Origin of the sequence: Nocardioides pocheonensis (assembly GCF_003725535.1) — a bacterium.
GTDB classification, from domain to species: domain Bacteria; phylum Actinomycetota; class Actinomycetes; order Propionibacteriales; family Nocardioidaceae; genus Marmoricola; species Marmoricola pocheonensis.
Genome location: NZ_RJSF01000044.1, coordinates 383,361 through 493,823, shown reverse-complemented (window position 1 = coordinate 493,823; position 110,463 = coordinate 383,361). Strand labels below are relative to the sequence as shown.

Genomic DNA, 110,463 nt, shown 5'->3' with positions numbered 1-110,463 from the left:
GGTCCGGCATCGAGGTCCGCGCCGACGACGTGGTCGTGACGACCGGCTCGTCCGGCGGCTTCCTGCTCGCGTTCCTGGCGGCCTTCGAGCCGGGCGACCGCGTCGTGATGGCCCGACCGGGATACCCCTGCTACCGCAACGTGCTCACCGCGCTCGGCTGCGAGGTCGTCGAGGTCGACTGCGGCCCGGAGACGCGGTTCCAACCGACCGTCGCGCTGCTCGAGTCGGTGCCCGGGCCGATCGCCGGCGTCGTGATCGCCTCGCCGGCCAACCCCACCGGCACGATGATCCCGGCCGACGAGCTGGCCGCGATCGCGCGCTGGTGCGAGGAGAACGGCGTCCGGCTGATCTCCGACGAGATCTACCACGGGATCGTCTACGGGGCCGGCGGCACGTCCTCGGCGTGGCAGACCTCGCGCACCGGCGTCACCTTCGGATCGTTCTCGAAGTACTTCTCGATGACAGGCTGGCGCGTCGGCTGGATGCTCGTGCCCGAGGACCTGCGCCGGCCGGTCGACGTGCTCACCGGCAACTTCACGATCTGCCCGCCCGTTCTCAGCCAGTACGCCGCGATCGCCGCCTTCACGCCGGAGTCGTACGCCGAGCTCGACGGCCACGTCGACCGGTACGCCGCGAACCGCCGCCTTCTCCTCGACGGCCTGCCTCGCCTGGGGATCGACAAGCTCGCGCCCGCGGACGGTGCGTTCTACGTCTACGCCGACGTCGGGCACCTGACCGACGACTCGTACGCGTGGTGCCTGCGCGCTCTCGACGAGACGGGCGTGGCGATGGCGCCCGGCATCGACTTCGACACCAGGCGAGGACGGGAGTTCGTGCGACTGTCCTTCGCAGGCTCGGCCGAGGACATCGAGCAGGGCCTCGACCGGCTCGACGGGTGGCTGCCCCGATGAGCATCGAGGTGAGCGCCCTGGCGATCCACCCGGTCAAGAGCACGGCGATCCGTCACCTCGAGCGTGCCGAGGTGCGACCGTGGGGCCTGGCAGGCGACCGGCGCTGGATGGTGGTCGACGACGGCGGCACCCTGGTCACCGCCCGCGAGGTGCACGAGCTGTTCTCGATCACCGCAGACACACCCGAGACCGAGCCCGAGGCCGGCACCGCGCTCCGGCTCTCGGCCGACGGCCACGAGCCGATCGACGTCGTCGAGCCCGACACCGCGCCGATCCCGGTGCGCCTGCACCGGCACGACCTCGTCGCCCGGCCCGCGGAGGAGACGGCCAGCGCCTGGGTGCGGAAGGTCCTCGGGCGCGACGACCTCACCCTCGTCTGGTGCGACGACCCGGAGCGCCGATCGCTCAACCCGGCGTACGGCCGCCCGGGTGACCACACCGCCTTCGCCGACGGCTACCCGGTCACCCTGACCTCGCTCGACTCGCTCGCCCGGCTCAACGAGTGGATGGTCGAGGACGCCCTCCAGCGAGGCGAGGAGCCCGAGCCACCGCTGCCGATCGAGCGGTTCCGCGCCAACGTCGTGGTCCGGGGCGCCGAGCCCTTCGCGGAGGACGACTGGCACCGGCTGCGGATCGGCGCGGTCGCCTTCCGCAAGGCGAAGCTGATCGACCGGTGCGTGATGACCACGATCTCGCTCGTCGACCTGACCACGGCGAAGGAGCCGATCCGCACGCTGGCGCGACACCGGCAGTGGGACCACAACACGTGGTTCGGGATCCAGCTGATCCCGGAGACCACCGGGCCGATCGAGGTCGGCGACCCGGTGGTGCTCGAGTAGGCAGCCGGCTCTCCCGGTCCTCGTCGTGCTCAGGCCGCGAGCGCAGCGGTCAGCAGGTCGACGAGGTGGTCGGTGAACTTCTCGTGGCCGAGGCGCTGGCGGGCACCGTTCGCGCGTGAGCGAGCGCGCTCGGCCAGGGAAGCCGTCAGGAAGGTGACGAGGAGCGCGGCCCGTTCCCGCGCCAGGACGCGGCCGACCCGTGCGACCAGGAGGGAGTCGAGGGCCTCCAGCTGTGCGGCCAGCACGGTGCCCTCGAGGACCGGGTTGGGCCGCCCGGCGCCGAGACCCGACCAGTCCGACACCTGCTCCATGATCCGCAGGAAGTCCCGCCCCTCCTCGGTGACGAGCAGCGCCGCGGTCGGCAACACGATCGCCTCCACCAGGGGGCGGAGGCCGCTGCCCGGCGGCGGGAGCACCCGACTCCGGTCCATCTGGGCGACGTGACGCTCGACGATCGCGTGGAGCAGGCCCTGGCGCGAGCCGAAGTGGTAGCCCACGGCCGAGTCGTTGCCCTGGCCGGCGTCCCGCACGATGTCGGCGACACGGGCACCGCGCACCCCGTCGCGCGCGAAACGCCGCTCGCCCGCGCGGATGAGCCGGGCACGGGTGAGGGTTGCATCGCGGGCCACGATTACAGATACTAACAAGATCTGTTACTAACAAGTCTTGTTAGATCCTCTCAGGGAGTTGCGCATGACGCCCGTGACCTACGACCCCCTCGACCCGGCGTTCCTCGCAGACCCCTACCCGGCGTTCGCCTGGCTTCGCGAGCACGACCCGGTGCACCACCACCCGGCCGACCACCGGGCGCCCGCGTTCTGGGCCCTCTCACGGTTCGAGCACGTGTGGGACGCGGTCCGCCGGCCGGAGGTCTTCTCCTCGGCCGGCGGGCTCACCTTCTTCCCCGACGAGATCGGCCAGCTCGGCATCCCCCCGACGATCGTGATGCTCGACCCTCCCCGACAGACCCAGCTGCGTGCGTTGATCGGCCGCGGCTTCACGCCGAAGCGGGTCGCGGTGCTCGAGGCGCGGATCCGGTCGTTCGTGCGCTCGCGGCTGGAGGAGCTGGCGGCCCGGTACGCCGACGGAGCCACGGTCGACTTCCACGCGGAGTTCTCGAGCACCGTCCCGACGTACGTGCTTGCCGAGCTGCTCGGCGTGCCCGAGGCCGACCGGGAGCGGTTCGCGCCCTGGGTGCTGGCGCTGACCGAGCTGCAGAACGACGGCTTCGACAGTGCAGCCCTCACCGGCAGCCACGCGTCCACGGACGCGCTCACCGCGATGGCCGAGATGATGGAGTACTTCACCGCCGCGATCGCCGCGCGCCGGGCCGAGCCGGCCGACGACCTGCTCGGCGCGCTCGTCGAGGCGGAGGTGGCGGACGACGACGGGTCGGTGCAGCGGCTGAGCGACTGGGACGTCCTGGGTTTCTGCTTCGTCGTCGTGGCCGGGGGCAGCGACACCACCGCGAGCCTGATCACGCACGCGCTGGCCCTGCTCGAGGAGGCGCCCGACCAGCGCCGGCTCCTCCTCGACGACCCTTCGCTGCTGCCCGGTGCGCTGGTGGAGTTCCTGCGGCTCGAGTCGTCCGTGCAAGGGCTGGCCCGCACGACCCTGCGCGACGTGGACGTCGACGGCACCACGATCCCTGCCGGCGAGAAGGTGATGATGCTGTACGCCGCCGCGAACCGCGACCCGCGCGAGTTCGGCCCGACCGCCGACCGGGTCGACGTACGCCGGGAGATCCCGCGGCACCTGTCCTTCAGCAGCGGGCCGCACTTCTGCATCGGCAGCCACCTCGCCCGGCTGCAGGCGCGGGTCGCCCTCGAGGAGCTGCTCGAGGCTCATCCGTGGATCTCGCTGGACGCCGCGGCCGGACGCCGGCACGAGTCGCCGTTCGTCCGTGGCTGGGTCTCCGTGCCGGTCGCGCGGCTCTGACCAACTTCTGGTCGCGCGTCCCTCGTCGTCGCCCCCGGCTCCACTACTGTGCGTGCGGCGGCGAGGGACCGCCCCGGGAGGTTGCATGAGGCTGGACCGCTCCGTCGCGCTCGGGCTGCTCGCCCCTGGGGTCCTCGGCCTCGCGCTGCTCGGCCCGGCCGGCTCGGCGAGCGCTGGAATACTCGTGCACCGCGACCCGGCCGGAGACGTCGCCAGGAGCCCGGTCGGCTCGAACGTCTACGCCCCCGACCCCGCGCAGGTCGCCGGCGACATCGTCGCGACGCGGGTCGTCCACGCCCGGCTGGCGATCTGGATCCAGATCAGGTTCCGCGAGCTGGTCGACCGCGGCAACGGCAACTTCCACCTGATCGGGATCAAGACCCCGTGGCGGGCGCGGACGATCGAGCTCGACGCGCTGCCCGGGCACTGGGAGGGCACCACGACGATGACCGACGCGCACGGTCGAGTGGTCGACTGCGCCGTCACCCACCGGATCAGCTACGAACGCAACCGGGTCATGCTCCGCGTGCCGCGGATGTGTCTCGGCACCCCGCGCTGGGTCCGGGTCGGGATCCGGTCGACGGTCGCCGGCGCGACCTTCGCGTACGCCGACGACGCCCGGGCCGCCGGTATCGCGAGCGGCCTGCAGAGCGCCCTCGTCTACGGCCGGAGGATCCCGCTCTGAGCGGAGTCCGGAAAACGGCCGCGCGGTCCTGCGGCACGACGTAGCCTGCCCCGGTGCGGTCGCCCCGGACCGCCCTCGATCTCGGGAGGTCCCGTGAAGCTCATCCGTTCCAGCGCCCTGGCCCTGGCGACCGTCGTCGCCGTGCTGGTGCCCACCGCGGCGGAGGCGAACTCCTGGAGCCACGCCGACGGCACCGGCGACGTGTACACGGCGCCCGCCACGTCCACGGCTCCCACGCCGGCGCCCACCCGCACGGTCGGCGACGTCGTGGGCAGCACGATCCGGCACAAGCGTCGCGCCGTGGTGCTGCAGCTGCGCTACCTGGACCTCCAGGCCAACAGCGAGTTCAACACGCACGTCTTCGTGATCCGCACGCCGTCGATGCGGCGCGTGGTGACCCTCGTCGGCAACGCGACCTTCCCGGGCGGCCGGGTCCGGATGACCAAGCCGACCCGACCCAAGAAGGCGATCGCCTGCCGCATCGCGCACCGGATCGACTACACCGCGAAGACCGCCACGGTCGTCGTACCGCGCTCCTGCCTGGGCAAGCCCCGCTGGGTCCAGGTCGCCATGGCCGGGATGTCGTTCACGGGCTTCACGAGCAGCGACACGATGTGGATCGACGACGCCCTGAGCAACGGCACGTCCGGCATCTACAGCCCGCGCATCTTCCGCTGACGCAGGCGCCGGTCAGGTCTTCCGGCTGAGGAAAGCGAGCATCGCCTCTCGCGCCTCGTCGGAGCCGAAGAGGCGGGCGCTGAGGGCGATCATGTCCTCGGCGCCCGCCTCGACGTTTGCCAGGATCGGGCGCGCCAGCAGCGCCTTGGTCTCCCGGAGCCCTTGCGGGTGCGCCTTGCCGAGCTCGGCGCAGACGGCCGACACCGTCTCGTCGAGGTGGGCGTCCGGCACCGACCGCGTGACCAGGCCCATCGCCGCGGCCTCGGCGGCCGCGAACGTCCGCCCGGTCAGGAACGTGTCGTACGCCGCCCGGCTGGTCAGCCGCGGAAGCACCGTCAGCGAGATGACCGCAGGCGCCAGCGCCAGCCGCGACTCGGTGAACGCGAAGGTCACCTCCTCGCTGCAGATCACCACGTCGCTGGCCGCGACGATCCCCAGCCCGCCGGCCCGCACCGGTCCGGCCAGCCGGGTGACCACCGGCAGCGGGTGGGCGAGGATGCGCCGCTGCAGGTCGACGATCGCGCGGGCGCCCTCCTCCATCGACCCGGTCGCGGCCTCGCTCAGGTCGGCGCCGGAGCAGAAGACCCGGTCGGCCGACCGGAGCACCACGACCCGCGCCGCGTCGTCCGCGGCCGCCCGGTCGAGCCGGTCGAACAGCTCTCCGACCAGCTGCCGCGACAGTGCGTTGCGGTTGTGCGGCGAGTCCAGCGTGATCGTCGCGACCCCGTCGTCGCCCGTTTCGTAGTGCACCAGCTCCGTCATGCCGCTCCTCGTCGAGTTGGGTGAAATCGCCCCTTGAGTTGGGCCAAACCGCCCGGCGAGTAGCGAGTCCCCGCCCTCGAAGGGGAGGGTGATCCGGCGTTCCGGACGGTTTCTCGCTACTCGAAGGGCGGTTGCACCCAACTCAACGAGTGTGTCAGTAGGACTTGGGCAGGCCGAGGGAGTGCATGCCGACGAAGTTGAGGATCATCTCGCGGCTGACCGGGGCGATCCGGCCGACGCGGGCGGCGAGGATGAGGCCGCCGACGCCGTACTCCTGGGTGATGCCGTTACCGCCGTGGGCCTGGACGGCACGGTCGGCGGCGTCGCAGGCGGCCTCGGCGGCGGCGTACTTGGCCATGTTGGCGGCCTCGCCTGCACCCATGTCGTCGCCGGCGTCGTAGAGCGCCGCGGCCTTCTGGGTCATCAGCCGGGCCAGCTCGATCTCGATCTTGGACTGCGCCAAGGGGTGCGCGATGCCCTGGTGGGCGCCGATCGGCTCGCCCCAGACCTGCCGGTCCTTGACGTACGCCGTGGCGCGCTCGAGCGCGTGCCGGGCGATGCCCGTGGAGAACGACGCGGCCATGATCCGCTCCGGGTTGAGGCCGGCGAACAGCTGGATCAGGCCGGCGTCCTCGTCACCGACCAGCGAGTCCGCCGGCAGCCGGACGTCGTCGATGAAGACCTGGAACTGCCACTCCGGGCTGGTGAACTCCATCGGGATGTGCTGGTAGGTCAGGCCCTTCGCGTCGGTGGGGACGACGAAGAGGCAGGGCTTGAGCTTGCCGGTCTTCGCGTCCTCGGTGCGCGCCACGACCAGCACGTTCTCGGCCTCGTCCATGCCGGAGATGAAGACCTTCTGGCCCTTGAGCAGCCACTCGTCGCCGTCGCGCCGGGCGGTCGTGGTGATCCGATGGGAGTTCGAGCCGGCGTCGGGCTCAGTGATCGCGAAGGCCATCGTGCCGGTGCCGTCGCAGATGCCGGGCAGCCACTTCTGCTTCTGCTCCTCGGTGCCGAACCGGGAGATCACGGTGCCGCAGATCGCCGGCGAGACCACCATCATCAGCAGCGGGCAGCCCTGCGCGGCGAGCTCCTCGCAGACCGCGGCGACATCCCCGATGCCGCCGCCACCGCCGCCGAACTCCTCGGGCAGGTTGACGCCGAGGTAGCCGGCCTTGCCGACCGCCTCCATCAGCTCGGTCGTCTTCTCGCCCTTGCGCGCCTTCTCGGTGAAGTAGTCGCGACCGAACGTGGCGGCGAGCCTGGCCACCTGGCGACGCAGCTCCTGGCGCTCCTCGGACTCGCTGAACGCGATGGTCATCCCTGGTCTCCTTCGTCTTCCTCGGAGGTCGAGCCTGCCGAAACCACCGCGAGCACGTCGCCCGCGGAAACCTGCTGACCCACCTGCACCGCGACCTCGAGGAGGCCGGCGGTCGGTGCGTTGATGGTGTGCTGCATCTTCATCGCCTCGAGCACGAGCAGCGGCTGCCCGGGCTCGACGGCGGCGCCGGACTCCGCCTGCACCGCGATCACGGTGCCGGGCATCGGGGCGAGCAGCGACCCGGCGTGCACCTGCTCGGCCGGGTCGACGAACCGCGGCACCCGGGTCAGCGCGAGGTGGCCGGCGGCCGACTCGACGTCGACGCGGTGGCCGGTGACGAACACGTCGTACGGCGCGCGGAGGTCGTCGTGGTCGACCACGACCCGGTAGCCGCCCTCGATCGGCGTCACCCCGTCGAGCCGGACGCCCTCCAGGTCACCGTGCAGGTCGACCAGCTCGAGCCCTTCGTGCGTACGCCGCCACCCGACCCGCAGCTCCTCGCCGGCGAGCTCGAAGGTCTCCACCTGCGGCCCGGAGTGCACGTTGCGCCAGCCGGCGGGGATGCCCGCCTGCACCGTGCGGGCCAGCCGCGCCTCCTCGACGACGGCCATCGCCGCCGCGAAGCACGCGCGGGACCGGTCCTCCGGATCGCCCGGGACCAGCCCGGTGGAGGTCGAGACCAGGTCCTCCTCGGTGAGGAACGCGGTCGACATGCGCTCGTCGACGTACACCGGGTGCTCGAGCAGCTCGACCAGCTGGTCGCAGTTCGTGCGCAGGCCGTGGACCCGCGAGCGCCGCAGCAGGCCGGCGAGCTGCCTGAGCGCCAGCGCCCGGGTCGGCGCCCACGCGATCACCTTCGCGAGCATCGCGTCGTAGTGGGTGCCGACGTCGTTGCCGGAGACGAAGCCGCTGTCCAGGCGGGTGCCCCAGGTCGCGAACTGCTCGAACTCCAGGTCCGCCGGCACCTCGAGCCGGTCGAGCCGGCCGCTCTGCGGCTGGTAGTCGGCTGCCGGGTCCTCGGCGTAGAGCCGCACCTCGACGGCGTGGCCGCGCGGATCGGTGGGCGCCTGCGGCACGGGGTTGCCCTCGGCGACGCGGATCTGCTGCTCGACCAGGTCGATCCCGAAGACCGCCTCGGTGACCGGGTGCTCGACCTGGAGGCGGGTGTTCATCTCGAGGAAGGAGACCTTGTCGCCCGACACCATGAACTCGACGGTGCCCGCGCCGACGTACGAGATCGCCTCGGCGGCGAGCCGCGCGCCCTCGTGCAGCGTCTCGCGGACGTGGTGCGGCAGCCCGGGCGCCGGCGCCTCCTCGATCACCTTCTGGTGGCGGCGCTGGATCGAGCAGTCGCGGTCGCCGAGCACCAGGACCTGCCCGTGCTGGTCGCCGATCACCTGAACCTCGACGTGGCGACCGTGCTCGAGGTACGGCTCGCAGAACACGGTCGGGTCGCCGAACGCCGACTCGGCCTCGGCCGACGCCAGCGCCACCTGCTCGGCGAGCTGGTCGAGCGACCGGACGATCCGCATGCCGCGCCCGCCGCCGCCTGCCGATGCCTTGACCAGCAGGGGCAGGTCGTCCTCCGTGGCGGCCGCCGGATCGACCTCGCCGAACACCGGTACGCCGGCCTCGGCCATCAGCTTCTTCGCGGCGACCTTGGAGCCCATCGTCTCGATCGACTCCCAGGTCGGGCCGATCCAGGTGAGCCCGGCCTCGGTCACGGCGCGCGCGAACCCGGCGTTCTCCGACAGGAAGCCGTAGCCGGGGTGCACCGCGTCGGCGCCCGCGCGTCGCGCCGCCTCGACGACGAGGTCGCCGCGCAGGTAGGTCTCGGCCGGCGTGACGCCCGGCAGCCGCACGGCCAGGTCGGCCTCACGCACGAACGGCAGATCGGCGTCGGCGTCGGAGAACACCGCCACCGTGCCGATCCCGAGCCGACGGCAGGTCGTGAACACGCGGCGCGCGATCTCGCCCCGGTTCGCGACCAGGATGCGCTGGATCACAGGACTCTCCTTGGTTTCGAGGCTCGCTGCGCTCGCACCTCAACCAGCGGAGAGGCGGTCACATCGGGGGTGGTTGAGGTGCGACGAGCGCCAGCGAGGAGCCTCGAAACCACCTGACGGATCGACATCGACATCTCCCTCACATCCTGAAGACGCCGAAGCGGTCCGTGCCCTCGATGGGGGCGTTGGCGATCACGGACAGGCAGATGCCGAGCACGGTGCGGGTGTCGCGCGGGTCGATCACGCCGTCGTCGTAGAGCATCCCGGACAGGAAGTACGGCAGGCTCTGCTCCTCGACCGAGGCCTCGATGAAGGCGCGCATGCCGGCGTCGGCCTCCTCGTCGTACTCCTTGCCCTTCGCCCCGGCGGCGGCCCGCGCGACGATGCTGAGCACGCCCGCGAGCTGCTGCGGCCCCATCACCGCCGACTTCGCGCTCGGCCAGGTGAAGAGGAAGCGCGGGTCGTAGGCGCGGCCGTTCATGCCGTAGTTGCCGGCGCCGTACGACGCGCCCATGATCACCGACAGGTGCGGCACCCTCGAGTTGCTGACCGCGTTGATCATCTGGGCGCCGTGCTTGATGATCCCGCCCTGCTCGTACTCGGCGCCGACCATGTAGCCGGTGGTGTTGTGCAGGAACAGCAGCGGCACGTCGACCTGGTTGGCCAGCTGGATGAACTGCGTGGCCTTCTGCGCCTCCTCGGAGAACAGCACCCCCTGCGCGTTGGCCAGGATGCCGACCTGGTGGCCATGGATCCGCGCCCAGCCGGTGACCAGGGAGCCGCCGTAGAGCGGCTTGAACTCGTCGAAGACCACCTCGTTGCCGGCACTGCGGCCGTCGGCGATGCGCGCGATCACCTCGCGCGGGTCGAACGGCTCCTTGAGGTCCTGCGGGATCAGGTCGAGGAGCTCGTCGGGGTCGGCCTCGGGCTCGGCGTACGCGAGCTGGATGCGCGTGCCGTGGTCGGGCTTGCGCCAGTTCAGCCGGGCGACGATGCGCCGGCCGATCCGCAGCGCGTCGTGCTCGTCGACGGCGAGGTAGTCGGCCAGCCCGGAGACGCGCGCGTGCATCTCGGCGCCACCGAGGGACTCGTCGTCGGACTCCTCGCCGGTCGCCATCTTCACCAGCGGCGGGCCACCGAGGAAGACCTTGGCCTGCTCCTTGACCATGACGGTGTAGTCGCTCATGCCCGGCACGTAGGCGCCGCCGGCGGTGGAGTTGCCGAAGACCAGTGCGATCGTGGGCAGCTTGGCCGCCGACGAGCGGGTGATGTCGCGGAACAGCTTCCCGCCCGGGATGAAGATCTCCTTCTGCGTGGGCAGGTCAGCGCCGCCCGACTCGACGAGCGCGACCGTGGGGAGCCGGTTCTCCTCGGCGATCTGCGAGGCCCGGAAGATCTTCTTGACGGTCCACGGGTTGGAGGCGCCGCCCTTCACCGTCGGGTCGTTCGCGGTGATCATGCACTCGACGCCCTCGATCACGCCGATGCCGGTGACCACGCTGGCGCCGACGGTGAAGTCGGATCCCCAGCCGGCCAGCGGGGACAGCTCGAGGAACGCCGTACCGGGGTCGATCAGCAGCTCGATCCGCTCGCGGGGCAGCAGCTTGCCCCGCTTGCGGTGCCGCTCGACGCTGCGCTCGCCGCCGCCGGCAACGGCGACCGCGTGCTGCTCGTCGAGGTCGGCGAGCTTGGCGAGCATGGCCTCGCGGTTGGTGGTCTCGGTGGTTGAGCCTGCCGAAACCGCGGCGGGGGTTTCGGCAGGCTCAACCACCTGTGGCGACGGCTCGACCTCCGGAGTCCCAGTGGTCATGACGCGTAGCCCATCAGTCGGGCGGCAAGGTCGGTGAGCACTTCGGTCGCTCCTCCTCCGATCGGCAGGATCCGGGAGTCGCGGTAGTGCCGCTCCACCTCGGTCCCGTGCATGTAGCCGGTGCCGCCGTGGATCTGGACGGCCCGGTCGACGACGGTCTCGCAGGCCTCCACGGCGGTCTGCTTCGCCAGGCACGCCTCGGCAATGACGTTCTCGCCCGCGACATGGCGGGCCGCCACCTCGCGGGTGTAGGTGCGCGCGACCTCGACCAGCCGGTGCATCTCCACCAGCGTGTGCCGCACCACCTGGTTCGCGATCAGCGGCTTGCCGAACGTCTCCCGCTCGCGGGCGTACGCCGCGGTCAGCGCCAGGCTGCGCGAGGCGATGCCGTAGGCGTGCACGGCGAGCCCGATCCGCTCGACGACGAACTGCTCGGCGATCTGGTAGAAGCCGGAGTTCTCCTCGCCGACGAGGTTCGACGCGGGCACGCGGACGTCGACGTACGACAGCTCGGCGGTGTCGGAGCAGTGCCAGCCCATCTTGCGCAGGCTGCGGTCGACGGTGAAGCCGGGCGTGCCCTTGTCCACGACGATCAGCGAGATGCCGGCATGGCCCGGGCCGCCGGTGCGCACGGCGGTGGTCACGAAGTCGGCGCGCACGCCGCTGGTGATGAAGGTCTTCGCGCCGTTGATCACGTAGTGGTCGCCGTCGCGCACGGCGGTCGTGCGGATGCCGGCGACGTCGGACCCGCCGCCCGGCTCGGTGACCGCGAGCGAGCCGATCAGCTCGCCTGCCAGCGTCGGGCGGGCGTAGCGCTCGACGAGGTCGGCGCTGCCGTTGGCGACCAGGTGGGGCAGGGCGATGCCGTGGGTGAAGAGGCCCGCCGCCAGGCCGGACGAGCCGCCCGCCTCGAAGAACGCCTCCTGCATCGCCGTGGAGTCGAGCAGGTCACCGCCCTCGCCGCCGGCCTCCTCCGGGAAGCCGAGGCCGAGCAGGCCCGCCTTCGCCGCGGACTGGTGCAGCGAGCGCGGGATCTCGCCGGCGTCCTCCCACTCCTGCAGGTGGGGCGTCACCTCGCGCTCGACGAAGGTCCGCGCGGCGGCCTGGAGCGCCCGGCGCTCGTCGGTCAGGAAGGTCACAGCAAGTCCTCCGGAACGTGCACGCTGCGCGACCGCAGCCACTCACCGAGCGCCTTCGCCTGCGGGTCGAAGCGCGTGCTGGCGGCCACGCCCTCGCCGAGGAGGCCCCGGATCAGGACGTTCACCCCACCGAGGTTGGGCAGGCCGAACACCTCGACGTCGAGGTCCTTGGCCTCCGGCACGAGCCGGCGGACGTGGTCGGCGGTGATCACGTGCAGCAGCCAGGCGACGCGGCGGTCGCGCAGCTCGCCGCGCTCGCCGCCGACCCACAGGCCCACGTTGGCGTCGCCGCCCTTGTCACCGCTGCGGGCGTGCACGAACGTGCCGAGCGGCACGCACCGGGTCGGGGTGTCCTCGGCGTACGCCGCCGCGGCGGGCGGCTCGACGGTCGGGACGACGACGCCGGTGGTTTCGGCAGGCTCAACCACCCGTGGTGGGGCCTCATCCATCGGTGGTTGAGCCTCATCCATCGGTGGTTGAGCCTGCCGAAACTCCGGGATCACGACCGTGCGGCCGTCCCAGAGGTGCACGGTCTCCTCGACCTCGCCGCGGTCGACGTACGCCGGCCGGTAGACGCCGTACGGCGACGGCTTGCCCGGCGGGGCGGTCAACGTGAAGCCGGGGTAGGACGCCAGCGCCAGCTCGACGGCGGCGGCGCTGAACGGCTTGCCGACGACGTCGCCCGACGGGTCCTTGACCACCACGCGGAGCAGGCAGGACGCCGCCTCCTCGGAGTCCGCGTCCGGGGCGGGCCGCGAGCCGAGCGACCACGACACCGAGGCAGGCGGCTGCTCGGCGAGCCGGCTCTCCAGCTGGGTGCGCACCCAGTCGGCCTTCGCGTCGATGTCCAGGCCGGTGAGCACGAACTCCATCTGGTTGCGGAATCCGCCGAGCTCGTTGACGCAGACCTTGAGCTGCTCCGGAGGCTGCGACCCACGGACATCGCTGACGCGCACCCGGTCGGGGCCGTCGTCGGAGAGCCGGACGGACGCGAGGTCCGCGGTCACGTCGGGGCCGAGGTACTGGGTCGACTGCACCTCGTACATCAGTTGCGCGGTGACGGTGTCGAGCGACACCAGGCCGCCCGAGCCGGGGTGCTTGGTGACCACGAACGAGCCGTCGGCGTCGATCTCGGCGATCGGGAACCCGAGCGGGGTGGCGTCGCGCGGGAGCTCGAGGAAGCCCGAGAAGTTGCCGCCGGTGGCCTGGGTGCCGCACTCGACGATGTGCCCGGCGACCACGGCGCCGGCCAGGGCGTCGTACGCCGTGCGCGACCAGCCGTGGTGGGCGATCGCCGGTCCGACGACGACCGAGGCGTCCGTGACCCGGCCGGTCACCACGATGTCGGCGCCCTCCTCGAGGGCGCGGGCGATCCCGAACGCGCCGAGGTAGGCGTTCGCGGTCAGCGCCCCGCCGAGCCCGAGCTCTGCCGCGCGGGGCGCGAGGTCGTCGCCGTCGACCCACGCGATCTTCGCGGCCAGCCCCTGCGACGCGGCGACCTCCTCGAGCTTCGCGGCGAGGCCGGCCGGGTTCAGCCCGCCCGCGTTGGCGACGATCCGCACGCCGCGGTCCAGCGCGAGCGCCAGGCAGTCGGTCACCTGGGTCAGGAACGTGCGCGCGTAGCCGAGCGACGGGTCGCGCAGCCGGTCCTTGCCGAGGATCAGCATGGTGAGCTCGGCCAGGTAGTCACCGGTCAGGTAGTCCAGGCTCTGCTCACCGCCCTCGAGCATCTCGCGCATCGCCGAGAGCCGGTCGCCGTAGAACCCGCTGCAGTTGCCGATCCGCACGGTCCCGGTGGTTGAGCCTGCCGAAACCGTCGAGCCTGCGGAGACCTCAGCCACCGTGCACCGTGGCCTTCCGGCCCGCACCGGCCGGACCGGCGAAGGCCTGGGCGATGTCCAGCCAGCGGTCGGCGTCGGCGCCGACGGCGACGAGGTCGGTGTCCTCGCGGTGCGCGCGCTGGGTCACCCGCAGGCAGAAGTCGTACGCCGACCCGCTGACCCGCTGCGCCGCGTCCTCCGGGCCCCAGGTCCAGGTCTCGCCGGAGGGGGAGACCAGCTCGACCCGGAACTCGTCGGTCGGAGGCTCCAGCCCGTGCACCCCGAAGGCGAAGTCGCGGGTGCGCACACCGAGGTGCGCGATGTGCCGGACCCGGTCGGTCGGCTCCGGCCGCGCGGTCATCGCACCGGCGGAGATCAGCGCGTCGTACACGTCGAGGGCGTGCGCCCAGGTCTCCATGAACCGCGCGGTGGCCATCGACGTCGGGCTCATCGGCGGCCCGTACCAGGGGAGCTTCTGACCCTCGGGGTAGGCGCGCAGCATCGCGACGACGGCGGGCCGCAAGCGCTGCCAGCGCGCGAGGATCTCGGGAGCGGGTGCCCGGGCACCCTCGAAGGCCTGCACGTCGACGAAGTTCTGCGGGTCCTCCAGCGCCGCGAGCACGAGCGCGTCCCACGCCGCCTTGTCGGTGCCCGCGGCCAGCGCACTCTCGTCGGTCCACGCCAGGTGGACGATCGTCGTCGCGATGTCCCAGCCCTCCGCGGGCACCGGCGTGCGCCAGGCCGCCTCGTCGAGCCCGACCACCGCGGCCTCCAGCTGGTCGCCCTCGGCGGTCAGGTCGGCGAGCACCTGCTCCAGCACGGCACGCTTGTCGGTCATCGGGTCCCTCTCTCCTGGCGGTGGTGCTCCCGGCGGGGCAGCTCGTGGTCGAGCACCTCGGCCCAGCGGTCGAGCACGCGTGCGCGGCGGGCCTGGTCGTCGCTGATCGTGCTGGCCAGGCCGAGGCCGCGGATCAGGTCGAGCGTCGCCTGCACCAGCTCGCGGGCCCCGGGGCGGCTCTCGTCGACGTCGAGCATCTCGACGGTCAGCCGGTGGGTCTCGCGACCGGTCACCCGCTCCAGTGGCTCGACGGCGGCCAGCAGCTGCGGGTCGGTGCGGGCGGCCACCCAGAGCTCGAGCGCCGCGGCGAAGACGTCGGCCGTGAAGTGCTCGCCGAGCAGCTCGAGGACCTCGCGGGTGCGGCGCTGGTCCCGCGGGAGCGCGGCGGCGGCCTGGGCGAGCTCCTCGCGGCGCACGGTCGCGATGTGCTCGACCGCGGCGACCACGAGATCGGCCTTGGTCGGGAAGTGGTGCAGCTGTGCGCCTCGGCTGACCCCGGCCCGCTGGGAGACCAGCGTGGTGGAGGTGCCGCTCCAGCCGTGCTCGACCAGGCACTGCAGCGTGGCCTCGAGGAGCCGCTGCCGCATCGCGCGGGTGCGCTCCTCCTGGGGCACGCGCGTCGTCGCCACCCCTCCGCTGGTCACGCGGTCATCCTGACTCCTGCAACAACAAACAGTCAAGCCTGACTTTTAGTTTCGACGCGTTCCCGGGCGGACGCGCAGCGGGACCTCTAGGCTCGGGCCGATCTCGAGGAGGACGCGCATGAGCGATCCGGACCAGCCGACCGACCAGCCGGGCCAGACGCCCTGGGGCGCGGGCCCCGCCGGCTCGACACCGCCGCCGCCGCCTCCCCCGCCGCCTCCGCCGCCGCCGTCGTCCTACCCGTCCTACCCGTCGGGCCAGCCGGCCTCGCCGTACGCCGCACAGCCCGGCTACCCCGCGGCGCCGGGCCACCCGCCGTACGGCTACGGCGGACCGGCGATCCCCTACGCGCACTGGGGACTCCGCGTGGGCGCCTACATCCTGGACGCGCTGCTGCTGGTCCCCGGCTACGTCGTCGCCGGCTTCGGGGCCGGGATGAGCGGCTCGATCGACAACGCCACCCAGACCGTCGGCATCCTGCTCATGGTCGTCGGGTACGCCGGCGCCATCGGGTTCGGGATCTGGAACCAGATCCTCCGCCAGGGCCGCACCGGCGCGAGCCTCGGCAAGCACTGGATCGGCATCCGGGTCGTCAAGGAGACCACCGGCCAGCCCCTCGGCGGCTGGCTCACGTTCGGCCGCTCGCTCCTGCACATCCTGGACGGCCTCCCGTGCTACCTCGGCTACCTGTGGCCGCTGTGGGACGCCAAGCGCCAGACCTTCGCCGACAAGCTGGTCGGCTCGGTCGTGCTCCGCCAGCAGGACCAGGCCCCGCCGTTCCAGACGCAGCAGGTCCAGACCCAGCAGCCCTGGCCGCCACAGCCGTACTGAGTCACGGTGAAACCGCCGTGTAGGCGGCGTGAAACCGGCAGGTCGCAGAGTTCCTCGTGACCGGCCGCTGCAGGGAGCAGCGGCGGTCGCGAAGGAGCAACCATGACCACACACGCAGTCCAGGCGACCGGCCTGGTGAAGGCGTTCGACGACTTCCGCGCCGTCGACGGCGTCGACCTGGAGGTACGCCGCGGCGAGATCTTCGGCGTCCTCGGGCCCAACGGCGCCGGCAAGACCACCATGCTCAGCATGCTCGCCACCCTCCTCTCCATCGACGAGGGCCACGCCGAGATCTTCGGCGTCGACGTACGCCGGGAGCCACACCGGATCCGCCAGCTGCTCGGCGTCACCGGGCAGTACGCCTCGGTCGACGAGAACCTCACCGCCTCGGAGAACCTCTGGCTGTTCGGCCGGCTCCAGGGCCTGCCGCGCGCCGAGGCGCGGGCGACCGCCGAGCGCCTGCTGGCCCAGTTCTCGCTCGAGGAGGCGGCCGACAAGCCGATCAGCCAGTTCTCCGGAGGCATGCGCCGCCGGCTCGACCTCGCCGCCAGCCTGATCAGCCGACCGCCGCTGATCTTCCTCGACGAGCCGACCACCGGGCTCGACCCCCGCACCCGCGGGCAGATGTGGGACACGATCCGCGGCCTGGTGGCCGACGGATCCACGATCCTGCTGACCACGCAGTACCTCGACGAGGCCGACCAGCTGGCTGACCGGATCGCGGTGATCGACCGCGGTCGCAAGGTGGCCGAGGGGACGCCCGACGAGCTGAAGTCGTCGGTCGGCGCCGCCTCGCTGCAGCTGCAGCTCGCGCACGACGCCGACCAGGCGCTCGCGATCGAGGTCGTCCGACGGCTTCTCCACGAGGAGCCCGTGCTGACGCCGCAGGCGTCCGACGGGAGGGGCGGCCGGATGAACGTCGCCCTCGACGAGGCCGACCGGGCTGCCGACGTCCTGATCGCGCTGCGCCAGTCCGGCATCTCGATCACCTCGGTGAGCGTCGACAAGCCCACCCTCGACGAGGTCTTCCTCGCCCTCACCGGTCACGACACCGGCCAGTCCGACCAGTCCGACTCCCGCACCGACGAGCCCGCCCTGGAGGTGGCCCGATGAGCACCACGATCACCACGCCGCGTACGCCGGTCCAGGACCCGCTGGACCTGGTCGCCCGGACCCGCTCGCACACCAGCTTCCAGGAGACGGTGAGCCAGACCCTGACGATGGCGTGGCGGGCCACGAAGAAGATGCGGCGCAACCCGGAGCAGTTCTTCGACGTGATCATCCAGCCGCTGCTGTTCACCGCGATGTTCACCTACATCTTCGGTGGGGCGATCTCCGGCAGCGTGGCCAACTACATGCCGCTGATCATCCCCGGCATCCTCGCCCAGACCGCGCTCACCGCGTGCATGGCGATGGGCACCCAGCTGCGGGAGGACATGGACAAGGGCGTCTTCGACCGGTTCAAGTCCCTGCCGATCGCGCGAATCGCCCCGCTCGCCGGGCCCGCCCTGGCCGACGTGATCCGCTACGTCATCGCCGCGACGCTCACGATCCTGGTCGGCCTGGCGATGGGCTACCGCCCCGGCGGCGGCTTCCTCGGCACGCTCGGCGGATGGGCGCTGACCATCGTCGCGGCGTGGTCGCTGGCCTGGATCTTCACGTGGCTCGGCACCATCGCGCGCTCCGCCCAGGCGGTGCAGGGCATCTCGATGATGATCATGTTCCCGCTGTCCTTCATGTCGAACGCCTTCGTGAAGGAGGACACGATGCCCGGCTGGCTGCAGGCGTTCGTCAAGGTCAACCCGGTCTCGCACGTGGTCTCCGCGGTGCGCGACCTGATGAACGACGGACAGGTGACCGGCGACGTCGGCTGGGCCCTCCTCGGCTGCGTCCTGGTCGTCGCGATCTTCGCGCCGCTCTCGGTGCGCAGCTACAAGCGGCATCTCTGAGCCGCGAGCCTGCGAGGCACGAGCAGGCTCGCGACGCGAAGAGGTTGAGGAAGCCTCGCTCGGGCGAGCTCGCGAGCCCGGGCGAACGGCGGCTCGAAACCTGAGCCACCGGGTGGTTGAGCCTGCCGAAACCACGGCGAGCCCGCCGACCCCGATCAGACGATCGACGCCACCACGGCCCTGGCCTCCTCGAGGAGGTCAGGGCCTCGGCGTCCGGCGTACTCGGCCTCGATCGTCGCCAGCACGCCCGGCGCCCGCTCGTCGGCGGCGGCCGCCGCCCGCTCCCACGAGAGCGTCGGCAGGCTGCGGTTGTAGGCGAACCCGTCGGCGAGCACGAGGAGCCGGATCGCCTCGTCCTCGGGGAGCGCGCCGGTGCGCAGGCCCCACAGGCCCAGGGCGATGAAGACCACGCCGCAGACGGGGTAGTCGCGGTAGGGGTACGCCGGGTCGAGGACGCCCCCGACCCGGCTGCGCACGGACTCGAACAGCGCGAGACCGAACTCGTCGTCGCGCGACGCGTGATGCGCGTGCGCCGCGAGCGCGGCCGCCTCGCCGAACAGCACCCAGGGCTCCAGGCCGGTGAGCTCCAGCCCGGGGAACTGGAAGTCCCGGACCCTCGCCACCGCCGACCGGTAGAACGCCAGACCCGCCTCGGCCTGGTCGCGCGCGAGGGCCAGCTCGGCCGCGCCGAGGTAGCCGATCAGCTGGCCGCCGAAGACGGAGTCGATGTCGCGCACCTCGTTGAGCAGACCGATCTCGCGCTCGGCCTCGTCCAGCTCGCCCGCCCAGATCGCGGCGAGCACCATCAGCGACCGCAGCTGGAGCGCGTCGTCGACCGCACCCAGGCGCTCGAGCACGGGCAGTGCCTCACGGGCGTGCACGAGCGCCTCGTCCACCCGGCCGAGCTGCATCGCGAGCTGACCGGCCTGGGTGTGCAGGATCGCCCGGGTCCAGGGACCGTCACGCGGGTCGACGCGGAGCAGCGCGTCCTCGACGGCCCGCATCGCGCCGGACGGATCGCCCATGTTCTCCAGGGCGAAGCCGAGCCAGAGCAGGGCGGCCATGGCGAGGTGGCGGTCGCCGCCGGCGGCGTACCCGTGGAGCCGCTCGATGAAGGCCTCGCTCTGGGTCGGCTCGAAGTCCTGCATGATCGTGACCTGGGCGGCGATCCGCGGGTCGCTGTCGCCCGGCCCGAGCTCCCGCAGCACCGCGCGCAGCTTCTCGGCCTGCGCCCCCTCGCCGATCACCGCGTTGTTCACCGTCACCGAGAGCGCGACCCGGGCGGCGTCGGCCACGTCTGCGGGCGGCGACCAGCCGCCGAGGACCTCGCACACCGCCTCGGCGAGCACGTAGATGCGGGGGTGGTCGCCCAGGATCATCCAGTAGGTGCCGAGCGTCGCCAGCACCTGGACGACGGTCGCCGCGTCACCGGTCGCGAGCGCCTCGCGCAGGACGTCGGCGAGGTTGTTCTCCTCGGCGCGGACGGCGTCGACCGCGGCGAACTGGTCCTCGCTCACCAGCGTGCGGGCGTACCGGTCGGCGTACGCCACCGCCCAGGCCCGGTGGGCGTCCCGCGCCTCGCGCTCCTCACCGGCGTCGAGCAGCCGCATCCGGCCGAACTCGCGAACGGTCTCGAGCATCCGGTAGCGGACGCCGGCGTCGCTCTCGAGAAGAGCCAGCAGGGACTGGTTGGTCAGGGTGTGCACGGAGTCCAGCGCGGCCGGTCCGAGCAGGCTCTCGGCCGCCTCGAGGGTGAACCCGTCGTGGAACGTGGAGAGCCAGCGCAGCGCGCGCCGCTCGGCGTCGTCGAGGAGGTTCCACGACCAGTCGATGACCGCCAGCAGGGTCTGGTGGCGGTCGGGTGCGCTGCGGTCGCCGCCGCGCAGGAGCGTGAACCGGTCCTCCAGCCGGCGCGCGATGTCGGCCACGGACATCGCGCGCACCTTGGCCGCCGCCAGCTCGATTGCGAGTGGGAGGCCGTCCAGCCGCTGCACGATGTCGGCGACCACGGTCTCGTCGAGCACCACGTCGGGTCGTGCGGCGACGGCGCGCTGGACGAACAGCTCCGAGGCGTCGGCGGTGCCGAGCTCACCGAGGGGGTAGACGCGCTCCGCCGCGATCGCCAGCGGCGCCCGCGTGGTGGTGAGCACCCGGAGCTCGCGCGTGGTCGCGACCAGGTAGGCGACGAGGTCGGCCACTGCCTCCACGACGTGCTCGCAGTTGTCGAGGATCAACAGGCTGGGTGCCTGGTCGAGGTGCTGGGCGATCCGCCCGCGCACGTCGGCGCGCTGCTCCGGGGTGAGCGTGCGTCGCCCGCTCACCGAGTCGCGTACGCCGAGCGCGGATCCGATCTCACCGACCACGTCGTCCGGAGCCGTGACCCCGACCAGCTCGACGAAGTGCACGACCGGCTGCACCGCGTCGCGGCCGACCACGTGCGCCAGCCGGGTCTTCCCCAGGCCACCCGCGCCCACGATCGAGACCACGCGCGACGCGACCATCGCCGCCCGCAGCCGGCGGATGTCCTCGCCGCGGCCGAGCAGCGAGGTGGCCTCGAAGTGCACGCCGTCGCGGACCGGGTTGTCGAGGCTGAGCAGCTCGTGGTGCAGCCGCTGGAGCGCCGGGCCCGGGTCGGCGCCGAGCCGGTCACGCAGGTCGGCCCGGTAGGTCTCGAAGCGCTCGAGCGCGGCGGCTGCCCCGCGCACCGCGGCCAGGCTCCGCAACAGGTCGGCCAGCACGGACTCGTCGTCGGGCTGCGCGGCGACGGCCTCCTCGAGCGCCGGCAGCGCCTCGGCGTGCGCGCCGCACCGGCTCGAGGCCTGGGCGAGCACGCGGCGCGCGGCGCCGAGGTCGCGCAGAGCGGCACGGCGTACGTCGGCGAGGGGGCCGGCCTCCGCAGGCGCGACCGCGAGCCCGTCCCCGAGCGCGAGCGCCGTCCGCGCGTGCGCTCCTGCCGAGGCCGGGTCGGAGTCGAGGGATCCGCGGGCGGCCGCGGTCTCGGCGCGGACGGCCAGCACGTCGACCTCGCCGGGCTCGAGCCCGAGCCGGTAGCCGTCGCCGGCGCGGACGATGGCCTCGGGGCCGCACAGGCTGCGCGTGCGGGAGACCAGCACCTGCAGCGCCTTGGCCGGGCTCGCGGGCGGGTCGTCGGCCCAGACCTGCTCGACCAGCCGCTCGGCTCGCGCGGCGTGGCCGTCCGCCAGCGCAGCGAGCAGTGCCTGAGGGCGGTCGCCGACGACGGGGACGCCCTGCCAGAGAACGCCGTCGAGCAGCGTCAGGACGATCGGCACCGCGTCAGTCTAGGGAGGGCCCCACCGGCGGCGCCGCTGGTTTCGATTCGGGTGGCCCGCACGTGCACCAGTACATTCGCCGGGTGACCACGACGCAGCACGCGAGCAGGAGAGCCGGGGTGAGGGCCGTGACCGACGGCGAGGACCGCGCCGACCGCCGCCGGTTCGTGGTCGCCCTGGTCGTGTCCGCGGTGCTGTTCGCCGTCGTGGGGCTGAGGTTCGGCGAGGACGTCGCGATGCAGCTGCTGAAGACGCCGACGACCGAGCTCGGCTGGCGGCTGATCGGCTGGATGGTGGCCGCTCCCCCGTGGGTCCTCGTGATGGTCAGCTGGCACGAGCGCGGGCGGCTCTCCGCCGACCAGCGCCGCCGACGGGGCCTGCTGCTGGGCGCGTGGATCGGGCTGAGCATGTTCGTGCTGCCCTCCCGCTTCGGCGGCGTCGAGCACGAGTTCGGCACCGGCGCCCTGGTCGGCGAGCCGCTCAGCGTCGGATGGGCGTGGGGTGGGCTCGCTGCGCTGATCGGCCTGGCGTTCAGCGGCGTGGTGCTGCTGGTCCTGCACCGCTCGGTCGCGTCGCCGACGCCGACGCAGCGCGATATGACCGTGCGGTTCCTCGAGCGTGCCTGGCTGGTGCTGCTGGTCGTGTCGCTCGGCTTCGCCCTGTACGGCGGCCGCACCGGCGTGTTCCACGGCGGGACCTGACCCGACTACCTCCCGGCGCGGCGGCGCGAACGCTTGCGCTCGCGCTCGATCTCGGCGCGGTAGGCGTGGAAGTCGACCTCGATGGTGTGCCGCTTCGACGCCACGAACCGCTTGCGCAGCCGCCGGTCGTACGCCGCGATCTCCCGGCGCATCTCGCCCGGCGACGGCAGCACGCCGACCCCGGTGACCAGGTCGGCCACCCAGTGGGCCTGGGCCTCGGCGAGCGGCATGATCGCGCCGAGGGGCTGGATCAGCCCGAGGAAGTAGAGCCCGGGATGGTCCGGGTCGACCACGCGGCGGTAGAGCGCCACGTGGTTGTCCTCCGCGGCGACGACGGTGGAGTCGAGGAACGGGAACCTGACCCGGTAGCCGGTGCAGTACACGACGACGTCGTACTCGCCGGACGAGCCGTCGGTGAAGAAGACCTTCGCGCCCTCGAACCGGTCGATGTTCGGCCGCACCGTGATGTCGCCGTGGCCGAGCCGGTTGAGCAGGTCCTGGCTGACCGTCGGGTGGGCGTGCAGCACGGAGTGGTCCGGCTCCGGCAGCCCGTAGTCGGTGACCCTGCCCTGGGTGACGCGCAGCAGCGCGCCCATCACGGTCTGCTGCACCCACAGCGGGGCGCGCGCGATCGGGGAGTCGGTGAGCCGGTCGGTGGGCACGCCGAGCAGGTACTTCGGCACGATGTGCGCGCCACGCCGCATCGCCAGGTCGGTCGAGGCCGCCACCCGCGAGGACTCCACGGCGATGTCGCAGGCCGAGTTGCCGATGCCGAGCACGAGCACGCGCTTGCCGATCAACGGCTCGGGCGTGCGGTAGTGGTGGGCGTGCAGCTGCAGCCCCGGGAACGAGTCCGCCCCCGGGAAGCCGGGCTCGGGCCAGCGCGGGTCCCAGTGGTGGCCGTTGGCGACGATCACCTGCTGGTAGCGCCGCGTCTCCGGCTCCCCACCGACCGGGCGGACCGTCACGTCGTACCCGCTCGGGGTGGTTGAGCCTGCCGAAACCACCGGCGCCACCTTCACCACCTCGGTGCGGAACCGGATCCGGTCGCGGAAGCCGAAGTGGTCGACGAAGTCGTCGAAGTAGGCCGCGATCTGGCGGTGGTTGGGGTAGTCGGGGAGGTCGGCGGGCATCGGGTAGGCGGCGTACTCCATCAGCTGCCGCGAGGTGTTGATGTGCAGCGACTCGTACGCCGAGGACAGCTGGTTGTCGTTGTCGTAGCGCCAGTTCCCGCCGACCTCGCTGCCGAGCTCGAAGCAGTCGAAGTCCACGCCGCGGGCGTGCAGCACCTGCGCGGCGGTGATCCCGGACGAGCCGGCACCCACGATGCAGACCCGCCCGACGGGCACTCCGGATGCGTGATCGGTCATGGCCGCTCAAGGTACTCCTGGTCGAGGTCACACGGACGGGTCATGGACATCGGCCTCGGGACCGCCGACAATCGTGAGCGGGGAGGGGACCTTCTCGGCCGAGGTGTGGTCGACGCGAGAAAGGCCCTGTGCATGCATGGCAGGCAGTCCGCCGAACAGCAGCGAATCGAGAAGCTGGCCCGGGTGAACCGGTTCCAGGACTTCACCGACGACGAGATCCACGAGGTGGTCGAGCACGCGCGGTACCTCACGGTGCCCGAGCACTGGGCTCTGATGGTCGAGCAGCAGCCGGCCGACAAGGCCTACCTGATCCTCTCCGGCGAGGTCTCGGTGCGCCGCCACGGCGAGGAGGTCGCCCGCCTGGGTGCCGGCGAGGTGATCGGCGAGATGGCGCTGGTCAACCACAAGCTGCGCTCGGCGACCGTCGTCGCCGACACCCCGCTCGAGGTGCTGCACTTCACCACCGACACCGTGGCCGCCCTGACTGCGAAGATCCCGCACTTCCGCGACGCCCTCATCGGCGCCGTCGAGGAGCGGATCGCGCGCGACCAGGGCAGCTGAGGCCCGGGCCGGGCCCCACCATGCGCCGCCCCGACGGCTGGACCATGAGTCCGGAGCTCTCCGCGCCGGCTGATCTCGGGGGCCTGCGCTTCACCGATCCCGACATCGAGCGCGACTACCACGGGTGGCGCACCGAGCACGTCCGGCCGTTCACCCGCTTCGCCATGTACGCCGGCGCCGGCGCGGCCGTGCTGGCCTGGTTCGCGGTGCTCCTCGGTGCGCTCGTGGACCTGCGCGGGCTCGCGCTGGGGCTGATCCCGCTGATCGCGCTCCTGCTCGCCGGCGGCGCGGCATGGACGCACGCGACCGGTCGCGACCGGCTGCTGCTGCCCGCCGCCGGGCTGGCCAACCTGGTCGGCGGCTTCCTGGCCGTGGCGATGACCGCCCCGACCCACAGCCCCGCGGTGGTGGGCGCCTGCGCCACGATGGCGGCGTACTTCGGCCTCACCATGTTCCGCCTCCCTCCCGTGCTCGCGTTCGCCTGCGTCGCGCCGTACCTGCTGCTGGCCGCGGGCACGACCGTCGCCTGGCACCGGGAGGGCACGATCGGCGACCAGGACCTGGTGCTCGGGCTGTTCATCCCGCTCACCGCCCTGGTCACGGGCATGGTCGTGAACCTCGCGATCGAGTGGATCACCCGCCAGACCTACCTCGACCACCTGGTCATCGAGACCCAGCAGGAGGCGCTGTTCGAGGAGCGCACCAGCCTCGCGCGGTACCTCTCTCCCGGCATCGCGGAGACCGTCCACCGGGGTGCGCACGACGTGCAGTGCGAGATCTACAGCCTGACCGCGGTGAGCATCGACCTGCGTGGGTTCACCACCTACACGCAGCGGCACGGCGCGGAACGGATGGTCGAGGTCCTCAAGGACTACTACGCCGCCGTGATCGCGGCGGCCGAGGAGTACGGCGCCACCGTCAAGGACTTCGCCGGCGACGGCGCCCTCGTGCTGGTCGGCGCGCCGTTCCCGCGGGCCGACCACACGCGCGCCGGACTCCGGCTGGCGCGCGACATGCTCGTCCGGGTCCGCGAGGTGACCGCCCGCTGGGCCACCCCGGACACCCCGCTCGGCGCCGGCATCGGGATCGCCTCCGGTGAGTGCGCGGTCGGTGCGATCGGCACGCTGGACCAGCTCGAGTACGCCGCTGTCGGCACCGCGGTGAACCTCTCCCACCGGCTCTGCGACATCGCCAAGGACGGCCAGATCCTGATGGCCGCCGGCACCGCGCGGGCACTCGAGGAGTCACCCGGGTGGCGCCGCGAGATCGTCACTCTGTCCGGCGTACCGGAATCGGTCGAGGTCACGATCGAGGACACCCTGCAGCCGCACGAGATGGTGCCGGCCGACCGTCCCACCCACCGCGCGAGCCACGCACCGGGTTTCGAGGCGGTTGCTGCGCAACCGCACCTCAACCAGCAGCGGCCGCCTTCCGACGGTTGAGGTGCGAGCTCTTCGGCAGGCCCAGGAACCACGCCGGCGCGCCTCGAAACCACCTCCGGTGAGCAGGAGAAGTCGTCCCTCGCGCGCGGTCCCTCTGGACGGCCGCGCGCGAGGGACGGCGCTCTCAGAGGCCCCGCAGCCGCAGCACGACACCGCCGTGGTCCGACGGCCAGAGGCCGGTCGACGGGTCACGGTCGGTGAGCTTGGTGCCGGTCACCCAGCCCTTGTCGACGGGCAGCCCACCGCCGGTGGCCTTGCGGGCGAAGACCATGTCGATCCGGTGGTTGAACCCGGCCGCGGTCGTGTCGTTGACCAGCTCGGAGAGGCCGGAGGTCCAGCCCTGGGCGGCCGGCTTCCAGCGCAGCCACTCGTCAGTGAAGCCGCCGGGGCCGGTGATGTAGTCGTAGGGCGCGCTGTGCGGCTGGGTGTCCGGCGGGTTGAGGTAGGTCTTGATCGTGTGGTTGAGCGGGTCGGAGTTGCAGTCGCAGACGAAGACGTTCGTCCGGGTCGACGACGGCGCGTTCGCGATCAGCTCCTGTGCCTGCGCCAGCGCGAGGTCCGAGCGCTCTGACTCCAGGTGCGTGTTGATGAACCGGAACCGCTTGCTGCCGTGCCGGACGTCGACCCACTGGTAGCCGCGGTTGAAGCTGAACGTCTTGCCGACCGACGCCAGCGGGACCGCCAGGTTGTGCGTGTAGAGCGCGTCGTGGGTGTCGAGCACCTTCACGTCGTTCTTGGCACGCTTGAGGATCACGTCGCGCATGGTGAGCCGCACGTCGCGGGCGTCGCTGCTCATCGTGCCGAGTCGCGGGTCGCCGGTGAAGCTGGGCGCCTCCACGTCGGCGCGGGTGCCCACCACGACGGCCTTGTAGTGCAGGCCCTTCTTGCGCAGCGCCTTGAGCAGGATGTCGAGGTAGTCGTAGTCGACGACCGTGGCGTTCGGCACGGCGATCAGGCTCGGGTCGGTGTCGAGCGGGCCGTGCCGCCACAGCGCGACCTCCTGCAGCCCGACCAGGTCGGGGCGGGTCTTCTTGAACTCCTTGGCGAGCAGCCGGGCGCGGACGGTGAAGTTGGTCTGGTCGACGATCGCCCGGGTCTGGTGGGAGGCGTTGGCCAGCGCCACGAAGACGTCCTGGGCGCTGCCGCCGGCGCCCTGCGCGGTCAGTGCCGCGACGATCGGCCGGTTGATGTCCGCACCCAGGTACAGGTTGCGGGTCATCACGGTCAACGGCTTGCCCGGCTTCTGGTGTGCCCGGCTGCTGGCGGAGGCGGTCGGCGCGAGGCCGAGCGCGGCGACGAGAGCCGCCAGCACGACAGCCACGAGGGCCGAGGCAGAACGAGATCGCATGGAGTTCCCTCCCGGAACGACGATGAGGCCTTCATCCTCACCCGGCCCCGGGAACCTGTCCATGGCCGCGGGTCACAGCGGCCGTTCGAAGACGAAGTCGTCCTCCCAGTGGTCGCCGACCCAGAACCGCTTGGTCCCGATCCGCTCGAAGCCGGACTTCAGGTAGAACCGCTGGGCCCGCACGTTCGCCTGGTTCGTCCCGAGCCAGATGCCCGCGGCACCGACCTCGCGCGCCGCGACAAGGGCGGCGTCGAGCAGCGCGCGCGCCACGCCGCCGCCGTGGGCGTCGGGCAGCACGTAGATCTTGCTGAGCTCGGTGGTCGGGCGGTGGCGTACGACGGCACGGGCGTTCTCGTCGTACGGCTCGCCGTGCACGAGCATCGCGTAGCCGACGGCCCGCGTGCCGGACGCGGCGCCCTCCTCGGCGTCCTCCTCGGCGACCAGCACGGCCCGGCCGGTGTCCTCGACGTACTCGACGAACCGCTCCGCGGTGAGGTTCTCCGCGACGAACGCCGCCACCGACTCCGGCGGCATGCCCGGCGGGCAGGCGAGCACGAAGGTCGCGGCCGCCACCTCGGCGAGCGCAGCGGCGTCCGCAGCGGTCGCCGGCCGGACACGGCAACGGCTCGCGGGACCGGCAGGGCTGACGCTCATGGCGTCAAGCCTGCCCGATCCCGCGAGCCGTTCGTGCCAGCGGGTGGTGCTCAGACCTCGGTCTCGAGGGCGGCGGCCACGCGGCGGTGGGCCTCCCAGATCTCCTCGGGCATGTTCGGGAACTGCTTCAGGTGCTCCTCGCGGTGGCCCATCTCCTGCTGCCAGCGGGGCACGTTGATGGAGAGGATCGTCTGCAGGTCCTCGGGCGCGATGTCCATGCCCTCGAGGTTCAGCTCGTCCTCGGTCGGGATGATGCCGACCGCGGTCTCGCGGCCCTTGACCTCGCCGTTCTTGAGCTGGAGCAGCCAGAGCAGCGGGCGCAGGTTCTCGCGGTAGCCCGGCCACAGGAAGTGGCCGTCCTCCGGGTCGCGCTGGAACCAGTTGACGTGGGCGAAGATCGGCTGCTCCTTCGCGGCGCCGACGATCTTCAGGTAGTGCGCGGCGTAGTCGCCCTCGCCGTAGGCCATGAACGGCCGGTTCGACATCGGGTCGTAGCGCAGCTGCCCGTCGACGCCCTCGGCGGCGAACGTCGCCTCGGCGCCCAGCGTGAGGCCGTCGTACACGCCCTCGGCGAGGTCGGTGATCGCGCGGATCAGCGGTTCGCGGTCACGGGTGCGGCCACCGAAGATGATCGCGTCGATCGGCACGCCCTGCGGCTCGTTGTAGTCCTTCGCGATGTTCGGGACGTTGTCGAGCGTGGTCGTGAACCGGCTGTTCGGGTGCGCCCAGGGAGCGTCCTTCTCGCCCTCGGCGCGGTCCGCGATCGGGTTGCCCTTCCAGTCCAGCCACCCGGTGACGTCGGCCGGCGGCTCGGGCGTGCGGCCCTCCCACCAGACCTCGTGGGTGTCGGGGTTGTAGGCGATGTTCGTGAAGATCACGCCGGTGCCCTCGTCGACCGACGCGAGCGCGGTCGGGTTGGTCTTCTCGTTGGTGTCCTTCGCGACCCCGAAGACGCCGTACTCCGGGTTCATCCCGTAGAGCTTGCCGTCCTTCTCGTCGACCCAGAGCCACGCGATGTCGTCGCCGTAGAAGGAGACGTGGTAGCGGTCGCCGAGGGCGTCGGGAGCCAGCATCATCGCGAGGTTGGTCTTGCCCGAGGCGCTCGGGAAGCCACCGCAGATGTGGTAGTCCTTGCCGGTCTCCTTGTCGTGGATCCCGATCAGCATGTACTGCTCGCCGAGGAACTTGTTCGACGCCCAGCCGTCGTACGCCGCCTGGCGCAGGCCGTGCGCGATCTTGCCGAGCAGCGCGTTGCCGCCGTACGACGAGCCGAAGTGCAGGATCGTGCGCTCGTCGGCCACGGTCACGAAGTAGCGCTTGTCGTCGGGCGTGCCCTGGCCCAGGTGCTCCAGGTCGCCGGTCACGTGGACCGCGCGGACGAACATGTTCGGGTCGTCGAGGTTCTCCAGGTAGTCCACGCCCACGCGGGACATCCGGATCATGTGCAGCACGACGGTGCGCGAGTCGGTGAGCTCGACGCCGGTCGCCCACGGGGCGAGCGGGGAGCCCGGAGGCGCCATCAGGTAGGGGATGACGTACATGGTCTTGCCGGCCGAGGCGCCGCGCATGCGCTCCTCGAGGAGCGGCTTCATCTCCGAGGCGGGGCGCCAGTTGTTGTAGACACCCTTGTCCTTGGGGTCGTTCGTGGCCACGATCGTGCGCTCCTCGGAGCGCGCGGTGTCCTTGTGGTAGCTGCGCGAGTAGTACCGGCCCTCGCCCGCGGGGAGCAGCTCGCCGGCGTCCAGCGCCTCCTTGATGAGGCGGGCGTCGTCGGCCGCGTCCACGACCTCGACGCGCTCGGCGCCGGTCAGGTCGGCCCAGTACGCGACGTACTCGCGCACGTGCGGGTTGGTCACACCCGCGTCATCCAGGGCCTTCTCCACGTCTGCCATCGTCTTCGTGTCCTCTCGGATCCTGGGGACTGTTGAGCTGTGGATCGTCGCGCCGTTGCAGCCGATCGAGGGGCGCCGGATCACGTTCACAGGGAGGGGGCGCGATCAGGACGCGCTTGAATCTACCTGTACCTTCCTGCCCCACCTATTGGATCGATCAACCACGGACGGGGCACAGGGCCCTAGTGCCCGATTTCGTGGGTCCTCAGGCCTCGCGCTACGATGCTCACCGCTCTCCGGCACCACGAGGGCGTGCGCTCGTAGCTCAACGGATAGAGCATCTGACTACGGATCAGAAGGTTGGGGGTTCGAATCCCTCCGAGCGCGCAGGGTGATCTCTCGCGAGATCCCGGACAGGCCGGACCCAGGACGTGGGTCCGGCTCTCTGCTTTTCCGACGGCTATGAGCCGCGGCCCTCACCGCCGCCGGCGCGACCCGGCCTCGCCGACGGCCTGGTTCAGCGCCAGGAATCCCGTGACGACGGCTGCCACCGGGGGAGCCACCAGGGCCACGATCGGGATGCGGGTGGGGTCGGAGCCGGTCACCATCTCGGGTGCCAGCACCGTCGCGACGGCCGTGGCACCCCAGACCAGGGCGACGGCCCAGAGCCAGGCGCGCGCGTCGTGCACCGGCGCCATCGAGGCGTAGCCGGAGCCGACGGCGGCCCAGAGCCACACGGTGATCGCGGCGATCGGCAGGTGCTCGTGCTGCGACCCGCTGACCATGTCAGGTGCGCCGATCGCGATGACCGCGCTGGCGGCCCAGATGATCGCCACGGCCACGAGACGACCGGGGACCGAGGTGCCGACGCGAGTCCGGACCGGCTGAGTTGCGGTCTGCGTCATGCCACGAGCGTCTCGCCGGAGGCCGCCGGCCACCAGCGGCGAAGGACCCACCGGGCGGGGCCCATGGCCACTCGAGCCACACCGCCCATGCGCGGTCACTCCGGGGCGGTGAGCTTCTCCTCGGGCAGCCGGGCGAGGACGGTGTCGAGGTAGTCGCGCGCGGTCTCGAAGATGTCGATCTCGCGCCCGGCGCGCTCGGAGAGCAGCCACCGGTGCTCGAGGAGCTGGTGGAACACCTCGGCCGGCTCGAGCCGGCCACGCAGCTCGGGCGGCACCATCTCGGCGATCGGGTCGTAGATCTCGTAGCGCCAGCGACGGCCGGCGGCGGCGCGGTCGGTGATCCCGTGGTGGGCGGCGTACGACGCCAGGTCGGTGAGCAGCCGGCGGGCCTGGTTGTCCTCGACCTCCAGGCCGGTGAGCTCGGCGAGCTCGCGCGCATGATGCCCTGCCTCGACCACGCGCGGCCGGATCGAGACCGTGCCGCCCGTCGGGTCGGTGTCCATGGCGAGCTCCGCGACGTCGAACCCGAGGTCGCCGAGGCGCTCGACCCGCTGCTCGATCCGCCACACCTCGTCGGTGCTGAACTGCTCCTCGGCGGTCAGCTCGTGCCAGAGCGAGCCGTAGCGGTCCCGGATCCGCTCGATCACGGCGAAGGGGTCGACCTCGTCGGCCAGCGACGGCTCGGCCTCCTGGAGGTCGAGCAGCTCGGCGAAGACGTTCTCGCAGCCGACCTCGACGTCGTACTCGCGCATCCGCGGCGACAGCTCGGGGTGGATCTCGCCGGTCTCCGCGTCGACCAGGTACGCCGCGAACTCACCGGCGCTGCGCCGGAACAGCACGTTGGACAAGGACACGTCACCCCAGTAGAAGCCGGCCAGGTGCAGGCGCACCAGCAGCACCACCAGCGCGTCGACGAGCAGCGGCACGCCACCGGCCGGCAGCCCGTTGGCGAACACCGCGCGGTAGGGAAGCGCGAACGCGAGGTGGCGGGTGACCAGCGCCGCACCGAGATCGGCCGGGCGCTCCGAGACCACCGCGACCGGCACGACCGCAGGCAGGTTGCGTCGTCCGAGGTCGCGGAGCAGGCGGTACTCCCGCTTGGCGATGTCCTCCTGCGTCTCCTTGACCGCGTAGAACACGCCGTCGAGGTGGATCACCCGCACCACGTGACGGGAGAGCCCCCGCGGCACCGGCACGACGTGCTCGCTCCACCGCTCGAGCGGGGTGCCCCACGGAAGCGTGAGCAGCCCGGGGTTCGGGGTGCTGGCGAGGACGCGCACGCCTCAGGCTAGCGACGAGAGCGACCTGCCCGCCCCATCAATTTGCTTCTGGTTGCAGAATAGTTGTGTGAACACAAGCAATCAGCCGGCCGACCTCACGCCACGCCGACGGCTGCTGATCCTGGCGATCTGCTGCCTGAGCCTGCTCCTGGTCGGCATGGACGTCACGATCGTCAACGTCGCGCTGCCCGCGATCCGCACCGACCTGCACGCGTCGGTCTCCGGCCTGCAGTGGATCATCGACGCCTACACGGTCGTGCTCGCCAGCCTGCTGATCCTCTCCGGCTCGACCGCCGACCGGCTCGGGCGCCGGCGCACCTTCCAGCTCGGGCTCGTGCTGTTCAGCGTCGGCTCGCTGCTGTGCGGCGTCGCGCCCGGCCTGGGCTGGCTGGTCGCGTTCCGGATGCTGCAGGCGGTCGGCGGGTCGATGCTCAACCCGGTCGCGATGTCGATCATCACCAACGTCTTTCTCGACCCGCGCGAGCGCGCCCGCGCGATCGGCGTGTGGGCCGGCGTCGTCGGGATCAGCCTCGGTCTGGGTCCCGTGCTCGGCGGCGTCCTGGTCGAGGGCATCGGGTGGCGCTCGATCTTCTGGGTCAACGTGCCGATCGGGATCGCGGCCTTCGTGCTCGCCGCCCTGTTCGTGCCGGAGTCCAAGGCAGAGCGCGCCCGGAGGATCGACCCGCTGGGGCAGGTCCTCGTCATCGTGGTCCTGCTGTCCCTGACCTACGCGATCATCGAGGCCCCGCGCGCCGGCGGCTCCGGCGAGATCTGGGCGATCGGTGCCCTGTGCGTGGTGGCGTTCGTGGCGTTCCTGGTCCACGAGTCCCGCCGTACCGACCCGCTCATCGAGCTCACCTTCTTCCGCAGCGTCCCGTTCTCCGGGGCGACCCTGATGGCGATCTCCGCCTTCGGCGCCTTCAGCGCGTTCCTGTTCCTCAACACGCTCTACCTCCAGGACGTGCGCGGCCTGAGCGCGCTGCACGCAGGGCTGTTCCTGCTGCCGATGGCGGCGATGACCGTGCTGCTGGCGCCCCTGTCCGGACGCCTGGTCGGCAACCGTGGTCCGCGCCTGCCCCTGTTGATCGCGGGAGCCGCGCTGCTGGTCGGGGCCCTGCCCCTCACCGCGCTGACCGACCACGTCGGCTACGGCTGGTTGCTCGGCTGCAACCTGGTGTTCGGCGCGGGGTTCGGCATGGTCAACGCGCCGATCACCAACACGGCGGTGTCCGGCATGCCCCGCAGCCAGGCCGGCGTGGCCGCCGCAGTGGCGAGCACCAGCCGGCAGGTGGGCGCCACCCTGGGCGTCGCGATCGTCGGCGCCGTCGTGAGCCATGGCGCAGGCGCGGGGATCCGCACGCAGTTCTCCGCGGCGACCCACCCCGGCTGGTGGATCGTCGTCGGGTACGCCGCCGCGGTGCTCCTGCTCGCCTGGCTCTCGACCGGCCGGTGGGCCGCCCGCTCGGCCGGCACGGTCGCCCACCTCCTCGACGAGCAGGCGCCCCGGCCCGATGAGAGTGCGATGGTGACCCGATGAGCGACCGACCGGACCCCGCGACCAGCGCCTGGCAGTCGATGCGCACGCTGGTGCTCGACCTGCACGACCGCCGGGGCGCGGTTTCCGAGGCGATCGGGATGAGCTACCTGCGGGCCAAGGCGCTGCGGATGCTGCTGCCCGGCCCGTTGCCGATGCGCGACCTGTGCGCGGCGCTGGTCACCGACCCCCCGTACATCACCGTGATCGTGGACGACCTGGAGAGCCGTGGCCTGGTCGAGCGCGAGGTCAACCCGGCCGACCGGCGCTCCAAGCTCGTGCGCGTCACCGGCGCCGGCCGCGCCGTCGCACGCACGGCCGACGAGATCCAGTCCACCCCGCCCGAGGCGCTGCTCTCCCTGACCGACGCCGAGGTGCGGAGCCTCGACCGGATCCTGCGGAGGCTGGTCGAGACCTCAGGCGCGGAACGGCAGCCGCGGTGAGATCACGAAGAACAGCTGGAAGGCCGCGAGCGCGACGATGCTGGCCACAGGGCTGACCAGGACCAGCAGGACCGCGAGCGCGTAGGCCGACTGGGCCAGCACCAGGCGCCGTCGCACCAGGGTCAGTCCGTCGTGGCCGTCGGCACCGACCAGCCTGCGACCGGCGTGCACCAGCATCCAGGCGATGCACGCGCCGAGCGCCACGAGGTTGAGCCAGTAGAGGACGACCGCCAGCCACAGGTGCGTGTGGTCGGCGAGCACGGACGCCGTGAACGGCAAGGTCGTGACGAAGAAGAGGAAGACCAGCACCGCCCACGCCAGCGTGCGGTCCGACCGCTCGCAGAGCGCGAGCACCGTGTGCAGCGCGAGCCAGAAGGTGCCCAGCATCGTGAAGCTGAGCACGTACGCCGCCACGCTCGGCCCCAGCCCGGTCAGCTGCGACCACAGCTCGTGGCTGTCCGACGCGTGCGTGTCGGGCAGCCGGACGTCCAGCACCAGCAGGGTCATCGCGACCGCGAAGACACCGTCGGCCAGGGCCTGGACGCGGTCGACGCTGCGGCCCGAGTACTCGTTGTAGAGCGCGCTCACCGGCTCAGGATGGCACCTCGTCGTCGTCGCCGTGGCTGGTGACGATGTCGTGCGAGGCCGCCCAGGCGCCGATGTCACGCTTCTCGATCGCCGCGGCCATCAGGTCGGGGAACACGTCGGGCGTGCACGCGAACGCAGGAACACCGATGCCGGCCAGGGCCGCCGCGTGCGTCGCGTCGTACGACGGCGCCCCGGAGTCGCTGAGCGCCAGCAGCGCGATCATCGTGGCGCCCGAGTCCACGATCTCGCGCGACCGGCGCAGCATCTCCTCGGCGATCCCGCCCTCGTACAGGTCGCTGATCAGGACGAGCACCGTGTCCGCGGGTTGGCGGATCAGCCCCTGGCAGTAGGCGAGCGCGCGGTTGATGTCGGTGCCACCGCCGAGCTGGACGCCGAAGAGCACGTCGACCGGGTCCTCGATCTCGTCGGTGAGGTCGACGATCTCGGTGTCGAACGCGACCAGGCTGGTGGCCACCGACCGGACCGACGCCAGCACTGCTCCGAAGACGCTGGAGTACACCACCGACTCCGCCATCGAGCCGGACTGGTCGATGCACAGGATCACGTGGCGCTCGACGCGGGTCGAGCGACGGGCGAACCCGATCAGCCGCTCCGGTACGACGGTCCGGTGCTCGGGCAGGTAGTGCTTCAGGTTCGCCGCGATCGTGCGCCGCCAGTCGATGTCGGCGTGCCGCGGACGGCGGGTGCGGGCGGCCCGGTTGAGCGCCCCGGTCACGGCCTGCACCGTCTCGGCCCGCAGCCGCTCCTCGAGCTCGTCGGTGACCTTGCGCACGACGGCCCGCGCGGTCGCCCGGCTCCGCTCCGGGATCACCCGGCCCAGGCCGATCAGCGTGGAGACCAGGCCGATGTCGGGCTGCACCGCCTCCATGAGCTCGGGCTCCATCAGCAGCTGGTGGAGGCCGAGCCGGTCCATCGCGTCGGCCTGGAGGACCCGGACGACCGACGACGGGAAGTACCCCCGGATGTCACCCAGCCAGCGAGCCACCCGCGGCGCCGACGCGTTGAGCCCACCCCGGCGCGCCCCGTCACCGTAGAGCGCGCCGAGGGCCTGGTCGCGCCGCTCGTCGTCGGCGGTCAGGGCGATCCCCGCCCCGAGACCCTCGGCCGCGTCGCGGCCCAGGATCAGCCGCCACCGGGTGAGCCGGTCACGCTCCTCGGTCATGACGCGTCCACCCGGGCGAGGCCGAGGATCTCGGCGACCGTGAGGGCAGCGGGCAGGCCTCGGTCGAGGTCGAGGTCGGTGGGCGCGGGTCCGTGCTCCGCGTCGGGCCGCCGGAGCCGGACCCCGATCTGGCGGCGTGCGGCCGCGTCGAAGCGGGAGAACGTGCGCCGGAGCAGCGGAAGGAGGTCCTCGAACGTCGACTCCTCCGCCCCGGCGACCCATGTGTCGACCAGACCCAGCAGGGCAGGGTCGTGCAGCAGCAGCAGCGGATCGCCCTCGAGGAAGCCGTCCAGCCAGGCGGCGCCCGCCACCGCGTCGGCGCCGAGGGAGAGCCGCCGGCTCATCCGGCGGGCGACGTCGTCGGACCCGAGGGCCCCACGGTCCAGGAGCAGACGGTTCGCGCGGCCGGCGACCAGGCCGTGGATGCGGTCGTCGGCGGAGACGGCGAGCACGGCGGCTCGCCACGGGTCGGTGACGGAGGCCAGCTCCACGAGCGCGACGCCGCGGTCCGCCGCGTCGACCGCACGGCGCATCGCGGCCGCTGCGTCGTCGTCGAGCGACGCGCACGCGGCCCGGAGCCCGACCGCGGCGCGGGTCACCACGATGTGGAGCACGCCGGCGACCTTGCGCGTGTCGGCCCCGCGGACGTCGCCGTACCGCTGGGTGCGCGCGAGCGGCTCGATGGCCTCGAGCAGGGCCAGCACGTCGTGCTGGTGGGCGGTGCGCTCGGCCAGCGTGTCGACCACCGCTGCCAGCCCCCGGGGAAGATCGGCGGTGAGGCACTCACCGACCATGCGGCCCAGCGTGGCGAGGTCGGGGGCCGAGCCGGCGTCCTCGACGAGCTTGGCCTCCGCGGCCTCGTGGACGGTGGTGCCGTAGAGACCCGCCTCGATGAGACCGACGGCCAGCTCCGGCTCCCAGCGCAGGTCCCAGGCCTCCTTGAACGTGCCGGTGGAGCGGCCGGCGTCCGTCGGCCGGCCCCACGGGACACCGAGCAGCCGGAGCCGGTGGAGCAGGACGGACCGCTCCCGCTGGGCCTCCTTGCGCAGGTCGAGCGTGATCGAGCTGGTCGACGCCGTCGGCTTGACGCGCAGCGAGCGCTGCAGCCGGGCGAGGTCCTGGGCCAGCGGCGTGAGCGGCACGGTGTCGGGCACGCGACCGAGGTCCTCGCCGATGACGAGGCGCTCGTCGATCAGTCGCAGCGGCAGGTCGGAGCCGCCGCACAGGACGGTCTGCGTGGCGTCGGACAGCTCGCTGAGCCCCACCGACGGGCGCGCGCGTACGGCGGCCAGGGCCTCGGCCATCCGGGTCGCCTCGACGACCCCGGCCGGTGACGCGTCGAGGCCCTCGTCGCGCAGCGCCCGCGCCACCCTGCTGAGCCACCCGGTGACCACCTCGTCGTGCTGCTGCCAGGACACGAACAGGTGCTGGTACCAGCCCGGCGAGCGCACCCCGGCGCCGTACCCGCTGGCCAGGGCGAGCCGGTTCGCCGTCCACGGGGCCCAGGTCACGGCGACCTTCGTGCGCGGCAGCCCGGCCAGCCGCTTGGTGTCCTGGGTGGCCGGTGGCCAGGCGTCCGGATGGAGCGCCGGCGCGTGGTAGGCGCCGCAGACCACGGCGACCCGCGCGGGGCCCTCCTTCACCACGGCGCGCAGCACCCGGCGCATCGCGGCCTCGCGCACGAGGTTCTCGTCGTCCTCGTCGTCGCTCGCCGCCCTCACCTCCGCCATCGCCTCGCGGATCGCGGCGAACGACTCGAGGCTCGAGCCGCTGCGGTGCTCGACGGCGTCCTCCCACCAGCGCTCGGCGTCGTCGTACCCGGCCGCCTGGGCCAGCGCCCCGATCGGATCGGTACGCCGGCCGACCTCAGCCCGCTCGTCACCGGCCAGCACGTGCGCCGCCGGCAGGTCCGCGAACCGGACGGGCACGCCCCGCGCCGCCGCCCATCGCAGTGCCACCCACTCGGGCGAGAACACCGCCAGCGGGTAGAAGACCGCGCGCCGGGGAGTCTCGGCGGCGTACGCGAGAGCGGCGACCGGTGGCACCAGGTTGGCGTCGGCCGCGCTCGCGACCAGGGCGTCGAGCTCGGGAGCGCCCTCGATCACGAGCACCTCGGGCTCCAGCTCGTCCAGGGCGCCCAGCAGCGAGCGGGCAGACCCGGGCCCGTGGTGCCGGATGCCGAGGACCTCGACGCGCGTCGTCGTCACGGGTCAGGCGAGCTCGCGGCAGGCGCGGTAGAGGTCGGTCCACTCGGGGCGGTCCTTGACGACCGTCTCGAGGTACTCCTGCCACACGATCCGGTCCTGGACCGGGTCCTTCACCACCGCGCCGGTGATGCTGGCGGCCACGTCGTCGGCCCGCACGACACCGTCGCCGAAGTGCGCCGCCAGCGCGGACCCGTTCGTCATCACCGAGATCGCCTCGGCCGTCGAGAGCGTCGCCGACGGCGACTTGACGGTCGTCCTCTGGTCGAGCGTCACGCCGGAGCGCAGCTCGCGGAAGATCTGCACGACGCGTGCGATCTCCGACATCGACTCGAGGTCGGCGGGCAGCTGCAGCGACCTGCCGATCGCGGCCACCCGCGTGCGCACGATCTCCACCTCCTGCTCCAGGCTGTCGGGCAGCGGCAGCACCAGCGTGTTGAACCGCCGCTTCAGCGCGGAGGACAGGTCGTTGACGCCCTTGTCCCGGTTGTTCGCGGTCGCGATCACGTTGAACCCCGCCAGCGCCTGGACCTCGAGGTCGAGCTCGGGCACCGGCAGCGACTTCTCCGAGAGGATCGAGATCAGCGCGTCCTGCACGTCGGCGGGGATGCGGGTGAGCTCCTCGATCCGGACCAGGCTGCCGCTCTCCATGGCACGCATGACCGGGCTCTCCACGAGCGCCGCCCGCGACGGGCCCTCGGCCAGGAGGCGCGCGTAGTTCCAGCCGTAGCGCAGCGACTCCTCGGCCGTGCCGGCGGTGCCCTGCACGACCAGGGTCGAGCTGCCGCTGACCGCCGCCGCGAGGTGCTCGCTGACCCACGTCTTCGCGGTCCCCGGTACGCCGAGCAGCAGCAGCGCGCGGTCGGTGGCCAGCGAGGCGACCGCGATCTCGATCAGCCGCCGCGGGCCGACGTACTTGGCGCTGATCTCGGTGCCGTCGACCAGCCGTCCCCCGAGGAGGTACGTCGTGACGGCCCATGGCGAGAGCCGCCACCGCGGCGGACGGGGCCGGTCGTCCACGTCCGCGAGTGCCGCGAGCTCCGCCGCGTACTGGTCCTCGGCGTGGGCGCGCAGGACACCGTCGCCCCCGGCCTGCGGGTCGGGGATCGAGGGATCGGTCATCGGAAGGCCTCCGTGATGGTCGGGACGAGGGAGAGGTACTGGACGAGGTGCTGGAGCGGGGTGAGCCGGCCGCCCTCCGAGGTGGCTGCCAGCCGCTGGACCGCCGGAGCGGCACTGGGGTGCAGGCTCAGCGCGAGCACGGTGACCAGGTCCGCGGTGCCCAGCGCGGAGGGGTCCAGCTTGGCCAGCCGCTTCACCACGCGCGCGCTGGCCTCCGCACTCCAGGGTGGCGGCAGCAGGCGCAGCGTCGCGGCGTACTCGTGCAGGGTCGTGACCTGCTCCAGCCGGTCGAGGACGCGGCGGGCCACGTCGTCCGGCGGCAGCAGCCCCACCAGGGCGGCGTCCCAGCCGACGTCGAGCAGGGCGCGTGCCCAGTCGGCGTCCCTCCGGACGAGGACCGCCCAGCGGAGTCCGCGAAGCGCGTCGCGGTCCTCCAGCGACCGCACGACGCCCACTGGGTCGACGCCGGTCACCTCGGTCCACGTCTCCAGGGGCGCGCCGGCCGCGATCCGCTCCATCCACAGGCCACGCTGCGACCGACCCTTCGGCGCCTTCCCGAGCCCGTCCCGCACCGCCGCGGCGTCCGGCTCCCGCGGGAGCTCGAGGTGGACCTTCTTGCGCACGACGCCGGAGGTGGAGAGGAGGCCGCCGAGCAGGCCCGCCAACCGCGCCGCCCGCGCGGACCCCGGCAGCCGGTCCAGCAGTCCGTAGGCGACCTCCCGCACGCCGGCCGCCCGGTCGTCCAGCGCACGCTCGAGCAGCGGCTCGTCGTCGAGGGAGAGGCCGGTCTCGAGGGTCCCGAGCAGGTCGGCCCGGGCCGCCGCCGGATCGGTCGTCCAGGAGGAGTCCAGGAGGTCGCGCGCCTGCGCCGGGTCGGTGCGCCGCAGGCTGCGGAGCAGGGAGGAACGCACCTCGGTCGACGAGGAGGCCCAGTCGGCCGTGTCGCCTGCGCGCGCGTCGGGAACGACCGCGTGCACCCAGCTCCACGCCGGGTTGCGTGAGCAGAGCCAGGAGCCGCGGTTGTCGAGGACGGGCACCACCGACTCGCGGAGCTCCGGCGTGGCCGTCGCCGCGGTCAGCAGCGGCACCAGCGACGCATGGTGCACCCGTACGCCGGCCCGGGCGGCCTCGCGCAGCCACACCCCCAGGGCCAGGGGCGTCAGCCGGGGGCCGACCGGGGACTGGGTGAGCAGCAGGTCGAGGAGCTGGCGTGCCGTGGCCGGGGCGAGCGGCAGTCGGTCGGGCTCGGCCGCCGCCTCCCGCTCGGAGTCCGGCACGTGGCGGCCGGTCCGGCCGCCCCGGCGCAGCGCCGTACCGACGGCGAGGGCGTCGAGCAGGCTCACCTCGGAGGACGTCTCGCCGGCGCGCGCCACGACACGGTCGGACAGGGGATCGGGTGGACGCGGCACCTCGCGGCGCCCGGTGCCGACCAGCGCCGCCGAGCCCAGGCCGTTCCACCACGCGTCGACGCCGAGGCCCCCGCTCATCCGACCTCCCCCACCGGGTCGAGGTCGATCGTGAGCGGCCGGAAGCCGCCCTCCTCGATCTCACCGAAGACCGTGGTGGCGCGACCGCCGGTGAGCGCGGCGAGCGTCCACGCGTCCTCGACCGGCAGCAGCGGGATCGCCGTACCTGTCGGGTCGACGACCTCATCGGTCGCGAGGGCCGCCCGGTCGAGGACCGCAGGCACCCGGGGCGTCCAGGGGTTCGCCGCGAGCGCCGAGGCGGAGGAGCCGAGGGCATCGTCGATCGTGGACCCCGCCGGGAGCGGCGCACCGGTGGAGACGACCGCCGGTTCCGTGGCGAACAGGGCGCGTCGGGGCCAGGAGCCGGGATAGCGCGCCACGGTCGCCTCGAGCACCGAGCCGACCAGCCGCGCCGCGGGCAGCGGCCCGTTGCGCGGCGCGAAGTCGAGGAGCAGGACGGTCTCACCACTGTCGACGGCGCGCAGCCAGGTGCGCTGCTGCTGGAGGCGGCCGTCGAGGGAGCGGTGCGCGCCGAGGACCTGCCAGCGACCTTCGACCGCGTCGGCGCCGCGCACGTCGTCGGTCGCGGTCGGCCAGCCCAGGAAGACGCGGAGATCGGCCAGCGTCACCTCGTCGAGGTGCGCCCGCCGCTCCCAGGCCTTCACCGCCGTCCAGCACAGGCCGAGCTGGTCGAGGAGATGGTCGGCCCAGTCGTCGCGCCGGTTGACCTGGCTGCCGAGGTCACGGACCCGGTCGGCCAGGCCGGGCAGCTGCGCGTCGACGAGCCGCGACCCGGCCGCGTCCCACCAGCTCAGCGGCCGGCGCTTCGCCTGGACGGTCCCCGCCCTCACCAGGTCGGTCAGCCACAACGCGAACTCCGCGATGCCGGCGTCCATGAGCCGGATCCGGTCCTCGACCCGGCGGGCCCGAGCCTCGGGGTCGACCGGCTTGTCGGTGCCGGTCGCGCGCTCGCCTGCCCGCTCGGCCGCCCGCTGGGCCCGGGTCTGGGCCCAGGAGCTGGCGAAGTCGGGTCCCTCGGCCGCGTCGGCCACCGCGCCGTCGCCCCGGACCCACAGCAGCAGCAGGCCGATCGCGTGCTTGCACGGGAACTTCCGGCTCGGGCACGAGCACCGGTACGCCGGCCCGGTGAGGTCGATGCTGACCTGGTACGGCGTCCTGCCGGACCCCTGGCAGCGGCCCCACACCAGCGAGTCCGTGCTGCCCACCTCGGACCAGGGCCCCGGCGTCGCGAGCCTGCGTCCGGCCGCCAGCGAGGCAGCGTCAGGCGCGGCCTTCTCGACCGCTTGCAGGCTCCACCGAGTCATGGTCGCCCCATCATCACCCGCGCCGCCGACGGAGCGGGGCCGAAACCGACGAGCCGAGGCGCCCGACCCGGGCCGGTCCGGGGCATCAACGCCCGGCCAGCACCAACAGCAGCTCGAAGCGTGCGTCCGGGTCGTCGAGGTCGTCGCCGAGCAGCGCGCGCAGCCGGCGGATCCGGTAGCTCACCGTCTGCGGGTGGATGAACAGCTCCGCGGCGACGTCGGATCGCGAGCCCCAGTGCAGCAACCAGCTGTGCAGGGTGCGGAGCAGCCGGTCGCGCGCCGCCGGCTGCAGGCCGGCGAAAGGCTCGAGCCGCCGGGCCGCGAGGGCGGTCATCGCCCCCGCATCACCGTGCAGGGCGAGGCCGGCGAGGTGGTCGACGACGAAGAGCACCCCGCCGCGGCCGCCCCGGTCCGCCACGAGCTGCCCGGTCAGCTCCGCGAGCCGGACCGCCTCGGGCACCCGCGCCCACGGCACCGTCGGGCCGACCACGGCACCGCGCCCCCGCAGCGCCTCGGCCAGCTGCTCGCGCCCGGCGCGACGGCCCGCGCGCACCAGCAGCACGGCATCGCGCTCGCGGTCGACCACGACCCCGTCCCCGCCGTACCGGAACCGCGCGTCGCGGGCCTGCTCCAGCGGCAGCAGCACCGCGGCGAGGTCGCCGAGCTCGCGCCAGCCGATGTCGGCGGCTGCCGTGCGCACCGCCGCGTCCCCCGCGTTGCCGCGCAGCAGCAGCTCGCCGAGCAGGCGACGGCGCCGGTCGGTCTCGCCGGCCTGCTCACGCACCTGGAGCGCATAGCCGTCCGTGGTGGCGGCGACGAGCTCGTCGACGTACGCCGTGACCGCGTCGGCGAGGTCGAGCACGTCGCCGGCCTCGGGCGGACCGAGCTCACCGAGTGCGTGCGACGCGGTCCGCAACAGTGCCCGGCTCGCGGTGCGCAGTGCCGCGAGCAGCACGTCGGGGCTGCGCTCCTCGCGCGCCTCCGCGGCCCCGAGCGCGACGAACACCTCGCGCGCCGTGCCGGGCAGCGCCGGCTCGTCGGTGCCGACCAGGTCCAGGAAGCGCTCCACCGCAGCCCGCACGGCCTCGTGGACGTCGCGCTCGAACTTCGGGTTGTCGATCGCGGCGAAGTCGGGCACCAGCTCGCTGACGTTGCGGGCGACCGCGTCGACGGTCGGCTCCAGGCGCGTGCCGAGCGCGGTGGCCAGCCCCCGGGGCAGGCGGGCCCACGGGTGCACCGGGACCGCAGGTGAGGCCATGGAGTCATGTTGTCACGCGGTGACAGATTCGGTCCGAATTCTTCGCGATCCGGTGACGGAGACGCGCCCACCTCACCGGAGGGACGATGGAGTTGCCGTCGTACCGAGTCACCCAGGAGCCACCGATGGAGCACCACCGTTCCCGCCAGCACGTCGTCGACATGTGCCACACCATGCTCGAGCGCGGCTACCTCAAGGCCACCGAGGGCAACGTCTCCGTGCGCATCCCCGGCCACCGCCTGTACGCCGTCACGCCGAGCAACTACGACTACGACCAGATGCGCGTCGAGGACATCTGCATCGTCGACTTCGACGGCAAGCACGTGCCCGACCCGGGCGGCACCGGCCTCGCGCCGTCGATCGAGTGCGGCATGCACGCGAACATCTACCGCGAGCGCCCCGACGTGAACGCGATCGTGCACACGCACCAGCCCTTCGCGTCGGCGCTGGCCTACCTGCGCAAGGAGATCCCGCCGCTCAGCGACGAGCAGGTGCGGTTCCTCGGCAAGAAGGTCGCGATCATCGACTACGCCCCCTCGGGCACCGGCTTCCTGGCCAAGAACGTGCAGAAGAAGGTGACCAGCGGCGACAACGCCTTCATCATCGCCAACCACGGCATCGTCGCCGTCGGCACCGACCCCGACCGCGCCGTCTTCAACATGGCGCTGCTGGAGAAGGTCTCGATCGCCTACCTGATGGCGCTCACCACCGAGTCCGGCAAGGTCTACACGATCCCCGCGCCGATCCGCGAGGTCGCGTTCAGCAAGCTGCGCAAGGACGAGAAGCGGATCGCCGCGCAGATCCTCGAGTCGGTGCCGCCCGTCCGCGTCGCCGCGCTGGAGGAGCTCCCCAGCGCGGACGCCGTGGCCGCCGAGGTCGCCGCCGCCGGACACCCGGAGCCGGAGACGCAGGTCGTCACGACCCCGGGCAGCGAGGCCGCGCGCCTCGGCTACGCGATCAGCGAGTATCCCGACGTCGAGGACACCATGCGGCGGCTCAAGGCCCTGGTCGCCCAGCCGGTGCGCGAGCTGCGCCACGAGGCGCTGCTCGGCGTGCTCGACTACTTCGACACCAAGTGCGCCTCCAGCAAGGAGATCACCGACCGGGCGAAGGCCCGCATCCCCGGCGGCGTCCAGCACAACCTCGCCTTCAACTTCCCCTTCCCGCTGGCGATCGAGAAGGCCGAGGGCGCCCACCTCGTCGACCGCGACGGCAACACCTACATCGACTTCCTCCAGGCCGGCGGACCCACGATCCTCGGCAGCAACTACGGGCCGGTCAACGAGCGCGTCGCCGACGTGATCCGCGAGTCGGGCCCGGTGACCGGGCTGTTCCACGAGTACGAGCTCAAGCTGGCCGAGAGCATCCACCGGTACATGCCGCACATCGAGATGTACCGCTCGCTCGGGTCGGGCACCGAGGGCGTGATGGCGGCGGTTCGCGGCGCGCGCGCCTTCACCGGCAACAAGATGGTGATCAAGCTCGGCGGCGCCTACCACGGGTGGTCGGACTCCCTGGTCTACGGCCTGCGGGTGCCGGGCACGTTCCGGATGAACGCCAAGGGCATCCCGTTCGCCACCACCAGCCACACGCGCGAGTCGTTCCCGCACGACCTCGGGCAGCTCAAGCGCAAGCTCGTCGAGAACCGCGCCCTGGGCGGCACGGCGGCCGTCGTGGTCGAGCCGCTCGGCCCCGAGTCGGGCACCCGGCCGGCGCCGTACGACTTCAACGCGAAGGTGCGCGAGCTGTGCGACGAGTTCGGCGCGCTGCTGATCTTCGACGAGGTGGTCACCGGCTTCCGGGTCGGCATGGGCGGTGCCGCGGGGTACTTCGGCGTCACCCCCGACCTGACCGTGCTGGGCAAGGCGGTCTCCGGCGGCTACCCGATGGCCGGCGGCGTCGGCGGCCGCGAGGAGATCATGGCGACGTTCGGGTCCGGCCTCGACGGCAAGTCCGGGGCGCACATCCAGGTCGGCGGCACGCTGTCCGCGAACCCGCTCTCCAGCGCGGCCGGCTACTTCGCGATCGAGGAGATGGCCCGCACCAACGCGCCGGTGATCGCCGGTCGCGCCGGTGACCGGCTCACCCGCGGCCTGCAGCGCCTGATCGACCGGTACGGCCTGCCGTTCGTCGCCTACAACCAGGGCTCGATCGTCCACCTCGAGTGCAGCGGGGTGATGCTCCTCGACATGCACAACCCGCTGAAGCTGCTCAAGGAGAACAAGCCCCGCAAGAAGCAGATGGAGCACATGGGCGCCGCGTACGCCGCGCACGGCATCATCACGCTGGCCGGCTCGCGGATGTACACCTCGATGGCCGACACCGACGAGGTCATCGACGACGCCCTCGACCGCTTCGACCAGGTCTTCGCCCTGGTCGAGGGGGTCTGAGGGTGCCGCGCCGGAGCCGGTGGCTGCTGCTGGCCTCCTTCGGCTTGTTGGTCTCGGCCACCCAGGTGCTGTGGCTGTCGTTCGCGCCGATCACCCCGGAGGCGCATCGCGCGCTCGGCGTCTCGGAGGGGGCGATCGGCGACCTCGCGGTGATCAACCCGCTGATGTACGTGCTGCTCGCGCTCCCCGCGGGTCGCTGGATGGACCGCCGGTTCGGTGCCGCGCTCGGTGCGGGAGCGCTGCTCACCGCGAGCGGTGCGCTGCTGCGCGTCGTGCACCCCTCGTCGTACGGCTGGGTCTTCGCCGGCCAGCTGGTGCTCTCGGCCGGTCAGCCGCTCGTGCTCAACGCCAGCACCAAGGTCGCGGCCCGCTACTTCCCGCCGGGTGAGCGGACCACGGCGATCTCGGTGGCGAGCGCCGCGCAGTTCGTCGGCATCCTCGCCGCCGCACTCACGGGCACGCTGCTCTGGGACGCCGGCGGCCTGCGGCTCGTGCTCGTCGTGCACGCCGTGCTCGCCACGGCCGCAGCCGCCGGCGTGCTGGCCGCGCTGCGGCTCCCGGCCGGCTACCGGACCGAGGTCACCGGCCACGCACCGCTCGGCTGGCTCAAGCACGACCCGCTGCTGTGGCGCCTCGGCGGCCTGCTGTTCGTCGGGGTCGGCGTCTTCAACGCGGTCGCGACCTGGCTCGACTCGATCCTCGGCGACCTCGGGCATCCGGGCGCCGCCGGAGGCCTGATCGCCGTGATGACCGCCGCGGGCATCCTCGGCGCGGCGGTGCTGCCGGGCGTCGCGGCCCGGCGCAACCGGCGGCGCGAGGTCCTCCTGACCACCACCCTCGCCACGCTGGTCGCGTTCCTCGCCATCGCCGTGGTCCACGACGTGCTCTTCGCCGGCGTGGTGCTGGCGGTCGAGGGCTTCGTGCTCCTCGCCGGCCTTCCCGTGGCGCTGGACTGGTCCGAGCTCGAGTCCGGACCCGAGCGCGCCGGTACGGCGACCGGCTTCCTGCTCCTGGCCGGCAACCTCGGCGGTGTCGTGCTCGTGCTCGTCGTCCAGGCCGTGATCGGCAATCCGTACCTCGCGCTGGTGGCGATCTCGGCACTGGCCGTCCCCGGCATCGTGCTCGCGCTCCGCCTGCCCCGCCACGCCCGGTCGCACCTGGAGGACGACCGTGTCCGCGCCGAGGAGCTTCCGGCATGAGCGGGTCCGCGCCCGTCCTGGTCACCGGGGGGACCGGCTTCGTCGCCAGCCACCTGGTCGACGCGCTGCTCGACGAGGGCCACACCGTCCGCGCGAGCGTCCGCGACCTCACCCGCACCGACAAGGTCGGGCCGCTGCGCCGGCTCGCGGACGGCAAGCCGGGCACGCTGGAGCTGTTCGGGGCCGACCTGCTGCACCCGGGCGCCTTCGACGAGGCGATGGCCGGGTGTCGCGCGGTCTTCCACGTCGCCTCGCCGTTCCTCCTCCCGGAGCAGATCAAGGATCCCCGGCGCGACGTGCTGAACCCTGCGCTGCTCGGCACGCGCAACATCGTGCGCAGCATCGAGCGGACGCCGGAGGTGGAGCGGCTGGTGCTCACCTCGACCGTCGGGGCGATCTTCGGCGACTACGCCGACGTGCGCGAGATGGCCGGCCAGACCCTCACCGAGGAGTACTTCAACATCACCAGCACGTTGGAGAACAACCCCTACCACTACGCCAAGACCGTCGCCGAGCTCGAGGCGTGGAGCGCCGCCAACGCGCAGGACCGCTGGACCTTGGTCACGATCAATCCGGGCCTCGTCCTGGGTCCGGTGCTGGTCCCGGGATCGGAGTCGGGCAGCCTGTTCCTCATGAACGAGCTGCTGAGCGGCTACTTCTTCTACGGCGCGCCCAACTTCAGCTTCACCTTCGTCGACGTCCGCGACGTGGCGACCGCGCACGTCCGGGCCGCGGAGCGGTCTGCCGCTTCCGGCCGCTACATCCTCGCCCGGCCCGAGATGGTCTCGATGGTGGCGATGTCGCGCATCGTGCGCGACCGGCACCCGGCGCGGCTGGGCCTGCCCCGCCACCAGGTGCCCGACCTCGCGGTGCGCGTGCTCGGCCCGAGGTTCGGCCTCACCCAGGACTACATCCGCAAGCACCTGGGCATCCGGTTCGCCGTCGACAACCGGCGCAGCGTCGAGGAGCTGGGCATCGACTACCGACCGGTCGAGGAGACCGTGCTCGCCCACGACGACGCCTGGCGCGGCCGGCGCCGGGCCCGGAGGCTCGTCGATGCCCACGGCTGAGCCGACGCGCCACGTCCTCGGTGTCGACCTCGGCACGGGTGGCCCGAAGGTGCTGCTCGCCACCGCCGACGGCGAGGTGCTCGCCCACGAGACCGAGAAGGTCGAGCTGATCCTGCTGCCCGGCGGCGGCGCCGAGCAGGACCCGGACGCGTGGTGGCGCGCGATCGTCGCCGCCACCCGCCGGTTGCTGGCGCGCGACCTGGTCGCACCGCACGACGTCGCGGCGATCTGCATGAGCAGCCAGTGGGGCGGCGTCGTCGCCGTGGACGCGCGCGGCCGACACCTGCACAACGCCTTGACCTGGATGGACGCCCGCGGTGCGGACTACGCGCGGGCGCTGACCTCCGGCGGGGTGACCGTGCCCGGTGCGGGCTACAACGCCCGGGCGCTGCGGGAATGGCTGAGCAAGACCGGCGGCGCCCCGTCCCGCAGCGGAAAGGACCCGGTGGGCCAGACCCAGTGGCTGCGCCACGACCGTCCCGACGTGTACGCCGCCGCGGCCCACCTGCTCGACGTACCGGAGTACCTCACGATGCGGCTCACCGGTCGCGCCGTGGCCGGCTTCGACACCGCGACGCTGCGCTGGTGCAGCGACAACCGCGACCCCTCCGCGGTCCGGTGGGACCGAGCCCTCGCGCGCCGGTGCCGCCTCGACGTGGACAAGCTGCCCGAGCTGGTGCCGCCGGCCAGCGTGGTCGGCACGCTGCTCCCCGAGGTCGCGGAGGAGCTGGGCCTCTCGACCGACGTCCAGGTCGTCGCCGGCACCGGCGACACGACCGCCGCGGCCGTCGGGGCAGGTGCCGTCGAGGACTACGCCGGACACCTCTACATCGGGACGTCGGCGTGGCTCAGCGCCCACGTGCCCTTCAAGCGCACCGACGTGCTGCGCAACGTCGCCTCGCTGCCGGCCGTCGTGCCGGACCGGTACTGGATCGCCACCGTGCAGGACGTCGCCGGCAAGGCGATCGACTGGCTGATCGAGCGGGTCGTCTACCCCGACGACGGCATGCTCGACGCCCGGCCCGCCCCCGAGGACGCCCTCGAGCGCCTCAACGCCCTCGCGGTCAGCTCACCGCCGGGCAGCAACGGCGTCGTGTTCGCCCCCTGGCTCAACGGCGAGCGCACCCCCGTCGACGACCCCTACGTCCGCGGTGGCTGGTTCAACGTCTCGCTGTCCACCACGCGCGCCGACCTGGCTCGCAGCGTCTTCGAGGGCATCGCGCTGAACGCGCGCTGGATGCGGGACGCGGTCGAGCGCTTCCTGCGCAAGGAGATGCCGGACGGCTTCACCGCGCTCACGTTCATCGGCGGCGGTGCCCGGTCCGCGCTGTGGTGCCAGACGCTCGCCGACGTGCTCGGCTGCACGATCCGGCAGGCGGAGGAGCCCGTGCTCGCCAACGCCCGCGGTGCCGCGCTGATCGCGGCGATCGGCATCGGCGCCCTCGCCTGGGAGGACGTCCCGGCGCGGGTGCACATCGCGGAGTCCTACCACCCGGATCCCGAGCGACAGGCGGTCTACGACCGGCAGTACCGCACCTTCACCGAGCTCTACAAGAAGAACCGGCGGATCTACGCGCGGCACAACAGATAGGCGATCCATGGTGTCGAGGAAGAAGGTCGTCTGGATCACCGGCGCCTCGTCGGGAATCGGTGAAGGACTCGCGAAGGAGTACTCGCGACGGGGGGCGTTCGTCGTGCTCAGTGCACGCCGTGAGCACGAGCTCGAGCGCGTGCGGACGGAGCTCGCGGATCCGGACTCAGCGCTGTGCGTCCCCTACGACGTCACTGATTTCGACGGAGCAGACACGGTCACGGCTCGGGTGCTGGCCGCCGTCGGGCACGTGGACGTCCTGGTCAACAACGCCGGCATCGACTACAAGGACCGGGTCGCCCAGACCCCGTTGTCCATCTACCGGCGCGTGACGGACATCAACTACCACGGCAACATCGTGCTGACCCTGGCCCTGCTCCCCTCGTTGACCGACGGCGACCAGGTGGTGGTCGTCAGCAGCGTCAACGGGTTGCTGAGCGACCAGTGCAGCTCGGCGTACTCCGCGGCGAAGCGCGCTCTGCACGGCTTCTACGACGCGCTCCGCGCCGAGCAACCCGGACTGCGGGTCTCGGTGGTCGTACCCGGTTATGTCCGTACGCCGATCACGGTGAACAGCATCAACGGGAGCGGTCGGACGTTCGGCGACCTGTCCGAAGCGAGCCTGAAGGGCATGCCCGTCGAGGCCTTCGCCTCCCGCACGGTCAGGGCGCTCGACCGCGGACGGTCCCTCGTCGTGATCGCCAGCGCGCGGGAGCGGATCGCCATCTGGCTGCACAGCGTGTGCCCTCGCGGGTTCTACAGGATCGCCGCAGCCACCGCCCCCGAGTACGAGAACCTCAATCGCTAGCCTCCGCCGCCCGGCCCTCACACGTGAGCGGGCAGGTGGTGGTTGGCCCGGCACACCCACTTGATCACCTTGTGGCCCGGGTCCGAGGTCGGCTCGAACATCAACGGGCAACCGCCGTCGATCACGGTCATGCCGTGCTCGCGGCCGTACGCCGTCGCCTCGTCCGACACGCTCCCGCCACCGAACGAGCGGTGCATCCAGACGTCCTTGACGCCGAGCTCGTCGCACTCCTGGACGGTGGCCAGCGCGCGCTCGGGCCGGGTGCCGATCACCACCGCCTCGACCCCGCCGGGGATCGCGTGCAGGTCGGGGTAGCACCGGTCGCCCTCGATGGTCTCGGCGTTCGGGTTGACGGCGTACACGTCGTACCCACGCTCCTTGAGGCGCTGGTAGACCACGTTGCTGCCGTGGCTGCCGGCGTTGCGCGACACCCCGGTCACCGCCACCCGCTTGTGGGACAGGAACTCGGCGGCTGCGGTCTTCACGGACTCCATGACGAACCCTCCTCCTGGCCGGCGCGGTCCCGTCCGGAACCGGTGGTCCCGGCCACTCCCATGCTGCGCACGAGCACGCCGCGGGCACCACGGGCGAAGGTCCCGCCGCAGGCGCCCGGAGCCGCCGGTGATCCTCCCGGGCGGTCACGTCGAGACGAAAGAACGATGCCGCCCGTTGCATGTTTGTGAATAATCGGACAGGTGACCCCCACGGAGTACGGCGCTGCCCACCGTCGCCTCCTGCAGACCCATGCAGGTGACCTGTACCAGAAGATCGTGCTCGAGGGGGCCATCAGCGGGGACGACCCCCGCATCGTCGAGGACGCGCCGGAGCACGAGGCGTTCGCCTTCCTCGTCGACCTCGGCCTCCTCGCCTTCGACCCCGCGACCGACTCCTACCTGCCGGTGGACCCGGCCACGGTGCAGTCCCGCGTGGTCTCCCCGATGGGCCAGCGCGCCGCCGAGCTGCTCGCCGAGTCGACCGACTGGGCCAACACCTTCGCCGAGCTGGGTCTGGTCTACCGGCGCACCTCCCGGTCCGAGCAGCCGATCGTGGAGCTGCGCGGCCTGCCGAACATCAACCGGTTCCTCACCGCGGCCGTCGGCGACGCCGAGTTCGAGCTGCTCACCGCGCAGCCCGACGGCGCCCGCCCCGCCGACGTGCTCGCCGAGGCGATCGAGCGCGACAAGCGGGCGCTCCAGCGCGGCCTCCGGATGCGCACCCTCTACCAGCACTCGGCCCGGCGCAGCGTCGCCACCCGGCAGTACGTCGAGGAGGTGATCAAGCACGGTGCCGAGGTCCGCACGCTCGACGAGTTCTTCAACCGGTTGATCGTCGTCGACCGGCGGCTCGCCATCGTGCCCGGCGTCGAGGGCTACCAGGTGGCGCTGGCGATCCACGACGCCGGCCTGGTCGCCTACCTGGTCGACATCTTCGAGCGCTACTGGGAGCGTGCCCGCGGCTTCACCGACCGCGAGCTCAACACCGAGCGCGAGGTCGCCGACGACGTGCACAACATGACGGTGCGGATGCTGGTCGAGGGCCACAGCGACAACGCCAGCGCCAAGCGGATGGGCGTGAGCACCCGCACCTACGCCGGCTACGTCGCCTCGCTCAAGGCGGAGTACGGCGTCGAGACCCGCTTCCAGCTCGGCTACGCGATCGGCCGGCAGGAGGAGCGGGAGCGTCACGAGCAGCGGGCGGCCGCCGCGTCCGAGCCGGACTGAGTCGGGGGTCGTCCCGGCTCCTCGATCACTGCCGCTGGTCAGGTCAGGAACGGGTCCCGGACATGACAAGGGCGGAGAGTGGGGGTCTCTCCGCCCTTGGTCACGAGACGGGCCGGGGGGTTGGCATCGACGGACTGTCTGGGGGGGACGTGCGTCCTCGTCTCGCGTCTGTGGTTGTGTGTCGGTCAGCCGCCCCATCCCGTGTCGAGCATGACCACCTTGTGGTTGCTGCTCGTGTCGGTGGCCGCACTCGCGGGTGCAGCGGCGGCGCTGGCGAACACGCCTGTCGCCAGGAGGGCGCCCGCCGCAAGGCGGGCAAGGCGCTGGAACTTGCTCATCGGAGGTCTTCCTTCTGCTTGCGACCACGCAGGGGATGCGGCCGGTGACTCAAGTTTCGCCCAGCCCGCAGGAACCCACTACGAAGATCGCGCCTCATGAACGTGCACTGCACCTTCCTGCAAGTTCATGCAAGTTCGGACGCAGCGGGGGCAATACCGGCCCCGGAACGACGAACGGGCCGAGCCTCGAGGCCCGACCCGTTCGTCGATCTCTCCCGAGACCACTGCGGAGGTGGCGGGATTTGAACCCGCGAGAGGGGTTTGCCCTCAACCCGCTTAGCAGGCGGGCGCCATAGACCGGACTAGGCGACACCTCCCGACAGCGAGGGACAGGTTACCCATGCCCGGACGGCTGCGGGAAATCGGCCGCACCGAGGGCGTGGTGCGCCGGAGCCGGAGCCGCCGCGCGGTCAGAGCCGGCGGTAGCCGTGGCCCGCGTCGAGGCGCCGCTGGAGCTCGTCGACGAACTCCTCGCGATCGCCCTCGATCACGTTGACCGGCAGCGTCGAGGACCCTCCGTCACGCAGCCGCAGTACGACGCACTCGGTGCCGGAGACGACCGCGGTGGTCAGGTCGAGCACGTCGGTCCAGCGGGCGCCGGACCGGCCGGCCCCGCGGACGAACCGGATCCGGTAGCCGAGATCGTCGAGGCGGACGACGTACGGGCGACGGGCGAGCAGCAGCCCGAGGACGGCGATGCCGAGGACGGCGAGGACCACCAGGCCGGCCAGGACCGTGCCCGGCAGACCGGTGAGGGCCACGAGTACCGCCGCGAGGCTCAGGACGAGGCCGATCGCCGCGAGCGAGACTCCCAGCAGGCGGGCGCGCAACGCGCGCGCGAGCCCGTAGTCACGGGTGCCGCGCGAACGGACGGGATCGGTCACCGGGCCATTGTCCGATGCCACTTTCAACCACCCTGCAGGTATTGCCTGCCGATGTGGGCTGCGTCACACTCAAGGTCCCACTTGTGCACGAACCGACCCTCGTGAGGTGGTGCTGATGACCCTCGAATCAGCGATCTCGGACCTTCAGGAGACCCTGTCCCACGCCCGCTCGGCGTCGAACTGGCGGTGGCTGGTGCGCCAGCGGCTCTCCATCCTCCGGCAGGCCCTCAGCGACGAGCGTGTCGAGGCGCGCGAGGGGTGGCTGACCCCCCGCACCGGCGTGATGGAGCGGGAGCGCCGCCAGCTGCTCGGCCGGATCTCCGCGGTGGGCGCCGGTCTGCTCGACCGACTCGAGGCCGACGGCGTCGCGACCGAGGTCCGCCGGCTGATCAACGACGTCGAGCACTACCGCCAGCGACTGCACGACCTGGTCTACGACTCGGTCGCGATGGAGATCGGCGGCAGCGAGTAGGGCACCTCTGCACGCACGTCACCACATCTCGGCACGCTCTTCGCGGGTTCGTTCCCCACCCGCGGACGCTGCTCGATGACCATCGACAGGATCCGCTGACGCGTCTCCCATCAGCAGCCGCCGGACCCGGCCACGCCCCCTCTGCTGGGGGCACGGCTTCGCACGTGCCTCCAGCAGCCGCCGGACCCGGCCACGCCCCCTCTGCTGGGGGCACGGCTTCGCACGTGCCTCCAGCAGAGGGGGCGGGATTCGAACCCGCGGCTGACATCTCTGCCAGCGACCGCTTTCAAGGCGGTTCCGATCGGCCACTCCGGCACCCCTCCTCGCGCCGCGGGCGAGCCCGGGCGCAGGACTCCGGAGTCTAGTGGTCGAGGACGACCAGGACGTCGCCCTCCTGGATGACGTCCCCGGCGACCACGCGGACCTCCGCGACCCGACCGGGTCGCTCGACGAGCACCGGGATCTCCATCTTCATGGACTCCAGCAGGATGACGGTGTCGCCTGCCTCGACCTCGTCGCCGGGCGCGACGGCGACCGACAGCACGCTGGCCACCATCTCGGCGAGGATCTGCGAGGTCGTCGTACCAGCCATGGCGGGGACGCTACCGCTCGCGGAGGGTTACTCGCACGTTCGGGCGGCGCGAGCGGTGGCGGTCAGTGCAGCGGCTCGAACCGGCGGGGTTCGGGACGGTGGGCCTCGGCCTCCTCGTCGCGCCGTGCGCGGCGGCCGTGCGTGCCGGTCAGCGACTGCTCGACCCGGATCACGAGGTAGCCGATCGCCGAGCCGGCGAGGACGCTGTAGAGGGCACCGAGGACGACGCTGTTCGTGCTCAGGTCCTGGGCCACGAGGCGCGTGGCCGTCGGCGAGGTGACCGCGACGCCGAAGGCGCAGACCCACCAGCCCTGGCGGCGGCGGGCACGCATGAACACGCCCCAGACCAGAGCGGGGTAGCCGAGCAGCGCCATGATCGGGTGCGGCACGGCGCCGAGGAGGTCCTTCGTCGAGTCGCGGAAGTCGTCGATGGTGCCGACGAGGTCGCGCGAACCCCACTGCGCGATCGCCTCGCTGTAGGCGAGGGCGAACGCGAGCATCAGCACGGCGCCGCCGGCGACGACGTAGCCGCGGCGGCCGAGCCCGTGGAGGCCGGCGCCGAGGCGGTAGACGAGGGCGATCGCGCCGACCAGGGAGAGGCCGAGCACGGCGTACCCGAAGCGGACGAGGTCGACGTCGAGCCGGGCGCGCGGGCCGTAGGCGACGACGCCGAGGGCGCCGACCCAGCCGATCGCGGTGGCGATCAGCGCCTCGCGGACCGCCCTGCCGACGGTCGCCGCGGGGACCGTCGCCATCACGCCCAGGGTGGCTGCCAGCACGCCGGTGCCGACGGCCGCGCCGTCGAGCAGTGGCTCCCAGCCGGTGACGAAGGCGGCGGTCGCCGTGCCGGCCGCGAGCACCGCGGCCCAGACCGGCCGACCGCCGGTGCGCACCGCGAGCGCGAGGGCGAGCGCCGCGGAGAGGCTCCCCGCGGCGACCTGTCGTACGGCGTCGGGGACGTCGGCGGAGACCCGGACGGCCACGATGCCCACGGTCGCGGCGAGCACCACGAGCACCCAGAGGCCCATCAGGGTGCGCCGGAGGGCGGCTCGGGCACGCTCGCGGGTGGGTCGCTCCGACGACGCCGGGCTCTGGACCGGGGTGGTGGTGCCGGTGTCGCGCTGCTGTCGTGCCGCTCGGCCCGCGCGTCGACCTGACTCGGCGCGTCGGGTCGGCGCGGGACGAGGCCCCTGGCGCGCGCGCTGACGGTGCGGGCGAGCCGGGTCGGGCGCCGGTTCGACCGGGGTCGGCTCGGACGCTGTGGGCTCGGACGGGGTCGGCTCGGACACGGTGGGCTCGGACGGGGTCGGTGGCTGCCGGTCCGCGCGCCGCGGGGGTCGGTCAGCCGAGACCGGGACCGAGGCGGGGGTGGCGGTGGAGTCGGGGCGGGCCGGCACGGGCGTCCCGGGCTCGGCTCGACGACGGGGCGGGCGGGCGGCGGGTCGCTCCGGCGGCGGAGCCGGGGGCAGGTTCGTCGCGGGACGGGAGGCCCGTCGGGCGGGCGGCCGGTTCGGCGTACCGGGACGGCCGGACGCGGGGTCGCCGGTCGGCCGCGACGCGTCCCCGGGCACGGCGCGTCGCCGGCCGGGGGTGCGATCAGGACCGGACAGCTGTCCCACCTTCTCCTGAGTGGCTGGGGAGAGCGCCGTCGGCGCGACCCCCAGCAGGGTCACCGGCGCTCACGTGACCGACGTCGGAGCCTATCAACGGCTCACATCCGGCGATTGTCCAGCGACGGGTTGACCGAGCGCGCCTGCCGGACCGCGTCGAGGTCCAGGGCGACGGCGAGCACCTCCTCCCCGTCACCGGCCTCGACGACGACCTCGCCCGTCGGCGAGACCACCATCGAGTGGCCGCAGTAGCGCGGGCCGGGCTGTGCGGCCGCGACCACCCAGCAGACGTTCTCGATCGCGCGCGCCCGCAGCAGCGTCTGCCACTGCATCACCTTGCCCGGGCCGGCGACCCAGGCGGCGGGCACGACGAGCACGTCGACACCCTCGGCGGACAGGGCGCGAGCGAGCTCGGGGAAGCGCAGGTCGTAGCAGGTCATCAGGCCGATCCGCGCGTCGCCGACGCGGGCGGTGACGGGCGTGGTCGGGCCGGGGGCCAGCGTGTCGGACTCGCGGTAGCCGAAGGAGTCGTAGAGATGGATCTTCCGGTACGTCGTCCGCGCGCCCGGCCCGGCGAGGACCAGCGTGTTGTAGGGCCGGTCGGTGTCCTCGGCGCGCTCGAACATGCCGGCCAGCACGGTGACGTCCTCGCTGTCGGCCAGCTCGCCGAGCGCGGTGGCGAACGGCCCGTCCAGCGGCTCGGCGTACGGGGTGAGGTCGCTGCCGGGCTCACCGAACTCACGGGCGAACGCCTCGGGGAGCACGACGAGGTCGGCGCCGTCGGCGAGGTCGCGGACCCGGTCGAGGGCCGCCCGGTTGGCGGCCGGATCGAGGTCGGAGGCGTGCTGCCAGAGGGTCACGCGCAGGAGGTCGGCGGCCATGGCGACCAGCCTGCCATGCGGGCCGACACCGGGCTGCAGGCCCGTCGCGGTGACACACTGCGACCCGTGGCAGGAGAGCTGGACCCGCAGCCGGGTGCCCCGGGCGACGTCCCCGTCGGCGCCGTCGTGCTCGCCGGAGGCGGCGGGGCGAGGCTCGGCGGCGCGGACAAGGCCTCGATCGAGGTGGGTGGCCGGACCCTCCTCGACCACGCGCTGGCGGCGCTGGCCGACGTCGACGAGGTGGTGGTGGTCGGACCGGAGGTCCCCACGAGCCGGCCGGTGACGTTCACCCGCGAGGACCCGGCCGGCGGCGGACCGGCCGCCGGGCTGCTCGCCGGCGTCCGCCGGTTCGCCCGTACGCCGACCTGGGTCGTCGTCCTCGCCGTCGACATGCCGCTGGTCTCCCAGGACACCGTGCGCCGCCTGATCGACGCGGTCCGCGACGACGGCGCCGTGCTCGTCGACCCGTCGGGGCGCCGGCAGAGCCTCTGCGCGGCGTACTCGCTCTCGGCCCTGGAGGCAGCGGCGGACGACCGGGCCGGACACGGCCTGTCGATGCGCGAGCTGGTGACGGGTCTGCGGCTCGCGGAGGTCGCATCGACGGCCGAGGAGACCCGCGACCTCGACACCTGGGAGGACCTCGTCGCCCTACGCGAGGCTCTCGGCCCCGGTGGCGAAGGCCGCGCGAAGGATCCGGATTCGCGCACAGACGGGTGAGGTTTCGCGCTTTCCCTTGCGTCGCCCGCCCGTGTGGGTAATCGTGGCGTTGTGAACCTGCACGACTGGATCGACGAGCTCTGCGACGTGCTCGACGTGGAGGTCGACCTCGACGAGGCACTCGTCCTCGACGTGGCGCGGGAGGCCGCCCACAACGTGGATCGACCGGCCGCGCCGATCACCACGTTCCTGCTCGGGTACGCCGCTGCCAAGTTCGACGGCGACCCCGAGGAGGTCGAGCGACTCGCGGGCGCCGCCCTGGCCCTGGCCCAGCGCTGGGACAAGACGCCCTACGACGTCGCCCACGAGGACGACGACCCCGAGGTCGAGGAAGAGCTGGAGTCGGTCGAGGCCTGACCCCCGACGGCGCGTTCCTATGCTGAGCGCATGCGTGCCGTCACCGTGCCCAGCCCGGGGGGCCCCGAGACCCTGACCCTCGCCGAGCTGCCCGACCCGGTGGCCGGGCCCGGCGAGGTCGTGCTCGACGTCGTCGCCACCGCCGTCAACCGCGCGGACCTGCTGCAGCGCCAGGGCTTCTACCCGCCTCCGCCCGGAGCCAGCGACGTCCTCGGGCTCGAGTGCTCCGGCACCGTGCGCTCCGTCGGCGCCGACGTCGAGGGGTGGTCGGTCGGCGACGAGGCCTGCGCCCTGCTCGCGGGGGGCGGGTACGCCGAGCAGGTCGTCGCACCGGCCGGGCAGCTGATGCGCGTGCCCGACGGCGTACCGCTCGCGGTGGCGGGCGCGCTGCCCGAGGTGGCGTGCACCGTGTGGTCGAACGTCTTCATGCTCGCCCACCTGCAGCCGGGCGAGAAGCTGCTCGTGCACGGCGGCGCCGGGGGCATCGGCAGCTTCGCGATCCAGCTCGCCGCCGCGCTCGGCGCGCGGGTGTTCGCCACCGCCGGGTCGGAGGAGAAGCTCGAGCTGTGCCGCAGCCTGGGCGCCGAGCGGGCGATCAGCTACCGCGACGAGGCCGCTTCCGGGATCCCGCTCTGGGTGGAGGTGCTCGGCGAGGCCGGCGGCGCGGACGTGATCCTCGACAACATGGGGGCGAAGTACCTCGACCCCAACGTGCGCGCGCTCGCGACGTCGGGGCGGCTGGCGATCATCGGCATGCAGGGCGGCACCCGCGGCGAGCTCGACATCGCCGCGCTGCTGGCCAAGCGAGGCGCGGTGATCGCGACCACGCTGCGCGCTCGTCCGAGCGCGGAGAAGGCTGCGATCTGCCGCGCGGTCGAGGAGCACGTCTGGCCCCTGGTCGAGATCGGCCGGGTCCGACCGATCGTCGGCGCCGAGCTCTCCCTCGACCGGGTCGCCGAGGCGCACGCCCTCATGGACGCCGGCACGCACACCGGGAAGATCCTCTTGAGGACCTGATCAGGACTTGTTCTTCACCAGGTAGGTGATCGTCACGCCGTCACCGGTGCGCGCGATCGTGACGCCCACGTCGTACGTCGCATTGGTGAACTGGTGGATGCTCACGTCGCCGAGCTCGTTGGCCCGGGCGGCGGTGTAGCCGGCCGCGCCGAACGCCTGGGTGACCTGCTTGCTCAGGTCGTCGATGGGCCGCGCGCTGGTCATCACCACCGACCAGGCGAACGGCCCGCCGTCGGCGCCCTTCACCCCGTTGACGACCTTCTCGTCGAGCAGCGGGATGTCGCCCTTCGGGAACCCGTCCGGCAGGCCCTGTCCGATCGTGGCCGTGCCCTCCGACGTCTGCACGGTGACCTTGTCCTTGTCGACCTTGACCTTGGCGTCCTTGGTCGTGACCGTCGTGCCGCCGCTGTCGCCGCACGCGGTCAGGCCGGTCAGCGAGGCGGCCAGGACGACGGCGGCCGCGAGCGCACGCGTGCGCATCGAGTGGCTCATGGGGCCCAGTGAACCCGACGCGAGCGCGGCCCGCAGCGGTTTGCGACCTTCGCATCGCGAGCGCTGGACGTGCTCGTCTAGGGTTGCGGGCATGTCCACCGAACAGCCCGAGCAGCCGCACGACCCCCGCATCCTGATCATCGATCCCCAGGGTTCGCAGGTCGCCGGCCAGGCTGCCGGCGCGAGCCAGGGTGAGGACGACGACACCGAGCAGGTGACCGAGCTGGTCGAGGAGCCGGCGAAGGTGATGCGGATCGGCAGCATGATCCGGATGCTGCTCGAGGAGGTGAAGGCAGCACCCGTCGACGAGGCCGGTCGCAGCCGGCTCGCCGGGGTACTGCGGACCTCGATCGGCGAGCTCAAGCAGGGCCTCGCGCCCGAGCTCGGAGAGGAGCTGGACCGGCTGATCGACCCGTTCAGCTCCAGCACGCCGTCGGAGTCGGAGCTGCGGATCGCCCAGGCCCAGCTGGTCGGCTGGCTCGAGGGCCTCTTCCACGGCATCCAGACCGCGATCTACGCCCAGCAGATGGCTGCCCGGGCCCAGCTCGAGCAGATGCGCCGCGCGCTGCCGCCGGGCGCGATGCCGCCGCAGGCCGGCGTGTCCGAGGAGGGCGAGGTGCCCGGACGCGGCGACCACTCGAGCGGGTTGTACCTCTAGGTCCTCTGTTCCCTGCGCCGCAGCGCGACGGCAGCGGCGGCCAGGCCTGCCAGGAGCGCGGCGCCGATGCCGAGCACCGCGAGCGGGCGCGAGCCAGCGCCCGAGGAGTCCGGCGCGGCCTCGTCGGTCGGTGCGGACAGCGGCTTCCCCGGCGGCCCGGTGACCTGCTGGACCTCCCGGGCCAGCACATCGTCGTAGGCGACCGTGCCGCCGCAGAGGCCGACCCGCATCGCGCCCGGGTGCCGGCCCTCGATGAAGAAGAGGTAGCGCTTGCCGGTGGCGAGATCGCCGAGGCCGCAGGACGCGTCGTACGCGCTGGTGCTCAGCTTCTCGGACCCGGCGGCGGCGCCCTTCCAGACGGTGTCGAAGTCCACCTTGTAGGTGCGGGTCTGGCCGTCGGTGGCCGTCCAGTCGACGGTGCCCGCGGCGACCGTGCCGGCGTACTGGACGTGCTGGGCGGTGCCCACCGCCGCGCAGCTGCACGCCCACGACGGGCTCGGGGTGAGCACCAGCAGTCCGAGCGTGACCGCGAGGGCGAGCGCCAGGCGGCCGACCGGGGGGCGGCTCACGCGCGGGTCACCCGGCGGTCACTCGCCCGGCTCGTCGATCTCGTGGGCGACCGCCCGGCTGACCGCGTCGTCGATCTGCTCGGCGAGGGCGAAGTCCTTCGCGGTGATCCCGCCCTCGGAGTGCGTGCTCAGCGTGAACGTGACCGTGCGCCAGCGGATGTCGATGTCCGGGTGGTGGTTCGCGGCCTCGGCCGCACGGGCGACCACTCCGACCAGGTCGATGCCCTCCAGGAACGAGGGTGCCTCCACGGGTCGCGTGATCGTGTGCCCCTCACGCCGCCAGTGCGGGAAACGCTCCAGGGCCGCTGCGATCTCGTCGTCGTCCATCACCGCCATGGACTCAGTCTTGCCACGGAGCGGCGCGGCTGTCGAGCAGCGACTCGATGACCTGGGCGACGCCGTCCTCGTCGTTGGCCGGCGCGAGGTGCTGCGCGGCCGCGCGCACCGTGGGGTGCGCGTTCGCCATCGCGTACGACGTGCCGGCCCAGGTGAGCATCGGGATGTCGTTCGGCATGTCACCGAGCGTCAGCACCTGGTCGGCGGAGATGCCTCGCTCCTCGCACAGCAGGGCGAGCGTGGACGCCTTGGTGACGCCGGCCGCGCTCATCTCGAGCAGCGAGGTCGCCGAGGACCACGTGATCTCCACCAGCCCGTCCACCGCCTCGTCGGCGGCGGCCCAGAACTCCTCCCAGCCCAGGGTCTCGTGCCGGGCCAGCAGCTTGACGGCCGGCCGCGCGAAGATCTGCTCGATCGGACCGCGGACGGCGCCGTCGGGCACCGGGTGGCGCTCGAGGAACCCCGGCTCGAGCGCGATCCCCTCGAGCGTCTCGACCGCGAAGTGGCTGTCGGGCACGGCCGCGCGGATCCGGCGCGCGACCTCGATGCCGGTGGCGGGGTCGATCGGCCGGATCAGGTGCACGCGCGCGCCGGCGACGTCCCAGACCAGTGCTCCGTTGGACACGATCGCGAGACCGTGGCCGCCGACGTGCTCGAAGACCTCCTCCGCCCAGCGCAACGGCCGGCCGGTCACGAACACGACCTCGAGGCCGGCCTCCTCGGCCGCGACCAGGGCGGCCCGGGTGCGCGGGGTCACCGACCCGTCGGAGTGCACGAGGGTGCCGTCGAGGTCCGTCGCCACGAGTCGCACGCCAGCCAGCACAGCCCGACCCTAGCCACCTCCCGGGCCTGACCGTCCGGGTTCGCCGGGAGCCGTTCACGCGAGGGGTTCCCACGAGGACCGGGCTTCGCTATTGTATTCAACCTTATGGTTGAGCACGAGAGCACGAGCAACCCCCGCGACGAGCACCGCGCGATCGCCGGCCGGTTCACCGCACTGGTGGTGGCCACCCCTGCGGAGGCCTGGGACGACCCGTCACCGGTGCCCGAGTGGAGGGCACGCGACGTGGTCGCCCACCTGGTCGACTGGCTCCCGGCCTTCCTCGACGCCGGTGCGGGGGTGCGGCTCCCCCCGGGCCCGTCCGTCGACGACGACCCGGTCGGCGCGTGGGAGGTGCACTGCGCCGGCGTACAGGCGCTGCTCGACGACCCCACGTGCCACGACCGCCTGCTCACCAACCCGCACATCGGCGAGCTCCCACTCGACGACGCGATCGACCGGTTCTACACCTCGGACGTGTTCCTGCACACCTGGGACCTGGCCCGGGCGACCGGGCAGGAGCCGGCGCTCGACCCGGTGCGGTGCGCGGCGATGCTGGCCGGCATGGAGCCGATGGACGACCTGCTCCGGTCGAGCGGTCAGTACGGCCCCCGCGTCGCGGTGGCGCCCGACGCCGACCCCGAGAGCCGGCTGGTCGCGTTCATCGGGCGCGACCCCGCGTGGACGCCGCGCTCAGGCAGGTAGCGGGCGGGCCATCACGAGGTTGCCCTCGTCGTCGGCACCGCGCAGCTGGGTGAAGCCGCACTTGGCCAGCACCCGCACGCTGGCGGTGTTGTCGGGCGCCACGCTCGCCCGCACGCGTACGCCGAGCCGGTCGGTGTGCGCCAGCAGCCCGGTGACCGCCTCGGTCGCGACGCCCCGACCGCGCGCGTCCTCGACGAGGCCGTAGCCGATCTCCGTCTCGGGCACCCCGTCGTCACCGGCGTCGGGCGGCCCGAAGAACCCGATCGACCCGACGACCAGGCCGTCGAAGGCGCGCACCACGTGGCGTGGGCTCCAGCTCAGGTCGGCGTCCGGACCCGCGGCCGCCGCGATCATCGAGACCGCGTCCAGGTCGTCGCGTCGCGGGTAGTCGGGGTGCCACTCGGGCCGGCGGCGGCCGGCGAGCATCCCGGACGCCTCCTCCGGGGTGATCAGCTCCAGGCGCAGCCGCGGCGTGCTGACCACCGGGTCGAGCGTCCCGGTCACGGGAACCACCGGCACAGCTCCTGGGCGACCCCGTCGTCGCCCACGGCGCCGGTCACCGCGTCGGCGGCGGCGCGCACCTCCTCGACGGCCTGTCCCATGGCCACGCCGCGGCCGGCCCAGCGCAGCATCTCCACGTCGTTGCGGCCGTCGCCGATCGCGAGCACGTCGGCGCGGTCGACCCCGAGGCGACGGCACACCTCCGCCAGCCCGCTGGCCTTGTGCACGCCCACCGGTGAGAGGTCGAGCCAGGCGGTCCAGCCGACGACGTAGTTGGTGCCGTGCAGACCGAGCCGGGCGGCCGTGGCGACGAAGTCCTCGGCGGTGGCGTCCGGGTCGCGGATGATCACACGGCTCACCGGCTCGGCGATCATCTCCTCGAGGTCGGAGACGATCAGCTCCCCGGACAGCTCACCCTCGGGGAAGTGCCGGTTGAGCCGGTAGCCGACGCCGCGCTCCTCCACGGCCACCATCGCCTCGGGGTGCTCGGCGAGGACCGCACGCACGGCCTCGCGGGCGTCGAAGGTGACCTCGTGGACGACCTCGAGGGGCGGGTAGCGGAACACCACGGCGCCGTTGGAGGCCACCACCCAGAGCGGGTCGCTCCCGTCGTCGTGCAGGTCGAGCAGGTCGGCGATCCCGGTCATGCCGTGCGGCGAGCGGCCGCTGGCCAGCACGATGTGCGCACCGGCGTCGTGCGCGCGCTGCACGGCGTCGTGGACGGCAGGCCGGACCTCCTCGTGGGTCGTGCCGCGGCCCTCGATCCAGGCGAGGAGGGTGCCGTCGATGTCGAGGGCGACCAGCTTCGGGATCCAGGATTCGCCGGGCGGTTTCGGCAAGCTCAACCTCCGAGCCCGGTCGCGGCGGCGACCGGCTCGAGGACCTCGCGACCGAGCCACTTCTGCAGCGCCTTCGGCACGCGCACCGAGCCGTCCGGCTGCTGGTGGGTCTCGAGGATCGCCACGATCGTGCGCGGGATCGCTGTCAGCGTGCCGTTGAGCGTCGCCACCGGGCGGACCTCGGGCTGGCGCTGCTCCGGCGCTTGTCCTGAGCCTGCCGAAGGGAAACGGCCCCGGATGTCGAGGCGGCGGGCCTGGAAGTCGGTGCAGTTCGAGGTGGAGGTGAGCTCGCGGTACTTGCCCTGGGTGGGGATCCAGGCCTCGCAGTCGAACTTCCGCTTCGCGCTCGGGCCCAGGTCGCCGGCCGCGGTGTCGATCACCCGGTAGGCGAGCTCGAGCTTGTCGAGGAACTCCTTCTCCCACCCGAGCAGCCGCTCGTGCTCGGCCTCGGCGTCCTCGAGCGTCGTGTAGACGAACATCTCGACCTTGTCGAACCAGTGCACCCGGATGATGCCCTTGGTGTCCTTGCCGTGCGAGCCGGCCTCCTTGCGGAAGCACGGGCTGAAGGCGGCGTATCGGCGGGGCAGCGAGGCGCCGTCGAGGATCTCGTCGGAGTGGTACGCCGCCATCGCGACCTCCGAGGTGCCGACGAGATACATCTCCTCGCCCTCGATCCGGTAGACGTCGTCGGCGGCCTGGTCGAGGAAGCCGGTGCCCTCCATGGCTCGCGGCTTGACCAGCGACGGGGCGATCACCTGGGTGAAGCCGGCCTCGCGGGCCTGCTCCATCGCGAGGTTGACCAGCGCGAACTCCAGCTCGGCGCCGACGCCGGTCAGGAAGTAGAACCGCGAGCCCGAGACCTTGGCGCCGCGCTCGAGGTCGATCGCGCCGAGGATCTTGCCGAGCTCGACGTGGTCACGCGGCTCGAAGCCCTCGCTCGCGAAGTCGCGCGGCGTGCCGACGGTCTCGAGCACGACGTAGTCGTCCTCGCCGCCCGCGGGCGCATCGTCGGCGGCGGGGTTGGGGATCGCCCGGATCGCGGCGTTCCAGACGTCCTCGGCCGCACCCTGGGCCGACTCCGCGGCCTTGACCTGGGCGGCCAGGGTCTTGGTCTGCTCGAGCAGGGCCGCCTTCTCGTCGCCCTGCGCCCGCGGGATGAGCTTGCCGAGCTGCTTCTGCTCGGCACGCAGCCGCTCGAAGTCAGCGATCGCCGCCCGTCGCGCCTCGTCGGCCGCGAGCGCCTCGTCGACGACCGACGCGGACAGACCTCGCTTCGCCTGGGCAGCGCGGATCAGGTCGGGGTCGTCGCGGAGCAGCCGGGGATCGATCACACGCTGAGGATATCGGCCGCGGTCGACCGGGTTTCCCGGCTCAGGCGACGGGCGGCAGCGCGAAGGTCAGCTCGGCCGCGGCGTTCGGGACGACGGACTGCGACGGGGTGCCGAACCGGTGCCAGGTCGCGCCGTCCTTCGCCGCCTGGTACGCCGCGATGCTCGGCGTGTCCGCGCAGAACAGCCATGCCGAGCCGTCGGCGTACCGGAAGCCACCGGCGAAGCCGCAGGGCGGCTTGGGCAGCGCGTCGAGCGGCTCGCCGTCGTACCGGAGCAGGGTGCCGCCCTCCCGCTCGACCGGGCGGGTGTCGCTGTCGCCGTTGCCGGCCGGCTCGGTCTGGTCGCTGTCGATGCTCTCGATGTAGGGCTCACCGGTCGCCTTGTCGAAGCCGTTGCCGAAGATCCACCCGTCGCGTCGGGGCAGCGTGCCCTCCTGCGTGGCCGACTTCGCCGCGAGGTCGACCTTCCACACGCCGAGCCCGGTGTCGACGACCCGGAGCAGGCCCGCGTGGGTCGGGTCGAAGGCCCACCCGACCGCCTTCAGGTCCGGATGACCGGTCAGGGCGCGGATGTCGAGCGACTCGGTCGCGTCGCTGGTGAGCGAGTAGAGGGTGAGCTTGCCCGTCCTGGACTCCGACCCGGGGACACCGGTGTCGGGGATGGCCCACCGGTGGTCGGCGCTGACCATCAGCACCTGCTCGTCCTGGCTGGCGTCGGACGCCGTCACGCGAGGCAGCGCCCGCGACTGCGCCGCTCCGGTCGTCGGGTTGTACTGCACGTAGACCGCGCGGGCCTGCTCGCCGTCCTCACCCTCGGCCGTGGTGAAGCGGAGCAACCAGTCGCCGTTGCCGGCCTGCGCCTGCGCCGTGTCGGCGGAGCCGCTCTGCGCGGGCGCGGAGGCGCGGTCGGGGGTGGCGTTGCCGCAGCCGGCGAGCACGGTGACGACGAGAGCCGCGGCCGTCGCCGCGAGCGCGCGCGTGGTGGTGAGCCTGGGCATCGCGTCTCCTGGTTCGTCGTCCCTCGTCGAGTCTGACAGACGACCCGGGCGCGCCGGCAGCCGCTGGGTCGGTGCGGGTGCCCGCGCCACAATGGCCAGATGGCCCGACGAGCACCCCGCGAGGATCCCACCGACGACGCCGTCCACGTCGGCGGGCCGAAGCACTCGGTGGCCGGCGCTCCCGCCGTCGCCAAGGCGCTCACGATGGCCTGGGAGCAGATGGGCGTGCGTCGTACGGCGCTGACGCTGGCCCGGGTCAACCAGGACACGGGCTTCGACTGCCCCGGGTGCGCGTGGCCCGACCCGGACCCGGACCACCGCCACCGCGCGGAGTTCTGCGAGAACGGCGTGAAGGCGGTGGCGGAGGAGGCCACCCTGCGGCGCGTCGACCGGAAGTTCTTCGCCGCGCACCCGGTTGCCGAGCTGGCCGAGCGGTCCGACTACTGGCTGGGGCAGCAGGGCCGGCTGACCGAGCCGGTGCACCGGGCGCCCGGCGACACGCACTACCGGCCGATCTCGTGGGACGACGCGTTCACGCTGATCGCGAACCGGCTGCACTCGCTGCCGTCGCCCGACGCGGCGTCCTTCTACACCTCGGGCCGCACGTCGAACGAGGCGGCGTTCCTCTACCAGCTGATGGTGCGGCGCCTGGGCACCAACAACCTCCCGGACTGCTCGAACATGTGCCACGAGTCCAGCGGTGCGGCGCTGTCTCACTCGATCGGCATCGGCAAGGGCTCGGTGCTGCTCGAGGACCTGTACGCCGCGGACCTGATCCTCGTCGTGGGGCAGAACCCCGGCACCAACCACCCGCGGATGCTGACCGCGCTGGAGAAGGCGAAGAAGGCCGGCGCGCACATCGTCAACGTCAACCCGCTCGACGAGGCGGGCCTGCGCCGGTTCCACAACCCGCAGACGCCGCAGGGGATGGTGAAGGGCACCGACCTGGCCGACGAGCTGGTGCAGGTGCGGTTGGCCGGTGACCAGGCCCTCTTCGCCGCGCTCGCCCGGCTCACCGTCGATGCCGGCGCGGTCGACCAGGCGTTCGTCTCGGCGTACTGCTCGGAGTACGAGGAGTACGTCGCCCAGCTGCAGGCTCTCGACTGGGACGAGGTGCTCGCCGCCACGGGTCTGGAGCGCGACCAGATCGAGGGGCTCGCGCGCCGCTACTGCGAGTCCGAGCGGGTGATCGTCTGCTGGGCGATGGGGCTGACCCAGCACCGCGACGCGGTCGCGACCATCCAGGAGATCACCAACCTGATGCTGCTGCGCGGCAACATCGGCAAGCCGGGGGCAGGGCTGTGCCCCGTGCGCGGACACTCCAACGTGCAGGGCGACCGGACGATGGGCATCTGGGAGAAGATGCCCGCTCCGTTCCGCGACGCGCTCGAGAAGGAGTTCGGCTTCACTCCGCCGGCCGACGACGGACTCGACTCGGTCGACACGATCCGGGGCATGCGCGACGGCAGGATCCGCGCGTTCTTCGCGATGGGCGGCAACTTCGTGTCAGCCACGCCGGACAGCGAGGCGACCGCGGCCGCGATGACCGGGCTCGACCTGACCGTCCACGTGAGCACGAAGCTGAACCGTTCGCACGGGCTCTGCGGCGCCGAGTCGCTGATCCTCCCCTGCCTCGGTCGCACCGAGCGTGACGAGCAGCTCAGCGGGCCGCAGGCCGTGACCGTGGAGGACTCGATGGGCATGGTGCACCTGTCGCAGGGCCGGCTCGACCCGGCCTCGGAACAGCTGCTGTCCGAGGTCGCGATCGTCACCCGGCTGGCGGAGGAGCTGTTCCCGGACGACGCTGAGTCGTCGGGGGATGGCGTCGACTGGGCCGGCATGCGGGCCGACTACGACACGGTGCGCGACCACATCGCCCGGGTGGTGCCGGGGTTCGAGGACTTCAACACGCGCGTACGCCGCCCCGGCGGCTTCCCGCTCCCGCACCCGCCGCGCGACCGGCGGGAGTTCCGTACCGCGACCGGCAAGGCGCGCTTCGCCGTGAACCCCCTCGACGTGCTCACTGTTCCCCCCGGGCACCTGCTGCTGCAGACCGTGCGCAGCCACGACCAGTTCAACACCACGATCTACGGTCTCGACGACCGCTACCGCGGGATCCGGGCCGGCCGGCGCGTGGTGTTCGTGAACCGTGACGACCTGACCGAGCTCGGCCTGGCCGATGGCGAGCAGGTCGACCTGGTCAGCGTGTGGACCGACGGGGAGCGTCGGGCCGAGGACTTCCGGGTCGTCCCCTACCCCACCGCACGCGGGTGCGCCGCGGCGTACTTCCCGGAGACGAACGTGCTGGTGCCGCTCGACTCGGTGGCGAAGGTGTCGAACACGCCCGTGTCGAAGAGCGTGGTCGTGCGGCTGGAGCGTCGAGCGGCTCGTTGAGTTGGCCGGAACCACTCTACGAACAAGGGGAAACCGCCCCACGGGAGGGCGGAAACCCCGGACTCGCGGGGCGGTTCTCCCCTACTCGACGGGATCGGTGCCGGCGCGTTCGATGATCGCCGCGGTGTCCACGCCGACCGGCAGCGTGCCGAAGGCGACGCCCCAGTCGCGGCCGAGCCGCGAGCCGCAGAACGCGTCGGCGACTGCCGAAGGAGCGTGACGGACCAGGAGCGAGCCCTGGAAGACCAGGGCGAGCTGCTCGACGATGCGGCGGGCGCGGTACTCGATGTCCTCGAAGTCGGTGAGCTCCTTGCGCACGTGGGCGAGCGCGTCGTCGAGGCGACTGTCGGCGCCGGCCGCGAGCTCGACCTCGTCGAAGAACGCCTGCAGGCTCTCGGGCTGGCGCCCGATCGCACGGAGCGTGTCCAGGGCGGCGACGTTGCCGGAGCCCTCCCAGATCGACATCAGCGGAGACTCGCGGAACAGCCGCGGCATGCCGGAGTCCTCGACGTAGCCGTTGCCGCCCAGGCACTCGAGCGCCTCCGCGGCGTGGGACGGCGCGCGCTTGCAGACCCAGTACTTCGAGACCGCGAGCGCGACCCGGCGGACCATCGCCTCCTGCTCGTCGCCGCGTGCCACGCGATCGGTCGCGCCGGCCAGCCGCATCGCGGCGTACGTCGCGGCCTCGGCCTCGACAGCGAGGTCGGAGAGCACGTTCGCCATCAGCGGCTGGTCCACCAGGAGCTTCCCGAAGGCGCTGCGGTGCCGGGCGTGGTGGACGGCCTGCATCGTCGCGATCCGCATGCCGGCGGCCGATCCGATCGTGCAGTCCAGCCGGGTCATGTTGACCATCTCGATGATCGTGGGGACGCCACGCCCCTCCTCACCGACGAGCCAGCCGAGGGCGCCGTCGTACTCGATCTCGGAGGAAGCGTTCGAGCGGTTGCCGAGCTTGTCCTTGAGCCGCTGCAGCCGGATCGGGTTGCGGGAGCCGTCCGGGAGCACGCGCGGCACGAAGAAGCACGAGAGTCCCCCGGGCGCCTGCGCGAGGGTCAGGAAGAAGTCCGACATCGGCGCCGACGTGAACCACTTGTGGCCGACGAGCGCGTAGGCGCCGTCACCGGCGGGCGTGGCGGTCGTGGTGTTGGCGCGGACGTCGGAGCCACCCTGCTTCTCGGTCATCGACATGCCGGCGATCAGGCCGCGCTTCGTCGCCGGGACGCGCAGGCCGAAGTCGTAGGTCGTGGCGGTGAGCAGGGGCTCGTACGTCGCGGCGAGGTCGGGGGCGTGGCGCAGGGCCGGCACCACGGCGTACGTCATCGAGATCGGGCAGATGTGGCCGGCATCGGACGCGGTCCAGACGAACTCCTTGGCGGCGCGTGCCACGTGGGCGCCCTCGCGGACGTCGGCCCACGGGGCGGCGTGGATGCCCGCCTCGACGGCAACCGTCATCAGCTGGTGCCACGCCGGGTCGAACTCCACCTCGTCGACGCGGTGGCCGTAGCGGTCGTGGGTGTGGAGCACCGGGTGGTTCTTCTCGGCCAGCCGTCCCCACTCCTGTGCCTCGGCACTGCCCGCGCGCCGGCCGAGGGCGTGGAGGTCGTCCGTCGCCCACCCCGCACCTTCGCGGGAGAGGCTCTCCAGCAGCGCGGGGTACGCCGCGACGTCGTGCCCGACCAGCGGCGGGACCTGGTTGGTGACCTCGTGGGTGGCGGGCACGGGAGCTCCTTCGACGCCGGTCCGGACAGCCCGCCCCGGCGCGGTTCCGCACGGGTCGACTGTCCGCCCAGTATTACATCTTCACGTCGATTGTCACAAGGTTGTAATGACCCCCACCTGCCCCCGCCGGGAGGGAGGTGGCGGGGGCAGGAACCGGGGGATCCGACGCGCTCAGGAGGTCGTGGCGTGGTGCAGGGCCCGGAGCCGCTCGGCGGCTTGCTGCACGTCGGGGCCGTACTCGCCGGCGAGGGCCTTGGTCATGATGTCGGCGCGCATCTGCTTGCGCTGGTCGGCCGGTGCCGCCTGCAACGCCTGGAGGTCCTGCTGGAGGTTGTCGGGGAGCAGGCTGAACAGCAGGTCGTGACGGATGTCGCGGCGCTCCGCACGCCGCTGGATCGCCGGTCCGTAGTCGCCGGCGAGGGCCTTCGCCCGGATCTCGGCGAGGGCAGCACGGCGCGCGTCGCCCTGGAGCCTGAAGGCGGCCCGGAGGTCGGCGCGGAGCTTGGCGCGACCGGCCGGGTCCGCCGATGCGACCGCTCCACTGCCGGCCGACGAGGGGTCGGCGAGCGCGGCGTCGAAGACCTCCGCCGTCTGCGACGCCGCGGTGCCGGAGCCTGCCGCCGCGCCGGCCGCGACCGAGTGGGCGAGCAGGAAGCCCGCGAGCGACGCGGCGAACACGGCGAACGCCGCGACGGCGCCGAGCACCTTGCGGGAGACGAAGCTGGTGAAGGGACTCATGGTCCGTCCTCTCTGGGTCGACTGCTTGACGTGTCCAGCGTGGGCGTGCCGGGTGCAGGCAGCGTTCGGGCGATGTTCGAGGGACGTAAGAATCCGCGCGCTCGCCACCGGAGCCCGCCGGGGTCCGGTTTCATGGTCACGTGAACGCCGACCGGGGCCTGGTGCTGATCGCCGAGGACGAGCCCGCGATCGCCGACGTCGAGCGGCTCTACCTCACCCAGGCCGGGTACGGCGTGCACGTCGAGCGCGACGGCGGGCAGGCCCTCGCCCAGATCCGACGGCTGCGGCCGGCGGTCGTGATCCTCGACGTCGGCCTGCCCGGCCTCGACGGCATCGACATCTGCCGGCGGATGCGGGCCGAGGACGACTGGACCCCGGTGATCTTCGTGACCGCCCGCGACGACGAGATCGACCGCGTCCTGGGGCTCGAGCTCGGGGCGGACGACTACGTCACGAAGCCGTTCTCGCCGCGCGAGCTGGTCGCGCGGGTGGCCGGGATCCTGCGCCGTGCACGCGGCGAGGCGACGGCGTCGGCGATCGAGCTCGGTGCCCTGCGGCTCGACCCCGTGACCCGCCGGGTGCAGATGGCAGGCGACGACGTGCACCTGACGGCCACCGAGTTCGACCTGCTGGCCGCGCTGCTGCGCCGACCCGGGCAGGTGTTCAGCCGCGAGCAGCTGCTCTCCACCGTCTGGGGGACCGCGGACTACGGCGGCAGCCGGACCGTCGACGTGCACGTGGCCCAGCTCCGGTCGAAGCTCGGGCCGCACGCCCCGATCCGCACGCACCGGGGCGTCGGCTACTCGGCCGCGACCCCATGAGCCCCGTGGCAGCCACCGACCCGGGCGACGCCGCGCCGCCGGACGCGCGCTCGCTCGCGTCACGCATGGTGACCGCGGCCCTCGCCGGATCGCTCGTCGTCGCCCTGGTCGCCGTGCTGCTCGGCGTGCCGCTCGTCCGCGGTGTCGCACAGTCGCAGTCGCGCGACGAGCTGGTCCGGGCGGTCGACACCCTGGCCCGCACCCCGCGGCTCAGCGTCCAGCTGCTGAGCAAGGAGCGCACCACCGTGGGGCCGGACGACCGGCGCTACGGTCTGCTGACCGCGGAGGGCGGCGGCGCCGGGAGCGCGCTGGACTACCTCACCCCCGCCGACACCGCCGAGGTGCGGCGCACCGGCACGCTCTCGACGCGGCATCGGGTCGGCGGCCGCGAGTACCTGGTCGAGGCGCGCGCCGTCGAGCGCGGCACGCTCGCCGGCCGCGGCACGGTGGTCGTGGGAGTGCAGCCGACCAGCGGCGTGGGTGCCGCCACCGGCGCACTGCTCCGCCGGCTCGGCCTGGCCCTTCTGCTCGGCCTCCTCGCCGCCGGAGTCGTCACGCTGCTGTCGGCCCGGCGTACGACGGCGCGGGTGCGGGACGCCGCCGACCGCGCGCACCGGCTCGCGGCGGGCGAGCGCGGGCTGCCGGAGCCGCCGCCGGCCGCGGTGCGCGAGGTCGACGAGATGAGCCGGGCCCTGACCGCGCTCGACCGGGCCCTCGCCACGAGCGAGGCGCGGCAGCGGGAGTTCCTGCTGTCGATCTCGCACGAGCTGCGGACGCCCCTCACCGCGCTGCGCGGGTACGCCGAGGCGCTGCGCGACGGCGCCGTCGCGCCCGACCAGACCACGACCGTGGGCGAGACGCTGACCGCCGAGACCCGGCGACTCGACCAGTTCATCGCCGACCTCCTCGCGCTGGCCCGCCTGGAGGCCGACGACTTCCGGCTCCAGACGGTGACCGTCGACCCGGCCGAGCTGCTGACCAGCACCGCGGCGGCCTGGCAGGCCACCGCGGCGTCCGCGGGCGTGGTGCTCCGGGTCGAGCTGCCCGATCGACCGGCCCCGTTCCCGGGCGACCCGGTGCGGGTCCGGCAGCTGCTCGACGGCCTCGTGGAGAACGCGATGCGCGCGACGCCGTCGGGCGGCGAGGTGCAGCTGCGCGCCGTCCAGGACGCCGCCGGCACCGCGCTGTCGGTGGTGGACTCGGGTCCCGGGCTCGAGCCCGGCGACCACGAGCGCGCCTTCGAGCGCGGTTACCTCCGCGACCGGTACGCCGCCCAGCGTGCCGTCGGCACCGGCCTCGGGCTCTCGATCGCCCAGCGACTGTGCGAGCGGATGGGCGGGAGCCTGACCGCCTCAGCCGGCGACCCGACCGGGACGGTGATGACGGTCCGCTTCGACGCCGTCAGGGGGCCCGGGACCCTCGGGGCATAATCCTCGCCGTGATCGACACCCGCCGCGGGCGCTGGACCGCTCTGGCCTGTGCGCTGCTGTGCGCCGGGCTGTTCGTCGCGCTCGCCGTGCTGGTGGACCGCAAGTGGCGTCCCCTGCTCGACCTCGACCGGACGCTCGGGCGGCGGCCCTTCGCCTTCACCTCCGACCACCACTGGGTGCAGCGCACTGCCGAGGTCGTCGCCGCCGTGTTCCATCCGAACATCGTGCTCGCCGTCGGGGTGCTGGCGGGGGTGGCACTCGCGCTCAAGGGCTACCGCCGGGCCGGCGCCTGGGCCGTGATCGTGCTGGCCGTGTCGCGGGTGGCGTCCCCCGAGGTCAAGGACATCGTCCAGCGCCCCCGACCGCACTGGGCCCACCCGCTCAGCGACATCGGCGGGTTCGGCTTCCCCTCCGGACACGCGACCGCGATCGCGGCCGGCGCCTGGGTGGCGATCGTCCTCAGCGGGATGCTGATCCGTCGGAGAGGGCTGCGCCGTGCCGTCGGCGTCCTGGCCGTCCTCCTCGCGCTGGCCGTGGGAGCCGACCGGGTGCTGCTCGGGGTGCACTCGCCGTCGGACGTGGTGGCCGGCTTCCTCCTCAGCTCGGCCGTCGCGCTGCTCGCCCTCGTGGTCTACGACCCCCAGCCCCGGTCGATCGCCCTGGTGATGGATCCCCTGCCCGAGGCGATCCCGTCCTCGGAGCGACGGGTCGCAGCGATCCTCAACCCGGTCAAGGTCGACGACCCGGCGGGCTTCCGGGTGATGGTCGAGAAGATGGCGCTCGAGTCGGGCTGGCAGCAGGTCAGCTGGTGGGAGACGACCGTCGAGGACACCGGGTACCAGATGGCCCACGAGGCGGCCGTGTCCGGCGCCGACCTGGTGCTCGCGATCGGCGGCGACGGCACCATCCGCGCGGTGTGCGAGGAGCTGGCCGGGACCGGCATCCCGGTCGGGATCGTGCCCGCCGGCACCGGCAACCTGCTCGCCCGGAACCTCTCGATCCCGCTCTACCTGCGCGCCGCGGTCGACGTCGGCCTCAACGGCCAGGACCGGGCGATCGACATGGTCCGGGTGACCGGCGACGAGATGGAGGACGCCACCTTCCTGGTGATGGCGGGCATGGGCTTCGACGCCGCGATCATGGAAGGCGTCAACGAGACCTTCAAGCAGAAGGTGGGCTGGCTCGCGTACGTGTGGAGCGCGCTGAAGGCGCTGATGTTCCCGGCGATCCGGGTGGAGGTGTCGGTCGACGGCGGACCCTTCACCCGGCACCGGGCACGCACGCTGGTGATCGGCAACGTCGGCCACCTGCAGGCCGGCATGCCGCTGATCCCGGACGCCGCGATCGACGACGGCCAGCTCGACGTGGTGATGCTCTACCCCCGCCGCTTCCTCTCCTGGGTGCCGATCGCGGCGCGCGTGCTGACCCGCAACAAGCGGACCGACGAGACCATCACGAGGATGACCGGACGCGAGGTGATCGTCCGCACCCAGGCGCCCGCCCCGCGCCAGCTCGACGGCGACCTGATCGCCCCGGGCAAAGAGCTCCGCGCGGAGTGCATCCACGGCCGGCTGCTGGTCCGCGTGCCCCGCTGAGACCGTTGCCCGACCGGCTGCCGGCTGCCGTCGTACGCCGTCGGCTGGCACAATCCCCGGGATGAACGCGCTCACGCCGGTGGCGATCTGGCTCGGCAGCATCCCCTGGCTGCCGCGGTTCCTGCCGCAGATCACCGCGATCGACAAGTTCATCCAGCGGGTGACCAAGGGCACGTGGTCGCTGCTCCGGATCGCCGGGCTGCCGAGCATGATGCTGACCGTGCTCGGCCGGAAGTCGGGGATCGCCCGGTCCACGCCGATCCTGTGCGTGCCCTACCACCACGGGTACCTGATCGCCGGCTCCAACTTCGGCGGGAGGAAGGCTCCCGTCTGGGTGCTCAACGTGCGCGCCGCCCAGCGGGTCACCGTGACCGTCGACGGGCGCACCTTCGACGCCACCCCGCGCGAGCTGTCCGGCGACGAGCGCGCTGCCGCCTGGGAGCACATGCTCCGGACCTGGCCCAACTACGCCAGGTACGCCGAGCGCACCGACCGGGTGATCCCGGTCTTCCTGCTCACGAAGGTGGCCTGAGACCGCCACGTCGGGCTCAGCGTGGCGCTGCCCTCACGTCCGGCGGGCGTGGCCGACGGCTTCCTCCTCCTCCGGGGAGAGCGGCTGGTCGGACCGCCACGCGGTGATCGACTTCGCGTAGGCGCGCGCCTCGTTGCGGCCGTGGATGGAGGTCAGCACGGCGCCGTCGCCGTGGTCGTCGAGCAGGGCCAGCGACCAGGACAGGTGGCCGCCGCTGCTTCTGTCCAGTCCAGCACCGAAGGCGTCGTACCGGACCACCGCAAGGTGCTTGAGGGCCGTGGCCGCCTCACCGCGCAGGGCCGCGACCTCGTGCCGCAGGCCGAGCGCGTCCTGCGGGAGGTCGGCCACGTCGCCGCTCCCCGACCGCGCGGTCACCGTGCGCCAGGTGCCGAGCGCGACGACGAGCGCACCCAGGGCGACGAGGAGGGCGAGGACCGAGACCGCGGTGTTCATGCAGAGGAGCGTAGGCACGCGGGCGGGCCCGTCCGGCCCGACGCGCGGGCCCGGACGCGACGACGACCGAAGCCGCTCGCGCAGGGGGCAACAAAGGCGGAACAGAGCATTCCGTTCGCGGTGCTATCGTCGAAGGCATGGCTGCTGCGTCCGCCTCCGCTCCGGGAGTCTCGCCGCGCCTGCTCGGCGGACGTCAGGCCCAGGCGCGGCGCAACGACGCGATGATCCGCGCGGCCGCCCGCGACGTCTTCCTGAGCGACCCCCGGGCGCCGATCTCGTCCGTGGCCGACAAGGCCGGGGTCGGGATCAGCGCGCTCTACCGGCGCTACCCGAGCAAGGAGGAGCTGCTCCAGACCCTCTGCGCGGACGGTCTCCGGCGCCACGTGGAGCTGGCCGAGCACGCGCTCGCGCCGGGGCTCGACCCGTGGGAGGCGTTCGCCGGCTTCCTGACCGGCATGGTCGAGGCCGACGTGCACTCCCTGACCGTGCACCTGGCCGGCACGTTCACCCCGACCCCCGAGCTGCGCGAGCTGGCTGCCCAGGCCAACGTCCTCACCGAGCGGGTCGTGGAGCAGACGAAGGCTGCGAAGGCGGTCCGCCCGGACCTCGAGGTCAACGACCTGCCGATGTTGCTCGAGGAGCTGAGCGCGATCCGGGTCGACGACGTCGAGCGCACCACGGCCCTGCGGCGTCGCTACCTGGCCCTGCTGCTCGACGCCCTGCGCCCCGGCGCCACCTCCGCCCTCCCGGCGCCGGCGCCCGCCGACGCCGAGCTCGGCGAGCGCTGGGCCACCAGCTGAGCCGTGCCCGAGCCGGGCGCTCGGTTCAGTGCCAAGATGCTCGCGTGACTGCACGACGCATCGCCTACCAGGGTGAGCCCGGCTCGAACTCCCACATCGTCTGCAAGCAGCACTACGGCGACTGGGAGGCGGTCCCGTGCGCGTCCTTCGAGGACGTGTTCGCGGCGGTGGAGAACGGCGACGCCGAGCTGGCGATGATCCCGATCGACAACTCGATCGCCGGACGCGTCGCCGACATCCACCACTTCCTGCCGACCTCCGGGCTGCACATCATCGGCGAGCACTTCCTGCGCATCCAGTTCCACCTGATGGCCACCGAGGGCGCGACCCTCGAGACCATCCGGACCGTGCACAGCCACGTGCACGCGCTCGGCCAGTGCCGCCGGATCATCCGCGAGCACGACCTCGTTCCGGTGATCTCCGGCGACACCGCGGGCGCTGCTCGGGAGGTTGCCGAGGCCGCCGACCCCGCACAGGCGGCGATCGCGCCTCCGCTGGCCGCCGAGATCTACGGCCTGCAGATCCTGGCTCGCGACGTCGAGGACGAGGACGACAACACCACGCGCTTCGTGGTGCTCAGCCGCGACTTCGTGCAGGCCCCCCGCGACCGGGGCCCGGTGGTCACGAGCTTCATCTTCAACGTCCGCAACCTCCCGGCGGCGCTCTACAAGGCGCTCGGCGGCTTCGCGACGAACGGCGTGAACATGACCAAGCTGGAGAGCTACATGGTCGGCGGCCACTTCGCGGCCACCCAGTTCCTCGCCGAGGTCGACGGGCACCCGGAGGACACCGGTCTCAAGAACGCGCTGGAGGAACTGGCGTTCTTCACCACCGACGTGAAGATCCTCGGGGTCTACCCGGCGGATGCCTTCCGGGCGGACTAGTCGGAGGCCGAGCCCCACTCGTCGCCGCCCACACCGGGATGGGTGAGCACGGAGTAGCCGTGGTCGTCCGCCCATGTCCGGGCCGCCTTCTCGAGCCTGCGGTTCCCGCAGTTCAGGTAGTACTCGGCGAGCTCGAGGTCGCCGAACCGGTGCAGCGCGGCGACGAGGGAGTCCTCGGTCCCCTCCTGGCCGATGTCGACCAGCCCGAACGCGAGCGCGACGTGTCGACGCTCCTGGAGCAACGGCAGCAACGGCGTGACGTCGTCCTGGTAGAGAGCGGCGAGCGACGCCCCGGCCGCCCGGGAGCAGGCCGGATCGCTGCCGAGCACGCGCACCAACGTTGTCCTCGCGCGCTGGTCACCGAGGTTCCCCAGAGCGCCGACCGCGGCGATCCGGACCTTCCGGCCGGCCTTGTCCTCGGCGGGGGTCGCGCCGCGACGCAGGGCCACCTCCTCGATGGCCGGCACGACCTTCTTGTCACCGATCGTGCCCAGGGCGTGGAGCGCCTCGATCTCGACCTGCCGGTTCGGCGACTGCAGCAGCGGCACGAGCGCGGGGACCGTGCTGCGCTTGCCGATCTGCCCGAGCGCCTCGGTGGCACTCACCACCACACGCGGGTCGTCATCGGCGAGCAACGGCACCAACGCATCCGCGGCACCGGAGTCGAAGATCCCCGCGATCGCCTTCCGGGCGCAGGTCGCGACCTCGGCGTTCGGGTCGTGGGTGAGCTCGTGCAGCGGAGCGACGGCCCGCTTCCCCTCGAAGGCAAGGTCGTCCATCGCGGTGCACCGCTGGTGCACGGTCAGGCTGGCATCCTTCGTCCTCGCGATCGTGTCCTTCATCGACTGCCCGCAGGCACTCGTCAGGAGCAGCGAGAGGATCGCGGCGACCACGGCGGCGTGGCGAACGAACCTCTGAAAGGGGACATCACTCCTCCGACCCTTCGGCTCCGGATTCGTCCCGAGTCACCTCCAGTACACGCCGGCGGCGGTGCTGCGGGACAGGGTCGAAGGTCCAGGTGCCCTGACCACCGGCCGGCAGTGTTCCGGGTCGTCGCCGGCGCCAGTAGCCTCGCAGGGGTGAGCCAGCACCCCGACGCCGAGAGCCCCGGCGAGCGGACCGCCGACCTCGGCTTCGCGCGGGTCGACGTCGACCGGGCCCGGCGTACCGGGGACCCGGAGGTGGTGTACGGCGAGGGCAAGACCCCGACCCAGGTCGTCGAGATCCTCCGCACGCTGCACGCCCGCCACCCGGAGCGGGCCGTGCTGGCCACCCGGCTCTCGGCGGAGGCGCAGGCACGGATCGCCGCGGAGCTCCCCGCGGCCGCGATCGACGACGTCGCGCGCGCCGCGACCCTGGGGCCGCTCCCGGAGACCCGCGGGACCGTCGCGGTGATCGCGGCCGGCACCAGCGACGCGCCGGTCGCGGCCGAGGCGGCCCTGACCGTGCGGGTGCACGGGGCCGACGTACGCCGGATCGACGACGTGGGCGTCGCCGGGCTGCACCGCCTGCTCGAGGCGCGCGACCGGTTCGCCGACGCCGACTGCCTCATCGTGGTCGCCGGCATGGAGGGTGCGCTGCCCAGCGTGGTCGGCGGGCTGACCGGCGTGCCGCTGGTGGCGGTGCCGACCAGCGTCGGGTACGGCGCCTCGTTCGGCGGGATCGCCGCGCTCCTCGGCATGCTGAACTCCTGCGCCCCCGGTGTGGTCGTCGTGAACATCGACAACGGCTACGGGGCGGGCGTCTTCGCCGCGCGGGTCGCGCGCAACGCGAGGTCGCACCCGTGAGGCTCGCGGGCGCAGCCGGCACCGTCGCCTGGATCGACGCGTCCTCCGGAGCCAGCGGCGACATGCTCCTCGGCGCGCTGGTCGACGCCGGCGTGCCGCTCGAGGTGATCCGGGACGCGGTCGACGCGGTCACCCCGGAGCCGGTCGAGCTGCGCGCCGAGCCGGCGACCCGCAACGGCTTCGCCGCCACACGGTGCCTGGTCCGCGTCGCCGACTCGGCCACGGAGCGCTCCTGGGCCGACGTCCGGAGGCTGGTGGAGGACTCCTCGCTCGACCCAGCCGTGCTCGACGTGGCGCTGGAGGTCTTCGGCCGGATCGCCGAGGCGGAGGCGGCCGTGCACGGGGTCGCCGTCGACGACGTGCACTTCCACGAGGTCGGCGCTCTGGACTCGATCGCCGACGTCGTGGGCGTCGCGGCCGGGTTCGTGCACCTCGGCCTCGACTGGCTGGTCTGCTCCCCCGTCGCGCTCGGCGGCGGGACGGTGCGGATCGCGCACGGCGCGGTCGGCGTCCCGGCCCCCGCCGTGGTCGAGCTGCTCCGCGGGCTGCCGTCGTACGGCGGTCCGGTCGACCTCGAGCTCACCACGCCCACCGGGGCGGCGCTCCTGGCCGTGCTCGCCGACGAGTTCGGCCCGCAGCCGCCGATGGCGGTCGACACCGTCGGCGTCGGCGCGGGCGGCCGCGACCCCGCCGGGCACGCCAACGTGGTGCGGCTGGTCGTCGGGGAAGCGGTCGACACCGATGCGAACCCCGCTGCAGAGCAGCGGACCGAGGAGGCGCTCGTCATCGAGGCGAACGTCGACGACCTCGACCCCCGGCTGTGGCCGGACGTGATCGCGGCCCTCCTCGACGCCGGCGCCTCGGACGCCTGGCTCACCCCGATCCTGATGAAGAAGGGCCGGCCCGCGCACACCCTTCACGTGCTCGTCGCCGCCGACGCCGACGCCGCCGACGCCGTGCGGCGCGAGGTGTTCCGGCAGACCTCCACCATCGGCGTGCGCGAGCAGACCTTCGCGAAGGTCGCCCTCGACCGGGAGTTCGTCGCGGTCGAGGTCGACGGCCATCGCGTCGCGGTCAAGCTCGCCCGGCTCGACGGCGAGCTGATGAACGTCCAGCCCGAGTACGCCGACGTACGGGCTGCCGCGCGCGCCACCGGGCGACCGGTCAAGGACGTGCTCGCCGAGGCGGCCGCCCACGCCCGCGAGGCCACCTCGTAGGTTTGGTCCGGTGAGCCCCAGCGTCGTCGCCCTGACCTTCGCGGCCATCTTCGTCGTCGAGCTCCCCGACAAGACCTTCATCGCGGCCCTGGTGCTCTCCACCCGTTACCGCGGCGTCCTGGTGTGGGCAGGCGTCAGCCTGGCCTTCCTGGTCCAGACCCTGCTGGCCGTCACGGTCGGCAAGGCGGTCACGTTCCTGCCCACCGACGTGGTCCACGCCGTCGCCGCGGCGATCTTCCTGGTCGGCGCCTTCCTGCTCGCCCGCGAGGCACCGCGAGCCGATGCCGACGAGGAGGAGGCGGAGGAGGAGTTCGCGGCCAAGGCGAAGGAACCCAAGACCGGATGGGCCGCCGTGCTGGCGTCCTTCCTCGTCCTGTTCGCCGCCGAGTGGGGCGACCTCTCGCAGCTGCTGACGATCAGCCTCGTCGGCAAGTACGACGAGCCGGTCGCCGTGTTCCTCGGCGCCTGGGGAGCGCTCGTGACCGTCTCCGGAGTCGCGGTGCTCGCCGGGCGCTACCTGCTCCGCCACGTGCGGTTGTCGGTGATCCACTACATCGGGGCAGCCGTGTGCCTCATGCTGGCCGCGATCACGGTGTACGACCTCCTCCGCGGCTGACCCAACCCGATGCCGGTCTCGCGGCGTCACACGGGTCAGAAAGGGGGAGCCATGGCGCTTCGTTCTCCGGCCCGCACCGACCTCCCGCCGCCCTCGTACGAGGAGTACGTCGGTGCCCGCTGGACCGCGCTCTACCGGACGGCGTACCTGCTCACCGGGAACCACGCGGACGCCGAGGACCTCGCCCAGGCGACCCTGGTCAAGGCGTACCTCGCCTGGCCGAAGGTCGCGGCCGCGTCGTCCCCCGACGCCTACGTCCGCCGGATCCTCACCAACGCCTTCGTCAGCTCCCGCCGCCCGCTCCGCGTCTCGCGGGAGCGGCTGGTCGACCAGGCTCCCGAGGTCGACGTGCCCGCCGGCCACGACGACGACCGGCTGGTGCTCTGGCCGCACGTCGCCGCCCTCCCCCCGAGGCAGCGGGCCGTGATCGTGCTCCGCTACTACGAGGACCTCACCGAGCAGCAGATCGCCGATGCGCTCGGCTGCTCGCCCGGCACGGTGAAGTCGACCGCCAGCGACGCGCTGCGTGCGCTGCGCGGCCGGATCGCGCAGACGGAAGGAGAGCGGTCGTGAACCTCGAGCAGACCCTCACCGACGAGCTGGCCTCCGTGGCCACGGGCATCGACGTGCCTCCGCCCCCGGCCGTGGCGGCGGTCGTCCAGCAGGCCGAGCAGAGTCGCACCCGGTCACGCGTGCGCTGGACGGCGACCACGCTCCTCGCGGCCGCCGCGGTGGTGGCTGCGGTCGTCGTCGGCAACCAGATCGGCCGGCCGAATGCAGCACCCTCGCCCACCGGGCCGACCTCGACCGCGACCATGGGGACGTTTCCGCTCGGGTCGCCCTTGCGGACCTACGTCGACCCGGCGAAGGGCACGCTCTACATCGACGGGACGCCGCAGCCGGGTGCGTGGAGCGATGCCGTCACCTTGGGTGGCCTGACCCTCGGATACGGGCGCACCACGTCCACCGACGGCGCCACCGACATCGGAGTCTTCCGAGGGACCGAGCGCATCGGCGTGCTCCACGACGTGGCGGGACCCGTCGTGAAGGTGTCACCGAACGCCCGGACCATCGCCTGGGTCGAGGACCACCACACGACCGGCGTCATCGTCGTCGCCGACGTGACGCGTTCAGCCGTCCACGAGCTCGGTCGGCTGTCCGCCGCCACCCTCGTCGCCAAGCCGGACGACGAGTCCGGCGAACAGCTGATCACGGTGGGCGACGACGGCACGGTGACCTACGGAGGGGTCACGAGCGGGCATGCCTGGCGTCCCGGCGGCGCTCCTCGCGCGACCGACATCTCCTCGCTCATGTACGGCCCGACGGGCTTCCCGAGTCGGGCCGAGGAGGTCCGGCTCGACCCGACAGGGTCCTGGGGCGCGTGGCTGACCGACGCTCGCGACCCAGCCGCCGGAGGTGGCTTCGCCTCGTGGGGTGCGGTCACGTTCCAGCAACCCGGTCGCCCGGCGACGAAGGCCACGCTCCGGATGCCGGCCGGATTCAGCGACGTCCGCGATCTCTACTGGGAATCCGACACCGACGTGGTCCTCGACATCTCGAGCGGCGACACCTCCACGGAGCTGATCACCGGGCACGTGCGGTGCAGCGTGCTCACCCGTCGCTGCGAGTCCGCACCGACGCCGGGAAGCCCGTGAGCCTCTAGGCTCCCTCCATGCCACTGGGAGCGAGCAGCGAGGTCGGCCGGCTGCGCACGGTGATGCTGCACCGGCCGGGTCCTGAGCTGAAGCGGCTGACGCCGCGCAACAACGACAAGCTGCTGTTCGACGGGATCCCCTGGGTCAGCCGGGCGCAGGACGAGCACGACGCGTTCGCCCAGGCCCTGCGGGACCGCGACGTCGAGGTGCTCTACCTCGTCGACCTGCTGGTCGAGACCCTGGCGACCGAGGAGACGCGCACCCGGGCGATCGACGACGTGCTGGAGTCCCGACACCTCGGCGACACCCTGCGCGACTACCTGCGCGCCGCGCTCGCCGACCACTCGCCCGAGGCTCTCGCGCTCGTCCTGACCGCCGGCCTGCGCAACGACGAGGTCCGGGGCGGGTTCGGCCTGGTCACCTCCTTGCTGGCTCCCGACGACTTCCTCGTCGACCCGCTGCCGAACCTCCTCTTCACCCGCGACTCCAGCGTCTGGATCCGCGACCGGGTCGCGATCACGTCCCTCGCGATGCCCGCCCGCGTGCGGGAGACCCAGTTGACCGAGCTGATCTACACCGCGCACCCCCGCTTCGCGGGCACGCCCACGATCCACGGCGCGCACCACGAGCACGTCGAGGGCGGCGACGTGCTGCTGCTCTCCCCCGGCGTCGTCGCCGTCGGCGTCGGCGAGCGTACGACGCCCGCAGGGGTCGAACGCTTCGCCCGGCACCTCTTCGCCGACGACCTCGCCCACACGGTGCTGGCCGTCCCGATCGCCCAGGAACGGGCGACCATGCACCTCGACACGGTCTGCACGATGGTCGACGTCGACAAGATCGTGATGTACCCCAACGTCGCCGACCGGCTCCAGGCCTGGACCGTCACGGAGCCGGAGCCCGGCGTCCTCGACGTCGCCTCGGCCGAGCCGTTCCTGGTGGCCGCGGCCAAGGCGATGGAGATCGACACCCTCCACCAGATCGACACGGGTCTCGACCCGGTCACCGCCGAGCGCGAGCAGTGGGACGACGGCAACAACACGCTCGCCCTGGCGCCGCGCCTCGCGGTCGCCTACGAGCGCAACGTGGAGACCAACGCCCGCCTGGCCGAGGCGGGCATCGAGGTGGTCGCGATCGCCGGATCCGAGCTCGGCTCCGGCCGCGGCGGCCCGCGCTGCATGAGCTGTCCGATCAGCCGCGACGGCTAGCCCGGCGCGGCCCCGCACACCCCCGGACACACCCTCCGGGCACACCTCCGGGCAGACCTCCGGGAAAGGCAAAGCCCGGTCGGTGTTGACGGGGGATGCAACGCCGACCGGGCGAGTTGAACCATACGACACGGGGTGCAACCCGGACAAGCCGCACCCCGGGAAGATTCCGTTCCGATGGCTACCGGATCGTCAGCTGGCGGCTGGTCAGCCCCGAGCGGGCGGCTCGCTCCGCGGCGTGCAGCGGCCGGGCGTCGGCGAGCGTCTCGGCGAGCCGGCGGTCGAACTCCGCGACCGCTCCGGCGAGCGGCTCGGGCCCGGTGCCCGGAGGGACGTCCCAGACCGGCACGAGCACCCCGTGGGCGCGGAACATCCCGATCAGGCGCGCGCCCTCTACGAGGTGGTCCTCCCGGGCGGCGTGCAGCCTCGCCAGCGCGTCCAGCAGCGGGTCCTCCGCCTCCGGGCGCACCCAGCGGAGGAACTCCCGGTCGCCCAGCGAGGTCCAGTACGCCGCCTCGACACCCTCGAGCCGGGCCGTCGGCGCCGCCGTGGCGTTGGCCTGCTCGAGCGCGGCCTCGATGCTGCCGTCGGGGTCGTCGACGCCCGCGGCCCAGAACCCGAATCCCTCGTGCACGGTCACCTCGAGGTCACCCACGACGAGGTCCTGCAGCCGGGGACCCTCGCCCGGGTCGGACGGCAGGCCGACCATGCTGCCCGGCTCGGCGTCGAGCGCCGCCTCCAGCACGGCGCCGAGGTCGCGGCTGGGGTCGCCGTACGCGTGCTGCACCTGGAGCCCGAGCCAGATCGCGCCGTCCTCGCGGACCAGCCCCGGGGGCCGCGCCGGGGAGCAGCGTGCAGAGCACGACCTCGCGGTCCGACCCCGCCAACCGCACGGGCGCGGTCGCCGCCGGGACGAACTCGCGCATCGCGATCACGTCGCACTCGGCGGGAAGGCCGGAGAACGGCCGTGCGGACCAGACGATCGGAGCACCGCCGGGACTGCCGTGGCAGGCCTTGTACCGGCGACCCGAGCCGCACGGGCAGGGCTCGCGGGGCCCGACCTCCCCCTCGGCGCGGGGAGTGGCCTCGGCGGCGCGTGCCTTGACGCGTGACTTCTTGCCCATGGCCGAAGGCTAGAGGAGCCCCGGGCTGGCGCGACCGGCGCCCGGGAGCGGCCGGCCGTCAGCGCAGGTGGTCAGCGCAGGGGGATCCGGACGTTCACGGTGTGCAGCTGGGTGTGGTGCTCGACCCACCAGGCCGTACTGAGGGCGTCGACGATCGTGAGGCCACGGCCGCGCACGTCGTACGGCTGCGCCTCGACCCGCTCCGGCCGGCTCGGCCCGCCACCGTCGCACACGGAGAGCACCAGGTCGCTGCCGTCCTCCTGCCAGCGCACCAGCACCGTGCCGTTCCCGAGCGGGGAGGCGTGGCGCACGGCGTTGCCGACCAGCTCAGTGGCGACCAGCCGGGCCTCGTCGACGACCGCCGGGGAGGAGCCGCGGTGGCCGAGCCACGTGCTCAGTGCGGCCCGGACGCGACTGGCACTCTCGGGGGCGAACGGGACGCTCATGGTGACGGGACCCTGCAGGGGTGCCGTCATGCCTGGGATCATCGTCGAACCTCGCCGTCGCGCTCGCCGTCACCCGCCTCCCTCTCCTATGCCCGGTGACACCGGAGGCAAACGTCATGCGTGCAAGTAGTCCAGCATCTGCTGCGGCCGATCGGTGATCACGGCGGAGACCCCGTGGTCGAGGCAGAGGTCCAGGTCGACGCGGCTGTTCACGGTCCACACGTGCAGCTCGGTGCCTGCCCGCCGGATCCGGCGGATCATCTCGGGGTGCTTCTGGAGCAGTTCGATGCCGGGCCCCGCGATCCAGTCCGGCTCGGCGAGAGGGCGCGTGCGCGCCCAGTCCAGGGGCGAGTCCATGAGGAAGACCAGCCGGAGGGCGGGGGCGAGCCGCCGGATGCGGCGCAGGGCGACCCACGAGAAGCTCATCACCCGCGCAGGCGATCCGTCACCGGCCCAGCCGAACTCGTCGAGCAGGTCGACCAGCCGGCGCTCGACCAGACCGGCGTACCGGGTCGGGTGCTTGGTCTCGATCGCCAGCTCCACGGGCCGCGGGTAGTCGGCGACCGTCTGCAGCAGCCGGCGGAGGGTGAGCACCTTGTTGCGTTCCGGGTCGGCGTCCGGCGCCTCGTCGTCCAGCTCGGCCCACGGGTGCTTCCAGGCCCCGAAGTCGAGCTGCTCGAGCTCCGTCAGCTCCATGGACGACACCAGCCGTCGCTGTTGCGCAGTACGCCGGAGATCGCGGTCGTGCACGCAGACGAGGTGGCCGTCGGCGGTGAGCCGGACGTCGCACTCCAGCGCGTCGGCGCCCTGGTCCAGGGCGACGACGTAGGCAGCCAGGGTGTGCTCGGCCTGGTCCGCGCTCGCTCCGCGGTGGGCCACCACCTGGGGCCGGCGCTCTGCCATGGGCACCATTGTCGGTGCCACCCCGGGATCGCGCGCGAGGACGCACCGAGGGTCAGTGGCCCAGGCTGCGAAGTCGTGCGGCCGGCCCAGTGGCCCGGACGCGCTGACGGCCCGGCGGTCTCCCGCCGGGCCGTCCCTGCTCTGATCCTGGCCCTCAGCCGGGGCCGCAGCCCCGGGGCGTCAGACGTGCAGGCGCCGCGATCCGCTGTTGCGGCCGGTCACCGTCGAAGCGATCACGACGAAGACCGCCGAGACCAGGATGGCGACGATCCAGCGGGTCCAGTCGACCCCGTTCGAGCCGTTGCCGCCGAAGGCCGCGTAGATGTACCACCCGACCAGGACTCCAGCGATCCCGCACACGATCGTGAGCCAGAGCGGGGTGTTGTCCTTGTCGCCCGGGGCGACCAGCTTGCCGAGCAGGCCGATGATCACGCCCGCCACGAGCACACCGATGACACTCATCTTGGTTCTCCTCCCCTGAGACCACGTGAGGGTCTCGCAGGCAGGACAGGTACCCGGACCGGCCGGCAGACATGTCCCCCGTACCGATGTGTGCGGCCCGATGTGTGCGCCACAGACCGGTGGGTACTAGGCGCTTCTCCTGTGGGAGGGAGGAACAACGTGAGAGTTCTGCGCGCTCTTGCCGGAGCGCTGATGTGGATCGTGGCCAGTGTCGTGTGCCTGGTCGCCCTGGTCCTGTGCGTGACCGTCGTGCTGCTGCCTGTGGGCATCCCGCTGCTGATGCTGGGCCGACGCCTGTTCGGGATGGCGATCCGGCTGTTCATGCCGCCGGGCGCCCGGCATCCCGTGAAGACCGCGGGCAAGGCCTCGCGGTCGGCGGTCACCGGTGCGGCCGAGGCCCTCGGTGACCGTCTCTCGGACGTTCCGCGACCCGACGGCAAGGCCGTCCGGAAGCGGCTCAAGAAGACCCGCAAGAGAGTGAGGAAGGTCGCGCACGCCTGAGGGCGTGCGCGCGATGGGGCCGCGGCCTCGTCCCTGGGGAGGGAGCAACACATCGTGAGCAGAGCGTGCTCCGGCACGCCGGAGGGCGACGCGCCGGCGCCCGACGACTACTGACCAGCGCACCACCGAAACCTGGCGTTCGGTCCCCGTGATGGCGGGGTACGGCGCCACGAGGGTGGGGCGGGAGCCGCCCCACTGGGGAGGGAGACCCCTATGGACACGACTGCACGCGTCGGCACCGCCGTCGCCGCCGGCTACCTGTTCGGCCGGTTCAAGAAGCTGCGCCTGGCCCTCATGGTCGGCACCGCGCTGGCCAGCGAGGACGTCCGGAAGTCCGCCGTCGGACTCGTCACCCACGGTGTGGGTGGCCTCACCGAGGGCAGCGCCGGGAAGGTCGCCGGGAAGGCCGGCTCGAAGCTGGTGGACGCCGGGCGCGGGGTGGCGGTCGCTGCCGCCGCGTCCCGGCTCGAGCGGCTCACGGACCGGCTGGCCGAACGCAGGGAAGCGCTCGGTGGCGGCACGCCGTCCCGCGGCGGCCAGGCCGACGACGAGCCCGAGGACGAGGCCTACGACGACTCCGAGGAGGACGAGGAGGCTCCGGAGGAGGACGACGAGTCCGGTGACGAGGCCTCCGACGAGTACGAGGACGACGACGAGTACGAGGACGAGGAAGACGAGGAGGAGCCCGAGGACGACGAAGAGTCCGACGAGGAGCCCTCCGACGAGTACGAGGACGACGAGGAGGACGAGGAGTCGGACCTGGCCCCTCGCACCCGCGCACGACGACGCCGGGCACTGTCCCCGGCAGGAGCAGGGGGACGCTGACATGGCGACGCAGACCAAGCAGGGCCAGGGAAACGGGCTCGTGGACGGGCTGCTCTCCGAGCTGCCGGTCGACCGGCTCAAGGACGAGGTCGTCGAGCTCGGGAAGGCGCTCGCCAAGCGCGGCGTCGCGAAGATCGGCGCGAGCCTGACCGGCACGGGCGGCAAGCTCGGTGATCTCGGTGACGCCGTACCCGGACCGGGCGACATGGTGAAGGCCGGGGCCAAGGCGGCGGCGAAGGCGGCCTCTCCGGTCGGTGCTGTCAAGGGCGCCGCGGGCAAGGTCAAGGACGCGATCCCGGGCGTCGGCTCGGGCGACGACGACTCCGACGAGGACGCCGGTGACTCCGGCGGCAAGGGCAAGGTCGCGTCGATGGACTCCACCGACCTCAAGGTGACCAACATCGTCGAGACCATCGACGTGCCGGTCAGCCGCGAGGTCGCCTACGACCTGTGGACGCAGTTCGAGGCCTTCCCCGCCTTCATGAAGAAGGTCGAGGCGGTCAACCAGAAGGACCCGGAGGAGGTCACCTGGAAGGCCCAGATCTTCTGGTCCCACCGCACGTGGAAGGCCAAGATCATCGACCAGGTCCCGCCCGAGCACATCGTCTGGAAGTCCGAGGGCGAGAAGGGCCACGTCGACGGGGCGGTGACGTTCCACGAGCTCGCGCCCGACCTGACCCGGGTGCTGGTCTCGCTGGAGTACTTCCCGCAAGGCCTCTTCGAGCGCACCGGCAACCTCTGGCGCGCCCAGGGCCGTCGGGTCCGGCTGGAGCTCAAGCACTACCGCCGCTTCGTCGCCAACCACGCGCTGCTGCAGCAGGACGAGGTGGACGGCTGGGAGGGCGAGATCCACGACGGCAAGGTGAAGCGCCAGCGGTCGTCGTCGACGGCGAAGAAGTCGAGCTCCAGCGGCTCGACCGCCAAGAAGTCCGCCTCGAGCGGCTCGACCGCGAAGAAGAGCGCGGCCAGGAAGTCGACGTCGAGCAGTTCGACCGCCAAGAAGTCCGCATCGGGCAGCTCGACCGCGAAGAAGACGGCGTCCGGCGGCTCGACCGCGAAGAAGACCGCAGCCAGGAAGACGACTGCCAGGAAGACGGCGTCGAGCGGGTCGACCGCCAGGAAGTCGACCGCGAAGAAGACGGCCTCCAGCGGCTCGACCGCGAAGAAGACCGCAGCCAAGAAGACGACTGCGAGGAAGACGGCGTCGAGCGGGTCGACCGCGAAGAAGACCGCGGCCAGGAAGTCGACCTCCCAGAGGACGGCCGCTGCGGCGAAGCGGACCCCGACGACCACGAGCCGCACGTCGTCGGGCTCGGGTTCCTCGGGCCGCAGCCGGTCGACCGGGTCGAGCGGGCGGAAGACGGGCCGGTCCGCCAGCGCGTCGCGCTCGAAGAGGTGATCGCGGATGGCGACGACCTCGACGCGGGAGCGCAGCGGAGGCGGACAGACCCGCAACCGCGAGGTGGTCGACCTGATGAAGGAGGTCGACCGCTACCGCACGGCCTGTGAGGACGCCCTGCAGCAGCTGGACTGGTGCATCGGCTACTTCACCGGCTGCAACAAGGCGGGAGTGGCCAAGGCCCTCTCCGCGAACCGGTCGGCGATCCGTCGCCACCTGATGCGGCGCGACGACCAGGCCCTGCCCACCGACAACAAGGAGTCCCGATGACCGTCATGCAGCAGTCCGCGAACCGGTACCTCGACCGGCCGGCGCCGAGCAGCCTCGCCGACGTGATCGACACCATCCTGGACAAGGGCCTGGTGATCGACATCTACGTGCGGGTCTCCCTGGTCGGCATCGAGCTGCTCACCATCGACGCCCGCATCGTGATCGCCAGCGTCGACACCTACCTGCGGTTCGCGCAGGCGGTGAACCGCCTCGACCTGTCCGAGGTCGGTGACGCCAAGGGCCTGCCCGACCTGGTCCAGGGTCTGACGGAGTCCGGGGCGAAGGGCAAGACCTCGGGTGCCCTGGAAGGGGTGAAGGAGAAGGTCGGCGAGCTCTTCGGGAGTGACGACGACGAGGACGAGGACGAGGACGAGGGCGACGAGGAGCAGCGGCAGCCCCGCGCCCAGAAGAAGACCGCGCAGCGCCGGCCGCAGAAGCGTGCCGCGCGCTCGCGAAGCCAGGGGTGAGCGCCGTGCTGTGCCATGTCTACGGCGTGATCGCCTCGACGGCGCGGCTGCCCGACGGCCTGACCGGGCGCCTGGCTCGTCCGGTCAGGCGGGTCGAGGCCGACGGGCTCGCCGTGCTGGTCAGCGACGTCGAGGAGGACGCCCGGGTTCGGCGCGCCGACCTGCTCGCGCACGCCCACCTCCTCGAGGCGGTCGCCGCGGAGACCACGGTGGTCCCCGTGCGCTTCGGGGTGATCGTGCCCGATGACGACACCGTGCGCAGCGAGTTCCTGGTCAACCAGCGCGACCACCTGCTCGGCCTGCTGCAGGCGTTCGACGGGTGCGTGCAGGTGACCGTGCACGCGACGTACGACGAGGAGGCGGCTCTCCGGGAGGTGCTCCGCCGCGACCCCGACCTCGCCGCCTTCCGCGCGTCCGTCGACCCGGCCGACCAGGCCGCCCAGATCCGTCTCGGGGAGGCCGTCGGCAGCGCGCTGGCGACACTGCGCGAGGACGCCGAGCACACCGTCGTGGAGTGGCTCCGTCCGTATGCGCTGGCAGCCTCGATCAACGACGTCCGGGGGGCGTACGACGTCGCGAGCGTCGCGCTGCTGGTCAGGAGGGAGGACCGAGCGCGCGTCGACGCGGCCGTGGGCGATCTGGACCGCCAGGTGGCGGGACAGATGTCGCTGCGCTACGTCGGCCCGCAACCGCCGTACGCCTTCCTGGACCACGTCGAGCTGCAGGAGGAGTCATGGGCCTGATCTCCGGCGTCGTCACCGGGCTGGTCACCTGGCCGCTCGCACCCGTCCGCGGGGCGGTCTGGGTGGCGGAGCAGGTCCAGGCGGAGGCCGAGCGGCAGTGGTACGACCCCGCCCGGATCCAGCGCGAGCTCGAGGACGTCAGCGCGCGCCGGAGCGCCGGCGACCTGAGCGACGCGGAGGCCGACCTCCTCGAGGAGGAGCTCGTGCAACGGCTGATCGACGGGCAGGCCGACCATGGCTAGGGCGTCGCTGGCCCAGCTGGGGCAACGCGCGCTCGACGAGCTCGAGGCGTTGGTCGGCTGCCCGGCCGAAGGAGTGACCGCGATCCGTCGGGTCGAGGACGGCTGGACCGCGATGGTCGACGTGCTCGAGCTCGAGCGGGTGCCCGAGACCACCGACGTGCTGGCCAGCTACGAGGTGACCTTCGACGGGGACGGCGAGGTCACCGGCTACCGCCGTGTCCGCAGGTTCCAGCGATCGCAGGTGGAGGACCGATGAGCTCCAGCAGCCCCCAGACCACCACGGCGCCCGGTGCCCCGCAGGGCCCGGTCTTCAGCACCAACCGGGAACCCTCCGGCCAGAGCCTGGCCGACGTGCTCGAGCGCGTGCTGGACAAGGGCATCGTCGTCGTCGGCGACATCCAGGTGCGGCTGCTCGACATCGAGCTGCTCACCATCAAGATCCGGCTGATGGTCGCCTCGGTCGACAAGGCGAAGGAGATGGGGATCTCCTGGTGGGAGAACGACGCCTTCGTCACCGGCATCGACGAGCCCGACGAGAAGGACGCGCTCGAGCAGCGGGTCCGCGAGCTCGAGCAGCGGCTCGGGGACGGCGAGGTGCAGCATGGACGTTGAGCCGGCCACCGTGATCCACGCCTACGGCGTCGTCTGCACGGACGCGGCGATCGACGTGCCCGCGACCGGCATCGGGGGCGCCGGGGTGGCGCTCCTCGATGCCGGTCCCGTCAGCGGCGTGTTCAGCATCGTGCCCGGCGCGTCGTACGGCGCCGCGGCCTGGGAGGAGCACGCCGAGGACCCGGCGTGGCTGGCCCAGGTGGCCACCGAGCACCAGAGGGTTCTCAACGACCTCGTCCGCGACATCGACGTCCTGCCGCTGCGGCTGCCCGCGATGTACCGCGACGAGGTGCAGCTGCACCAGATGCTGGAGGCGGAGACGCCGCTGTTCCTCGCCGTGCTCCAGGCGCTCCACGACCACCTCGAGTGGTCGGTCCACCTGTACCTCGTCGGCGAGCCGGAGGAGTCGACGGTCGAGCGCCCCGCGAGCGGCAGCGAGTACCTGCGACAGCGCATCGACGCGCTGTCGCGGCGGGACTCCGCACGCGGGAACCGCGAGCGACTGGTCCGGGACGCGTACGCCTCCCTGGCCGACCTGTCCCGCCAGAGCGTGGTCAACCAACCACAGGACAGCACGCTGTCGGGTCGCCGCGAGCCGATGCTGCTCAACTCCGCGCACCTGGTGTGCCGGCGGCACGAGCGGCTGTTCCTCGCCGGGGTGGAGGAGGTGGCGGCTCGGCTGGCCCGCGACGGGATCACCGTGGAGGTGAGCGGACCGTGGCCTCCGTACAACTTCGTCGAGCTCGGCACCGACCGCGTCGACCCGGCGGAGGCGCGCCCGTGACCGTGGACCGGATCCCGAGCGGCGAGCAGGTCGCGCTCGTCGACCTGGTCGACCGGCTGATCGGTGGCGGTGTCGTGGTCACGGGCGACGTCGTGCTCTCGCTCGCGGGCGTCGACCTCGTCTACCTGGGCCTGCGGCTGGTCCTGGCGCCGGCACACCGGGTCGGACCCGCCGTCGTCACGAGCCCCACCCCGGCAGGAGGCGCCGTCCGATGATCCTGCTGCACGCGATCGTGCCCCGCGAGGCGACCGTCCTTCCGGACGCCGAGCTCCGGAGCCACGCCGCGGGAGACGTGGCCGTGCTCTACGAGCACCGCGACGAGCCGCCGCCGAGCGACCGGACCGCCGTGCTCGCGCACGGCCGGCGAGTCGTGGCGCTGGCCGAGCGGATGCCGGTGCTGCCGGTCCGCTACGGCACCACGCTGACCAGCAGGGAGGAGCTGTTCGCCGTGGCGGAGGAGCACGCCACCGCCTGGAGCCAGAGGCTCGCGCAGCTGACCGGCCGGTGCGAGCTGGTCGTCCACCTCGAGCTCGACGAGCGCACCGACGAGCCCGCCGAGGATGCGGCCGACGGCTCCGGCCGCGCCTACCTGCTCCGGCGCACGGAGGCCGTACGCCGGCAGGACCGCGCCCTCGACGACCTGCGCGCCGTCCTGGCGCCCTGGTCGGAGGAGACCCGCCTGCTGACCGACCAGCGCCGGCTGGCCGTGCTCGTTCTCCGCACCGACGCCGACGCTGCGTGCGCGGCGGTCGCGGACTGGGCCGCCGATCGCGCGGACGTCGAGACTCTGGTCACCGGGCCCTGGCCGCCGTTCAGCTTCTGCGACGAGGCGGCGCTGTCGTGACCGCGGAACCCCACGACCCCTGGCCCTCCCCGCTGCGCAACCGCGTCGAGGCCGACCCGGAGACGGTCGAGAAGGGCCTGGTCCAGCTGGTGCTCACGCTCGTCGAGCTGCTGCGCCAGCTGATGGAGCGGCAGGCGATCCGCCGGGTCGAGGCGGGCGGACTCTCCGACGACGACGTCGAGCGCCTCGGTCGCACCCTGATGCTGCTCGAGGAGCGGATGGAGGAGCTGCGCGAGCACTTCGGGCTGGAGCCGGAGGACCTGAACATCGACCTCGGTCCGCTGGGCACGCTGCTCTGACTGGCCTGGCGGGCCACCGGGCGGGCCTCAGCCCTGGGCGAGCAGGTACTTGCCGAAGTGCGGCACGGTGAACGCGATCCGGCCGCGCTCGCCGGAGTAGATCAGGCCCTTCTTCAACAGGGCGTCACGGGCCGGCGAGAGCGACTGCGGCTTCTTGCCGAGCGCGGCGGCCACGTCGGCGGTCGGCACGGAGCTGCCGCTCATGTCCCAGGCCGCCTCGGCGTCGGTGCCGTTCTCGGCCTGCGCGACCGCGGTCTCGGCCATCGCCCGGAGGTACTCCCGCTCCCCCGGCGTCGCACGCTCGAACCGGCTCCCGAAGAAGCCGACCGCCAGCTCGGCCTCGGCCTCGGGCGCAGCCACGGCGACGTCGGCCGCCGTGATCGGCGAGGCCGGTGCGACGTCCCAGACCGCCTTGCCGTAGGCCTGGATGAAGTACGGGTAGCCGCCGGTCGCGGCGTACATCGCGGCGAGGGCGTCGGCGTCGTACGCCGCCCCCTCCTCCTGCGCGGGCGCGGCGAGCGCCCGGTCGGCGGCCTCGCGGGAGAGCCGGTCGATGCGCTGGTAGCGGAACAGCCGCTCGGAGTAGGACTTGCTGGCGGACAGGACCGCCGGGAGGTGCGGGAGCCCCGCGCCCACGACGATCACCGGCAGCCCGGCCTGGCTGATCTCGTGGCAGGCCGCGCACAGGGCGGAGACGTCGTCGGGGCCGAGGTCCTGCATCTCGTCGATGAAGATGCCGACGCCCTTGCCGAGGTCGGCGGCGAGACCGCCCACGTCGGTGAGCAGCTCGACCAGGTCGATCTCGATGTCACCGGAGTCGGCACGGCCCTGGGCCGCCGGCGCGTCGATGCCGGGATGCCAGCGGTCGCGCAGCTTCGCGCCCGGGCCGGCCTCGCGCTCGGCGAACGCCTTCACCACGCCGAGCACCTGCTGCACGCCGTCGGACTGCGGGTGGCCGAGCTCGCGCACCGCCTGGTGGAGGGCGCTCGACAGCGGCCGGCGCAGCCCCTGGTCGGGCCGTGCCTCGAGCTTGCCGGTGCCCCACTGCCGGCGTACGGCGGCCGAGCGCAGCGCGTTGAGCAGCACCGTCTTGCCCACACCGCGGAGCCCGGTGAGCACCAGGGACCGCTCGGGGCGGCCACGCGACACCCGCTCGAGCACGACCTCGAAGGCGCCCAGCTCGTGGTCGCGGCCGGCCAGCTCGGGCGGCCGCTGCCCGGCGCCGGGGGCGTAGGGGTTCCGGATCGGGTCCACGATCGGACGGTATCGGGCCGTATTGGCCAGATCCTAGATTTGCCTAGCGTGTCGTAGCGGCGTCGCCCGCGGGCCGCGACACCGCGTCGTAGGAGCGGTCGAGGCCGTCTCGGAGCACCGCGATCAGCTCGGGCACCTCGTCGATCGAGAGGCGGAAGCTGGAGACGCACTCGCGGCCGCGCCACATCGAGAGCACGACGACGTCGGCCTCGTGGTGCCAGCTCACCCGCAGGGCGCGCGCGTCGCCGCGGGTGTCGAGGAAGTACTCGACGCCCTCGGGGACCGGTGACACCGCTGACATGGCTCGATTCTGCGCCTTCGAGGTGTCCGGCGACAGCGATTCGGCCTACTTCTGCGGCGGTACCGTGTGCTCCATGCCCGAGCTGCCCGAGGTGGAGGCGCTGGCCCGCGACCTGTCCGGCCGGCTCACGGACCGTGCGATCGTGCGCGTGGACATCGCGGCGTTCAGCTGCCTGAAGACCTACGACCCTCCGATCACGGCGCTCGCCGGCGGGCTGGTCGACGGGGTCACCCGGCACGGGAAGTTCCTCGACATCGACGTGTCCGGCACGCACCTGATCCTGCACCTGGCGAAGGCGGGCTGGGTGCGGTGGAAGGACGAGGTGCCACCGCTGCCGGCCCGGCCGAACGCGAAGTCGCCGCTGGCCGCCCGCATCGTGCTCGACAACGGCAGCGGTCTCGACGTGACCGAGGCCGGCACCCGCAAGAGCCTGGCCCTGTACGTCGTCCGCGACCCGAACGACGTCGAGGGCATCGCCCGCCTCGGGCCCGACCCGCTGGCCGACTCCTTCACGATCGACGTGCTGCGCGACATCCTGGAGCGCGCCGGCCGGGCCCAGATCAAGGGCGTACTGCGCAGCCAGGGCAACGTCGCGGGCATCGGGAACGCCTACTCCGACGAACTCCTGCACGCCGCGAAGATGTCGCCGTTCAAGCCGGCCAACAGCCTCACCGACGCCGAGCTCCAGACCCTGTACGACGCCATCCGCACCGTGCTGACCGACGCGGTCCAGCGCTCGAGCGGGCTTCCGGCCAGCGAGCTGAAGGGCGAGAAGAAGTCGCACATGGCGGTGCACGGCCGGACCGGTGAGAAGTGCCCGGTGTGCGGGGACACCGTGCGCGAGGTCTCCTTCGCCGACTCGAGCCTGCAGTACTGCCCGACGTGCCAGACGGGCGGAAAGCTGCTCGCCGACCGCCGCCTCTCCAAGCTCCTGAAGTAGCGTGTCGGACATGGACGCGATCCCGGCCGTGACGGTCGACCAGGTCCCGCAGCCCCTCCCGGACGGCCTCACCGTGCTGGACGTGCGCGAGCCCGTCGAGTGGCAGCAGGCGCACGTGCCCGGTTCGGTGCACATCCCGCTCGGCGAGCTCCCGTCGCGGCTCGAGGAGCTCCCGTCCGACCAGCAGCTGCTCGTGGTGTGCGCCGTCGGTGCGCGGTCGGCCCGCGCGGTCCGCTACCTGGTCGAGCGTGGCCACGACGCGGTCAACCTCGCCGGCGGTCTGATGGAGTGGCAGGAGGCCGGGCGCGAGCTGGTCGGCGGCTCGTAGGCCTGAGCGAGTCCGCCTCGGGGCACCGGGTTTCGAGGCGATTGCTGCGCAACCGCACCTCAACCACCGGTGGTTGAGGTGCGAGCCTGCGAGCCTCGAAACCACCCGTCCGGGTCGGCCTGAGCCACCGGGTTTCGAGGCGGTTGCTGCGCAACCGCGCCTCAACCAGCGGTGGTCGTGAACGCGGCCGGGAGCGGGAGCGCCAGCGCGACCTCGAGGCGCGCGAGGTACTCCGCCCGCGGGACCTCGACGACACCGAGGGTCGCGAGGTGGGGGGTCTGCCACTGGGTGTCGAGCAACCGCTGCGCGGCGTGCTCGTCGCGGAGCAGGTCGACGAGGTGCACCAGCGCCACCTTCGAGGCGTCGGTGGCGCGGGCGAACATCGACTCCCCGGCGAACAGGCCGCCGATGGCGACGCCGTACAGACCGCCCACGAGCTCGCCGTCGCGCCAGGTCTCCACGGAGTGCGCCCACCCGAGCTCGTGCAGCCGGGTGTAGCCGTCGAGCACGCCCGTGTCGATCCAGCGCGAGTCGCGCGCGGGATCGGCGCAGCCGCGGATGACGTCGCGGAACGCGGTGTTCACCCGCACTTCGTAGCGCCGGATCGACGCGCGCAGCGACCTCGACACCCTCAGGCCGTCGAGGGGCAGCACGCCGCGACGCACCGGCGACCACCAGCAGATCTCCTCGGACTCGAGCGCCGCCGGCATCGGGAAGAGTCCGCGCCGGTACGCCGCGATCAGCGTGCTCGGCTCGAGGTCGCCGCCCATGGCGACGAGGTCGCGGTCGCGCCGGCGTGGGGTGGGGAGGTCCCAGAGCGTCGGTCCCGGGTCGATCGGCACGCACCCATCATCGCAACCGGCCCGCGCTCCGTCGTCTCACCGGACCCCTCCTAGGCTGGAAGCATGAGCGTGCGCAAGCGGGTCGGCGCAGCGCTGGCGCCCAAGGTCACCAACCTGGCGCCGGGGCTGACCTCGTCCTTCGTCCACCAGGCGCTGGACAAGGCGATCACCGGCGTCGGGCCGCTGCCGAGCGCCGCGTCCGCAGCGGACAAGCAGCTGCACGAGCAGGACGGCGACGTCGAGCGCGCGATCCACGAGGTGATCGAGAACCACGTCCGGTACGCCGGAGCCCAGGGCTTCGTCACCAACATCGGCGGCCTGGTCACACTCGCAGTCACGGTGCCGGTCAACCTGTCCGGCCTCGCGCTGATCCAGTGCCGGATGGTCGCCGGCATCGCTCACCTGCGCGGCTACGAGCTCTCCGACCCGCGCACGCGCGACGCGATCCTCGCCTGCCTGCTCGGCGAGGAGCGGATCCTGCGCATGGTCAAGCAGCGCACCCTGCCGGGAACGCCGATGGAGATCGCCGCGGCGGCCGTGCACGACCCGGCCCTCGACCGGTTGCTGGGCACCGAGGTCGCCGCCGAGCTGGTGACCCGGGCGACCGGCAAGCGGCTCGCCGCCACGGTCGGGCGCCGGATCCCGGTGGTGGGCGGTGTCGTCGGCGCGAGCACCGACGCGTTCGTGACCTGGAAGATCGGCCGCTACGTCGACCGGGAGTTCCTGCCGCGCAAGCGGCGGTAGACCGCCAGCCCCTTCGCGACCGCCCGGCTGGTGCCGGCCTTCGCCACCAGTCGCTCCTTGGCCTTGTAGATCGGCGTCGCGTGCGCGCGGTCGAGCTTGTCGATCAGCTCCTCGATGTCGTGCTGCAGCTCGACCTCCCGGTCGCGCAGCCTGGCCGCCTCGACGGTCGTCGCGGTCAGTGCGCGCATGGTCGCCTCGGCGAGCTCGTGGATCTCGGGGTGGTCCGGGTCGACCCACGGCAGCGGCTCGGCAGGCAGCAGGTCGTCGAGGTCGCCGACCACGTCGTACCCGCGCAGCGCCAGCTCGGCCACCCACTGCCGGCTCAGCTGCGCCGCCCACTCCCAGACGTCGCGCGGCACCGAGAGGCGGGCCGAGCGGCGGTCGCGGGAGAGGTTCTGGTGGACCAGGGCCTCGCGCACGATCGCCCGGTAGTGGTGGTTGGGCAGCAGCTCCGCGACCTCCTCGTTGAGGCGGCGGACGACCGCGACCTCGGCCACGCCCAGGGAGGCGTTGGTGCGCACGTCGTCGAGCGTGAACTGCGCCGGGTCGAGGCCGAGCACCTGGGAGAACCGCTGCCAGAGCAGGTCCCTCGGGGCTCCGCTCGGCGGCACGGTGACCAGGTGCACCCGCTCCTTGGGCAACGTGGAGCCCCAGCGGTCGAGGATGTCCGGGACCTCCTGCACGCCCCAGAACCAGGACGCCACGCCCTGCTGGCGGCTGGGGTCCTGGAGGTGCGCGAGGAAGTCGGCGTACGACGTGGTGCGGCGGTGCTTGACGTTCTCCTGCCACTCCGCGGGAATCTGCCGGACCAGGTCGCGCGCCGAGAGCACGACGTGGATCTCGGTCGCGTCGGCGCCCGACCCCGTCGACAGCGAGGCCAGCGCCCGGGCGACCTGCGCGCGTGATGCCGTCGCGAGGATCTCGTGGCTGACGATCGCCGTGCCGGGCCACGCACGCACCTCGGCGGCGAGCCGGTCCCAGGCGCCGACGGCCTCGCGCTCGAGGCCGCCCCAGCTCAGCTGCATGAGGTCGAGCGCGGCCAGGAAGTGGGAGTCGAACCGGTCGGCCGGGTAGCGGACGCCGATCGCCGCGAGCGGCTCACGGGCGTGGAAGAGCAGGTCCTGGACGAAGGACGTGCCGGTCTTCGGAGCGCCGACGTGCACGATCACCTTGCGCGCCATCAGCCCCGCCCCTTCGCTGCGTCGGTGCCGGCGACGTGGCGTCGCCACGCCCGGGTGACGACGCGGAGCGCGTGGGCGAGCACGTCGTCAGGGTCCGGGGCGCGTCGTACGCCGGGCCGGCGGGTCGGCACCAGGAGCGCCGGATCACCGTGCACAGCGTATCGACCGCCGGCGAGCGCGGTCGCCATCCGCTCGCCCGCCCCGATCGCCCACGCGAGCTGGCCGGCCGGAGCCGCGAGCGGCCCCGAGGACTCGCCTGCGGCGATCTCGGGCCAGACCCGGGCGACCACGTCCCGGCGGGCCTCCTCGCCCACGGCCAGGGTGAGCACCGGGTTGACCCGCCGGAGCAGGTCGGTGGCCAGGCCGTCGTACCGGTCGGCGATCGGAGCCGCCTGCACGCCGAGGATCTCGGCCACGAGGGCGAGGCTGGTCTGCGCGTCCGGGGCGAGCACGACGTGGACCCGAGCGGCGTCGAACTCCTCGGCCAGGTGGGACGCGATCGTCGGCAGCGCGATCCCCGGCGGCACGCGGTCGTTGGCCGCGGCGACGCGCCACATCCGCTGCCACCGCACCCCGGCGCCGGCGCGGACCCGGGCCGACCAGCGTTGTGCCATCAGCTCCTCGAGCGGACCGCCGAGGACGAGGTACGTCGTCCGCGCACCTCCCTCGCGCAGGCCCTGCCGCAGCAGTGCTCGGCGGACCAGGTCGACCGTGGTGGGGGCGCCGAGGAGGGTGAACGCGCGGCGCCAGGGACGCCAGGGCCGGGCCGGCCGGCGCACCGGTCCGGTCGGCTCGGCGGAGAGCAGCCGCACCAGCACACCGGTGCAGATCCGGAGCAGCTCCTCGGCCGGCAGCTCCTCGGGAGCGACCGGTGGGGTGCCGACCGTGGCGCCGTCCTCGGCGTCGCGCCCGGGCCACGGCAGCGGCACGTCGACCAGACCGCGGCCGGGGCCCGGCGTGGCCAGGACCAGGTCGGCCAGCCCGCCGAAGTCGGGGAGGTCGGCGGCCTCCTCCTCGCCGGCGAGGCGCCGCACGAGCTCGAGCTGGGCCGCACCCGGGAGCGAGCCGATCGCAGCCGTCGGAGGGATCGACGGCGTCGCGCCGAGGAAGTCGGACCAGGGCACGGTCGAGCCGGCTCTGAGCTCGGCGGCCCAGGCGCGCACGTGCTCGGCGTACCGCTCGTCGTGGGTCATCACCGGCTCGTCGTCACCCGCGCAGCAGTCTGCTGGTCAGCCGGCGCACCGGGGACTCGGACCCCGGGGCCGGGGTGAGGTCCTGGATCACCGCTGCCAGCGCCTCCAGGGCCGCGTCGGCGACCTCCGCCTCGGGCGGATGGTCGGGATGGATCCAGGTGCCGTCGGTGTAGTCGGGCCGCCGCGGCTCGAGGTCGGCCAGGTCGCCGACGACGTCGACGCCGGCGCCGACCAGCCACTCGTGCCACTCCGCCGTGACCTCCTCGACGAAGGGCCACAGCGGCTCGGGCAGCGTGGCGCGGACCTGGTCGGGACGGCGTGCCAGGGTGTTGCGGGCGATGACCTCGCGGACGACTGCGACGTAGATCTCGCGGGGCACGCCCTTGCCGACGAGGAGCCGGTTGACCCGCCGGATCACCGCGGTCTCGACGATGCCGAGCGACTGGTTGAAGTCGGTCGACTCGACGTACGCCGCATCGGGGTCGAGGCCCACCACCGAGGCGAACCGCTGCCAGAGCAGCTCCCGCGGCGCGTCGGCCGGAGGCACGGTCACGACGTGGACGCGGTCGGGCGGGAGGCCGTTGCCCCAGCGGGTGAGCACGTCGGGGATCGCCTGCACCCTCCAGAACCACAGCTCGGGGTTGGTCCGCCGGGCCGCGGTCACGTGCTTGAGGAAGTTCGCGAACGAGCGGCGGCCCCGGTGCTTGAGCCGCTCCTGCCACTCGGCCGGCAGCTGCCGGCCCAGGTCGCGCGCGGTGAGGACGAGGTGCACCTCGGCGTCCCGGAACGCCGCCATCGCGCTCGCCACCTGCGCCGGGGTCGCCGCGGCGAGGATCTCGTGGCTGACCAGAGCGTCACGGGGAGCCTTGCGGACCTCGGCGACCAGGGCGGGCCACTGCCCCCGCGCGACCTCGCGCTGCCCGGCCCACCGCTCCTCGATCAGGTCGAGCGCCGCTTCGAAGTGGTTGCCGCCGCGGGTCTCGGGATAGAGCAGGCCCTGCCGGGCGATCGCGTCCCGGTTGAGCGCGAGCTTCTCCTGCAGGTAGGTCGTGCCGCTCTTCGGAGTCCCGATGTGCAGGAAGACGCGGCGCGGCATGCGGGCATTCTGCCGTACGGGCGCGGGCCGGGTGACGAGGGACAGAGGCCTTGCCTCTGTATTCGAGCACCTGTATGATTGACGTACGTCCGGTGGTGACATCGATGGCTCAGGCCCCGGACGGCATCCGGGTCTTCCGGGTGGGCCTCTCACGGGCCGGCTGCCCATCACGCGTGAGTACGACGACTGGTACTGCGTGCTGGGAGGTGTGCCGTGGCGGTGATGCCCGAATCGTGCGGCGACCATCCCGTCCTGGCCTGCGCCGAGCGGGTCACCGACGAGCTGGCTGCGATCGCGACCGTCCCGGTGGAGCTGATGAGCACCTCCGACAAGGCCGCGGCGCTGCTCGCCGTGACCGAGATGACCGAGCGGGCCCAGGCGCTGCGCCTGCGGTTGCTCGCCGCCGCGGACGACGTCGCCCTGGAGGCAGGCGCACGCGACGCCGGTGCATGGCTGGCCCACCACGCCCGCGACGACCGCCGCGACCTTCAGCGCGAACTCCGGCTGGGCAGCGCGCTGGCGGAGCGGTGGCAGCGCGTCGGCACCGCCCTCGGCAGCGGCGGGCTGAACACCGCTCAGGCCGACGTGATCGTCCGCGCCCTCGACGCGCTGCCCGACGCGGTTCCGGGCGAGGTGGTGGCTCGCGCCGAGGAGCAGCTGGTGGCGTACGCCGCCGAGTTCGGGCCGCGTGAGCTGCGGGTGCTCGGCCGCCGGATCCTCGACGTGGTGGCTCCCGAGGTCGCGGAGGCTGCCGAGGCCAAGGCCGTGGAGGCCGAGGAACGCCGGGCCGCGGAGACGATGTCACTGACGCTGACGCCGTACGGCGACGGCACGACCCGGCTGCACGGCCTGCTGCCCGACGCCACTGCCCACCGACTGGCGACCTACCTCGACGCCTTCACCTCGCCGCGGAGGACGACCGTGACCGCGCAGGGCGACGAGGCTGAGGCAGGGCCCCTGCACCGCCGGCGCGCCCAGGCGTTCTGCGCCCTCCTCGAGCACCTCGATCCGCAGGAGCTCCCCGCCCACGGGGGCGACGCGACCACGGTGATCGTCACGGTCACCCTCGACCAGCTCCGTTCCGAGCTCGCGACCGCCGGGCTGATCAGCAGCGACGACCTCCGGCTCACGGCGGCCGAGGCGCGCCGGCTGGCGTGCACCGCGAACATCGTGCCCACCGTCCTCGGCAGTCGCTCGGAAGTCCTCGACCTCGGTCGCTCCAGCCGACTCTTCACTCCCGCTCAGCGCAAGGCCCTCCGACTGCGCGACCGGCACTGCCGGGCCGACGGGTGCACGATCCCCGCCACGTGGTGCGAGGCGCACCACCGCCAACCCTGGGCCACCGGCGGCAGGACCGACCTCGACGACGGAGTGCTGCTGTGCTCCTTCCACCACCACCGCGCCCACGATCCGACGTACGAGATGGGCGGCGGAGCCGACGGGCGCGTGGCCTTCCACCGCCGGTGCTGAGCACCCGTACTCGGGTCGGACAGATCCCGCCCTCCTACCGTGGGCACATGCCGGCCCCCGTCGTCCGCCTGCTCCTCGTGCAGGGCGCGGTGTTCGCCGCTGGTGGGCTGCTGCTCTGGTGGTTCGCCACGCCCGTGTACGTCGACGGGCTGTCGGCACTCACCTCGGTCAGCTGGCCGCTGCTGCTCGTTCCGGCCCTCGCCTTGGCGGCCCTGGCGGGCACTCTCGCGGGCCTGTGCATCCGGTTCGGACGGCGGTGGTGGCTCGCCGGGACCAGCCTCGTCCTCGTCAGCCTGCCGGCCCTGTACCCGCCCCTCTTCCTGGTCGGCAAGTGGCCCGGATCGACCGTGCAGGAGACGAATCTCAGCGACCTGGTCGCAGCGGTGCTGGGGTGGGCGCTGTACGTGGTCACGAGCAGCGGACTCACCGCAGTGGTGGGCGGGCAGCGTCGACGGGACGCCCACGACAGTCGACACCGAGGCTGAGCCGGACCGAGGAGTCCGGCCCGAGCGGCTCGAAGTCCCGCTGGGTCAGGCTGCCGGCCGGTCGACGCCGCAGGTCTCGAGGTGCCGGCGCACCATCCGGCCCTGGAAGCGCAGGCTGCCGGCGACGCCGAAGGCCATGCCGGCCACGACGGCGGCGATGACGCCGATGAACCGCTGCCACCCGCTCGAGTGGTCACCGAGCAGGTTGACCAGCGCCATCATCAGGAACACCACCCCGGCGACGAACTGGGTCACTACGATCATCCGGGGCGCGGCCCACAGGCGCACGTCCTCCTCGGTCTGCACGGGTACGACGACAGGGTGGTCCATGCGGCCCCGGTTCCCCGTCACCGCGTCGCTGATGCGCTCCAGGGATCGACATCACATCGCACGCGCTGCCCGTCACTCGGCAGCGACCCGCGTATCCCCGGCACCGGCGGCGACTCCTCCCTGCATGAGAGCCCGGCGCCGTGCCGGGCCCGACCAGAGGAGGAACCCATGTGGGACATCGACCACTTCCCCGGCGCCGACCACGTGCCGTGGCAGCTGCTGATCCGCGCCCGGCTGGTGCACGAGCTCGACGCGGTGATCGCGTCGGCGATCGTCCGGGAGGTCAGCGAGGTGGCGTCGAGCAAGGTCGCGCACCACGTCGCGCGGGCCGCCCAGGAGGCGATCGTCGAGGCCAGTCGCGAGGAGGCCTCGTCGGAGCAGCGGATCGCGGCGTTCGACGCGATGCTCGACTTCGACGACTGGTGCGGCACCCCTCCGCACCGGTGGCCCGGGCCGCGTCCGCACTTCGACGACCTGTCCGACCCGATCGCCGAGGTCGTGCTGCGGCAGGCCTTCGACCTGGTGCAGCGGGCAGGGTCCGAGCAGCTGCAGAAGACGCTGGGCCCGGCGCTGCGTGAGCTCAGCCCCGCGCTGGCGTGAGCACGCGCTGGATCGAGCAGGTGGCGAGCCCCGCGCGGGGGCGGGGCTCGCCTCAGCCCAGCCCGTCTCGGCCCAGCATCTTTCTTCAGCTCAGGGCGGTGACGACCTTCGACGGGCTGGGTCGGCCGAGCACCCCGGCCATCCAGACGCTCGTCGCGACCAGGGCGTCGAGGTCGACGCCGGTCTCGACACCGAGGCCGCGGAACATCCAGACGAGGTCCTCGGTCGCGAGGTTGCCGGTGGCGCTCTCGGCGTACGGGCAGCCGCCGAGGCCGCCGGCGCTGGCGTCGAAGGTGCGCACGCCGTGCTGCCAGGCGGCGTACGCGTTGGCGAGCGCCTGGCCGTAGGTGTCGTGGAAGTGCACGGCGAGCACGTCGTCGGGCAGGCCGGCGTCGTTGAAGGCATCGAGCAGGGTGCCGACGGCGCCGGCCGTGCCCACACCGATCGTGTCTCCGAGCGAGAGCTGGCTGGCCCCGAGGTCGAAGAGCCGCTTGCCCACGGACACCACCTGCTCGACGGGTACGGCGCCCTCCCACGGGTCGCCCCAGCACATGCTCACGTAGGCCCGTACGTCGAGCCCGGCGTCGCGCGCGCGTCGGACCGTCGGCTCGAACATCGCGAACTGCTCGTCGAGGCTGCGGTTGAGGTTGCGCCGGGCGAAGGTCTCGGTGGCGCTGCCGAAGATCGCGATGTGCTCGCAGCCGAGCTCGAGGGCACGGTCGAGGCCACGCTCGTTGGGCACCAGGACGGGGTGTCGCCGGCCCTCGGGTCCGAGCCGCTCGACCAGCTCGGCCGCGTCGGCGAGCTGGGGAACCCATGTCGGGTGCACGAAGCTGGTCGCCTCGACGACCGGCAGGCCGGCTGCGACCAGGCGCTCGATGAACGTCACCTTGGCCTCGAGCGGGACGACGGCGGACTCGTTCTGCAGCCCGTCGCGCGGGCCCACCTCGTAGATGGTGACGTCGCGCTCAGTCATCGGCACTCACCTCGAACAGCAGCTGCTTGAGCTGCACCTGGTCGCCGGTCGCGGCGCCGACGGACGTCACGGTGCCGCCGAACGGCGCCTTCAGCGCCAGCTCCATCTTCATCGCCTCGAGCACGCCGAGCCGCTGGCCCTCGACCACGTGGTCGCCCGGGGACACGTCGACGCTGAGCAGCGTGCCCGGCATCGGGGCGAGCAGCGTGCCGTCGCCGGCGACCGGACCGTGGTCGCCGAATACGTCGGGCCGCTCGAAGACGTGCCGCTGGCCCTCGTGGACGACCTCCACCTGGTGCCGCTCCGCGTCGACCACGGCCCAGTGCCGGACGCCGTCGATGTCGAGCACCACCGTGTGCTGCTCGGCGAGCAGCTGGTGCACGGTGTGGTCGCCGGCCGCGTCGCGCACGGCGCCAGCCGGATGAGACACGGCGCCAGCCGGATGAGACACGGTGCCGTGGGCCCGGCGTACGGCGACGACCTGGTCGAGGGCGACCAGCTCGGGAGCCGGCGGCGCACCGAGCCGCCAGCCGTCGGCGAGGAAGGGGTGCGGCGGACCGGCGGTCATCGCGCGCACGGCGACGTCGGTCCAGGCGGCGATGATCCGGGCGACGTCGACGCCGGGCTCCACGATCTCGGCGGTGTCGAGCCAGGCCGTGTCGATGGTGACGTCGCGGAACTCGTCGCTCGCGGCCAGCGTCCGCAGGAAGCCCGTGTTGGTCGCGAAGCCGAGGATCGCGGTGCGGTCCAGCGCCGCGACCAGGGCCCGGCGCGCGGCCTCGCGGTCGGGTCCGTGCGCGATCACCTTGCCGAGCATCGGGTCGTACGACGTGCTGACCACCTGTCCGCTCTCGAGGGCGTGGTCGACCCGCACCGTGAGCGCCTGGTCCGAGGACACCGGCCAGCGCACGATCGTGGCCGTGCCGGCCTGAGGCAGGAAGCCGGCGAACGGGTCCTCGGCGTACACCCGGGCCTCGATCGCGTGGCCGTGCTGGCGCACGTCATCCTGCCCGAACGGCAACGGCTCGCCGGCAGCGACCAGGAGCTGCAGCTCGACCAGGTCCAGCGGGCGCCCGTCGACCTCGACGGTGAGCTCGGTGACCGGGTGCTCGACCTGGAGCCGGGTGTTCATCTCGAGGAAGTAGGCCTCCCCGGTCGCGTTGTCGAGCAGGAACTCCACGGTGCCGGCGTTCTCGTAGCCGACCTCGGCGGCCATCGCCACCGCGGACGCCGTGACCAGGCGGCGGGTCTCCTCGGTGATGGTCGGGGCGGGCGCCTCCTCGAGCACCTTCTGGTGGCGGCGCTGCGTGCTGCAGTCGCGCTCGAAGAGGTGCACGACGTGGCCGTGCGCGTCGGCCAGCACCTGCACCTCGATGTGCCGGCCGGACTCGACGTACTTCTCCACCAGCAGGGTGTCGTCGCCGAACGCGGTGAGCGACTCACGCCGTGCGGCGGCCACCGCGTCGGTGTAGTCCTCGGCGCGGCGCACGATCCGCATGCCCTTGCCACCACCGCCGGCCGCCGCCTTCACCAGCACGGGGAAGGACATCTCGGCGGCCGCGTCCAGCGGGTACGACGGCACCACCGGCACGCCCGCGGCCGTCGCGATTTTGCGCGCGGCGTCCTTGCGGCCCATCTGCTCCATGACGTCCGCCGAGGGGCCGACGAGCTTCAGCCCGGCCGCCTCGACCGCACGGGCGAGCTCCGGCCGCTCGGAGAGGAACCCGTAGCCCGGGTGGATCGCGGTCGCGCCGCTGCGGCGGGCCGCGTCGACGACCGCGGCGATGTCGAGGTACGACGGCACCGTCACCGACGCGTCCGCCGCCCGCACGTGCGGGGCCGCGGCGTCGAGGTCGGTGCAGATCGCGACCGTGCGGATGCCCATCCGCCGCGCGGTGCGGAGGACGCGCAGCGCGATCTCGCCGCGGTTGGCGATCAACAACGAGTCGAACATGCGTGGTCCTCCCGACCGAAGCGAGGCAACGTCACCATGCGGGGACTCAGCCATGAAGCGGAACCACAGACCATGGCAACCACCTCACATGCGGAAGATGCCGTAGGAGGGCTCGGGGATCGGCGCGTGCGCCGCGACGGCGAGGCCCATGCCGAGCACGCGGCGCGTGTCGGCGGGGTCGATGATGCCGTCGTCCCAGAGCCGTGCGGTCGAGTAGTACGGCGAGCCCTGGTGCTCGTACTGGTCGCGGATCGGCGCGCGGAAGGCCTCCTCGTCCTCGGCGCTCCACGTCTCGCCGCGCGACTCGAGGCCGTCGCGGCGCACGGTGGCGAGCACCGAGGCCGCCTGCTCGCCGCCCATCACCGAGATCCGGGCGTTGGGCCACATCCAGAGGAAGCGCGGGTCGTAGGCACGCCCGCACATGCCGTAGTTGCCGGCGCCGAAGGAGCCGCCGATCACCACGGTGAACTTCGGCACCACCGAGCAGGCGACCGCGGTGACCAGCTTGGCGCCGTCACGCGCGATGCCGTTGTTCTCGTACTCCCGGCCGACCATGAAGCCCGAGATGTTCTGCAGGAACACGATCGGGGTCCTGCGCTGGTTGCACAGCTCGATGAAGTGCGCGCCCTTGAGTGCCGACTCGGAGAACAGGATGCCGTTGTTGGCGACGATGCCGACCGGGTGTCCCCAGATCTTCGCGAACCCGGTCACCAGGGTCTCGCCGTAGAGCCGCTTGAACTCGTGGAACCGGCTCCCGTCGACCACCCGGCGGATCACCTCGCGCACGTCGTACGGCGTGCGGGTGTCGGCGGGCACCACGTCGTACAGCGACTCGGCCGGCTCGTGCGGCTCCTCGACCTCCGTGGTTTCGGCAGGCTCAACCACCCTGGCGACCGGCAGCGTCTCCACGATCGAGCGCACGATCGCCAGCGCATGCGCGTCGTCGTCGGCGAGGTGGTCGACCACGCCGGACTTCCGCGCGTGCACGTCGCCGCCGCCGAGCTCCTCGGCCGTGACGACCTCACCGGTGGCGGCCTTCACCAGCGGCGGGCCGCCGAGGAAGATCGTGCCCTGGTCCTTGACGATCACGGTCTCGTCCGACATCGCCGGCACGTAGGCACCGCCGGCGGTGCAGGAGCCCATCACCGCGGCGATCTGCGGGATGCCCTCGGCGGAGAGGTTGGCCTGGTTGAAGAAGATCCGGCCGAAGTGCTCCTTGTCGGGGAAGACCTCGTCCTGCATCGGCAGGAACGCGCCACCGGAGTCCACCAGGTAGATGCAGGGCAGCTTGTTCGCCCGCGCGACCTCCTGCGCCCGCAGGTGCTTCTTCACCGTGATCGGGTAGTAGGTGCCGCCCTTGACCGTCGCGTCGTTCGCCACGATCACGCACTCGCGGCCGGCCACCCGGCCGATGCCGGTGACGATGCTCGCGCTGGGCACGGCGTTGAGGTCGGTCTCGTCCCCTTCACCGGATGCTGGGCCGTACATGCCGTACGCCGCCAGCGGACTGAGCTCGAGGAACGGGCTGCCCGGGTCGAGCAACGCGTCGATGCGGTCGCGGGCGAGCAGCTTGCCGCGATCGGTGTGCTTGCGGCGCGCGCTCTCCGAACCGCCCTGACGCACCACGGCCAGACGCTCGCGCAGCTCGGCGACGAGGTCACGCATGTCGGCTGCCACGGCACCACCTTCCCACGGTTAATGATCGTTAACCAGCCTAGCGGGGCGTGCCGCCTGAGCGCCAGCGAACGTTCACCTCGTCTTCCCCGGCGCGGTCACTGCGCGTGGTGCGACCCCCCGAGGCTCTGCTCGTCAGCCGACGGCGGCTGGCGAACACGAGAGAAGAAGGGTCTTCGATGAAGCACACGACCTTCGCCCGGCTCGGACTGCTCGGTGCAGCAGCCGGCGCGTCCTGCCTGCTGGCAGTCGGCTCGGCCGACGCGCACGGCGGCTTCCACGTCTTCGGCGTGCCCGACGCCAACCCGCGCCTCGGCGTCGAGAGCAACGTGCTCACCCCGAGCGCACACGAGCTCCCGGCCGCCTGGGGCAGCCTGGCGCTGACCAACCCCGACAGCGCGAACGGCGTCACGCACTACGGCTACAACACGAGCAACGGCGGCCCGCTCACCCAGGCGGCGAACGAGGCGAACAAGACCGAGCCGGACAAGAACGTCTACCTGGTCCTCGGCGGCAAGCACTACCTCTACCAGGGTCACGAGGGCGGGCCGCGCGGCTACGTCACCCGGGTCAACCTCGACGAGACCGACCCGGCCAAGCGCGTCACGCTGATCAGCGACAAGGACGCCAACGGGAACGCCTTCCCGACGATCGACGGGATCACCTGGGACCCCTTCACCCACCAGCTGCTGCTCACCGCGGAGTCGAAGGCTCCCACCGGTGGCGTCTTCGCGGTGACCCTCGACGGCAACGGCGATCCGGTCGACGGCAAGGCGAAGCGGCTCGACGCGCTCGGCTCCGGCGGCTTCGAGGGCGTGCAGAACGACAAGGACGGCAACGTCTGGCTGGTCGAGGACATCGGCGGCAGCGGGGTGAGCGGCGGCAAGGTGCCGAACAGCTTCGTCTACCGGTTCGTGCCCACGAACAAGGCCGACCTCACCGCGGGCGGCGCGCTGCAGGCCCTGCAGATCAAGCGTGCCGACGGCACCCCGGTCACCGCGAGCCAGGTGCAGGCGAACCCGTCGGACTCCTTCATCACCGACCTGCACACCTACGGCACCTCGTTCGCGACCACGTGGGTCACCGTGCACACCGGCGCCGGCGCGTACGACGCGACCGCGTCGGCCAAGGCAGCCGGCGCCACCCCGCTGAAGCGGCCGGAGAACGGCGTCTTCCGCCCGGGCACGGACTTCAAGGAGTTCTACTTCACCGAGACCGGTGACACCTCGCTGAGCAGCACCCTGCCCGGCCGCTTCGGTGGTGTCTTCAAGCTCACCCAGTCTTCGCCGAGCGCGAGCAGCGGCAGGATCAGCATCGCCGCCGTGGGCGACCCGGCGCACACCGGCTTCGACAACATCGCCTTCGCCGCCCAGGACAAGGTGCTCGTCGTCGAGGACGCCGGCGACGGCCTGCACACGCAGCGCAACGCGCTCGACTCCGGCTACGTCTTCGACATCGGCGAGGACGAGCACGCCGGGCACGACAGCGAGCGCGACGACAGCGCACCCGAGGCGGTGCGCTGGCTCGCCGAGGGCCGCGACGCCTCCGCGACGTTCGACGCCGCCGGCGGCCCGTCGTACAACGACGGCGACAACGAGATCACCGGCATCCACGTCTCCGACGGCGACCCGACGGTCGCCGGGATCCTCGGCGCCAAGGTGCCGGACGTGCACGCCTCGGCGTGGCGCACCTTCTGGACCCAGCAGCACGGCGACAACGTGACCTGGGAGGTGACCTGGTCGCGCTGACCGGGTGAGGACG

The 110,463-nt window shown here is 72.7% G+C and carries 113 protein-coding genes, 3 tRNA genes and 1 pseudogene (1 of these 117 cut by a window edge); 59 read left to right on the top strand and 58 right to left on the bottom strand.

The features are described from left to right. On the top strand, positions 1-911 hold the 3' portion of the coding sequence (locus tag EFL26_RS19550; protein ID WP_246000284.1) for a pyridoxal phosphate-dependent aminotransferase. It extends 265 nt beyond the left edge of the window; only the last 911 of its 1,176 coding nucleotides appear in the window; the start codon falls outside the window, past its left edge; the stop codon is at positions 909-911. Continuing rightward, positions 908-1,750 (top strand): MOSC domain-containing protein, encoded by an 843-nt coding sequence (locus EFL26_RS19545; protein ID WP_221177042.1) that lies wholly within the window; start codon positions 908-910, stop codon positions 1,748-1,750. Before EFL26_RS19550 ends, EFL26_RS19545 begins: the two co-directional genes overlap by 4 nt. A gap of 29 nt (positions 1,751-1,779) precedes the next feature. On the opposite strand, the gene EFL26_RS19540 is transcribed toward EFL26_RS19545, so the two are convergent. Further along, positions 1,780-2,379 (bottom strand): TetR/AcrR family transcriptional regulator, encoded by a 600-nt coding sequence (locus tag EFL26_RS19540; RefSeq protein ID WP_123224538.1) that lies wholly within the window; start codon positions 2,377-2,379, stop codon positions 1,780-1,782. A gap of 64 nt (positions 2,380-2,443) precedes the next feature. On the opposite strand from EFL26_RS19540, the gene EFL26_RS19535 reads away from it, so the two are divergent. The 3 genes from EFL26_RS19535 to EFL26_RS19525 all read left to right on the top strand — a co-directional run bounded on the left by EFL26_RS19535 (position 2,444) and on the right by EFL26_RS19525 (position 5,051). After that, positions 2,444-3,688, top strand: coding sequence for a cytochrome P450 (locus EFL26_RS19535; protein ID WP_123224537.1), 1,245 nt, complete (start codon positions 2,444-2,446; stop codon positions 3,686-3,688). An 85-nt stretch (positions 3,689-3,773) separates the two neighbouring features. Then, on the top strand, positions 3,774-4,373 hold the full coding sequence (locus tag EFL26_RS19530) for a hypothetical protein (protein WP_123224536.1): 600 nt from the start codon (positions 3,774-3,776) through the stop codon (positions 4,371-4,373). Between the two features lie 93 nt (positions 4,374-4,466). After that, a complete protein-coding gene (locus EFL26_RS19525; protein WP_123224535.1) occupies positions 4,467-5,051 on the top strand; it encodes a hypothetical protein in 585 nt (194 codons plus the stop codon). Between the two features lie 12 nt (positions 5,052-5,063). Here EFL26_RS19525 and EFL26_RS19520 read toward each other — a convergent pair whose 3' ends face one another. From EFL26_RS19520 to EFL26_RS19485, 8 genes are all read right to left on the bottom strand, one after another. Further along, positions 5,064-5,813 carry an enoyl-CoA hydratase family protein gene (locus EFL26_RS19520; protein ID WP_123224534.1) on the bottom strand — a complete coding sequence of 250 codons (750 nt, stop codon included), beginning with the start codon at positions 5,811-5,813 and terminating at the stop codon, positions 5,064-5,066. Between the two features lie 154 nt (positions 5,814-5,967). After that, a complete protein-coding gene (locus EFL26_RS19515) occupies positions 5,968-7,131 on the bottom strand; it encodes an acyl-CoA dehydrogenase family protein (protein WP_123224533.1) in 1,164 nt (387 codons plus the stop codon). Continuing rightward, on the bottom strand, positions 7,128-9,137 hold the full coding sequence (locus EFL26_RS19510) for an ATP-binding protein (RefSeq protein ID WP_123224532.1): 2,010 nt from the start codon (positions 9,135-9,137) through the stop codon (positions 7,128-7,130). Before EFL26_RS19510 ends, EFL26_RS19515 begins: the two co-directional genes overlap by 4 nt. A 139-nt stretch (positions 9,138-9,276) precedes the next feature. Further along, the gene (locus EFL26_RS19505) at positions 9,277-10,836 is read right to left on the bottom strand and encodes an acyl-CoA carboxylase subunit beta (protein ID WP_221177059.1); all 1,560 of its coding nucleotides are present in this window, start codon (positions 10,834-10,836) and stop codon (positions 9,277-9,279) included. 107 nt (positions 10,837-10,943) lie between these two features. Beyond that, positions 10,944-12,086: an acyl-CoA dehydrogenase family protein gene (locus tag EFL26_RS19500; protein WP_123224530.1), complete on the bottom strand. Its 1,143-nt coding sequence runs from the start codon at positions 12,084-12,086 to the stop codon at positions 10,944-10,946. Next, complete coding sequence (locus EFL26_RS19495; protein ID WP_246000283.1) at positions 12,083-13,927, bottom strand: acyclic terpene utilization AtuA family protein; 1,845 nt, start codon at positions 13,925-13,927, stop codon at positions 12,083-12,085. Before EFL26_RS19495 ends, EFL26_RS19500 begins: the two co-directional genes overlap by 4 nt. Beyond that, positions 13,920-14,744, bottom strand: coding sequence for a TIGR03084 family metal-binding protein (locus EFL26_RS19490; RefSeq protein WP_123224529.1), 825 nt, complete (start codon positions 14,742-14,744; stop codon positions 13,920-13,922). Before EFL26_RS19490 ends, EFL26_RS19495 begins: the two co-directional genes overlap by 8 nt. Beyond that, entirely contained in the window at positions 14,741-15,388 is a 648-nt protein-coding gene (locus tag EFL26_RS19485; protein ID WP_246000282.1) for a TetR/AcrR family transcriptional regulator, read from the bottom strand. Before EFL26_RS19485 ends, EFL26_RS19490 begins: the two co-directional genes overlap by 4 nt. A gap of 118 nt (positions 15,389-15,506) precedes the next feature. On the opposite strand from EFL26_RS19485, the gene EFL26_RS19480 reads away from it, so the two are divergent. From EFL26_RS19480 to EFL26_RS19470, 3 genes are all read left to right on the top strand, one after another. Continuing rightward, positions 15,507-16,217: an RDD family protein gene (locus EFL26_RS19480; RefSeq protein WP_123224528.1), complete on the top strand. Its 711-nt coding sequence runs from the start codon at positions 15,507-15,509 to the stop codon at positions 16,215-16,217. 102 nt (positions 16,218-16,319) lie between these two features. After that, positions 16,320-17,330 (top strand): ATP-binding cassette domain-containing protein, encoded by a 1,011-nt coding sequence (locus EFL26_RS19475; RefSeq protein WP_123224527.1) that lies wholly within the window; start codon positions 16,320-16,322, stop codon positions 17,328-17,330. Next, positions 17,327-18,166, top strand: coding sequence for an ABC transporter permease (locus EFL26_RS19470; RefSeq protein ID WP_123224526.1), 840 nt, complete (start codon positions 17,327-17,329; stop codon positions 18,164-18,166). The genes EFL26_RS19475 and EFL26_RS19470 overlap by 4 nt, the downstream gene beginning before the upstream one ends. Before the next feature lie 155 nt (positions 18,167-18,321). Here the strand turns inward: EFL26_RS19470 and EFL26_RS19465 are convergent, their stop codons facing one another. After that, positions 18,322-21,456, bottom strand: coding sequence for an ATP-binding protein (locus tag EFL26_RS19465; protein WP_123224525.1), 3,135 nt, complete (start codon positions 21,454-21,456; stop codon positions 18,322-18,324). A gap of 83 nt (positions 21,457-21,539) precedes the next feature. Here EFL26_RS19465 and EFL26_RS19460 point away from each other — a divergent pair, with 83 nt between their 5' ends. Then, positions 21,540-22,157, top strand: coding sequence for a hypothetical protein (locus tag EFL26_RS19460; RefSeq protein WP_148046778.1), 618 nt, complete (start codon positions 21,540-21,542; stop codon positions 22,155-22,157). Between the two features lie 5 nt (positions 22,158-22,162). On the opposite strand, the gene EFL26_RS19455 is transcribed toward EFL26_RS19460, so the two are convergent. Continuing rightward, entirely contained in the window at positions 22,163-23,527 is a 1,365-nt protein-coding gene (locus EFL26_RS19455; RefSeq protein ID WP_123224523.1) for a flavin-containing monooxygenase, read from the bottom strand. Between the two features lie 132 nt (positions 23,528-23,659). Here EFL26_RS19455 and EFL26_RS19450 point away from each other — a divergent pair, with 132 nt between their 5' ends. Together EFL26_RS19450 and EFL26_RS19445 are read left to right on the top strand one after the other, a co-directional pair. Next, positions 23,660-24,088: a Crp/Fnr family transcriptional regulator gene (locus EFL26_RS19450; RefSeq protein ID WP_183408269.1), complete on the top strand. Its 429-nt coding sequence runs from the start codon at positions 23,660-23,662 to the stop codon at positions 24,086-24,088. Positions 24,089-24,132: 44 nt separating this feature from the next. After that, positions 24,133-25,530, top strand: a complete 1,398-nt coding sequence (locus EFL26_RS19445) for an adenylate/guanylate cyclase domain-containing protein (RefSeq protein ID WP_183408268.1) — start codon at positions 24,133-24,135, stop codon at positions 25,528-25,530. 124 nt (positions 25,531-25,654) lie between these two features. On the opposite strand, the gene EFL26_RS19440 is transcribed toward EFL26_RS19445, so the two are convergent. The 3 genes from EFL26_RS19440 to EFL26_RS19430 form a co-directional block, all read right to left on the bottom strand. Beyond that, positions 25,655-26,878, bottom strand: coding sequence for an exonuclease/endonuclease/phosphatase family protein (locus EFL26_RS19440; RefSeq protein ID WP_148046777.1), 1,224 nt, complete (start codon positions 26,876-26,878; stop codon positions 25,655-25,657). Between the two features lie 72 nt (positions 26,879-26,950). After that, a complete protein-coding gene (locus tag EFL26_RS19435; RefSeq protein ID WP_123224519.1) occupies positions 26,951-27,532 on the bottom strand; it encodes a GNAT family N-acetyltransferase in 582 nt (193 codons plus the stop codon). 50 nt (positions 27,533-27,582) lie between these two features. Next, positions 27,583-29,424 (bottom strand): phosphoenolpyruvate carboxykinase (GTP), encoded by a 1,842-nt coding sequence (locus tag EFL26_RS19430; protein ID WP_123224602.1) that lies wholly within the window; start codon positions 29,422-29,424, stop codon positions 27,583-27,585. Positions 29,425-29,678: 254 nt separating this feature from the next. On the opposite strand from EFL26_RS19430, the gene EFL26_RS19425 reads away from it, so the two are divergent. Then, positions 29,679-29,751: transfer RNA gene (locus EFL26_RS19425), tRNA-Arg, on the top strand. A gap of 89 nt (positions 29,752-29,840) precedes the next feature. Here the strand turns inward: EFL26_RS19425 and EFL26_RS19420 are convergent. Both EFL26_RS19420 and EFL26_RS19415 read right to left on the bottom strand, forming a co-directional pair. After that, the gene (locus EFL26_RS19420) at positions 29,841-30,269 is read right to left on the bottom strand and encodes a hypothetical protein (protein WP_123224518.1); all 429 of its coding nucleotides are present in this window, start codon (positions 30,267-30,269) and stop codon (positions 29,841-29,843) included. Positions 30,270-30,364: 95 nt separating this feature from the next. Further along, positions 30,365-31,549, bottom strand: coding sequence for a DUF4032 domain-containing protein (locus EFL26_RS19415; RefSeq protein ID WP_123224517.1), 1,185 nt, complete (start codon positions 31,547-31,549; stop codon positions 30,365-30,367). Positions 31,550-31,616: 67 nt separating this feature from the next. Here EFL26_RS19415 and EFL26_RS19410 point away from each other — a divergent pair, with 67 nt between their 5' ends. Continuing rightward, on the top strand, positions 31,617-33,086 hold the full coding sequence (locus EFL26_RS19410) for an MFS transporter (RefSeq protein ID WP_246000281.1): 1,470 nt from the start codon (positions 31,617-31,619) through the stop codon (positions 33,084-33,086). After that, on the top strand, positions 33,083-33,526 hold the full coding sequence (locus EFL26_RS19405; RefSeq protein WP_123224516.1) for a MarR family winged helix-turn-helix transcriptional regulator: 444 nt from the start codon (positions 33,083-33,085) through the stop codon (positions 33,524-33,526). Before EFL26_RS19410 ends, EFL26_RS19405 begins: the two co-directional genes overlap by 4 nt. Here EFL26_RS19405 and EFL26_RS19400 read toward each other — a convergent pair. From EFL26_RS19400 to EFL26_RS19370, 7 genes are all read right to left on the bottom strand, one after another. Next, positions 33,500-34,114 (bottom strand): TMEM175 family protein, encoded by a 615-nt coding sequence (locus EFL26_RS19400; protein ID WP_123224515.1) that lies wholly within the window; start codon positions 34,112-34,114, stop codon positions 33,500-33,502. The two genes, EFL26_RS19405 and EFL26_RS19400, sit on opposite strands and share 27 nt — an antisense overlap. Positions 34,115-34,118: 4 nt before the next feature. Next, a complete protein-coding gene (locus EFL26_RS19395; protein WP_123224514.1) occupies positions 34,119-35,297 on the bottom strand; it encodes a vWA domain-containing protein in 1,179 nt (392 codons plus the stop codon). After that, the gene (locus EFL26_RS19390) at positions 35,294-37,504 is read right to left on the bottom strand and encodes a DUF5682 family protein (protein ID WP_123224513.1); all 2,211 of its coding nucleotides are present in this window, start codon (positions 37,502-37,504) and stop codon (positions 35,294-35,296) included. Before EFL26_RS19390 ends, EFL26_RS19395 begins: the two co-directional genes overlap by 4 nt. A gap of 3 nt (positions 37,505-37,507) precedes the next feature. Next, complete coding sequence (locus EFL26_RS19385; protein WP_123224512.1) at positions 37,508-38,623, bottom strand: AAA family ATPase; 1,116 nt, start codon at positions 38,621-38,623, stop codon at positions 37,508-37,510. After that, complete coding sequence (locus tag EFL26_RS19380) at positions 38,620-40,110, bottom strand: DUF5691 domain-containing protein (protein WP_123224511.1); 1,491 nt, start codon at positions 40,108-40,110, stop codon at positions 38,620-38,622. The genes EFL26_RS19385 and EFL26_RS19380 overlap by 4 nt, the downstream gene beginning before the upstream one ends. Continuing rightward, on the bottom strand, positions 40,107-41,414 hold the full coding sequence (locus tag EFL26_RS19375) for an SWIM zinc finger family protein (protein ID WP_123224510.1): 1,308 nt from the start codon (positions 41,412-41,414) through the stop codon (positions 40,107-40,109). Before EFL26_RS19375 ends, EFL26_RS19380 begins: the two co-directional genes overlap by 4 nt. A gap of 85 nt (positions 41,415-41,499) precedes the next feature. Continuing rightward, complete coding sequence (locus tag EFL26_RS19370) at positions 41,500-42,672, bottom strand: PucR-like N-terminal domain-containing protein (RefSeq protein WP_123224509.1); 1,173 nt, start codon at positions 42,670-42,672, stop codon at positions 41,500-41,502. A 125-nt stretch (positions 42,673-42,797) separates the two neighbouring features. On the opposite strand from EFL26_RS19370, the gene EFL26_RS19365 reads away from it, so the two are divergent. Genes EFL26_RS19365 through EFL26_RS19345 form a run of 5 tightly spaced genes read left to right on the top strand, consistent with a single transcriptional unit; the run spans position 42,798 to position 49,730 of the window. Next, entirely contained in the window at positions 42,798-45,062 is a 2,265-nt protein-coding gene (locus EFL26_RS19365) for an aminotransferase class III-fold pyridoxal phosphate-dependent enzyme (RefSeq protein ID WP_123224508.1), read from the top strand. Positions 45,063-45,064: 2 nt separating this feature from the next. Beyond that, the gene (locus EFL26_RS19360; protein ID WP_183408267.1) at positions 45,065-46,261 is read left to right on the top strand and encodes an MFS transporter; all 1,197 of its coding nucleotides are present in this window, start codon (positions 45,065-45,067) and stop codon (positions 46,259-46,261) included. Beyond that, on the top strand, positions 46,258-47,331 hold the full coding sequence (locus EFL26_RS19355; RefSeq protein ID WP_123224506.1) for an NAD-dependent epimerase/dehydratase family protein: 1,074 nt from the start codon (positions 46,258-46,260) through the stop codon (positions 47,329-47,331). The genes EFL26_RS19360 and EFL26_RS19355 overlap by 4 nt, the downstream gene beginning before the upstream one ends. After that, positions 47,318-48,922 carry a xylulokinase gene (locus EFL26_RS19350; protein ID WP_123224505.1) on the top strand — a complete coding sequence of 535 codons (1,605 nt, stop codon included), beginning with the start codon at positions 47,318-47,320 and terminating at the stop codon, positions 48,920-48,922. The genes EFL26_RS19355 and EFL26_RS19350 overlap by 14 nt, the downstream gene beginning before the upstream one ends. A 7-nt stretch (positions 48,923-48,929) precedes the next feature. Continuing rightward, on the top strand, positions 48,930-49,730 hold the full coding sequence (locus tag EFL26_RS19345; RefSeq protein ID WP_123224504.1) for an SDR family NAD(P)-dependent oxidoreductase: 801 nt from the start codon (positions 48,930-48,932) through the stop codon (positions 49,728-49,730). Positions 49,731-49,747: 17 nt separating this feature from the next. Here EFL26_RS19345 and EFL26_RS19340 read toward each other — a convergent pair whose 3' ends face one another. Next, on the bottom strand, positions 49,748-50,224 hold the full coding sequence (locus EFL26_RS19340) for a CoA-binding protein (protein ID WP_123224503.1): 477 nt from the start codon (positions 50,222-50,224) through the stop codon (positions 49,748-49,750). Between the two features lie 201 nt (positions 50,225-50,425). On the opposite strand from EFL26_RS19340, the gene EFL26_RS19335 reads away from it, so the two are divergent. Beyond that, entirely contained in the window at positions 50,426-51,451 is a 1,026-nt protein-coding gene (locus EFL26_RS19335; RefSeq protein ID WP_246000280.1) for a phospholipase D-like domain-containing protein, read from the top strand. Positions 51,452-51,636: 185 nt separating this feature from the next. On the opposite strand, the gene EFL26_RS24360 is transcribed toward EFL26_RS19335, so the two are convergent. The 3 genes from EFL26_RS24360 to EFL26_RS19325 all read right to left on the bottom strand — a co-directional run bounded on the left by EFL26_RS24360 (position 51,637) and on the right by EFL26_RS19325 (position 52,673). After that, complete coding sequence (locus EFL26_RS24360; protein ID WP_183408266.1) at positions 51,637-51,789, bottom strand: hypothetical protein; 153 nt, start codon at positions 51,787-51,789, stop codon at positions 51,637-51,639. Positions 51,790-52,016: 227 nt separating this feature from the next. Further along, a tRNA-Ser gene (locus EFL26_RS19330) sits at positions 52,017-52,106 on the bottom strand. A gap of 93 nt (positions 52,107-52,199) precedes the next feature. Beyond that, positions 52,200-52,673, bottom strand: a complete 474-nt coding sequence (locus EFL26_RS19325) for a hypothetical protein (protein WP_123224502.1) — start codon at positions 52,671-52,673, stop codon at positions 52,200-52,202. A gap of 115 nt (positions 52,674-52,788) precedes the next feature. Between EFL26_RS19325 and EFL26_RS19320 the strand changes: the two genes are divergently transcribed. Further along, the gene (locus tag EFL26_RS19320; protein ID WP_148046776.1) at positions 52,789-53,145 is read left to right on the top strand and encodes a hypothetical protein; all 357 of its coding nucleotides are present in this window, start codon (positions 52,789-52,791) and stop codon (positions 53,143-53,145) included. A gap of 234 nt (positions 53,146-53,379) precedes the next feature. Here the strand turns inward: EFL26_RS19320 and EFL26_RS19315 are convergent. The 4 genes from EFL26_RS19315 to EFL26_RS19300 all read right to left on the bottom strand — a co-directional run bounded on the left by EFL26_RS19315 (position 53,380) and on the right by EFL26_RS19300 (position 56,228). Then, positions 53,380-53,468, bottom strand: a tRNA-Ser gene (locus EFL26_RS19315). A gap of 38 nt (positions 53,469-53,506) precedes the next feature. Next, positions 53,507-53,737, bottom strand: coding sequence for a biotin/lipoyl-binding carrier protein (locus EFL26_RS19310; RefSeq protein ID WP_123224500.1), 231 nt, complete (start codon positions 53,735-53,737; stop codon positions 53,507-53,509). Between the two features lie 62 nt (positions 53,738-53,799). Next, positions 53,800-55,026 (bottom strand): hypothetical protein, encoded by a 1,227-nt coding sequence (locus tag EFL26_RS19305; protein WP_148046775.1) that lies wholly within the window; start codon positions 55,024-55,026, stop codon positions 53,800-53,802. Positions 55,027-55,448: 422 nt separating this feature from the next. Further along, entirely contained in the window at positions 55,449-56,228 is a 780-nt protein-coding gene (locus EFL26_RS19300) for a carbon-nitrogen hydrolase family protein (RefSeq protein ID WP_123224498.1), read from the bottom strand. 66 nt (positions 56,229-56,294) lie between these two features. Between EFL26_RS19300 and mobA the strand changes: the two genes are divergently transcribed. Genes mobA through EFL26_RS19290 form a run of 3 tightly spaced genes read left to right on the top strand, consistent with a single transcriptional unit; the run spans position 56,295 to position 58,319 of the window. Further along, positions 56,295-56,945 carry a molybdenum cofactor guanylyltransferase gene (mobA, locus tag EFL26_RS19295; RefSeq protein WP_246000279.1) on the top strand — a complete coding sequence of 217 codons (651 nt, stop codon included), beginning with the start codon at positions 56,295-56,297 and terminating at the stop codon, positions 56,943-56,945. A 51-nt stretch (positions 56,946-56,996) separates the two neighbouring features. Then, positions 56,997-57,302 carry a DUF6457 domain-containing protein gene (locus EFL26_RS24575; protein ID WP_221177040.1) on the top strand — a complete coding sequence of 102 codons (306 nt, stop codon included), beginning with the start codon at positions 56,997-56,999 and terminating at the stop codon, positions 57,300-57,302. A gap of 30 nt (positions 57,303-57,332) precedes the next feature. Then, entirely contained in the window at positions 57,333-58,319 is a 987-nt protein-coding gene (locus EFL26_RS19290; protein WP_123224497.1) for an NAD(P)H-quinone oxidoreductase, read from the top strand. Here EFL26_RS19290 and EFL26_RS19285 read toward each other — a convergent pair whose 3' ends face one another. Then, on the bottom strand, positions 58,320-58,811 hold the full coding sequence (locus tag EFL26_RS19285) for a hypothetical protein (protein WP_148046774.1): 492 nt from the start codon (positions 58,809-58,811) through the stop codon (positions 58,320-58,322). It lies immediately after the preceding gene. Between the two features lie 91 nt (positions 58,812-58,902). Between EFL26_RS19285 and EFL26_RS19280 the strand changes: the two genes are divergently transcribed. Further along, entirely contained in the window at positions 58,903-59,469 is a 567-nt protein-coding gene (locus EFL26_RS19280; protein WP_123224495.1) for a bacterial proteasome activator family protein, read from the top strand. On the opposite strand, the gene EFL26_RS19275 is transcribed toward EFL26_RS19280, so the two are convergent. The 3 genes from EFL26_RS19275 to EFL26_RS19265 are packed head-to-tail and all read right to left on the bottom strand — an operon-like array spanning position 59,466 to position 61,176. After that, the gene (locus EFL26_RS19275) at positions 59,466-60,038 is read right to left on the bottom strand and encodes a hypothetical protein (RefSeq protein ID WP_123224494.1); all 573 of its coding nucleotides are present in this window, start codon (positions 60,036-60,038) and stop codon (positions 59,466-59,468) included. The genes EFL26_RS19280 and EFL26_RS19275 overlap by 4 nt on opposite strands. 18 nt (positions 60,039-60,056) lie before the next feature. Further along, a complete protein-coding gene (locus EFL26_RS19270) occupies positions 60,057-60,374 on the bottom strand; it encodes a 4a-hydroxytetrahydrobiopterin dehydratase (RefSeq protein WP_123224493.1) in 318 nt (105 codons plus the stop codon). Between the two features lie 4 nt (positions 60,375-60,378). Further along, a complete protein-coding gene (locus EFL26_RS19265) occupies positions 60,379-61,176 on the bottom strand; it encodes an HAD family hydrolase (RefSeq protein ID WP_246000278.1) in 798 nt (265 codons plus the stop codon). A 126-nt stretch (positions 61,177-61,302) separates the two neighbouring features. On the opposite strand from EFL26_RS19265, the gene EFL26_RS19260 reads away from it, so the two are divergent. Beyond that, the gene (locus EFL26_RS19260) at positions 61,303-61,899 is read left to right on the top strand and encodes a TIGR03086 family metal-binding protein (RefSeq protein ID WP_123224492.1); all 597 of its coding nucleotides are present in this window, start codon (positions 61,303-61,305) and stop codon (positions 61,897-61,899) included. On the opposite strand, the gene EFL26_RS19255 is transcribed toward EFL26_RS19260, so the two are convergent. The 4 genes from EFL26_RS19255 to EFL26_RS19240 are packed head-to-tail and all read right to left on the bottom strand — an operon-like array spanning position 61,888 to position 65,567. After that, positions 61,888-62,412 carry a GNAT family N-acetyltransferase gene (locus EFL26_RS19255; protein ID WP_246000277.1) on the bottom strand — a complete coding sequence of 175 codons (525 nt, stop codon included), beginning with the start codon at positions 62,410-62,412 and terminating at the stop codon, positions 61,888-61,890. The genes EFL26_RS19260 and EFL26_RS19255 overlap by 12 nt on opposite strands. Beyond that, the gene (locus tag EFL26_RS19250) at positions 62,400-63,203 is read right to left on the bottom strand and encodes an HAD family hydrolase (RefSeq protein WP_281273819.1); all 804 of its coding nucleotides are present in this window, start codon (positions 63,201-63,203) and stop codon (positions 62,400-62,402) included. Before EFL26_RS19250 ends, EFL26_RS19255 begins: the two co-directional genes overlap by 13 nt. A gap of 38 nt (positions 63,204-63,241) precedes the next feature. Beyond that, positions 63,242-64,570 (bottom strand): serine--tRNA ligase, encoded by a 1,329-nt coding sequence (gene serS / locus EFL26_RS19245; protein WP_123224490.1) that lies wholly within the window; start codon positions 64,568-64,570, stop codon positions 63,242-63,244. 40 nt (positions 64,571-64,610) lie between these two features. Continuing rightward, complete coding sequence (locus tag EFL26_RS19240; protein WP_123224489.1) at positions 64,611-65,567, bottom strand: hypothetical protein; 957 nt, start codon at positions 65,565-65,567, stop codon at positions 64,611-64,613. Positions 65,568-65,666: 99 nt separating this feature from the next. Here EFL26_RS19240 and EFL26_RS19235 point away from each other — a divergent pair, with 99 nt between their 5' ends. After that, positions 65,667-67,961 (top strand): FdhF/YdeP family oxidoreductase, encoded by a 2,295-nt coding sequence (locus EFL26_RS19235; RefSeq protein WP_123224488.1) that lies wholly within the window; start codon positions 65,667-65,669, stop codon positions 67,959-67,961. Between the two features lie 81 nt (positions 67,962-68,042). On the opposite strand, the gene EFL26_RS19230 is transcribed toward EFL26_RS19235, so the two are convergent. Beyond that, entirely contained in the window at positions 68,043-69,680 is a 1,638-nt protein-coding gene (locus tag EFL26_RS19230; RefSeq protein ID WP_123224487.1) for an acyl-CoA dehydrogenase family protein, read from the bottom strand. A 171-nt stretch (positions 69,681-69,851) separates the two neighbouring features. Continuing rightward, a complete protein-coding gene (locus tag EFL26_RS19225; protein ID WP_123224486.1) occupies positions 69,852-70,418 on the bottom strand; it encodes a hypothetical protein in 567 nt (188 codons plus the stop codon). Positions 70,419-70,558: 140 nt separating this feature from the next. Between EFL26_RS19225 and EFL26_RS19220 the strand changes: the two genes are divergently transcribed. The 4 genes from EFL26_RS19220 to EFL26_RS19205 all read left to right on the top strand — a co-directional run bounded on the left by EFL26_RS19220 (position 70,559) and on the right by EFL26_RS19205 (position 74,796). Beyond that, entirely contained in the window at positions 70,559-71,239 is a 681-nt protein-coding gene (locus EFL26_RS19220; protein WP_123224485.1) for a response regulator transcription factor, read from the top strand. A gap of 5 nt (positions 71,240-71,244) precedes the next feature. Beyond that, positions 71,245-72,669 (top strand): sensor histidine kinase, encoded by a 1,425-nt coding sequence (locus EFL26_RS19215; protein WP_183408265.1) that lies wholly within the window; start codon positions 71,245-71,247, stop codon positions 72,667-72,669. Positions 72,670-72,677: 8 nt separating this feature from the next. Beyond that, positions 72,678-74,264, top strand: coding sequence for a bifunctional phosphatase PAP2/diacylglycerol kinase family protein (locus EFL26_RS19210; protein WP_246000276.1), 1,587 nt, complete (start codon positions 72,678-72,680; stop codon positions 74,262-74,264). A gap of 61 nt (positions 74,265-74,325) precedes the next feature. After that, entirely contained in the window at positions 74,326-74,796 is a 471-nt protein-coding gene (locus tag EFL26_RS19205; RefSeq protein WP_123224483.1) for a nitroreductase family deazaflavin-dependent oxidoreductase, read from the top strand. Positions 74,797-74,829: 33 nt separating this feature from the next. Here the strand turns inward: EFL26_RS19205 and EFL26_RS19200 are convergent, their stop codons facing one another. Then, a complete protein-coding gene (locus EFL26_RS19200; RefSeq protein ID WP_123224482.1) occupies positions 74,830-75,249 on the bottom strand; it encodes a DUF4446 family protein in 420 nt (139 codons plus the stop codon). A gap of 137 nt (positions 75,250-75,386) precedes the next feature. Here EFL26_RS19200 and EFL26_RS19195 point away from each other — a divergent pair, with 137 nt between their 5' ends. Together EFL26_RS19195 and EFL26_RS19190 are read left to right on the top strand one after the other, a co-directional pair. Then, complete coding sequence (locus EFL26_RS19195) at positions 75,387-76,049, top strand: TetR/AcrR family transcriptional regulator (protein WP_123224481.1); 663 nt, start codon at positions 75,387-75,389, stop codon at positions 76,047-76,049. 44 nt (positions 76,050-76,093) lie between these two features. After that, positions 76,094-76,933, top strand: coding sequence for a prephenate dehydratase (locus EFL26_RS19190; RefSeq protein WP_123224480.1), 840 nt, complete (start codon positions 76,094-76,096; stop codon positions 76,931-76,933). Here the strand turns inward: EFL26_RS19190 and EFL26_RS19185 are convergent. Then, complete coding sequence (locus EFL26_RS19185) at positions 76,930-77,826, bottom strand: HEAT repeat domain-containing protein (protein ID WP_123224479.1); 897 nt, start codon at positions 77,824-77,826, stop codon at positions 76,930-76,932. The genes EFL26_RS19190 and EFL26_RS19185 overlap by 4 nt on opposite strands. A gap of 186 nt (positions 77,827-78,012) precedes the next feature. Between EFL26_RS19185 and larB the strand changes: the two genes are divergently transcribed. The 6 genes from larB to EFL26_RS19155 are packed head-to-tail and all read left to right on the top strand — an operon-like array spanning position 78,013 to position 83,413. Then, the gene (larB, locus tag EFL26_RS19180) at positions 78,013-78,720 is read left to right on the top strand and encodes a nickel pincer cofactor biosynthesis protein LarB (protein ID WP_123224596.1); all 708 of its coding nucleotides are present in this window, start codon (positions 78,013-78,015) and stop codon (positions 78,718-78,720) included. Next, positions 78,717-79,937, top strand: coding sequence for a nickel pincer cofactor biosynthesis protein LarC (gene larC, locus EFL26_RS19175; protein WP_246000275.1), 1,221 nt, complete (start codon positions 78,717-78,719; stop codon positions 79,935-79,937). The genes larB and larC overlap by 4 nt, the downstream gene beginning before the upstream one ends. Positions 79,938-79,947: 10 nt before the next feature. Further along, positions 79,948-80,553: a TMEM165/GDT1 family protein gene (locus tag EFL26_RS19170; protein WP_123224478.1), complete on the top strand. Its 606-nt coding sequence runs from the start codon at positions 79,948-79,950 to the stop codon at positions 80,551-80,553. Positions 80,554-80,604: 51 nt separating this feature from the next. Beyond that, a complete protein-coding gene (locus tag EFL26_RS19165) occupies positions 80,605-81,126 on the top strand; it encodes a SigE family RNA polymerase sigma factor (protein WP_123224477.1) in 522 nt (173 codons plus the stop codon). Beyond that, positions 81,123-82,208: a hypothetical protein gene (locus tag EFL26_RS19160; protein ID WP_123224476.1), complete on the top strand. Its 1,086-nt coding sequence runs from the start codon at positions 81,123-81,125 to the stop codon at positions 82,206-82,208. Before EFL26_RS19165 ends, EFL26_RS19160 begins: the two co-directional genes overlap by 4 nt. Positions 82,209-82,225: 17 nt before the next feature. After that, positions 82,226-83,413, top strand: coding sequence for an arginine deiminase (locus EFL26_RS19155; protein ID WP_123224475.1), 1,188 nt, complete (start codon positions 82,226-82,228; stop codon positions 83,411-83,413). Between the two features lie 181 nt (positions 83,414-83,594). Here EFL26_RS19155 and EFL26_RS24935 read toward each other — a convergent pair whose 3' ends face one another. From EFL26_RS24935 to EFL26_RS19135, 5 genes and pseudogenes are all read right to left on the bottom strand, one after another. After that, positions 83,595-84,200 (bottom strand): DUF5926 family protein, encoded by a 606-nt coding sequence (locus EFL26_RS24935; RefSeq protein WP_281273816.1) that lies wholly within the window; start codon positions 84,198-84,200, stop codon positions 83,595-83,597. Between the two features lie 115 nt (positions 84,201-84,315). After that, positions 84,316-84,537, bottom strand: a pseudogene (locus tag EFL26_RS24930) (DUF5926 family protein); the annotation flags it as partial. Positions 84,538-84,608: 71 nt separating this feature from the next. Next, complete coding sequence (locus tag EFL26_RS19145; RefSeq protein ID WP_183408264.1) at positions 84,609-85,013, bottom strand: ATP-binding protein; 405 nt, start codon at positions 85,011-85,013, stop codon at positions 84,609-84,611. Between the two features lie 84 nt (positions 85,014-85,097). Next, positions 85,098-85,886, bottom strand: coding sequence for a glycerophosphodiester phosphodiesterase family protein (locus EFL26_RS19140; RefSeq protein ID WP_123224473.1), 789 nt, complete (start codon positions 85,884-85,886; stop codon positions 85,098-85,100). 180 nt (positions 85,887-86,066) lie between these two features. After that, positions 86,067-86,348: a GlsB/YeaQ/YmgE family stress response membrane protein gene (locus tag EFL26_RS19135; protein ID WP_123224472.1), complete on the bottom strand. Its 282-nt coding sequence runs from the start codon at positions 86,346-86,348 to the stop codon at positions 86,067-86,069. Positions 86,349-86,507: 159 nt separating this feature from the next. On the opposite strand from EFL26_RS19135, the gene EFL26_RS24355 reads away from it, so the two are divergent. The 13 genes from EFL26_RS24355 (at position 86,508) to EFL26_RS19070 (ending at position 93,334) form a co-directional block, all read left to right on the top strand. Beyond that, positions 86,508-86,849, top strand: a complete 342-nt coding sequence (locus EFL26_RS24355) for a hypothetical protein (RefSeq protein ID WP_183408263.1) — start codon at positions 86,508-86,510, stop codon at positions 86,847-86,849. Between the two features lie 213 nt (positions 86,850-87,062). Further along, positions 87,063-87,674, top strand: coding sequence for a hypothetical protein (locus tag EFL26_RS24350; RefSeq protein ID WP_183408262.1), 612 nt, complete (start codon positions 87,063-87,065; stop codon positions 87,672-87,674). A gap of 1 nt (position 87,675) precedes the next feature. Continuing rightward, positions 87,676-89,073, top strand: a complete 1,398-nt coding sequence (locus tag EFL26_RS24570; RefSeq protein ID WP_221177038.1) for an SRPBCC family protein — start codon at positions 87,676-87,678, stop codon at positions 89,071-89,073. A gap of 6 nt (positions 89,074-89,079) precedes the next feature. Beyond that, positions 89,080-89,343 carry a hypothetical protein gene (locus EFL26_RS19115; RefSeq protein WP_123224471.1) on the top strand — a complete coding sequence of 88 codons (264 nt, stop codon included), beginning with the start codon at positions 89,080-89,082 and terminating at the stop codon, positions 89,341-89,343. Further along, on the top strand, positions 89,340-89,810 hold the full coding sequence (gvpJ, locus tag EFL26_RS19110; protein WP_123224470.1) for a gas vesicle protein GvpJ: 471 nt from the start codon (positions 89,340-89,342) through the stop codon (positions 89,808-89,810). Before EFL26_RS19115 ends, gvpJ (EFL26_RS19110) begins: the two co-directional genes overlap by 4 nt. Further along, entirely contained in the window at positions 89,807-90,553 is a 747-nt protein-coding gene (locus EFL26_RS19105; RefSeq protein WP_123224469.1) for a GvpL/GvpF family gas vesicle protein, read from the top strand. Before gvpJ (EFL26_RS19110) ends, EFL26_RS19105 begins: the two co-directional genes overlap by 4 nt. Beyond that, the gene (locus tag EFL26_RS19100; protein ID WP_123224468.1) at positions 90,544-90,795 is read left to right on the top strand and encodes a gas vesicle protein GvpG; all 252 of its coding nucleotides are present in this window, start codon (positions 90,544-90,546) and stop codon (positions 90,793-90,795) included. Before EFL26_RS19105 ends, EFL26_RS19100 begins: the two co-directional genes overlap by 10 nt. Next, on the top strand, positions 90,788-91,051 hold the full coding sequence (locus EFL26_RS19095; RefSeq protein WP_123224467.1) for a gas vesicle protein GvpO: 264 nt from the start codon (positions 90,788-90,790) through the stop codon (positions 91,049-91,051). The genes EFL26_RS19100 and EFL26_RS19095 overlap by 8 nt, the downstream gene beginning before the upstream one ends. Next, positions 91,048-91,407 carry a gas vesicle protein gene (locus EFL26_RS19090; RefSeq protein ID WP_123224466.1) on the top strand — a complete coding sequence of 120 codons (360 nt, stop codon included), beginning with the start codon at positions 91,048-91,050 and terminating at the stop codon, positions 91,405-91,407. Before EFL26_RS19095 ends, EFL26_RS19090 begins: the two co-directional genes overlap by 4 nt. Next, positions 91,397-92,191 (top strand): GvpL/GvpF family gas vesicle protein, encoded by a 795-nt coding sequence (locus tag EFL26_RS19085; protein ID WP_123224465.1) that lies wholly within the window; start codon positions 91,397-91,399, stop codon positions 92,189-92,191. Before EFL26_RS19090 ends, EFL26_RS19085 begins: the two co-directional genes overlap by 11 nt. Beyond that, the gene (gene gvpJ / locus EFL26_RS19080) at positions 92,188-92,406 is read left to right on the top strand and encodes a gas vesicle protein GvpJ (protein WP_221177037.1); all 219 of its coding nucleotides are present in this window, start codon (positions 92,188-92,190) and stop codon (positions 92,404-92,406) included. The genes EFL26_RS19085 and gvpJ (EFL26_RS19080) overlap by 4 nt, the downstream gene beginning before the upstream one ends. Beyond that, positions 92,403-93,035, top strand: coding sequence for a GvpL/GvpF family gas vesicle protein (locus tag EFL26_RS19075; RefSeq protein WP_123224464.1), 633 nt, complete (start codon positions 92,403-92,405; stop codon positions 93,033-93,035). The genes gvpJ (EFL26_RS19080) and EFL26_RS19075 overlap by 4 nt, the downstream gene beginning before the upstream one ends. Further along, entirely contained in the window at positions 93,032-93,334 is a 303-nt protein-coding gene (locus EFL26_RS19070; protein WP_123224463.1) for a gas vesicle protein K, read from the top strand. Before EFL26_RS19075 ends, EFL26_RS19070 begins: the two co-directional genes overlap by 4 nt. 27 nt (positions 93,335-93,361) lie before the next feature. On the opposite strand, the gene EFL26_RS19065 is transcribed toward EFL26_RS19070, so the two are convergent. Both EFL26_RS19065 and EFL26_RS19060 read right to left on the bottom strand, forming a co-directional pair. Further along, the gene (locus tag EFL26_RS19065; protein ID WP_123224462.1) at positions 93,362-94,588 is read right to left on the bottom strand and encodes an ATP-binding protein; all 1,227 of its coding nucleotides are present in this window, start codon (positions 94,586-94,588) and stop codon (positions 93,362-93,364) included. Between the two features lie 43 nt (positions 94,589-94,631). After that, complete coding sequence (locus EFL26_RS19060; protein WP_123224461.1) at positions 94,632-94,889, bottom strand: hypothetical protein; 258 nt, start codon at positions 94,887-94,889, stop codon at positions 94,632-94,634. 73 nt (positions 94,890-94,962) lie between these two features. Here EFL26_RS19060 and EFL26_RS19055 point away from each other — a divergent pair, with 73 nt between their 5' ends. Together EFL26_RS19055 and EFL26_RS19050 are read left to right on the top strand one after the other, a co-directional pair. Next, complete coding sequence (locus EFL26_RS19055) at positions 94,963-95,829, top strand: Fpg/Nei family DNA glycosylase (RefSeq protein WP_123224593.1); 867 nt, start codon at positions 94,963-94,965, stop codon at positions 95,827-95,829. Positions 95,830-95,839: 10 nt separating this feature from the next. Continuing rightward, positions 95,840-96,157 carry a rhodanese-like domain-containing protein gene (locus EFL26_RS19050; RefSeq protein ID WP_123224592.1) on the top strand — a complete coding sequence of 106 codons (318 nt, stop codon included), beginning with the start codon at positions 95,840-95,842 and terminating at the stop codon, positions 96,155-96,157. Positions 96,158-96,318: 161 nt separating this feature from the next. On the opposite strand, the gene aat is transcribed toward EFL26_RS19050, so the two are convergent. Continuing rightward, positions 96,319-96,999, bottom strand: coding sequence for a leucyl/phenylalanyl-tRNA--protein transferase (gene aat, locus EFL26_RS19045; RefSeq protein WP_123224460.1), 681 nt, complete (start codon positions 96,997-96,999; stop codon positions 96,319-96,321). A 63-nt stretch (positions 97,000-97,062) separates the two neighbouring features. Here aat and EFL26_RS19040 point away from each other — a divergent pair, with 63 nt between their 5' ends. Continuing rightward, on the top strand, positions 97,063-97,743 hold the full coding sequence (locus EFL26_RS19040) for an EcsC family protein (RefSeq protein WP_123224459.1): 681 nt from the start codon (positions 97,063-97,065) through the stop codon (positions 97,741-97,743). Here the strand turns inward: EFL26_RS19040 and EFL26_RS19035 are convergent. From EFL26_RS19035 to EFL26_RS19025, 3 genes are read right to left on the bottom strand one after another with little or no spacing between them, the layout of a single operon-like run. Beyond that, a complete protein-coding gene (locus EFL26_RS19035; RefSeq protein WP_123224458.1) occupies positions 97,704-98,924 on the bottom strand; it encodes a hypothetical protein in 1,221 nt (406 codons plus the stop codon). The genes EFL26_RS19040 and EFL26_RS19035 overlap by 40 nt on opposite strands. Continuing rightward, on the bottom strand, positions 98,924-100,117 hold the full coding sequence (locus EFL26_RS19030) for a hypothetical protein (protein ID WP_123224457.1): 1,194 nt from the start codon (positions 100,115-100,117) through the stop codon (positions 98,924-98,926). The genes EFL26_RS19035 and EFL26_RS19030 overlap by 1 nt, the downstream gene beginning before the upstream one ends. A 13-nt stretch (positions 100,118-100,130) precedes the next feature. Continuing rightward, entirely contained in the window at positions 100,131-101,213 is a 1,083-nt protein-coding gene (locus tag EFL26_RS19025) for a hypothetical protein (RefSeq protein ID WP_123224456.1), read from the bottom strand. A gap of 222 nt (positions 101,214-101,435) precedes the next feature. Between EFL26_RS19025 and EFL26_RS19020 the strand changes: the two genes are divergently transcribed. Next, positions 101,436-102,683 (top strand): HNH endonuclease signature motif containing protein, encoded by a 1,248-nt coding sequence (locus EFL26_RS19020; protein ID WP_148046773.1) that lies wholly within the window; start codon positions 101,436-101,438, stop codon positions 102,681-102,683. Positions 102,684-102,730: 47 nt separating this feature from the next. Next, on the top strand, positions 102,731-103,168 hold the full coding sequence (locus EFL26_RS19015) for a hypothetical protein (protein WP_123224454.1): 438 nt from the start codon (positions 102,731-102,733) through the stop codon (positions 103,166-103,168). A 45-nt stretch (positions 103,169-103,213) separates the two neighbouring features. Here EFL26_RS19015 and EFL26_RS19010 read toward each other — a convergent pair whose 3' ends face one another. After that, positions 103,214-103,498, bottom strand: coding sequence for a hypothetical protein (locus EFL26_RS19010; protein ID WP_123224453.1), 285 nt, complete (start codon positions 103,496-103,498; stop codon positions 103,214-103,216). Positions 103,499-103,666: 168 nt separating this feature from the next. On the opposite strand from EFL26_RS19010, the gene EFL26_RS19005 reads away from it, so the two are divergent. Beyond that, complete coding sequence (locus EFL26_RS19005; protein ID WP_123224452.1) at positions 103,667-104,098, top strand: hypothetical protein; 432 nt, start codon at positions 103,667-103,669, stop codon at positions 104,096-104,098. An 85-nt stretch (positions 104,099-104,183) separates the two neighbouring features. Here EFL26_RS19005 and EFL26_RS19000 read toward each other — a convergent pair whose 3' ends face one another. The 3 genes from EFL26_RS19000 to EFL26_RS18990 form a co-directional block, all read right to left on the bottom strand. Further along, the gene (locus tag EFL26_RS19000; RefSeq protein WP_123224591.1) at positions 104,184-105,074 is read right to left on the bottom strand and encodes a hydroxymethylglutaryl-CoA lyase; all 891 of its coding nucleotides are present in this window, start codon (positions 105,072-105,074) and stop codon (positions 104,184-104,186) included. Further along, positions 105,067-107,028: an acetyl/propionyl/methylcrotonyl-CoA carboxylase subunit alpha gene (locus tag EFL26_RS18995; protein WP_123224451.1), complete on the bottom strand. Its 1,962-nt coding sequence runs from the start codon at positions 107,026-107,028 to the stop codon at positions 105,067-105,069. Before EFL26_RS18995 ends, EFL26_RS19000 begins: the two co-directional genes overlap by 8 nt. A gap of 84 nt (positions 107,029-107,112) precedes the next feature. After that, positions 107,113-108,705 (bottom strand): carboxyl transferase domain-containing protein, encoded by a 1,593-nt coding sequence (locus tag EFL26_RS18990; protein WP_281273815.1) that lies wholly within the window; start codon positions 108,703-108,705, stop codon positions 107,113-107,115. Positions 108,706-108,881: 176 nt separating this feature from the next. On the opposite strand from EFL26_RS18990, the gene EFL26_RS18985 reads away from it, so the two are divergent. Next, on the top strand, positions 108,882-110,450 hold the full coding sequence (locus EFL26_RS18985) for an alkaline phosphatase PhoX (protein WP_123224450.1): 1,569 nt from the start codon (positions 108,882-108,884) through the stop codon (positions 110,448-110,450). The last annotated feature ends 13 nt before the right edge of the window (positions 110,451-110,463 follow it).

What these genes read in the sequence shown, in the direction of transcription:
- EFL26_RS19545 (WP_221177042.1), top strand. Translation starts at nt 908, where the DNA reads ATGAGCATCGAGGTGAGCGCCCTGGCGATCCACCCGGTCAAGAGCACG.
- EFL26_RS19535 (WP_123224537.1), top strand. Translation starts at nt 2,444, where the DNA reads ATGACGCCCGTGACCTACGACCCCCTCGACCCGGCGTTCCTCGCAGAC.
- EFL26_RS19530 (WP_123224536.1), top strand. Translation starts at nt 3,774, where the DNA reads ATGAGGCTGGACCGCTCCGTCGCGCTCGGGCTGCTCGCCCCTGGGGTC.
- EFL26_RS19520 (WP_123224534.1), bottom strand. Translation starts at nt 5,813, where the DNA reads ATGACGGAGCTGGTGCACTACGAAACGGGCGACGACGGGGTCGCGACG.
- EFL26_RS19515 (WP_123224533.1), bottom strand. Translation starts at nt 7,131, where the DNA reads ATGACCATCGCGTTCAGCGAGTCCGAGGAGCGCCAGGAGCTGCGTCGC.
- EFL26_RS19505 (WP_221177059.1), bottom strand. Translation starts at nt 10,836, where the DNA reads ATGCTCGCCAAGCTCGCCGACCTCGACGAGCAGCACGCGGTCGCCGTT.
- EFL26_RS19490 (WP_123224529.1), bottom strand. Translation starts at nt 14,744, where the DNA reads ATGACCGACAAGCGTGCCGTGCTGGAGCAGGTGCTCGCCGACCTGACC.
- EFL26_RS19480 (WP_123224528.1), top strand. Translation starts at nt 15,507, where the DNA reads ATGAGCGATCCGGACCAGCCGACCGACCAGCCGGGCCAGACGCCCTGG.
- EFL26_RS19475 (WP_123224527.1), top strand. Translation starts at nt 16,320, where the DNA reads ATGACCACACACGCAGTCCAGGCGACCGGCCTGGTGAAGGCGTTCGAC.
- EFL26_RS19470 (WP_123224526.1), top strand. Translation starts at nt 17,327, where the DNA reads ATGAGCACCACGATCACCACGCCGCGTACGCCGGTCCAGGACCCGCTG.
- EFL26_RS19455 (WP_123224523.1), bottom strand. Translation starts at nt 23,527, where the DNA reads ATGACCGATCACGCATCCGGAGTGCCCGTCGGGCGGGTCTGCATCGTG.
- EFL26_RS19450 (WP_183408269.1), top strand. Translation starts at nt 23,660, where the DNA reads ATGCATGGCAGGCAGTCCGCCGAACAGCAGCGAATCGAGAAGCTGGCC.
- EFL26_RS19445 (WP_183408268.1), top strand. Translation starts at nt 24,133, where the DNA reads ATGAGTCCGGAGCTCTCCGCGCCGGCTGATCTCGGGGGCCTGCGCTTC.
- EFL26_RS19440 (WP_148046777.1), bottom strand. Translation starts at nt 26,878, where the DNA reads ATGCGATCTCGTTCTGCCTCGGCCCTCGTGGCTGTCGTGCTGGCGGCT.
- EFL26_RS19435 (WP_123224519.1), bottom strand. Translation starts at nt 27,532, where the DNA reads ATGAGCGTCAGCCCTGCCGGTCCCGCGAGCCGTTGCCGTGTCCGGCCG.
- EFL26_RS19430 (WP_123224602.1), bottom strand. Translation starts at nt 29,424, where the DNA reads ATGGCAGACGTGGAGAAGGCCCTGGATGACGCGGGTGTGACCAACCCG.
- EFL26_RS19420 (WP_123224518.1), bottom strand. Translation starts at nt 30,269, where the DNA reads ATGACGCAGACCGCAACTCAGCCGGTCCGGACTCGCGTCGGCACCTCG.
- EFL26_RS19405 (WP_123224516.1), top strand. Translation starts at nt 33,083, where the DNA reads ATGAGCGACCGACCGGACCCCGCGACCAGCGCCTGGCAGTCGATGCGC.
- EFL26_RS19395 (WP_123224514.1), bottom strand. Translation starts at nt 35,297, where the DNA reads ATGACCGAGGAGCGTGACCGGCTCACCCGGTGGCGGCTGATCCTGGGC.
- EFL26_RS19385 (WP_123224512.1), bottom strand. Translation starts at nt 38,623, where the DNA reads ATGACCGATCCCTCGATCCCCGACCCGCAGGCCGGGGGCGACGGTGTC.
- EFL26_RS19380 (WP_123224511.1), bottom strand. Translation starts at nt 40,110, where the DNA reads ATGAGCGGGGGCCTCGGCGTCGACGCGTGGTGGAACGGCCTGGGCTCG.
- EFL26_RS19375 (WP_123224510.1), bottom strand. Translation starts at nt 41,414, where the DNA reads ATGACTCGGTGGAGCCTGCAAGCGGTCGAGAAGGCCGCGCCTGACGCT.
- EFL26_RS19370 (WP_123224509.1), bottom strand. Translation starts at nt 42,672, where the DNA reads ATGGCCTCACCTGCGGTCCCGGTGCACCCGTGGGCCCGCCTGCCCCGG.
- EFL26_RS19365 (WP_123224508.1), top strand. Translation starts at nt 42,798, where the DNA reads ATGGAGCACCACCGTTCCCGCCAGCACGTCGTCGACATGTGCCACACC.
- EFL26_RS19355 (WP_123224506.1), top strand. Translation starts at nt 46,258, where the DNA reads ATGAGCGGGTCCGCGCCCGTCCTGGTCACCGGGGGGACCGGCTTCGTC.
- EFL26_RS19350 (WP_123224505.1), top strand. Translation starts at nt 47,318, where the DNA reads ATGCCCACGGCTGAGCCGACGCGCCACGTCCTCGGTGTCGACCTCGGC.
- EFL26_RS19345 (WP_123224504.1), top strand. Translation starts at nt 48,930, where the DNA reads ATGGTGTCGAGGAAGAAGGTCGTCTGGATCACCGGCGCCTCGTCGGGA.
- EFL26_RS19340 (WP_123224503.1), bottom strand. Translation starts at nt 50,224, where the DNA reads ATGGAGTCCGTGAAGACCGCAGCCGCCGAGTTCCTGTCCCACAAGCGG.
- EFL26_RS24360 (WP_183408266.1), bottom strand. Translation starts at nt 51,789, where the DNA reads ATGAGCAAGTTCCAGCGCCTTGCCCGCCTTGCGGCGGGCGCCCTCCTG.
- EFL26_RS19320 (WP_148046776.1), top strand. Translation starts at nt 52,789, where the DNA reads ATGACCCTCGAATCAGCGATCTCGGACCTTCAGGAGACCCTGTCCCAC.
- EFL26_RS19310 (WP_123224500.1), bottom strand. Translation starts at nt 53,737, where the DNA reads ATGGCTGGTACGACGACCTCGCAGATCCTCGCCGAGATGGTGGCCAGC.
- EFL26_RS19300 (WP_123224498.1), bottom strand. Translation starts at nt 56,228, where the DNA reads ATGGCCGCCGACCTCCTGCGCGTGACCCTCTGGCAGCACGCCTCCGAC.
- EFL26_RS19290 (WP_123224497.1), top strand. Translation starts at nt 57,333, where the DNA reads ATGCGTGCCGTCACCGTGCCCAGCCCGGGGGGCCCCGAGACCCTGACC.
- EFL26_RS19285 (WP_148046774.1), bottom strand. Translation starts at nt 58,811, where the DNA reads ATGAGCCACTCGATGCGCACGCGTGCGCTCGCGGCCGCCGTCGTCCTG.
- EFL26_RS19280 (WP_123224495.1), top strand. Translation starts at nt 58,903, where the DNA reads ATGTCCACCGAACAGCCCGAGCAGCCGCACGACCCCCGCATCCTGATC.
- EFL26_RS19270 (WP_123224493.1), bottom strand. Translation starts at nt 60,374, where the DNA reads ATGGCGGTGATGGACGACGACGAGATCGCAGCGGCCCTGGAGCGTTTC.
- EFL26_RS19260 (WP_123224492.1), top strand. Translation starts at nt 61,303, where the DNA reads ATGGTTGAGCACGAGAGCACGAGCAACCCCCGCGACGAGCACCGCGCG.
- EFL26_RS19240 (WP_123224489.1), bottom strand. Translation starts at nt 65,567, where the DNA reads ATGCCCAGGCTCACCACCACGCGCGCGCTCGCGGCGACGGCCGCGGCT.
- EFL26_RS19235 (WP_123224488.1), top strand. Translation starts at nt 65,667, where the DNA reads ATGGCCCGACGAGCACCCCGCGAGGATCCCACCGACGACGCCGTCCAC.
- EFL26_RS19225 (WP_123224486.1), bottom strand. Translation starts at nt 70,418, where the DNA reads ATGAGTCCCTTCACCAGCTTCGTCTCCCGCAAGGTGCTCGGCGCCGTC.
- EFL26_RS19205 (WP_123224483.1), top strand. Translation starts at nt 74,326, where the DNA reads ATGAACGCGCTCACGCCGGTGGCGATCTGGCTCGGCAGCATCCCCTGG.
- EFL26_RS19200 (WP_123224482.1), bottom strand. Translation starts at nt 75,249, where the DNA reads ATGAACACCGCGGTCTCGGTCCTCGCCCTCCTCGTCGCCCTGGGTGCG.
- EFL26_RS19195 (WP_123224481.1), top strand. Translation starts at nt 75,387, where the DNA reads ATGGCTGCTGCGTCCGCCTCCGCTCCGGGAGTCTCGCCGCGCCTGCTC.
- EFL26_RS19165 (WP_123224477.1), top strand. Translation starts at nt 80,605, where the DNA reads ATGGCGCTTCGTTCTCCGGCCCGCACCGACCTCCCGCCGCCCTCGTAC.
- EFL26_RS19155 (WP_123224475.1), top strand. Translation starts at nt 82,226, where the DNA reads ATGCCACTGGGAGCGAGCAGCGAGGTCGGCCGGCTGCGCACGGTGATG.
- EFL26_RS19145 (WP_183408264.1), bottom strand. Translation starts at nt 85,013, where the DNA reads ATGACGGCACCCCTGCAGGGTCCCGTCACCATGAGCGTCCCGTTCGCC.
- EFL26_RS19140 (WP_123224473.1), bottom strand. Translation starts at nt 85,886, where the DNA reads ATGGCAGAGCGCCGGCCCCAGGTGGTGGCCCACCGCGGAGCGAGCGCG.
- EFL26_RS19135 (WP_123224472.1), bottom strand. Translation starts at nt 86,348, where the DNA reads ATGAGTGTCATCGGTGTGCTCGTGGCGGGCGTGATCATCGGCCTGCTC.
- EFL26_RS24350 (WP_183408262.1), top strand. Translation starts at nt 87,063, where the DNA reads ATGGACACGACTGCACGCGTCGGCACCGCCGTCGCCGCCGGCTACCTG.
- EFL26_RS24570 (WP_221177038.1), top strand. Translation starts at nt 87,676, where the DNA reads ATGGCGACGCAGACCAAGCAGGGCCAGGGAAACGGGCTCGTGGACGGG.
- EFL26_RS19115 (WP_123224471.1), top strand. Translation starts at nt 89,080, where the DNA reads ATGGCGACGACCTCGACGCGGGAGCGCAGCGGAGGCGGACAGACCCGC.
- gvpJ (WP_123224470.1), top strand. Translation starts at nt 89,340, where the DNA reads ATGACCGTCATGCAGCAGTCCGCGAACCGGTACCTCGACCGGCCGGCG.
- EFL26_RS19100 (WP_123224468.1), top strand. Translation starts at nt 90,544, where the DNA reads ATGGGCCTGATCTCCGGCGTCGTCACCGGGCTGGTCACCTGGCCGCTC.
- EFL26_RS19095 (WP_123224467.1), top strand. Translation starts at nt 90,788, where the DNA reads ATGGCTAGGGCGTCGCTGGCCCAGCTGGGGCAACGCGCGCTCGACGAG.
- EFL26_RS19090 (WP_123224466.1), top strand. Translation starts at nt 91,048, where the DNA reads ATGAGCTCCAGCAGCCCCCAGACCACCACGGCGCCCGGTGCCCCGCAG.
- EFL26_RS19085 (WP_123224465.1), top strand. Translation starts at nt 91,397, where the DNA reads ATGGACGTTGAGCCGGCCACCGTGATCCACGCCTACGGCGTCGTCTGC.
- EFL26_RS19075 (WP_123224464.1), top strand. Translation starts at nt 92,403, where the DNA reads ATGATCCTGCTGCACGCGATCGTGCCCCGCGAGGCGACCGTCCTTCCG.
- EFL26_RS19060 (WP_123224461.1), bottom strand. Translation starts at nt 94,889, where the DNA reads ATGTCAGCGGTGTCACCGGTCCCCGAGGGCGTCGAGTACTTCCTCGAC.
- EFL26_RS19055 (WP_123224593.1), top strand. Translation starts at nt 94,963, where the DNA reads ATGCCCGAGCTGCCCGAGGTGGAGGCGCTGGCCCGCGACCTGTCCGGC.
- EFL26_RS19050 (WP_123224592.1), top strand. Translation starts at nt 95,840, where the DNA reads ATGGACGCGATCCCGGCCGTGACGGTCGACCAGGTCCCGCAGCCCCTC.
- EFL26_RS19040 (WP_123224459.1), top strand. Translation starts at nt 97,063, where the DNA reads ATGAGCGTGCGCAAGCGGGTCGGCGCAGCGCTGGCGCCCAAGGTCACC.
- EFL26_RS19035 (WP_123224458.1), bottom strand. Translation starts at nt 98,924, where the DNA reads ATGGCGCGCAAGGTGATCGTGCACGTCGGCGCTCCGAAGACCGGCACG.
- EFL26_RS19030 (WP_123224457.1), bottom strand. Translation starts at nt 100,117, where the DNA reads ATGACCCACGACGAGCGGTACGCCGAGCACGTGCGCGCCTGGGCCGCC.
- EFL26_RS19025 (WP_123224456.1), bottom strand. Translation starts at nt 101,213, where the DNA reads ATGCCGCGCCGCGTCTTCCTGCACATCGGGACTCCGAAGAGCGGCACG.
- EFL26_RS19020 (WP_148046773.1), top strand. Translation starts at nt 101,436, where the DNA reads ATGCCCGAATCGTGCGGCGACCATCCCGTCCTGGCCTGCGCCGAGCGG.
- EFL26_RS19015 (WP_123224454.1), top strand. Translation starts at nt 102,731, where the DNA reads ATGCCGGCCCCCGTCGTCCGCCTGCTCCTCGTGCAGGGCGCGGTGTTC.
- EFL26_RS19010 (WP_123224453.1), bottom strand. Translation starts at nt 103,498, where the DNA reads ATGGACCACCCTGTCGTCGTACCCGTGCAGACCGAGGAGGACGTGCGC.
- EFL26_RS19005 (WP_123224452.1), top strand. Translation starts at nt 103,667, where the DNA reads ATGTGGGACATCGACCACTTCCCCGGCGCCGACCACGTGCCGTGGCAG.
- EFL26_RS19000 (WP_123224591.1), bottom strand. Translation starts at nt 105,074, where the DNA reads ATGACTGAGCGCGACGTCACCATCTACGAGGTGGGCCCGCGCGACGGG.
- EFL26_RS18995 (WP_123224451.1), bottom strand. Translation starts at nt 107,028, where the DNA reads ATGTTCGACTCGTTGTTGATCGCCAACCGCGGCGAGATCGCGCTGCGC.
- EFL26_RS18985 (WP_123224450.1), top strand. Translation starts at nt 108,882, where the DNA reads ATGAAGCACACGACCTTCGCCCGGCTCGGACTGCTCGGTGCAGCAGCC.